Origin of the sequence: Caballeronia sp. AZ10_KS36 (genome assembly GCF_023631105.1) — a bacterium.
Taxonomy (GTDB): Bacteria; Pseudomonadota; Gammaproteobacteria; order Burkholderiales; family Burkholderiaceae; genus Caballeronia.
In genome coordinates this window covers 115344-228563 of record NZ_JALQDQ010000018.1, presented here as the reverse complement: position 1 = coordinate 228563, position 113220 = coordinate 115344, and the positions used below count along the sequence as shown (strand labels likewise).

The 113220-nt window shown below is 63.5% G+C and carries 111 protein-coding genes and 5 tRNA genes (2 of these 116 running past the window's edge); 88 read left to right on the top strand and 28 right to left on the bottom strand.

What is annotated here, in order from left to right; genetic code table 11:
* Positions 1-3168: the 5' portion of an Rne/Rng family ribonuclease gene (locus NCR35_RS11215; RefSeq protein ID WP_250534409.1), read on the bottom strand. It extends 219 nt beyond the left edge of the window; only the first 3168 of its 3387 coding nucleotides appear in the window; it begins with the start codon at positions 3166-3168; its stop codon lies beyond the left edge, outside the window.
* Positions 3169-4065: 897 nt separating this feature from the next.
* Here NCR35_RS11215 and NCR35_RS11210 point away from each other — a divergent pair.
* The 4 genes from NCR35_RS11210 to NCR35_RS11195 are packed head-to-tail and all read left to right on the top strand — an operon-like array spanning position 4066 to position 7117.
* Positions 4066-5061 carry an RluA family pseudouridine synthase gene (locus NCR35_RS11210; RefSeq protein WP_206466724.1) on the top strand — a complete coding sequence of 332 codons (996 nt, stop codon included), beginning with the start codon at positions 4066-4068 and terminating at the stop codon, positions 5059-5061.
* Positions 5062-5721 (top strand): HAD-IA family hydrolase, encoded by a 660-nt coding sequence (locus tag NCR35_RS11205; RefSeq protein ID WP_206466723.1) that lies wholly within the window; start codon positions 5062-5064, stop codon positions 5719-5721.
* Positions 5718-6104 carry a Rieske (2Fe-2S) protein gene (locus NCR35_RS11200; protein ID WP_244846926.1) on the top strand — a complete coding sequence of 129 codons (387 nt, stop codon included), beginning with the start codon at positions 5718-5720 and terminating at the stop codon, positions 6102-6104. The genes NCR35_RS11205 and NCR35_RS11200 overlap by 4 nt, the downstream gene beginning before the upstream one ends.
* A 44-nt stretch (positions 6105-6148) precedes the next feature.
* Positions 6149-7117: a S49 family peptidase gene (locus NCR35_RS11195; protein WP_250534408.1), complete on the top strand. Its 969-nt coding sequence runs from the start codon at positions 6149-6151 to the stop codon at positions 7115-7117.
* A 12-nt stretch (positions 7118-7129) separates the two neighbouring features.
* On the opposite strand, the gene NCR35_RS11190 is transcribed toward NCR35_RS11195, so the two are convergent.
* The gene (locus NCR35_RS11190) at positions 7130-7849 is read right to left on the bottom strand and encodes an SAM-dependent methyltransferase (protein WP_250534407.1); all 720 of its coding nucleotides are present in this window, start codon (positions 7847-7849) and stop codon (positions 7130-7132) included.
* Entirely contained in the window at positions 7846-8457 is a 612-nt protein-coding gene (locus tag NCR35_RS11185; protein ID WP_250534406.1) for a Maf-like protein, read from the bottom strand. The genes NCR35_RS11190 and NCR35_RS11185 overlap by 4 nt, the downstream gene beginning before the upstream one ends.
* Before the next feature lie 271 nt (positions 8458-8728).
* On the opposite strand from NCR35_RS11185, the gene NCR35_RS11180 reads away from it, so the two are divergent.
* From NCR35_RS11180 to nagZ, 22 genes are all read left to right on the top strand, one after another.
* Positions 8729-9346, top strand: coding sequence for a YceD family protein (locus tag NCR35_RS11180; RefSeq protein ID WP_250534405.1), 618 nt, complete (start codon positions 8729-8731; stop codon positions 9344-9346).
* A gap of 133 nt (positions 9347-9479) precedes the next feature.
* Positions 9480-9659: a 50S ribosomal protein L32 gene (rpmF, locus tag NCR35_RS11175; protein ID WP_159836666.1), complete on the top strand. Its 180-nt coding sequence runs from the start codon at positions 9480-9482 to the stop codon at positions 9657-9659.
* A 139-nt stretch (positions 9660-9798) separates the two neighbouring features.
* A complete protein-coding gene (gene plsX, locus NCR35_RS11170) occupies positions 9799-10929 on the top strand; it encodes a phosphate acyltransferase PlsX (RefSeq protein ID WP_250534404.1) in 1131 nt (376 codons plus the stop codon).
* A complete protein-coding gene (locus NCR35_RS11165) occupies positions 10929-11918 on the top strand; it encodes a beta-ketoacyl-ACP synthase III (RefSeq protein WP_248320247.1) in 990 nt (329 codons plus the stop codon). Before plsX ends, NCR35_RS11165 begins: the two co-directional genes overlap by 1 nt.
* Before the next feature lie 133 nt (positions 11919-12051).
* Complete coding sequence (gene fabD, locus NCR35_RS11160) at positions 12052-12984, top strand: ACP S-malonyltransferase (RefSeq protein WP_250534403.1); 933 nt, start codon at positions 12052-12054, stop codon at positions 12982-12984.
* A gap of 11 nt (positions 12985-12995) precedes the next feature.
* Complete coding sequence (fabG, locus tag NCR35_RS11155) at positions 12996-13736, top strand: 3-oxoacyl-ACP reductase FabG (protein WP_250534402.1); 741 nt, start codon at positions 12996-12998, stop codon at positions 13734-13736.
* A 239-nt stretch (positions 13737-13975) separates the two neighbouring features.
* Complete coding sequence (gene acpP, locus NCR35_RS11150; RefSeq protein ID WP_004197638.1) at positions 13976-14215, top strand: acyl carrier protein; 240 nt, start codon at positions 13976-13978, stop codon at positions 14213-14215.
* A gap of 146 nt (positions 14216-14361) precedes the next feature.
* Positions 14362-15600 (top strand): beta-ketoacyl-ACP synthase II, encoded by a 1239-nt coding sequence (fabF, locus tag NCR35_RS11145; RefSeq protein ID WP_244846918.1) that lies wholly within the window; start codon positions 14362-14364, stop codon positions 15598-15600.
* Positions 15601-15619: 19 nt separating this feature from the next.
* The gene (locus NCR35_RS11140) at positions 15620-16093 is read left to right on the top strand and encodes a protein YgfX (protein WP_250534401.1); all 474 of its coding nucleotides are present in this window, start codon (positions 15620-15622) and stop codon (positions 16091-16093) included.
* Between the two features lie 95 nt (positions 16094-16188).
* Entirely contained in the window at positions 16189-16788 is a 600-nt protein-coding gene (gene rpoE, locus NCR35_RS11135; RefSeq protein ID WP_159836660.1) for an RNA polymerase sigma factor RpoE, read from the top strand.
* Positions 16789-16871: 83 nt separating this feature from the next.
* Positions 16872-17522, top strand: coding sequence for a sigma-E factor negative regulatory protein (locus NCR35_RS11130; protein WP_250534400.1), 651 nt, complete (start codon positions 16872-16874; stop codon positions 17520-17522).
* Positions 17523-17579: 57 nt separating this feature from the next.
* Complete coding sequence (locus tag NCR35_RS11125) at positions 17580-18566, top strand: MucB/RseB C-terminal domain-containing protein (RefSeq protein ID WP_250534399.1); 987 nt, start codon at positions 17580-17582, stop codon at positions 18564-18566.
* Positions 18567-18589: 23 nt separating this feature from the next.
* On the top strand, positions 18590-20134 hold the full coding sequence (locus NCR35_RS11120; protein WP_250534398.1) for a DegQ family serine endoprotease: 1545 nt from the start codon (positions 18590-18592) through the stop codon (positions 20132-20134).
* Between the two features lie 10 nt (positions 20135-20144).
* Positions 20145-20405: a glutaredoxin family protein gene (locus NCR35_RS11115; RefSeq protein ID WP_250534397.1), complete on the top strand. Its 261-nt coding sequence runs from the start codon at positions 20145-20147 to the stop codon at positions 20403-20405.
* 146 nt (positions 20406-20551) lie between these two features.
* On the top strand, positions 20552-22342 hold the full coding sequence (lepA, locus tag NCR35_RS11110) for a translation elongation factor 4 (RefSeq protein WP_250534396.1): 1791 nt from the start codon (positions 20552-20554) through the stop codon (positions 22340-22342).
* Between the two features lie 57 nt (positions 22343-22399).
* The gene (lepB, locus tag NCR35_RS11105) at positions 22400-23293 is read left to right on the top strand and encodes a signal peptidase I (protein ID WP_244846912.1); all 894 of its coding nucleotides are present in this window, start codon (positions 22400-22402) and stop codon (positions 23291-23293) included.
* A gap of 139 nt (positions 23294-23432) precedes the next feature.
* Positions 23433-24527, top strand: coding sequence for a ribonuclease III (gene rnc, locus NCR35_RS11100; protein WP_250534395.1), 1095 nt, complete (start codon positions 23433-23435; stop codon positions 24525-24527).
* Between the two features lie 73 nt (positions 24528-24600).
* The gene (gene era / locus NCR35_RS11095) at positions 24601-25500 is read left to right on the top strand and encodes a GTPase Era (protein ID WP_250472722.1); all 900 of its coding nucleotides are present in this window, start codon (positions 24601-24603) and stop codon (positions 25498-25500) included.
* Positions 25501-25516: 16 nt separating this feature from the next.
* The gene (gene recO, locus NCR35_RS11090) at positions 25517-26389 is read left to right on the top strand and encodes a DNA repair protein RecO (RefSeq protein ID WP_250534394.1); all 873 of its coding nucleotides are present in this window, start codon (positions 25517-25519) and stop codon (positions 26387-26389) included.
* Entirely contained in the window at positions 26386-27159 is a 774-nt protein-coding gene (pdxJ, locus tag NCR35_RS11085; protein ID WP_250534393.1) for a pyridoxine 5'-phosphate synthase, read from the top strand. The genes recO and pdxJ overlap by 4 nt, the downstream gene beginning before the upstream one ends.
* 7 nt (positions 27160-27166) lie before the next feature.
* The gene (gene acpS / locus NCR35_RS11080; protein WP_244846908.1) at positions 27167-27580 is read left to right on the top strand and encodes a holo-ACP synthase; all 414 of its coding nucleotides are present in this window, start codon (positions 27167-27169) and stop codon (positions 27578-27580) included.
* 49 nt (positions 27581-27629) lie between these two features.
* Positions 27630-28658: a beta-N-acetylhexosaminidase gene (gene nagZ / locus NCR35_RS11075; RefSeq protein WP_250534709.1), complete on the top strand. Its 1029-nt coding sequence runs from the start codon at positions 27630-27632 to the stop codon at positions 28656-28658.
* Positions 28659-28730: 72 nt separating this feature from the next.
* On the opposite strand, the gene NCR35_RS11070 is transcribed toward nagZ, so the two are convergent.
* From NCR35_RS11070 to earP, 4 genes are all read right to left on the bottom strand, one after another.
* Entirely contained in the window at positions 28731-30122 is a 1392-nt protein-coding gene (locus NCR35_RS11070; protein ID WP_175944445.1) for a sigma-54-dependent transcriptional regulator, read from the bottom strand.
* Between the two features lie 185 nt (positions 30123-30307).
* Positions 30308-30640: a BON domain-containing protein gene (locus tag NCR35_RS11065; RefSeq protein ID WP_250534392.1), complete on the bottom strand. Its 333-nt coding sequence runs from the start codon at positions 30638-30640 to the stop codon at positions 30308-30310.
* 299 nt (positions 30641-30939) lie between these two features.
* Positions 30940-31497, bottom strand: coding sequence for an elongation factor P (gene efp / locus NCR35_RS11060; RefSeq protein ID WP_175944441.1), 558 nt, complete (start codon positions 31495-31497; stop codon positions 30940-30942).
* A 252-nt stretch (positions 31498-31749) separates the two neighbouring features.
* A complete protein-coding gene (earP, locus tag NCR35_RS11055) occupies positions 31750-32916 on the bottom strand; it encodes an elongation factor P maturation arginine rhamnosyltransferase EarP (RefSeq protein WP_250534391.1) in 1167 nt (388 codons plus the stop codon).
* A 121-nt stretch (positions 32917-33037) separates the two neighbouring features.
* On the opposite strand from earP, the gene uvrC reads away from it, so the two are divergent.
* From uvrC to NCR35_RS11030, 5 genes are all read left to right on the top strand, one after another.
* Entirely contained in the window at positions 33038-35182 is a 2145-nt protein-coding gene (gene uvrC / locus NCR35_RS11050; protein WP_250534390.1) for an excinuclease ABC subunit UvrC, read from the top strand.
* 118 nt (positions 35183-35300) lie between these two features.
* Entirely contained in the window at positions 35301-35897 is a 597-nt protein-coding gene (pgsA, locus tag NCR35_RS11045) for a CDP-diacylglycerol--glycerol-3-phosphate 3-phosphatidyltransferase (protein WP_250534389.1), read from the top strand.
* A 160-nt stretch (positions 35898-36057) separates the two neighbouring features.
* Positions 36058-36133, top strand: a tRNA-Gly gene (locus tag NCR35_RS11040).
* 80 nt (positions 36134-36213) lie between these two features.
* Positions 36214-36287, top strand: a tRNA-Cys gene (locus NCR35_RS11035).
* 115 nt (positions 36288-36402) lie between these two features.
* Complete coding sequence (locus NCR35_RS11030) at positions 36403-36897, top strand: GNAT family N-acetyltransferase (protein ID WP_250534388.1); 495 nt, start codon at positions 36403-36405, stop codon at positions 36895-36897.
* A 6-nt stretch (positions 36898-36903) separates the two neighbouring features.
* Here the strand turns inward: NCR35_RS11030 and NCR35_RS11025 are convergent, their stop codons facing one another.
* Both NCR35_RS11025 and NCR35_RS11020 read right to left on the bottom strand, forming a co-directional pair.
* Entirely contained in the window at positions 36904-37767 is an 864-nt protein-coding gene (locus tag NCR35_RS11025; RefSeq protein ID WP_250534387.1) for a cytochrome c oxidase assembly protein, read from the bottom strand.
* A 1-nt stretch (position 37768) separates the two neighbouring features.
* On the bottom strand, positions 37769-38401 hold the full coding sequence (locus NCR35_RS11020) for an SCO family protein (RefSeq protein WP_250534386.1): 633 nt from the start codon (positions 38399-38401) through the stop codon (positions 37769-37771).
* Between the two features lie 286 nt (positions 38402-38687).
* Here NCR35_RS11020 and otsB point away from each other — a divergent pair, with 286 nt between their 5' ends.
* On the top strand, positions 38688-39440 hold the full coding sequence (gene otsB, locus NCR35_RS11015; protein WP_250534385.1) for a trehalose-phosphatase: 753 nt from the start codon (positions 38688-38690) through the stop codon (positions 39438-39440).
* The gene (gene otsA / locus NCR35_RS11010; RefSeq protein WP_250534384.1) at positions 39437-40819 is read left to right on the top strand and encodes an alpha,alpha-trehalose-phosphate synthase (UDP-forming); all 1383 of its coding nucleotides are present in this window, start codon (positions 39437-39439) and stop codon (positions 40817-40819) included. The genes otsB and otsA overlap by 4 nt, the downstream gene beginning before the upstream one ends.
* A 56-nt stretch (positions 40820-40875) precedes the next feature.
* Here the strand turns inward: otsA and NCR35_RS11005 are convergent, their stop codons facing one another.
* Complete coding sequence (locus NCR35_RS11005; protein WP_244140226.1) at positions 40876-42756, bottom strand: ABC transporter ATP-binding protein; 1881 nt, start codon at positions 42754-42756, stop codon at positions 40876-40878.
* A gap of 806 nt (positions 42757-43562) precedes the next feature.
* Here NCR35_RS11005 and NCR35_RS11000 point away from each other — a divergent pair.
* From NCR35_RS11000 to NCR35_RS10955, 10 genes are all read left to right on the top strand, one after another.
* The gene (locus NCR35_RS11000) at positions 43563-44624 is read left to right on the top strand and encodes a glycosyltransferase family 4 protein (RefSeq protein WP_244846896.1); all 1062 of its coding nucleotides are present in this window, start codon (positions 43563-43565) and stop codon (positions 44622-44624) included.
* A 261-nt stretch (positions 44625-44885) separates the two neighbouring features.
* Positions 44886-45683 carry a hypothetical protein gene (locus NCR35_RS10995; RefSeq protein WP_250534383.1) on the top strand — a complete coding sequence of 266 codons (798 nt, stop codon included), beginning with the start codon at positions 44886-44888 and terminating at the stop codon, positions 45681-45683.
* Positions 45684-45736: 53 nt separating this feature from the next.
* The gene (locus NCR35_RS10990) at positions 45737-46210 is read left to right on the top strand and encodes a DUF2214 family protein (protein WP_250534382.1); all 474 of its coding nucleotides are present in this window, start codon (positions 45737-45739) and stop codon (positions 46208-46210) included.
* Positions 46211-46461: 251 nt separating this feature from the next.
* Complete coding sequence (locus NCR35_RS10985; RefSeq protein ID WP_250534381.1) at positions 46462-47613, top strand: tyrosine-type recombinase/integrase; 1152 nt, start codon at positions 46462-46464, stop codon at positions 47611-47613.
* A gap of 130 nt (positions 47614-47743) precedes the next feature.
* Entirely contained in the window at positions 47744-48160 is a 417-nt protein-coding gene (locus NCR35_RS10980) for a hypothetical protein (RefSeq protein ID WP_250534380.1), read from the top strand.
* A gap of 328 nt (positions 48161-48488) precedes the next feature.
* A complete protein-coding gene (locus tag NCR35_RS10975) occupies positions 48489-48692 on the top strand; it encodes a hypothetical protein (protein WP_250534379.1) in 204 nt (67 codons plus the stop codon).
* Positions 48693-48959: 267 nt separating this feature from the next.
* Positions 48960-50687, top strand: coding sequence for a VapE domain-containing protein (locus NCR35_RS10970; protein ID WP_250534378.1), 1728 nt, complete (start codon positions 48960-48962; stop codon positions 50685-50687).
* Between the two features lie 639 nt (positions 50688-51326).
* Positions 51327-51818 carry a hypothetical protein gene (locus NCR35_RS10965; RefSeq protein WP_250534377.1) on the top strand — a complete coding sequence of 164 codons (492 nt, stop codon included), beginning with the start codon at positions 51327-51329 and terminating at the stop codon, positions 51816-51818.
* A 251-nt stretch (positions 51819-52069) separates the two neighbouring features.
* A complete protein-coding gene (locus tag NCR35_RS10960) occupies positions 52070-52621 on the top strand; it encodes a recombinase family protein (RefSeq protein ID WP_250534376.1) in 552 nt (183 codons plus the stop codon).
* 273 nt (positions 52622-52894) lie between these two features.
* The gene (locus NCR35_RS10955; RefSeq protein ID WP_250534375.1) at positions 52895-53125 is read left to right on the top strand and encodes a hypothetical protein; all 231 of its coding nucleotides are present in this window, start codon (positions 52895-52897) and stop codon (positions 53123-53125) included.
* Positions 53126-53488: 363 nt separating this feature from the next.
* Here NCR35_RS10955 and NCR35_RS10950 read toward each other — a convergent pair whose 3' ends face one another.
* Genes NCR35_RS10950 through NCR35_RS10940 form a run of 3 tightly spaced genes read right to left on the bottom strand, consistent with a single transcriptional unit; the run spans position 53489 to position 54692 of the window.
* Positions 53489-53995, bottom strand: a complete 507-nt coding sequence (locus tag NCR35_RS10950; protein WP_250534374.1) for a hypothetical protein — start codon at positions 53993-53995, stop codon at positions 53489-53491.
* Complete coding sequence (locus NCR35_RS10945; protein ID WP_250534373.1) at positions 53992-54477, bottom strand: hypothetical protein; 486 nt, start codon at positions 54475-54477, stop codon at positions 53992-53994. The genes NCR35_RS10950 and NCR35_RS10945 overlap by 4 nt, the downstream gene beginning before the upstream one ends.
* Positions 54478-54485: 8 nt before the next feature.
* Positions 54486-54692: a hypothetical protein gene (locus NCR35_RS10940; protein ID WP_250534372.1), complete on the bottom strand. Its 207-nt coding sequence runs from the start codon at positions 54690-54692 to the stop codon at positions 54486-54488.
* 352 nt (positions 54693-55044) lie between these two features.
* On the opposite strand from NCR35_RS10940, the gene NCR35_RS10935 reads away from it, so the two are divergent.
* The 9 genes from NCR35_RS10935 (at position 55045) to NCR35_RS10895 (ending at position 61954) form a co-directional block, all read left to right on the top strand.
* Positions 55045-55287 carry a helix-turn-helix transcriptional regulator gene (locus NCR35_RS10935; protein WP_250534371.1) on the top strand — a complete coding sequence of 81 codons (243 nt, stop codon included), beginning with the start codon at positions 55045-55047 and terminating at the stop codon, positions 55285-55287.
* On the top strand, positions 55284-55844 hold the full coding sequence (locus NCR35_RS10930; RefSeq protein WP_250534370.1) for a hypothetical protein: 561 nt from the start codon (positions 55284-55286) through the stop codon (positions 55842-55844). Before NCR35_RS10935 ends, NCR35_RS10930 begins: the two co-directional genes overlap by 4 nt.
* A 27-nt stretch (positions 55845-55871) precedes the next feature.
* Positions 55872-56621 (top strand): hypothetical protein, encoded by a 750-nt coding sequence (locus NCR35_RS10925; RefSeq protein WP_250534369.1) that lies wholly within the window; start codon positions 55872-55874, stop codon positions 56619-56621.
* 46 nt (positions 56622-56667) lie between these two features.
* On the top strand, positions 56668-57147 hold the full coding sequence (locus NCR35_RS10920) for a hypothetical protein (protein ID WP_250534368.1): 480 nt from the start codon (positions 56668-56670) through the stop codon (positions 57145-57147).
* Between the two features lie 159 nt (positions 57148-57306).
* Positions 57307-57792, top strand: coding sequence for a phage tail fiber protein (locus tag NCR35_RS10915; protein WP_250534367.1), 486 nt, complete (start codon positions 57307-57309; stop codon positions 57790-57792).
* 27 nt (positions 57793-57819) lie between these two features.
* Complete coding sequence (locus NCR35_RS10910) at positions 57820-58308, top strand: hypothetical protein (protein WP_250534366.1); 489 nt, start codon at positions 57820-57822, stop codon at positions 58306-58308.
* Complete coding sequence (locus NCR35_RS10905; RefSeq protein WP_250534365.1) at positions 58305-60518, top strand: hypothetical protein; 2214 nt, start codon at positions 58305-58307, stop codon at positions 60516-60518. The genes NCR35_RS10910 and NCR35_RS10905 overlap by 4 nt, the downstream gene beginning before the upstream one ends.
* A gap of 13 nt (positions 60519-60531) precedes the next feature.
* Positions 60532-61416, top strand: coding sequence for a baseplate hub protein (locus NCR35_RS10900; protein ID WP_250534364.1), 885 nt, complete (start codon positions 60532-60534; stop codon positions 61414-61416).
* A gap of 10 nt (positions 61417-61426) precedes the next feature.
* Positions 61427-61954 carry a hypothetical protein gene (locus NCR35_RS10895; protein ID WP_250534363.1) on the top strand — a complete coding sequence of 176 codons (528 nt, stop codon included), beginning with the start codon at positions 61427-61429 and terminating at the stop codon, positions 61952-61954.
* A gap of 42 nt (positions 61955-61996) precedes the next feature.
* Here NCR35_RS10895 and NCR35_RS10890 read toward each other — a convergent pair whose 3' ends face one another.
* From NCR35_RS10890 to NCR35_RS10870, 5 genes are all read right to left on the bottom strand, one after another.
* Complete coding sequence (locus tag NCR35_RS10890) at positions 61997-62665, bottom strand: hypothetical protein (protein WP_250534362.1); 669 nt, start codon at positions 62663-62665, stop codon at positions 61997-61999.
* 236 nt (positions 62666-62901) lie between these two features.
* A tRNA-Val gene (locus NCR35_RS10885) sits at positions 62902-62976 on the bottom strand.
* A gap of 67 nt (positions 62977-63043) precedes the next feature.
* Positions 63044-63781 (bottom strand): DNA polymerase III subunit epsilon, encoded by a 738-nt coding sequence (gene dnaQ, locus NCR35_RS10880; protein WP_206466700.1) that lies wholly within the window; start codon positions 63779-63781, stop codon positions 63044-63046.
* A gap of 22 nt (positions 63782-63803) precedes the next feature.
* On the bottom strand, positions 63804-64265 hold the full coding sequence (rnhA, locus tag NCR35_RS10875) for a ribonuclease HI (RefSeq protein ID WP_244846892.1): 462 nt from the start codon (positions 64263-64265) through the stop codon (positions 63804-63806).
* Entirely contained in the window at positions 64265-65068 is an 804-nt protein-coding gene (locus NCR35_RS10870; protein WP_250534361.1) for a class I SAM-dependent methyltransferase, read from the bottom strand. The genes rnhA and NCR35_RS10870 overlap by 1 nt, the downstream gene beginning before the upstream one ends.
* 17 nt (positions 65069-65085) lie before the next feature.
* On the opposite strand from NCR35_RS10870, the gene gloB reads away from it, so the two are divergent.
* The 7 genes from gloB (at position 65086) to NCR35_RS10835 (ending at position 74961) form a co-directional block, all read left to right on the top strand.
* Positions 65086-65934: a hydroxyacylglutathione hydrolase gene (gene gloB / locus NCR35_RS10865; protein WP_250534360.1), complete on the top strand. Its 849-nt coding sequence runs from the start codon at positions 65086-65088 to the stop codon at positions 65932-65934.
* Positions 65935-66083: 149 nt separating this feature from the next.
* Positions 66084-67736, top strand: a complete 1653-nt coding sequence (locus NCR35_RS10860) for a transglycosylase SLT domain-containing protein (RefSeq protein ID WP_250534359.1) — start codon at positions 66084-66086, stop codon at positions 67734-67736.
* A gap of 110 nt (positions 67737-67846) precedes the next feature.
* Entirely contained in the window at positions 67847-69079 is a 1233-nt protein-coding gene (locus tag NCR35_RS10855; protein WP_250534358.1) for an MFS transporter, read from the top strand.
* Positions 69080-69430: 351 nt separating this feature from the next.
* On the top strand, positions 69431-70573 hold the full coding sequence (gene carA, locus NCR35_RS10850) for a glutamine-hydrolyzing carbamoyl-phosphate synthase small subunit (protein WP_244846887.1): 1143 nt from the start codon (positions 69431-69433) through the stop codon (positions 70571-70573).
* 21 nt (positions 70574-70594) lie between these two features.
* Complete coding sequence (gene carB, locus NCR35_RS10845; protein ID WP_250534357.1) at positions 70595-73849, top strand: carbamoyl-phosphate synthase large subunit; 3255 nt, start codon at positions 70595-70597, stop codon at positions 73847-73849.
* Between the two features lie 114 nt (positions 73850-73963).
* On the top strand, positions 73964-74440 hold the full coding sequence (gene greA / locus NCR35_RS10840) for a transcription elongation factor GreA (RefSeq protein ID WP_175944399.1): 477 nt from the start codon (positions 73964-73966) through the stop codon (positions 74438-74440).
* Positions 74440-74961, top strand: coding sequence for a DUF4149 domain-containing protein (locus NCR35_RS10835; protein ID WP_284502945.1), 522 nt, complete (start codon positions 74440-74442; stop codon positions 74959-74961). The genes greA and NCR35_RS10835 overlap by 1 nt, the downstream gene beginning before the upstream one ends.
* A 47-nt stretch (positions 74962-75008) precedes the next feature.
* Here NCR35_RS10835 and NCR35_RS10830 read toward each other — a convergent pair whose 3' ends face one another.
* On the bottom strand, positions 75009-75548 hold the full coding sequence (locus NCR35_RS10830; protein WP_250534356.1) for a YhbY family RNA-binding protein: 540 nt from the start codon (positions 75546-75548) through the stop codon (positions 75009-75011).
* A gap of 374 nt (positions 75549-75922) precedes the next feature.
* Between NCR35_RS10830 and NCR35_RS10825 the strand changes: the two genes are divergently transcribed.
* The 11 genes from NCR35_RS10825 to phoR all read left to right on the top strand — a co-directional run bounded on the left by NCR35_RS10825 (position 75923) and on the right by phoR (position 88130).
* A complete protein-coding gene (locus NCR35_RS10825; protein ID WP_250534355.1) occupies positions 75923-76597 on the top strand; it encodes an RlmE family RNA methyltransferase in 675 nt (224 codons plus the stop codon).
* Between the two features lie 173 nt (positions 76598-76770).
* Complete coding sequence (ftsH, locus tag NCR35_RS10820) at positions 76771-78657, top strand: ATP-dependent zinc metalloprotease FtsH (protein ID WP_175944393.1); 1887 nt, start codon at positions 76771-76773, stop codon at positions 78655-78657.
* A gap of 195 nt (positions 78658-78852) precedes the next feature.
* On the top strand, positions 78853-79653 hold the full coding sequence (gene folP, locus NCR35_RS10815) for a dihydropteroate synthase (protein ID WP_502801671.1): 801 nt from the start codon (positions 78853-78855) through the stop codon (positions 79651-79653).
* 107 nt (positions 79654-79760) lie between these two features.
* On the top strand, positions 79761-81119 hold the full coding sequence (gene glmM, locus NCR35_RS10810) for a phosphoglucosamine mutase (RefSeq protein ID WP_250534353.1): 1359 nt from the start codon (positions 79761-79763) through the stop codon (positions 81117-81119).
* A gap of 206 nt (positions 81120-81325) precedes the next feature.
* A complete protein-coding gene (gene pstS, locus NCR35_RS10805) occupies positions 81326-82357 on the top strand; it encodes a phosphate ABC transporter substrate-binding protein PstS (protein ID WP_250534352.1) in 1032 nt (343 codons plus the stop codon).
* Positions 82358-82529: 172 nt separating this feature from the next.
* Positions 82530-83513: a phosphate ABC transporter permease PstC gene (gene pstC, locus NCR35_RS10800; protein ID WP_250534351.1), complete on the top strand. Its 984-nt coding sequence runs from the start codon at positions 82530-82532 to the stop codon at positions 83511-83513.
* Complete coding sequence (gene pstA, locus NCR35_RS10795) at positions 83510-84397, top strand: phosphate ABC transporter permease PstA (RefSeq protein ID WP_250534350.1); 888 nt, start codon at positions 83510-83512, stop codon at positions 84395-84397. Before pstC ends, pstA begins: the two co-directional genes overlap by 4 nt.
* A gap of 15 nt (positions 84398-84412) precedes the next feature.
* Positions 84413-85288 carry a phosphate ABC transporter ATP-binding protein PstB gene (gene pstB, locus NCR35_RS10790; RefSeq protein ID WP_244846880.1) on the top strand — a complete coding sequence of 292 codons (876 nt, stop codon included), beginning with the start codon at positions 84413-84415 and terminating at the stop codon, positions 85286-85288.
* Positions 85289-85330: 42 nt separating this feature from the next.
* Positions 85331-86035 carry a phosphate signaling complex protein PhoU gene (gene phoU / locus NCR35_RS10785; protein ID WP_250534349.1) on the top strand — a complete coding sequence of 235 codons (705 nt, stop codon included), beginning with the start codon at positions 85331-85333 and terminating at the stop codon, positions 86033-86035.
* A 40-nt stretch (positions 86036-86075) separates the two neighbouring features.
* Positions 86076-86777: a phosphate regulon transcriptional regulator PhoB gene (phoB, locus tag NCR35_RS10780; protein ID WP_159836615.1), complete on the top strand. Its 702-nt coding sequence runs from the start codon at positions 86076-86078 to the stop codon at positions 86775-86777.
* Positions 86778-86816: 39 nt separating this feature from the next.
* On the top strand, positions 86817-88130 hold the full coding sequence (phoR, locus tag NCR35_RS10775) for a phosphate regulon sensor histidine kinase PhoR (protein ID WP_250534348.1): 1314 nt from the start codon (positions 86817-86819) through the stop codon (positions 88128-88130).
* 36 nt (positions 88131-88166) lie between these two features.
* On the opposite strand, the gene ppk1 is transcribed toward phoR, so the two are convergent.
* Complete coding sequence (gene ppk1 / locus NCR35_RS10770) at positions 88167-90230, bottom strand: polyphosphate kinase 1 (RefSeq protein ID WP_250534347.1); 2064 nt, start codon at positions 90228-90230, stop codon at positions 88167-88169.
* Between the two features lie 259 nt (positions 90231-90489).
* Between ppk1 and ppx the strand changes: the two genes are divergently transcribed.
* The gene (gene ppx, locus NCR35_RS10765; protein WP_206466690.1) at positions 90490-91998 is read left to right on the top strand and encodes an exopolyphosphatase; all 1509 of its coding nucleotides are present in this window, start codon (positions 90490-90492) and stop codon (positions 91996-91998) included.
* A gap of 15 nt (positions 91999-92013) precedes the next feature.
* On the opposite strand, the gene NCR35_RS10760 is transcribed toward ppx, so the two are convergent.
* Both NCR35_RS10760 and NCR35_RS10755 read right to left on the bottom strand, forming a co-directional pair.
* On the bottom strand, positions 92014-92835 hold the full coding sequence (locus NCR35_RS10760) for a GNAT family N-acetyltransferase (RefSeq protein ID WP_250534346.1): 822 nt from the start codon (positions 92833-92835) through the stop codon (positions 92014-92016).
* A 126-nt stretch (positions 92836-92961) separates the two neighbouring features.
* A complete protein-coding gene (locus NCR35_RS10755) occupies positions 92962-93420 on the bottom strand; it encodes a SixA phosphatase family protein (protein WP_250534345.1) in 459 nt (152 codons plus the stop codon).
* Positions 93421-93545: 125 nt separating this feature from the next.
* Here NCR35_RS10755 and NCR35_RS10750 point away from each other — a divergent pair.
* A tRNA-Pro gene (locus NCR35_RS10750) sits at positions 93546-93622 on the top strand.
* Between the two features lie 62 nt (positions 93623-93684).
* Positions 93685-93864 (top strand): hypothetical protein, encoded by a 180-nt coding sequence (locus NCR35_RS10745; RefSeq protein ID WP_250534344.1) that lies wholly within the window; start codon positions 93685-93687, stop codon positions 93862-93864.
* A 260-nt stretch (positions 93865-94124) separates the two neighbouring features.
* On the opposite strand, the gene NCR35_RS10740 is transcribed toward NCR35_RS10745, so the two are convergent.
* The 3 genes from NCR35_RS10740 to NCR35_RS10730 all read right to left on the bottom strand — a co-directional run bounded on the left by NCR35_RS10740 (position 94125) and on the right by NCR35_RS10730 (position 96206).
* Positions 94125-94445: a hypothetical protein gene (locus NCR35_RS10740; protein ID WP_371747339.1), complete on the bottom strand. Its 321-nt coding sequence runs from the start codon at positions 94443-94445 to the stop codon at positions 94125-94127.
* A 28-nt stretch (positions 94446-94473) separates the two neighbouring features.
* Entirely contained in the window at positions 94474-95184 is a 711-nt protein-coding gene (locus NCR35_RS10735) for a peptidoglycan DD-metalloendopeptidase family protein (RefSeq protein WP_250534343.1), read from the bottom strand.
* A 116-nt stretch (positions 95185-95300) separates the two neighbouring features.
* On the bottom strand, positions 95301-96206 hold the full coding sequence (locus tag NCR35_RS10730) for an aldose epimerase family protein (RefSeq protein WP_250534342.1): 906 nt from the start codon (positions 96204-96206) through the stop codon (positions 95301-95303).
* Positions 96207-96716: 510 nt separating this feature from the next.
* On the opposite strand from NCR35_RS10730, the gene NCR35_RS10725 reads away from it, so the two are divergent.
* The 5 genes from NCR35_RS10725 (at position 96717) to NCR35_RS10705 (ending at position 99464) form a co-directional block, all read left to right on the top strand.
* Positions 96717-97547 carry an undecaprenyl-diphosphate phosphatase gene (locus NCR35_RS10725; RefSeq protein WP_250534341.1) on the top strand — a complete coding sequence of 277 codons (831 nt, stop codon included), beginning with the start codon at positions 96717-96719 and terminating at the stop codon, positions 97545-97547.
* Positions 97548-97626: 79 nt separating this feature from the next.
* A tRNA-Arg gene (locus NCR35_RS10720) sits at positions 97627-97703 on the top strand.
* Between the two features lie 268 nt (positions 97704-97971).
* Entirely contained in the window at positions 97972-98427 is a 456-nt protein-coding gene (locus NCR35_RS10715; RefSeq protein WP_244846871.1) for a response regulator, read from the top strand.
* 154 nt (positions 98428-98581) lie between these two features.
* Positions 98582-98980, top strand: a complete 399-nt coding sequence (locus NCR35_RS10710; protein WP_250534340.1) for an RT0821/Lpp0805 family surface protein — start codon at positions 98582-98584, stop codon at positions 98978-98980.
* A 22-nt stretch (positions 98981-99002) separates the two neighbouring features.
* Positions 99003-99464: an NUDIX hydrolase gene (locus tag NCR35_RS10705; protein WP_175944357.1), complete on the top strand. Its 462-nt coding sequence runs from the start codon at positions 99003-99005 to the stop codon at positions 99462-99464.
* A 13-nt stretch (positions 99465-99477) separates the two neighbouring features.
* On the opposite strand, the gene NCR35_RS10700 is transcribed toward NCR35_RS10705, so the two are convergent.
* Both NCR35_RS10700 and NCR35_RS10695 read right to left on the bottom strand, forming a co-directional pair.
* Positions 99478-100419, bottom strand: coding sequence for a transporter substrate-binding domain-containing protein (locus NCR35_RS10700; RefSeq protein WP_250534339.1), 942 nt, complete (start codon positions 100417-100419; stop codon positions 99478-99480).
* 34 nt (positions 100420-100453) lie between these two features.
* Positions 100454-102163: a glutamine--tRNA ligase/YqeY domain fusion protein gene (locus NCR35_RS10695; protein WP_250534338.1), complete on the bottom strand. Its 1710-nt coding sequence runs from the start codon at positions 102161-102163 to the stop codon at positions 100454-100456.
* Between the two features lie 318 nt (positions 102164-102481).
* Between NCR35_RS10695 and NCR35_RS10690 the strand changes: the two genes are divergently transcribed.
* Complete coding sequence (locus NCR35_RS10690) at positions 102482-102694, top strand: ornithine carbamoyltransferase (RefSeq protein ID WP_248320184.1); 213 nt, start codon at positions 102482-102484, stop codon at positions 102692-102694.
* Positions 102695-102701: 7 nt separating this feature from the next.
* Here the strand turns inward: NCR35_RS10690 and NCR35_RS10685 are convergent, their stop codons facing one another.
* The gene (locus tag NCR35_RS10685; protein WP_250534337.1) at positions 102702-103922 is read right to left on the bottom strand and encodes a CaiB/BaiF CoA transferase family protein; all 1221 of its coding nucleotides are present in this window, start codon (positions 103920-103922) and stop codon (positions 102702-102704) included.
* 271 nt (positions 103923-104193) lie between these two features.
* On the opposite strand from NCR35_RS10685, the gene alaS reads away from it, so the two are divergent.
* The 9 genes from alaS to NCR35_RS10640 all read left to right on the top strand — a co-directional run.
* Positions 104194-106818: an alanine--tRNA ligase gene (alaS, locus tag NCR35_RS10680; RefSeq protein ID WP_250534336.1), complete on the top strand. Its 2625-nt coding sequence runs from the start codon at positions 104194-104196 to the stop codon at positions 106816-106818.
* Positions 106819-106957: 139 nt separating this feature from the next.
* Positions 106958-107194 (top strand): hypothetical protein, encoded by a 237-nt coding sequence (locus NCR35_RS10675; RefSeq protein ID WP_206466657.1) that lies wholly within the window; start codon positions 106958-106960, stop codon positions 107192-107194.
* 173 nt (positions 107195-107367) lie between these two features.
* Positions 107368-108423, top strand: coding sequence for a threonine aldolase family protein (locus tag NCR35_RS10670; RefSeq protein ID WP_250534335.1), 1056 nt, complete (start codon positions 107368-107370; stop codon positions 108421-108423).
* A 107-nt stretch (positions 108424-108530) separates the two neighbouring features.
* Entirely contained in the window at positions 108531-109679 is a 1149-nt protein-coding gene (gene gbd / locus NCR35_RS10665; RefSeq protein ID WP_250534334.1) for a 4-hydroxybutyrate dehydrogenase, read from the top strand.
* 3 nt (positions 109680-109682) lie between these two features.
* Entirely contained in the window at positions 109683-110120 is a 438-nt protein-coding gene (locus NCR35_RS10660) for an acyl-CoA thioesterase (RefSeq protein WP_250534333.1), read from the top strand.
* Between the two features lie 78 nt (positions 110121-110198).
* Complete coding sequence (locus NCR35_RS10655) at positions 110199-111080, top strand: branched-chain amino acid ABC transporter permease (protein ID WP_250534707.1); 882 nt, start codon at positions 110199-110201, stop codon at positions 111078-111080.
* Positions 111073-112185: a branched-chain amino acid ABC transporter permease gene (locus NCR35_RS10650; protein ID WP_250534332.1), complete on the top strand. Its 1113-nt coding sequence runs from the start codon at positions 111073-111075 to the stop codon at positions 112183-112185. Before NCR35_RS10655 ends, NCR35_RS10650 begins: the two co-directional genes overlap by 8 nt.
* Positions 112182-112919 (top strand): ABC transporter ATP-binding protein, encoded by a 738-nt coding sequence (locus NCR35_RS10645; protein ID WP_250534331.1) that lies wholly within the window; start codon positions 112182-112184, stop codon positions 112917-112919. Before NCR35_RS10650 ends, NCR35_RS10645 begins: the two co-directional genes overlap by 4 nt.
* Positions 112916-113220, top strand: partial view of an ABC transporter ATP-binding protein gene (locus NCR35_RS10640; RefSeq protein ID WP_250534330.1) — the beginning only. It continues 394 nt past the right edge of the window; 305 of the gene's 699 nt are visible here — the first part of the coding sequence; it begins with the start codon at positions 112916-112918; its stop codon lies beyond the right edge, outside the window. The genes NCR35_RS10645 and NCR35_RS10640 overlap by 4 nt, the downstream gene beginning before the upstream one ends.

Genomic DNA, 113220 nt, shown 5'->3' with positions numbered 1-113220 from the left:
CGGTTGCGTCGCGGCAGGCTTCACCGGCTCCGACACGACCGGAACCTGCGGCTCTGTCGTCACTTCGGGCTGCGCCATCGGCGCGGCTTCCGGCTGGATCGGCTCGACGGCGGTTGCAGCCGGCGTCGAAGCGATCGCGGCGGTTTTCACCGGCTCGGAGACCACGGGTGCCACGGGTGCCACGGGTGCTTCCGGCGCCGTTTCCGCGTGGCTCGCGGCTTCGACGGGCTTCGGCTCGTCCACGACTACCGGCGCGAACGGATCGACCGGCTTCGTTTCCGCGACCTTCGACGACGGCCCGAACGGGTTCTCGACGGCCGGTGCCGCCGCGGGCTTCGCGAAGATGTCCGGCGCAGGCTGCGAATCCGCGTTGGCTTCCGCCTTCACTTCTTCGCTCGCTTGCAACGGCTCGGCTTGCGCGGCCGGCGCTGCTACGGGCGCGGCTCCCTGCGGCTGCGCCTGGCGGCTGTCCGCAACCGGCTCCGACTCGGCTGCAACCGGACGCGTTTCACGGCGTGCGGCGGCTTCCTGCGCGGCTTCGGCGTCGAAGACACCGGCTTGCGCCGACACGCTTTCGGCTGCGCCTTCGGCTTCCGCGACATCGGCGGCGTGGTTCACCGTCATGCCTTCTTCATCGCGATCACGGCGACCGCCACGGCGGCCCCGGCGACGGCGGCGGCGCTCTTCGCCTTCGCGCGCGGCTGCGGCCTGATCGGCGGAGAGGGCATCGACGTCTTGCGGCAAAGCGTCGGCATCGAGCGGCGTGGTGTCCGCGATATCCGATGCGGTCGTCTCACCTTGCGTCAATGCTTCGACGGCGGCTTCGGGCTGCGGCTTGCGGCGCTCAGCGCGTTCGGGGCGCTCGGCACGCTCCGGACGCTCCGTCCGTTCGGCGCGCTCACCACGGTCCGCGCGGTCCGCGCGCTCGCCACGGTCGGGACGCTCGCGGCGTTCCTGACGCTCGGCGGCTTCCGGACGCGGTGCGCGCTCGGCGCCACGGTCCTGGCCGCGATCGCGCGTTTCACGCGGTTCACGCGGTTCACGAGCCTCACGCGGTTCACGGGCCTCACGCGGTTCGCGCGTCTCGCGGGGTTCACGCGCCTCGCGCGGTTCCCGGGCTTCGCGCGGCTCGCGGACTTCGCGCAGTTCACGACCTTCGCGTCCTTCGCGTGCTTCACGCGGCTCGCGGCCTTCACGCGTGCCACGTCCTTCGCGATCTTCGCGACGCGCAGGCTGACGGCTTGCACCGTTGCCGGTTGCCGCCGCGCCATTGGCGGCCGCGCCTTCACGGCCCGCGCCGCCGCGACGATTGCGATTGCGGTCGCCGCCGCCCGTGCGTTCGCCGCGCTCGCCGCGTTCCGTACGCTCGCGCTGCGGGCGCGCTGCCGGCTGCGCTTCGACGGGCGCCGGCGCAGGCTTCACTTCAGGCTGAATGCCAAAGAGGTTCTTGATCCACGCGATGAAACCGCCCGTCGCCGGAACCGGGGTCGGTGCGGGCGCGGGCGCGGCCTCGACAGGCGCGGGCTTGACCGGCGCGCTCGGCGCCGGCTTCTCGGGCGTGATGCCCTTGACCGCCGCTTCCTGCTTCGGCTTCACTTCCTCGGCGCGCTTGCTGTAGCCGGTCTCGGATTCCAGTTCGCTCGCCGCTTCGACGGCCATCTTCCACGAGGCGCGCGGATCGTCCAGACGCGCATCGTCATGACGCAGGCGCTCCAGCTTGTAATGCGGCGTCTCCAGATGCTTGTTCGGAATCAGAACGACGTTGACCTTGAAGCGCGATTCGATCTTGTTGATTTCCGAGCGCTTTTCGTTCAGCAGGAAGGCGGTCACCTCGACCGGCACCTGGCAATGAATCGCCGCGGTGTTTTCCTTCATCGCTTCTTCCTGAATGATCCGCAGCACTTGCAGCGCGGACGATTCGGTATCGCGGATATGGCCCGTGCCGTTGCAGCGCGGGCAGGTCACGTGGCTGCCTTCGGACAGCGCCGGACGCAGACGCTGACGCGACAGTTCCATCAAACCGAAGCGCGAGATCTTGCCCATTTGCACGCGCGCACGGTCGTGCTTGAGCGCGTCTTTCAGGCGCTGCTCGACTTCGCGCTGGCTCTTGGCCGACTCCATGTCGATGAAGTCGATCACGATCAGGCCGCCCAGGTCGCGCAGGCGCAACTGGCGCGCGACTTCGTCGGCGGCTTCGAGGTTGGTGCGCGTGGCGGTTTCCTCGATATCCGCGCCCTTGGTGGCGCGCGCCGAGTTCACGTCGATGGCGACGAGCGCCTCGGTGTGATCGATCACGATCGCGCCGCCCGAGGGCAGCGGCACCGTGCGCGAGTACGCCGTTTCGATCTGATGCTCGATCTGGAAGCGCGAGAAGAGCGGCACGTCGTCGTGATAGCGCTTCACCTTTTGCAGGTTGTCGGGCATCACGATATCCATGAAGGCGCGCGCCTGGTCATGGATTTCAGTCGTGTCAATGAGGATTTCGCCGATATCCGGCTGGAAGTAGTCGCGAATCGCGCGGATGACGAGGCTCGATTCGAGATAAATGAGCATCGGCTGGCCGGCGACGCCGCTTTGCGACGCGGCTTCGATCGCGCGCCACAATTGCATCAGGTAGTTCAGGTCCCACTGGAGCTCTTCCGCCGAACGGCCGATACCGGCCGTGCGCGCGATGATGCTCATGCCTTCGGGCAGTTCGAGCTGCGCCATGGTTTCGCGCAGTTCCTGCCGCTCGTCGCCTTCGATTCTGCGCGACACGCCGCCGCCGCGCGGGTTGTTCGGCATCAGAACCAGATAGCGGCCGGCCAGCGAAATGAACGTGGTCAGCGCCGCGCCCTTGTTGCCGCGCTCTTCCTTTTCGACCTGAACGATGAGTTCCTGGCCTTCGCGCAGCGCGTCCTGAATACGCGCGGAGCGCATCTCGACGCCGTCGCGGAAATACTGGCGGGCGACTTCCTTGAACGGCAGAAAGCCGTGGCGGTCTTCGCCGTAGTTGACGAAGCAGGCTTCGAGCGACGGCTCGATGCGGGTGACGACTCCCTTGTAGATGTTGCCTTTGCGCTGTTCGCGCCCGGCGGTTTCGATGTCGATGTCGATGAGCTTCTGCCCATCGACGATGGCGACGCGCAGTTCTTCTTGCTGCGTCGCATTGAACAGCATGCGTTTCATTGAACGGCTCCAGAGCGGCTTTGACCCTTCCTCGTCTGGCGAATCGGCGCGGATTCGAACATCGGCGCGCGAAGCGGGAGGGCGGGCGTGCCACGCTTTTTGTGTTGTCACAAAAGCACGCCGGAGCGGATTTTAGGCGGGAGAATTGCCGAAAGCTGGCATCGGGCCGACGAATGCGGCGGCCGGGCCAAGGGGCACATGCGACAACGGCAGCGCGCGGAGGCGATGCGGCCCGTGGCAAGGACGAACGGCGGCGCGGGGCTTTCCGCGTTTCGAAGTGGACGCACGGAAAGCCGCAGCGCTCTTTCAACAGAGCCTTTCCCTCCCGACGGCGTACGCGAAAGGAAGAGCGCTGTCGCGCGAACCGGCGCGATGCTTCGTTACCGATCTTCGTCTTCGCGGACGTGCCGCGCCGGCAGCCGCGGGCTACGTGCTCCCGCCTGCTTGCCGTGTCTCGCCTCGTTGCGGCGTTTTCTTCGCGTCTCGCGCTTCGCAGAAATCAGCGCAGCAGCGAGATGCGTCGCCGTTGTTCGCAAATCGGCGAGCCCCGATGTGCCGTCTTCGCCCCTTGCTCGATGGCAGGGCTGAATCGGGCGGGCAACCGGTTGAACGCCCGGATGCCGTCAGTTCTCGCCGATGAAATTCTTTTTGACCAAAAATCCGTTACCGATCGGCGATCGACCCGACCGAACGCGCCTGTGGGCTCCGTCCCTGCCGGTGATATCGCCGTGCGTGCAACTCGTTGCTCGATTTTCCGGGCGAGCAACCGGCCCTGGGCGCAAGTAAAATAATGGTTTATCGCTTGCACCTGTACAGTCTGATGAATTGCGCCGTAGCTCCTCATGGGTAACTGAGTCGAGTCCGGCCTTTTCAGGCTGCTCGCAAATTATATTCAGAATGAATGAGTTAGGCAAAACATCCCATAAACAAGTTGCAAGCGAGCGCACGTCGATGATCGAAGTCGATGAAACCGCTGCCGGACAGCGCATCGACAACTTCCTGTTGCGCGTCTGCAAGGGCGTGCCCAAGAGCCATATTTACCGGATTCTCCGCAGCGGCGAAGTGCGCGTGAACAAGGGCCGCATCGACGCCGCATACCGGCTGGAACTGGGCGATGTCGTGCGCGTGCCGCCCATTCGCATCGCGCAGCCCGACGAAGCGCCCGTGTCGTCGAACGCGCCCGCCGCCGAATTCCCGATTCTCTTCGAAGACGAGCACCTGATCGTCATCGACAAGCCGTCGGGCGTTGCGGTGCATGGCGGCAGCGGCGTCGCGTTCGGCGTCATCGAACAGTTGCGCAATGCGCGGCCGCACGCGAAGTTCCTGGAACTGGTGCATCGGCTGGACCGGGAAACGTCCGGCGTGCTCATGCTTGCCAAAAAACGTGCGGCGCTCGTCAATCTGCACGAGCAGATCCGCGAGAATCGCGTCGACAAGCGCTATTACGCGCTCGGACACGGCGACTGGCCGAGCGACTGGGGCCGGCGGCGCATCGTGAAGGCGCCGCTGCATAAATACGTGGCGGCGGACGGCGAGCGGCGCGTGCGCGTTCAGGAGAACGGGCTGGCATCGCATACGGTGTTCAATCTGATCGAACGCTGGACAGATTACGCGTGGGTCGAGGCGGAACTCAAGACCGGCCGCACGCACCAGATTCGCGTGCACATGCAGAGCATCGGCCTGCCGATTGCGGGCGACGCGAAATACGGCGACTTTGCGCTCAACAAGGAACTCGCGCGGCCGAGCGCGATGCCTTCGCTCAAACGCATGTTTCTGCACGCATATCGGCTGAAAATCACGCATCCCGCGACGGGCGCGCCGCTGCAGTTCGAAGCGCCGCTGCCGGCGGAATGCCGGCGCTTCATCGAACAACTCAAAAACCGAGAGACATAAATGGCGCGGCAGCAATTCGATCTGATCGTTTTCGACTGGGACGGCACGCTCATGGATTCGACCGTCCATATCACGCGGAGCATTCAGGCGGCCTGCCGCGATCTCGGCCTGCCCGTGCCCGCCGACGAATCCGCGAGCTACGTGATCGGCCTGGGTCTCAAGGACGCGCTGCAAATCTGCGCGCCGACGCTCGACACGAAGGACTATCCGCGCCTCGCGGAGCGGTATCGCTTCCATTTTCTGACGATGGGCCAGCAAACCGAGCTTTTCGCCGGCGTGCGCGAGCTGCTGCAGGAATTGCGCGACGAGGGCTATTTTCTGGCGGTGGCGACGGGCAAGAGCCGCGTGGGGCTGAACCGGGCGCTGGATCAGTCGCGCCTGACGAGCGTCTTCGACGGCACGCGCTGCGCCGACGAAACTTTCTCGAAGCCGCACCCCGCGATGCTTCAGGAACTCACGCGCGAACTCGGGCAGGACCTGTCCCGCACGCTGATGATCGGCGACACCACGCACGACCTGCAAATGGCCATCAACGCCGGCGCGGCGGGCGTGGGCGTCGCATACGGCGCGCATCCGGCGAATTCGCTCACCGCGTTGCAGCCGCGTTTCTGCGCGGATAGCGTCGCGTCGCTGGCCGGCTGGCTGCGGGAGCACGCATGAGCGAGCCGACACTCGAAGCGGTGCGCGTCTGCGCGTCGGACCAACTGGTCGATGGCGGCGCGGGCGTGCGGCTCGGCGCGCAGGACGCGAGCGGCGAGGCGGTGGTTTTCTTCGTCCGCTACGACGGCAAGCCGTATGGCTACCTGAACCGCTGCGCGCACGTGCCGATGGAACTCGACTGGGCCGAGGGCCAGTTCTTCGAAAGCTCGGGCCTATACTTGATGTGCGCGACGCACGGCGCGATCTACGAGCCCGACACCGGCAAGTGCGTCGGCGGCCCGTGCCGCGGCGCGCGGCTTCGGCCTGTCGCGGTCGAGGAGCGCGAGACGCCGGAAGGCCGCGCGGTGTTCTGGCTGCCCGACGACGCGCTTCGCCCCGCCTGATTCCCCTTTTTTCTTTGACCCGGCTGCACGCCGGAAGACCACGCATGTCCGATAACCTTTCGCCCAACCCGCGCGGCAACGACAACTGGGAGCGCGACGCGCTGGAACGCATCGCGCTTGCCGCGATTCGCGAGCAACGCGCGGCGCGCCGCTGGCGCATCTTTTTCCGCTTCGTCTTCCTCGCGGTCCTCGCGCTGATCGCGTGGGGCGTGTTCGATTTCACCGGCGATCACGCGGCGAAATCCGGCAAACACACGGCGCTGATCGATCTTCAGGGCGAAATCTCCGCGAACAGCGACGCGAGCGCCGACAACATCGACGGCGCGCTGCAAAGCGCGTTCGAGGACGACGGCACGGCGGGCGTGATCCTGCGCATCAACAGTCCGGGCGGCAGTCCGGTGCAGGCGGGCATCATCAATCGCGAGATTCGCCGGCTGCGCGCGAAGTATCCGAAGACGCCGCTCTACGTGGTCGTCGACGACATGTGCGCGTCGGGCGGCTATTACGTCGCGGCGGCGGCGGACCGCATTTACGTGGATCGCGCGAGCATCGTCGGGTCGATCGGCGTGCTGATGGACGGCTTCGGCTTCACGGGCCTGATGGACAAGCTCGGCATCCAGCGGCGCATGCACACGTCAGGCGCGAACAAGGGTGCGTTCGATCCGTTCTCGCCCGAAACGCCGCAGATGACCGCGCACGCGCAGGACATGCTCGACGAGATTCACACGCAGTTCATCGACGCGGTGAAACAGGGACGCGGCAAGCGCCTGAAGGACGATCCGGATCTCTTCTCCGGCATGTTCTGGACGGGCGAGAAGAGCGTGCAACTCGGCTTGGCGGACGGCTTCGGCGACGCGAACTACGTGGCGCGCGAGATCATCAAAGAGCCGGATATCGTCGATTACACGCAGAAGGAAAGCATCAGCGAGCGGGTGGTGCGGCGCTTCGGCGCTTCCGTGGGCGATGCCGCCGTGCGCGCGCTGACGCTCGGCGGCAAGGTGCAGTTGCGCTGATTCGGACCGCGCTTACGACGCGAGCAGCAGAAAAATGGCCGGGCGCTTGTGCAGGTCCGGCGCGGCGTGCTTTTTCCAGTCCGCCGCCGTGCGCGTGACGATGGTTTCGCCCGGCAGCGTCAGGTCCACGGCCACGCAAATCAGCGTCGAAGGCGCGCAGGCCGCGACGAGCGTGTCGAGCATCGCGCGGTTGCGGTACGGCGTTTCGATGAAAATCTGCGTCTGATTCGCCTTGCGCGACAACTGTTCGAGCTCGCGCAGGCGCTTGCCGCGTTCCGCGGCATCCACCGGCAGATAGCCGTTGAACGCGAAGCTCTGCCCGTTCATGCCCGAGGCCATCAGCGCGAGCAGAATCGAACTCGGACCGACGAACGGCACTACTTTCACGCCGCGCTCGTGCGCCCGCCGCACCAGCAGCGCGCCGGGATCGGCGACGGCGGGGCAGCCTGCTTCCGAAACGAGGCCGGCGTCGGTGCCCGCGAGGATCGGCGCAAGAAGCCGGTCGATTTCGGCGCGCGGCGTGTTCACGTTCAGCTCGCGTATCTCGATTTCCTGAATCGGCCGTTCGGTGCCGACTTTCTTCAGAAACGCCCGCGTGGTCTTTGCGTTTTCGCCGATGTAATAACCGAGCGCCGCAGCCTGCGCGCGCACCGGCTCGGGAAGCACGGACGCGAGCGCGGCGGCGTCGCCTTCGCCGAGCGTGTTCGGAATCAAATAGAGAACGCCGCTCATGCCGCCCCCAGAACCGGGAAGCGGGCGGCGCGCAGCATCTTCGTCAGCGCGATGAGCGGCAGGCCGATGAGTGCTGTCGGGTCGTCCGAGTCGATCGCATCCAGGAGCGCGATGCCCAGACCCTCGGATTTCGCGCTTCCCGCGCAGTCGTAGGGCGTCTCGGCGCGCAAGTACGCTTCGATTTCGGCGTCGGAATAATCGCGAAAGCGCACGCGCGTGACGATGTCGGCGGATTGCACGTCGCCCGTGCGCGTGTCGAAGAGGGCGAGCGCGGAGTGGAATTCGACGCTGCGGCCACGCATCGACCGAAGCTGTTCGACGGCGTTGTCGTGCGTGCCCGGCTTGCCGAGCTGACGGCCATCGAAGGTCGCGACCTGATCGGAGCCGATCACGAGCGCGCCCGCTGCGTCCGTCATGCGCTCGGCGGCGGCGCGCGCCTTCGCGATCGAAAGCCGCACCGCGGTGGCTTCGGGCGATTCGCCTTCGAGCGGCGTTTCGTCGATATCGGGCGAAACGACGTCGAACGGAAGGCGCAGGCGCTGCAGCAACTCGCGCCGATACGGCGAACTGGACGCCAGCACGAGGCGCGGCGCTTGAGGAATCGACATGTTCAAAACCGGTGAAATGGGTGGATAAGCCACAGACCGCGTACGCAGCCTTAACTATTTGACTCGAAAGAATAAAGCCTATATGATTTTGGGCTTTTCATCGGCTGTCAGGGCATTGGCGCGGGCGGGAATGCAAATGAGTACGTGCCTGGCGTGCTCTGAGCCGGCGGGCAGTGCATACTGAGTGCATGCAAACCGATGCAAGCCGCACGAAAAAACGCTGCGTCGGCCGATGAAAGAACGAACAACCCGGCATAAGGCAGGAGCGCGCATGACTCAGAATCCTGGCAAACCTGCGAGCCTCGCTGATCTGCGCGCGCTCGACCTTTACGATTTCGCCGAGAACAAGCGGCAGGCAGCGGGCGCGTTGCGTACGTCGCAAATGCCGCGCATGTTAGCCGAAGTACCGGCGGACGCGCCAGAGGACGACACGGTCTTCACCTGGCAGGGCGAGGGCTCGACCCAGCCGGAATTGCAGGACGACGGCACCGAAGCGCCGCAGCCGTATCTGCGCCTCGCGGTGCACGGTTCGGTGTGGCTCACGTGCCAGCGCTGTCTTTCGCCGTACTCGCAGCATCTCGACGTCGACGCGACGTATCGGATCGTCGCGACGGAGGAAGAAGCAGACGAGTATCCGCTCGACGAAGATGAAATCGAAGTGATCGTCGGCTCGCGCCAGTTCGATCTCATCGACTTGATCGAAGAAGAGCTGTTGCTTTCCTTGCCGCTCGTGCCCAAGCACAGCGTCTGTCCGGAAGTGCATGAAAGCCTGCTCGCAGGCAGCGCCGAGGACGAGCCCGACGAAGGCGGCGAGGAAGCCGAGAAACCGAATCCGTTTGCCGTTCTGGAAAAGCTCAAGACGAGCGGTCCGGACGACAAGAAGCATTGATGGCGCAGTGCGGCGAGTCTTCGCCGCACGCAATCTCCCGCTTCGAGCGGTGGGCCGGGACGGCCGGAGTTTTCCGCGAACGCGGAGACGGGCCGCCCTGTGTTAGAATTCGCAAAATTTTTCTGGAGTAATCATGGCAGTTCAGCAAAACAAGAAGTCGCCGTCCAAGCGCGGCATGCACCGTTCCCACGACTTCCTCCCGACGGCGCCGCTGGCTGTCGAGCCGAGCACGGGCGAAGCGCATCTGCGTCACCACGTGAGCCCGAACGGCTACTATCGTGGCAAGAAAGTCGTCAAGACGAAGAACGACTAAGCGTTCGTTCTCTGCTTTGCCGCGTGCGCATCGCCGTCTTGCGGTGGCTCGCGCCTGGCACGCTGTTGACACTTTCCCGGTACGACAAGAAGGCGGCATTTCACTGCCGCTTTTTTGTGCCTGAAATTCGTCGCTTTCCATGACCGTAAAGATAACCATTGACTGCATGGGAGGCGACCACGGTCCGGCCGTGACCGTTCCCGCCGCTGTCAATTTCGTGCGCTCACATCCCGACGCGCACCTGATGCTCGTCGGCATCGAACAGGCGATCCGCGCCCAGCTGAAAAAGTCGAAGGCGCTCGACGAGCCGCGTCTGACCGTCGTTCCGGCAACCGAAGTCGTCGCCATGGACGACCCGGTCGAAGTCGCGCTGCGCAAGAAAAAAGATTCGTCGATGCGCGTGGCGCTCAACCTCGTGAAGGAAGGCGAGGCGCAGACCTGCATTTCCGCGGGCAATACCGGCGCGCTCATGGCCGTGTCGCGCTACGTGCTCAAGACGCTCGCGGGCATCGAGCGGCCGGCCATCGCCTTCGCGATGCCGAGCCAGAAGGGCTATACGACCGTGCTGGATCTCGGCGCGAACGTCGATTGCGAGCCCGAGCATCTGTTGCAGTTCGCCGAAATGGGCCACGCGCTCGTGTCCGCGATCGAAGGCCGCGAGCGGCCGACCATCGGGCTGCTCAACATCGGCGAAGAAGTCATCAAGGGCAACGAAACGATCAAGCGCGCGGGCGAGCTGCTGCGCGCGAGCACGCTCAACTTCTACGGCAACGTGGAAGGCAACGACATCTACAAAGGCACGACCGATGTCGTCGTCTGCGACGGCTTCGTCGGCAATGTGGCGCTGAAAACGTCGGAAGGGCTCGCCAAGATGCTCTCCGACATGATCAAGGAAGAATTCACGCGCTCGCTTTCGAGCAAGCTGATGGCGCTCGTCGCCATGCCGGTGCTCAAGCGGTTCCGAAAGCGCGTCGATCCGGCGCAATACAACGGCGCGGCGCTCCTCGGCCTGCGCGGGCTCGTGATCAAAAGTCACGGCTCCGCGGAAGCGTACGGTTTTGAGTGGGCGATCAAACGCGGGTATGATGCCGTCAAAAATGGCGTGCTCGAACGCCTCGTGCGCGCGATGGAGGAAAATGCGCTGTCCGCGCAAGATGCGGGCGCGAGCGCCCCGGCTGCCGATGCGCCCGCCGACGCGCTCGCGCTTCAGCCGCATTCCTCGCCTAACCCGCCGGACGCGTCCGGCACCGCGCAACACACGAAGGCATAATGGCTCAATCCAATCTCTACGCTCGCGTGCTCGGCACTGGCAGCTATCTGCCCTCCGAGCGCATCACGAATCAGGCATTGGCGGACCGTCTCGCGCAGCAAGGCGTCGAGACGAGCGACGAATGGATCGTCGCGCGCACGGGCATTCACGCGCGGCACTTCGCGGCTCCCGATCAGACCACGAGCGATCTCGCGCTCATCGCTTCGCAAAAGGCCATCGCGGCGGCGGGCATCGATCCGCAGTCGATCGACCTCATCATCGTCGCCACGTCGACGCCCGACTTCGTGTTTCCGAGCACCGCGTGCCTGTTGCAGAACAAGCTGGGCATCAAGAACAACGGCGCGGCGTTCGACGTGCAGGCCGTGTGCTCGGGCTTCGCGTACGGCATGGCGACGGCGGACAGCTTCATTCGTAGCGGCATGCATCGCACGGCGCTCGTCGTCGGCGCGGAGACGTTCTCGCGCATTCTCGACTTCAAGGACCGAACGACCTGCGTGCTGTTCGGCGACGGCGCGGGCGCAGTGGTGCTTCAGGCGTCCGAAGAGCCGGGCGTGCTCGCGAGCGCGCTTCACGCTGACGGCAGCTACGCGGACATTCTCTGCACGCCGGGCAACGTAAACGGCGGCGTCGTGAGCGGCAGCGCCTTCCTGCACATGGACGGCCAGGCGGTGTTCAAGCTCGCCGTCAACGTGCTCGAAAAGGTCGCGATCGAAGCCCTGCAGAAGGCGCATCTCACGCCGCAGGAAATCGACTGGCTCATTCCGCATCAGGCGAACATCCGCATCATGCAGAGCACCTGCCGCAAGCTGCACTTGCCGCAGGAGCGCATGGTGGTGACGGTCGGCGACCACGGCAATACCTCGGCGGCGTCGATTCCGCTCGCGCTCGACGTCGCGGTGCGCGACGGCCGCATCAAGCGCGGACAGAACGTGCTGATCGAAGGCGTCGGCGGCGGCTTCACGTGGGGCGCGTCGGTCTTCCGCTACTGATTCTTTCATCCGTCTCCCTCCATTAATCTGCAACTGATTCGCTGCCGATGAAGCTGCGCGCCGCGTGCGCAACCGGCGCCGCCGCGCACGCCCTCGACGCACACGCGGGTCATTCCAATCCAACGAGGACGATATGAAATTTGCGTTCGTTTTCCCGGGCCAAGGCTCGCAATCGATCGGCATGCTCAACGCATTCGCCGACCACGCCGTGGTGCGCGAGACGGTGCAGCAGGCATCGGATGCGCTCGGGCAGGATCTCGCCAAGCTGATCGCCGAAGGGCCGGCCGAAGAGCTCAATCTCACGACGAACACGCAGCCGGTCATGCTCACGGCGGCGTACGCCATCTACCGCGTCTGGGAAAAGGAAACCGGCCTCACGCCTGCGCTCGTCGCGGGTCACAGCCTCGGCGAATACACGGCGCTGGTCGCGGCCGGCGCGCTCGCATTCGCGGACGCCGTGCCGCTCGTGCGCTTTCGCGCGCAGGCGATGCAGAGCGCGGTGCCGGTCGGCGAGGGCGGCATGGCGGCGATTCTCGGTCTCGACGACGACACGGTGCGCGCGGTGTGCGCCGAAAGCGCATCGGCGGGCGTCGTGGAAGCGGTGAACTTCAATGCGCCGTCGCAAGTGGTGATCGCGGGCGCGAAGGCGGCGGTCGAAAAGGCGTGCGAAGTAGCGAAGGCGAAGGGCGCCAAGCGCGCGTTGCCGCTGCCGGTTTCCGCGCCGTTCCACTCGTCGCTGCTGAAGCCCGCATCGGACCAATTGCGCGACTATCTCGCGAACGTCCGCATCGAGCCGCCGCGCATTCCGCTGATCAATAACATCGACGTCGCGAAGGTCTCGGACCCCGCCGCGATCAAGGACGCGCTCGTGCGTCAGGCCGCGGGTCCCGTGCGCTGGGTCGAGTGTGTGCAGGCGATGGCGCGTGAAGGCGTCACGCACGTGATCGAATGCGGTCCGGGCAAAGTGCTCGCGGGGCTCACGAAGCGCATCGACGGCAATCTGGTCGGCGGCGCGGTGTTCGACCCCGCCTCGCTCGAGGAAACGCGCAAACTGATCGCTGGATAAGAGGCAACGACATGAACTTGGACAATCAGGTAGCTATCGTCACCGGCGCGTCGCGCGGCATCGGGCGCGCCATCGCGCTGGAACTCGCGCGTCAGGGCGCGACCGTCATTGGCACGGCCACCAGCGAAAGCGGCGCGGCAGGCATCAGCGAAGCGCTGGCGCAGGCGGGCGGCAAGGGCCGCGGCGCGGTGCTGAACGTGAACGACGCCGCAGCGGCCGACGCGTTTATCGACGCCACCGTGAAGGAGTTCGGCGGCCTCAACGTGCTCGTGAACAACGCGGGCATCACGAAAGATCAGCTCGCCATGCGCATGAAGGACGACGAATTCGACGCCGTCATCGACACGAACCTGCGCGCGGTGTTCCGCCTGTCGCGCGCCGTGCTGCGCCCGATGATGAAAGCGCGCGGCGGCCGCATCATCAATATCACGTCGGTGGTGGGCTCGTCGGGCAATCCCGGTCAGGCGAACTACGCGGCGGCGAAAGCCGGCGTCGCGGGCATGACGCGGGCGCTGGCACGCGAGATCGGCAGCCGCGGCGTTACCGTGAACTGCATCGCGCCGGGCTTCATCGACACGGACATGACGAAGGTCTTGCCGGAAGAGCAGCGCACCGCGCTGACCGCGCAGATTCCGCTCGGCCGGCTCGGCAGTCCCGAAGACATCGCCCACGCGGTGGCGTTCCTGGCGTCGCCGTTTGCCGGCTACATCACGGGCACGACGCTGCACGTGAACGGCGGCATGTACATGTAATAGGCATTTCGCCAAATATCGCTTAATATCCGCGCGGCACACGGGCGCGCAAAATGCTCTTACCAGCATGCGCGCCCCGTACAGCGCGGCTGCAACGAACGATGCAGGCCGTCGGCTCGCGCCTTGATGACGCGCAGCAGGCGGCGAAGCATGGAACTGACGCGCCGTATTTTGCGGGTACAAACCTGATAAAATGCGCGCACTCGTATTTTTGAACTTTTATTCCCTCGGAGGGCTGCATGGACAACATTGAACAGCGCGTGAAGAAGATCGTCGCCGAACAACTGGGCGTGGCGGAAGCCGAAATCAAGAACGAAGCGTCGTTCGTGAACGATCTGGGCGCTGACTCGCTCGACACGGTGGAACTGGTGATGGCGCTGGAAGACGAGTTCGGCATGGAAATCCCCGATGAAGAAGCCGAGAAGATCACCACGGTTCAGCAAGCGATCGACTACGCTCGCGCCAACGTCAAGGCCTAAGGCCGCACGCGCCAGCGACCCGTCGCTCTTCGAGCTTGAAGCATCGTCGCTGCAAAGACCGATTTAACAGCCACAGGGCACACAGGGCGGTTTCCTGTGGCCGCTGTGGCTTTTGCTTTTCGTCATTCTATGGATAAGGGGTTACCGTGAGCCGTCGTCGAGTTGTTGTTACAGGCCTTGGGCTCGTTTCGCCTGTCGGCAATACCGTTGCCGACGGCTGGGCCAATCTGGTGGCGGGCAAGTCGGGCATCGCCAACATCACGAAGTTCGACGCCGCGAACTTCTCCACGCGTTTCGCGGGCGAGGTGAAGGGCTTCAACATCGAAGACTACATGCCCGCCAAGGAAGCGCGCCACATGGATACCTTCATCCATTACGGCTTCGCAGCAGGCGTTCAGGCGATGCAGGACAGCGGCCTCGCGATCACCGACGAAAACGCGGAGCGCGTGGGCGTCGTGGTCGGCTCGGGCATCGGCGGGCTGCCGATGATCGAAGTCACGCAGACCGAACTGCTCAATCGCGGCCCGCGCCGCATCTCGCCGTTCTTCGTCCCGGCGTCGATCATCAACATGATCTCCGGCCATCTGTCGATCCGCTTCGGCCTGAAGGGTCCGAATCTGTCGATGGTCACGGCGTGTACCACCGGCCTGCACTGCATCGGTGAAGCGTCGCGCCTGATCGAATACGGCGACGCCGACGTGATGGTCGCGGGCGGCGCGGAAGCGACGGTTTCCCCGCTCGGCATCGGCGGCTTCGCGGCGGCGCGCGCGCTGTCGCAGCGCAACGACGACCCCGCGACGGCCAGCCGCCCGTGGGACACGGACCGCGACGGCTTCGTGCTCGGCGAAGGCGCGGGCGTCATGGTGCTGGAAGAATACGAGCATGCCAAAGCGCGCGGCGCGAAGATCTACGCCGAAGTGCTCGGCTACGGCATGAGCGGCGACGCTTACCACATGACCGCGCCGCCCGAAGACGGCGACGGCGGCCGCCGCGCGATGGTCAACGCGCTGAAGAACGCGAAGGTCAATGCGGACCAAGTCAACTACGTGAACGCGCACGGCACGTCCACGCCGCTCGGCGACATCGCGGAAACCATCGGCATCAAGCGCGCGCTCGGCGATCACGCGAAGAACATCGTCGTGAACTCCACGAAGTCGATGACCGGGCACCTGCTCGGCGGCGCGGGCGGGCTGGAGTCGGTGTTCACGGTCCTCGCCGTGCATCATCAGATCTCGCCGCCGACCATCAACATCTTCAATCAGGACCCGCAGTGCGACCTGGACTACTGCGCGAACACGGCGCGGGAAATGAAGATCGATGTCGCGGTGAAGAACTCGTTCGGCTTCGGCGGCACGAACGGCTCGCTCGTCTTCAAGCGTTTCTGAGCACGGCGCACTCGTCGGGATGGGGGACACGATGACGGGCGCGCATCTGAATCGGCCGCATGGGGAAGCGGGCACACCGCCGCGCATCCCCATGCGGCCTTCGCGTTTTCTGCTCGCGGCGCTCATCGGTTTTGTCGTTTTGGCGGACGCGGCCGTCTTCCGGACGGTCTTCGCGCAATTTGGGCCGCTTCACGCAACCGTGGCCGCGCTCGCGTGTCTAGCGGTCCTCGCGCTGGCCGGCGTGCGCTGGACGCTGCGTCAACCGGCCGCCATCGGCCTGCACGCGGACGGCGTCACGGTCTGGGACCGCGCGGGCTACGCGCAGTACCGGCGCATCGTCGGCTGCGCGCAATGGGGCGCGGTCGTCGCGCTCACGTTGTCATCGGAAGAGGGCAGGCCGCGCGCGCTTCTCGTCGCGGCGGATTCCATCGATTCCGACACCTTCCGCCAGCTTGCCGTGCGCGCCCGCCGAGCGGCGAGCGCCTACCTGTAACGACTGTAACGGTAGATGAGCGTCCGGGATAACGCGAAGTCCGTGACGCTACAATACCCGTCCGCGCAACAGCCCCAAGTCAAACGGATTCCCAGGTGAGCGAAAAAGAAATCGACCAAGTGCTGGTCGAACGCGTGCAAAAGGGCGACAAAGCCGCGTTCGAACTGCTGGTCGCCAAATACCACCGCAAGATCATTCGACTGATCTCGCGCCTCGTGCGCGATCCCGCCGAAGTCGAGGACGTCGCCCAGGACGCCTTTATCAAAGCCTACCGCGCGCTGCCGCAGTTTCGCGGCGAATCCGCGTTCTACACCTGGCTGTACCGCATTGCCGTCAACACCGCGAAAAACTACCTCGCGACGCAGGGACGCCGCGCTCCCACTTCTACCGAAGCAGATGCGGAAGAAGCGGAAACTTTCTCCGACGCCGACCAACTAAGGGATATCAACACGCCCGAGTCGATGTTGATGAGCAAGCAGATCGCTCAAACGGTCAATGCTGCGATGGCGCTTCTGCCCGAAGAATTGCGCACCGCCATCACGCTCCGGGAAATCGAAGGATTGAGTTACGAGGAAATCGCGGAGATGATGGACTGCCCGATCGGCACCGTCAGATCAAGAATTTTCCGTGCTCGGGAAGCCATTGCGGCAAAATTGCGTCCGTTGTTGGACACACCCGAAGGCAAACGCTGGTAAGCCGGCTGGAACTTCGGGACAGGGACGCGATATCTGGGTTAGGTGGTGTCACTACGGCTGGTTTCGAAGGATTGGGGAGCATCATGGGGTCGGTCTCGATGCAGGCGCAGGGAAATTCGCAGGCAAGCTCGCGCGGGGAGCGCATGTCGGCGTTCGTCGACGGTGAATCGCTCGGCGAAATCGGAAACATCGGTCAGTTCCTGGCGGAGCTGAAGAGCGAGGACCGCGCGGCGTGGTCCGACTATCATCTGATCGGCGACGCGCTGCGTTCCGACGATCTCGCCGAAAGCCCGGCGCGCAGCCGCGCGTTCATGGCGTCGTTCGCGGCGCGCTTCGAGGCCGAAGCGCACGTGCTGGCGCCTGCGGCGCTGCCTGCGGCGTCGGCTTCGGCGCAAAAGGCGCGCAGCAGCGTGCTGCGCCGGCGCGTGGTTCCGGCGTTCGCGGTGGCGGCCGCTGCGGCCACGCTCACGTGGATCGTCGTGCCGCAAATGCAGGGCGTCGGCTCGCAGTCGGGCGCACAAGTGGCGAGCCTCGCGCAGCCGGATTCGGTGCAGCGCGTCGCGCTGGCGTCGGTGCCGGCCGTGACCACCGCCGCGCCGGTCGTCGAGGCGAACATCATCCGCGACGCGAATCTCGATCAATACCTCGAAGCGCATCAGCAGTTCTCGCAGCAGCCTGCGATGCCCGGCGCCATGCCACTGATTCGCGCCGCGGTGACAACGCAGAGCCAATAACTGAAGGCAGGTGTGCGGTTGAATAAAACTAGATATTGGGGGCGGCTGCCGGCATTCATGTTGTGTGCAGCCGCGTTGTTGTGCGCGGCATCCGCATCGTTCGCTGACAGCGGCAACGCGCCGGATCGCAAAACCGCCGCCAACCTGCTCAACCGCATTCAGGAAGCGGCCCAGCAGCAGAATTACGAGGGCACCTTCCTTTATCAGCGCGGCGCGACGGTGCAGTCGTCGCGCATCACGCACGTCGCCACCCGCGGCGACGGCGACTACGAATCGCTCGAAAGTCTCGACGGCGCGCCGCGCCGGATGCTGCGCCATGACGACGACATGATCACGTTCGTGCCGGAGCGGCATCTGCTCGTCATGGAGCATCGGCAGAGCAAGGATTCGTTTCCGTCGCTGCTCGCCACGAGCGGCGATCAGGTGCTCGCGGTGTACGAGCCGAAGCTGCTCGGCACCGACCGCGTCGCGGGCATCGAGAGTCAGGTGATCGAGCTCGATCCGAAAGATGCCTATCGTTTTGCCTACAAGCTGTGGGCGGACGCGAAGACGGGTCTTTTGCTGCGCGCGCAGACGCTCGACCCGGACGGCCAGGTGCTCGAACAGCTTTCGTTCTCGCAGGTGCGCATCGGCGGGGCAATCGATAAGGCCTCGATCGCGAACGGCATGCGCGCCACGGCGGGCTGGAACGTCGTGCGCCCGCCGGTGCAGCCGGTCGACATGCAGGCGCAGGGCTGGCAGATCAAGCCGACCATCCCCGGCTTCAGGCTGATCCGCCAACTGCGCCGGCCGATGGCGTCGAGCGAGCAGGGCCAGCCGCCGATTCCGGTCGATCAGGCAGTGTTCTCGGACGGCCTCGCTGCCATTTCCGTGTTCGTCGAGCCGGTCGAGAAGAATTCCCGCAAGGAAGGCGCGGGCAACAACGGCGCAACGCATGTGCTCGTGAAGCGTCGCGGCGATTTCTGGATTACTTTGCTGGGCGAAGTGCCGCAAGCCACGTTGCAGCAATTTGCTTCTACCATAGAATACAAGCCTTCCAAGTAATCGAATCCCTCGGCCTTCCATCCATGAGCAACTACTCGCTGCGCAAGTTCATCGCGGCCGCGGCGCTCGCCGTGTGCCTGCCGTTCATCTCGCACGCGGCGGCGGCAGCGCCCACGGTGAACCTGCCGGACTTCACTTCGCTCGTCGACAAGGTCGGGCCTTCGGTCGTGAACATCCGCACGACTTCGCGCGTCGGCTCGTCGGGCGAGTTGCGCGGCTTGCCGCCCGGCCTCGACGAAGGCGACATGTCGGAATTCTTCCGCCGCTTCTTCGGCATTCCGATGCCGGGACAGCCCGGCTCGCCGCGCGGCAACGGCGGCGGTGGTGGCGGCGGCGGTAGTGGTGGCGGAGGCGATCAGGGCAAGGGCGGCAGCCGCAGCCTTCCCGATGACAGTCAGGACAACTCGGAGCAGAGCAGCGGCGTCGGCTCGGGCTTCATCCTCTCGACCGACGGCTACGTGATGACGAACGCGCACGTCGTCGACGACGCAGACACCATCTACGTCACGCTCACCGACAAGCGCGAGTTCAAGGCCCGGCTCGTCGGCGTCGACGAGCGCACGGACGTCGCGGTCGTGAAGATCAGCGCGTCGAATCTGCCGGCCATCACCATCGGCGATTCGAACAAGGTGCGCGTCGGCGAATGGGTGCTCGCCATCGGCTCGCCGTTCGGGCTCGACAACACGGTGACGGCCGGCATCGTCAGCGCCAAGGGCCGCGACACCGGCGACTACCTGCCGTTCATTCAGACCGATGTCGCGGTGAATCCCGGCAATTCGGGCGGTCCGCTCATCAACATGGCCGGCGAGGTCATCGGCATCAATTCGCAGATTTATAGCCGCACCGGCGGCTTCATGGGCATCTCGTTCGCGATTCCGATCGACGAGGCGATGCGCGTGGCGGATCAGCTGAAGACGTCGGGCAAGGTCACGCGCGGGCGCATTGCGGTCGCGATCGGCGAAGTGACCAAGGACGTTGCCGATTCGCTTGGCTTGCCGAAGGCGCAGGGCGCGCTCGTCAGCAGCGTCGAGGCGGGCGGGCCGGCCGACAAGGCGGGCATCCAGCCGGGCGACATCATCCTCAAGTTCAACGGCGCGAACGTGGAAACGGCGACGGACCTGCCGCGCATGGTCGGCGACAGCAAGCCGGGCATGAAAGCGACCATCACCATCTGGCGCAAGGGCCAGTCGCGCGATCTGCCGATCACCATCGCGGAGATGCAGCCGGACAAGGTCGCGAAGACCGAGCAGCGCCGTGCGCCGCAGCCTAAGGAGCGCGCGAGCAATTCGCTCGGCCTCGCGGTGAGCGACATTCCGGCCGAGCAGAAGAAGGCGCTCAAGCTCAGCGGCGGCGTGCAGGTGGATGCCGTCGAAGGGCCGGCGGCGCGTGCGGGCTTCCAGAAGGGCGACATCATCATGCGAATTGGCGATACGGACGTCACGAGCGCGAAGCAGTTCGAATCCATCGCGCAGGGGCTGGATGCCAGCAAGATGGTGGCGATTCTCGTGCGCCGTGGCGACAACACGCAGTTCGTGCCACTGCGCCCGCGCGTGCCGGCGCAGAAGTGACGGCCGCGCCATGAGTGAAGACCACGCTGCGCTTTTCGTGCTGTACGGGCGCGCGTGGTGCCATCTGTGTGAAGACATGCGCGCGGAGCTCGAACCCATCGCGCAACGCTTCGGCGTGGCGATCGAGTGGATCGATATCGACGACGATCCGCTCTTGGAGGCGCGCTACAACGAGCGCGTGCCAGTGCTGATGCTGGACGGCGTCGAGGTGTGCGAGCACCGGCTCAACGCGAATGCCGTCCTGGCGGCGCTCGCCTCGCGCCGCTCATAGGGCAAAGGGGGAAGGGCGAAGGGCCGCCGCACGCCGAAAACGCCTGTCCACCCCCTTTTCGGCTAAAATGCAGAAGTTTTCCCCCAATTTTTCAAGGCGTGCTCCGCATGTGTGAGGGCGCGCCTTTTTCGCTTGATCGGCACTGAATGAATCATATTCGTAACTTTTCGATCATTGCGCACATCGATCACGGCAAGTCCACGCTCGCGGACCGCATCATCCAGTTGTGCGGCGGGCTGTCCGATCGTGAGATGGAAGCGCAGGTGCTCGATTCGATGGACCTGGAACGCGAGCGCGGCATCACCATCAAGGCGCAGACGGCGGCGCTCACCTACAAGGCGCGCGACGGCCAGGTCTACAACCTCAATCTGATCGACACCCCCGGACACGTCGACTTCTCGTACGAGGTCAGCCGTTCGCTTTCCGCTTGCGAAGGCGCGCTGCTCGTCGTCGACGCGAGTCAGGGCGTCGAGGCGCAGACCGTTGCGAACTGCTACACGGCAATCGAACTGGGCGTCGAAGTCGTGCCGGTGCTGAACAAGATCGACTTGCCGGCCGCGAATCCTGAAAACGCGATTGCCGAGATCGAAGACGTGATCGGCATCGACGCGACGGACGCCGTGCATTGCAGCGCGAAGACCGGCCTCGGCGTGGCAGACGTGCTCGAATCGCTGATCGCGAAAGTGCCGCCGCCGAAGGGCGATCCGGACGCGCCGCTGCAGGCGCTGATCATCGACTCGTGGTTCGACAATTACGTCGGCGTCGTGATGCTCGTGCGCATCTTCAACGGCACGTTGAAGCCGAAGGACAAGATCAAGATGATGGCGACCGGCGCTCAATATCCGGTCGAGCATCTCGGCGTGTTCGCGCCCAAGTCGACCAACCTGTCGCAATTGTCGGCGGGTCAGGTCGGCTTCGTGATCGCGGGCATCAAGGAACTGACGGCCGCGAAGGTCGGCGACACCGTGACGGTCGCGAATCGTCCGGCCGCCGAGCCGCTGCCGGGCTTCAAGGAAGTGAAGCCGCAGGTTTTCGCGGGGCTGTATCCGGTCGAAGCGAATCAATACGACGCGCTGCGCGAATCGCTCGAAAAGCTGAAGCTCAACGACGCCTCGCTGCAGTTCGAGCCGGAAGTGTCGCAGGCGCTCGGCTTCGGCTTCCGCTGCGGCTTCCTCGGCCTTCTGCACATGGAGATCGTGCAGGAACGGCTGGAGCGCGAATTCGACATGGACCTGATCACCACCGCGCCGACGGTGGTGTATGAAGTCGTCCAGCGCGACGGCAGCACCATTCAGGTCGAGAACCCGGCGAAGATGCCGGAGCCGTCGAAGATCGAGGAAGTGCGCGAGCCGATCGTCACGGTGAACCTGTATATGCCGCAGGAGTATGTCGGCTCCGTCATCACGCTGTGCACGAACAAGCGCGGCCAGCAGATCAACATGCAGTACCACGGCCGTCAGGTGCAGTTGACCTACGAAATCCCGATGGCCGAGATCGTGCTCGACTTCTTCGACCGCCTGAAGTCGACGTCGCGCGGCTATGCGTCGATGGACTACGAGTTCAAGGAATACCGCGCGGCGGATGTCGTGAAGGTCGACATGCTGATCAACGGCGACAAGGTCGATGCCTTGTCCGTCATCGTTCACCGCTCGCAAAGCCAGAGCCGCGGCCGCGAAGTCGCGTCGAAGATGCGCGAACTGATCCCGCGCCAGATGTACGACGTGGCGATTCAGGCGACCATCGGCTCGAACATCATCGCGCGCGAAAACATCAAGGCGCTGCGCAAGAATGTGCTCGCGAAGTGCTATGGCGGCGACATCACGCGCAAGAAGAAGCTGCTCGAAAAGCAGAAGGCGGGCAAGAAGCGCATGAAGCAGGTCGGCTCCGTCGAGATTCCGCAAGAGGCTTTCCTCGCCATCCTGCGCGTGGACGAATGACGTTCGCGCGCCGCCGGGCGCAGAACAACAACCGACGATAACAACCGGAAGCGATTGATGAATTTCGCATTGATTCTCTTGATCCTCGTCGTGGTGACGGGTATTGCATGGGTGCTGGACAAACTCGTGTTCGTCAAGCAGCGCCGTCGCGCGGCGGACGCTGCCGTGGCCGAGTTCGACCGCCAGCAGGAACGCGTCGGCGAGCGCTTTGCCGATGAAAACGCCGATCAAACGCGCGCGCGCCTGCGCAACGAGGCGCTGCGCCAGCCGTGGTGGCTCGAATACACGGCGAGCTTCTTCCCGGTGATTCTCGCGGTGTTCGTGGTGCGCTCGTTCATCGTCGAGCCGTTCAAGATTCCGTCCGGGTCGATGGTGCCGACGCTGCTCGTCGGCGACTTCATCCTCGTGAACAAATACGAGTACGGCCTGCGCCTGCCGATCAGCAACACCAAGCTGACGCAAGGCAAGCCGCTCACGCGCGGCGATGTCGTCGTGTTCCGCTATCCGAAAGACGAATCGGTCGACTACATCAAGCGCGTGATCGGCCTGCCGGGCGATACCGTCGCGTACGAAAACAAGCAGCTCACGATCAACGGCAAGCCGGTTCCCGAAACGCCGCAGCCGGACTACTTCGACGACGAGCGCATCGGCTACGCGAAGCAGTTCATCGAAGATCTCGACGGCCGCAAGAACGCCATCCTCAACAATCCGCAAGTGCCGCCGTTCGTCGTCGGCGCGGACGACTTCCCGTACCGCGACAACTGCGTCTACAACGCGCAAGGCGTGACCTGCAAGGTGCCGCCGGGCCATTACTTCATGATGGGCGACAACCGCGACAACAGCGCCGACAGCCGCTACTGGGGCTTCGTGCCGGATAACAATATCGTCGGCCGCGCGTTCTTCATCTGGATGAACTTCAGCAACCTGAAGCGCATCGGCTCCTTCGAGTGATCCATCGCGGTGCCGTCGCGCTCGCGTCGGCACTGCTTCGAAACGGCGTGAAGAAGCGCGGCTAAGACCGTCTCGCCACGCGTTTTCCCGGCTCGCCGGGCGGAATCGGCCGCCCGCGCGGGCGCGTTATACTCTGTCCATGCCATCTTCTCCGTTGGAAAGCCGGCTGCAGTATGAATTTCGCAATGCGGAATTGCTGCGCCAGGCGATGACCCACCGCAGTCACAGCGCCACGCACAACGAACGGCTCGAATTTCTCGGCGACTCCGTTCTGAATTGCGTGGTGGCGGCGCTTTTGTTCCAACGTTTCAGCAAGCTCGACGAAGGCGACCTCTCCCGCGTGCGGGCGAACCTCGTCAAACAGCAATCGCTTTACGAAATCGCGCAGGCGCTCAACGTGTCCGAAGGCTTGCGTCTGGGCGAGGGCGAACTGCGCAGCGGCGGCTTCCGGCGCCCGTCGATTCTGGCGGACACGCTCGAAGCGATCTTCGGCGCGATTTTTCTCGACGGCGGCTTCGACGCCGCGTTCGGCGTCATCAAGCGTCTCTACACGCCGGTGCTGGATCACATCGATCCGCGCACCATCGGCAAGGACGCGAAGACGCTGCTTCAGGAATATCTTCAGGGTCACAAGATCGCGCTGCCGACGTACACCGTGGTCGCCACTCACGGCGCCGCGCATAACCAGCAGTTCGAAGTCGAATGCTCGGTGCCCAAGCTCGACGTGAAAGTGTCCGGCTCCGGCGCGAGCCGCCGCGCGGCGGAACAGGCGGCGGCCAAGAAGGCGCTCGATGAAGTCATGGCCGCGGCGCCCACGCTCGGCATGAAGCCCAAGCGCAAGGGCGCGCGCGCGGCCAAGCTCGCGCAGGTGGAAGTGGTGCCGGGCGTGACCGGCGTGCAGGCCGCGCTCGACTTGCGCTCGCCGGAGCGCCGCGAGCGCGATCGTCAGCGCAACCATTCCGCCGATGCGAGCGCGTCCGCCGAGCAGACGCCCGCCGCGCCGCTTGCCGTGATTCGGGCAACGCACGTCGAGCCGTCCGCTGCGTCGTATGCAGCCGCCGAGAAGCCGGAGCGGCACGTCATCCATCGCCCGGAGAAGGCGGTGAAGGGTGACGCGGCGCAAGCGACGGATGCGAGCGCCGACAACGCGCCGCCCACCGACGACGCGCGCAGCCCCGCCAGCGACGACGCCCCGGCCAGCCGCGTCGTGCGCGCCGCCGACGCCGGCCACTGACGCGCCTTCAGCCGCACATGCGCCCTCGCGCCCTCGCAACATCGCGCTCAACGAACCTTCGCCGCACACCACTATGAACGCTCCCACATCTCCCGGTTTCCGCTGCGGCATGGTCGCTATCGTCGGCCGGCCCAACGTCGGCAAGTCGACGCTCATGAACGCGCTCGTCGGCCAGAAGGTGAGCATCACGTCGCGCAAGGCGCAGACGACGCGCCATCGTATTACCGGCATCAACACGGTCGACGACGCGCAGTACATCTTCGTCGATACGCCCGGCTTCCAGACGCGCCACAGCGGCGCGCTCAACCGCTCGCTGAATCGCGCGGTGACGTCCACGCTGACGTCGGTCGATGCGATCCTGTTCGTGATCGAAGCGGGCCGCTTCGGTCCCGACGACGAGAAAGTGCTCGACCTGATTCCGGCCGGCACGCCGACGCTTCTGATCGCGAACAAGCTCGACCGCGTCGGCGACAAGGATTCGCTTTTTCCGTTCATGCAGCAGATGTCCGCGCGGCGCGACTTCCGCGAAATCGTGCCGCTCTCGGCGAAGAATCCGGACGACATCAAGCGGCTCATGTCGGTGGTGAAGCCGTATCTGCCGGAAGGCGAGCCGATTTACGGCGAGGATGATCTGACCGACCGCAGCGAACGGTTCCTCGCAGCGGAAATCCTGCGCGAGAAAGTGTTCCGCTGGACCGGCGACGAGTTGCCGTACACGAGCACCGTGCTCATCGACAAGTTCGAGACCGAAGGACGCCTGCGTCGCGTCTTCGCGACGATCCTCGTGGAGCGCGACGGCCACAAGGCAATGATCATCGGCCAGAAGGGTGCGAAGCTGAAGCAGATCAGCACCGAGGCGCGGCTCGACATGGAAAAGCTCTTCGACGGTCCCGTGTATCTGGAAACCTTCGTCAAGGTGAAAAGCGGCTGGGCCGACAACGAAGCGGGCCTGCGCGCATACGGCTACGAGTGAGGCCCGGACTACGCTCATGGACGCCGGCTCGAACGACCCGTGGATGCCCCCGCCCGCCGACGATCGTCCCGAGGACGACTTCGGCGCGAGCGAGCGCCCGGCGCCGAAGCGGCGGCGGGCATCGTCGTCCACTCCCGCCGCGGGCACGAACGCCCAACGCCCGCGTCCGCGCTCCGACTTTCGCGTCAGCGAGCAGCCGGGCTTCGTGCTGCATAGCTATCCGTATCGCGAGACGAGTCTCATCATCGACGTGTTCTCGCGCGATCACGGGCGCATTGCGCTCGTCGCGAAGGGCGCGAAGCGGCCGCATTCCGCGCTGCGCGGCGTGCTGCAAACCTTCCAGCCGCTCGGCCTTTCGTGGACCGGCAAAGGCGAAGTCCGCACGCTGACCACCGCCGAATGGGTCGGCGGCATGCTGCCGCTGCGAGGCGACGCGCTCCTGTGCGGCTTCTACGTCAACGAACTGCTCGTCAAGTTCTGCGCGCGCGAGGACCCGCATCCCGCGCTCTTCAATCACTACGTGCTGACGCTGTCGCGGCTCGCGCACGACGAGCCCGCCATTCAGGTGCTGCGCTCGTTCGAACGCGTGCTGTTGCGCGAAACCGGCTACGCGATGGCGCTCACGCGCACGGTGGCGCGCCAGGCCGTGCTGCCCGAAGGCCGCTACACGTTCGATCCCGAGCGCGGCGTGCGCGAAGCGTCCGACGATCTCCCCGCGCAGTGGCCGGTCATTGCCGGCCAGACGCTCATCGACATGGAGCGCGACGACTACACGAGCCCGCAAACCGGCGCGCAGAGCAAGACGCTGATGCGCTTTCTGCTGAACTACCATCTGGGCGGCGCGCCGCTCGCCACCCGTCAGATTCTGATCGACCTGCAAAATCTATGAGCTTCTTTCTCTCATCGCCCGCGAGCGTGATCGATCTCGGCGTGAACATTGATCACGTCGCCACGCTGCGCAACGCACGCGGCACGTCGTATCCCGACCCGATTCGCGCCGCGCTCGCCGCCGAAGAAGCGGGCGCGGACGCCATCACGCTGCATCTGCGCGAGGATCGGCGTCATATCGTCGATGCCGACGTGCGCACGCTGCGTCCGCTTTTGAAAACGCGCATGAATCTGGAATGCGCCGTCACGCGCGAAATGCTCGATATCGCGTGCGAAATCAAGCCGCACGATGTCTGCCTCGTGCCGGAAAAGCGCCAGGAATTGACGACCGAAGGCGGGCTCGACGTCGCCGGCCAGTTCGAAGCGGTGAAGGCCGCGTGCGCGCAGCTCACGGGCGCGGGCAGCCGCGTGTCGCTTTTCATCGATCCTGACGAGACGCAGATTCGCGCGGCGAAGGAAGCCGGCGCGCCGGTCATCGAACTGCATACGGGGCGCTACGCCGAAGCGCACGACGAAGCCGGGCAGCAGCGCGAATTCGAGCGCGTCGCGAGAAGCGTCGAGTTCGGCAATTCGCTCGGCCTGAAAGTGAACGCGGGCCACGGGCTGCATTACACCAACGTGCAGCCGATCGCCGCGCTCGATGGCATCGTCGAATTGAACATCGGGCACGCGATCGTCGCGCACGCGATCTTCGCGGGCTGGGACAACGCGGTGCGCGAGATGAAGGCGATCATGGTCGCTTCGCGTCTCGCCACGCAAACGAAGCGTTGAGGCGGCCATGGCCATCTACGGAATCGGCACGGACCTCGTGCAAGTGAGCCGCGTCGCGGGCGTCATGGAGCGCACCAACGGGCGCTTCGCCGAGAAAGTGCTCGGCCCCGACGAACTGCGCATCTATCACGCGCGGCGCGCGCGCTCCGAAGTGCGCGGCCTCGCGTTTCTCGCCACGCGCTTTTCCGCGAAGGAAGCGTTCTCGAAGGCGATCGGCCTCGGCATGCGCTGGCCGATGACCTGGCGCGCGCTGCAAACGCTCAACGAGCCGAGCGGCAAGCCGGTGATCGTGGCATCGGGCGAGCTGGCCGAATGGCTCGCACAACGCGGCATCACGGCACAAGTGACGCTCAGCGACGAGCGCGACTACGCGGTGACGTTCGTTATCGCGGAAATCGCGGAAATTGCGGATAAGGCGTGACCTGCGCAACCATCACACATTCACCACAACAAGAAGCCAATTGAATCCGATGAAACGCATTCCCGGCCCCGTCATGTTCGACGTCGCCGGCACGACGCTCACCGACGCGGATATCGAGCGCCTTTCGCATCCGATGACGGGCGGCATCATTCTCTTCGCGCGGCATTTTCAGGACCGCGCGCAACTGGTGGCGCTCACCGACGCGATCCGCGCGGTGCGCGACGACATTCTGATCGCGGTCGATCACGAAGGCGGGCGCGTGCAGCGTTTCCGCACCGACGGCTTCACGGTGCTGCCCGCGCCGGGCAAGCTCGGCGCGCTCTGGGACCGCGATGTTCTGGCCGCGAGCAAGGCGGCCACCGCGTTCGGTTACGTGCTCGCGTCGGAGTTGCGCGCGTGCGGCATCGACATGAGCTTCACGCCGGTGCTCGATCTGAACTACGGGCAATCGCAGGTGATCGGCGACCGCGCGCTGCATAGCGATCCGCGCGTGGTGACGATGCTCGCGAAGAGCCTGAACCACGGTCTTGCGCTCGCGGGCATGGCGAACTGCGGCAAGCACTTTCCGGGGCATGGCTTCGCGGCGGCGGACTCGCACGTCGCGTTGCCGACGGACGATCGTCCGCTCGACGAGATCCTCGCCGCCGATGTGCGTCCGTACGACTGGCTCGGGTTGTCGCTCGCGTCGGTCATTCCGGCGCACGTCATCTACACGCAGGTCGACGACAAGCCCGCCGGTTTCTCGCGCATCTGGCTGCAAGACATTCTGCGTGGCAAGCTCGGCTTCAACGGCGCGATCTTCAGCGACGATCTTTCGATGGAAGCCGCCCGCGCGGGCGGCACGCTCACCGAAGCCGCGACGGCCGCGCTCACGGCGGGTTGCGACATGGTGCTGATCTGCAATCAGCCGGAAGAGGCGGGCAAGGTGCTGGAACAGTTGCGCTTCACGCCGACGAAGGCGTCGCAGCAGCGCATCAAGCAGATGCGGCCGCGCGGCAAGGCGCTGCGCTGGAACAAGCTGCAAAGCCAGCCGGAATATCAGGCCGCGCGCCAGCTCGTGAAAACCGCGCTGGGCTGAACGGCTCGCCCGAATGACAAAACGCCACGGCAACTGCTTGCCGTGGCGTTTTCATTTGGGGACTCGCGCCGCTTACGACGATTCCAGCTTCATGCGCTGGAGCTTGTTGTAGAGCGTCTTGGGACTGATGCCGAGCAGCGTCGCCGCGCGATGCCGCGTGCCGCCGACCGCTTCGAGCGTCGCGCGGATCAGCATGTCCTCGACATCGGCGAGCGCCGTGCCGACCGTCACCTGCACGCTGCTGCCGTTGAGGCCGCGCCCGCCGATCCCGCCGGGCTCGTCGACGCGCAACGTCTCGATGGTCTCGCCGGATGCGTGATACGCGCGGCGCACGCGCTCGCGCATTTCGCGCACGTTGCCGGGCCATTCGTTCGCGAGGCATTCGCGCAGGAAAGCCGGGCTGATGCGCTTGGGCGACCCGCTCGTGATGCCGGCAATGTGGTTCTCGCGGTTCAATTCGTCGACGAACTGCTCGGCCATGAGCGCGATGTCGTCGTCGCGTTCGCGCAGCGGCGGCAGGACGATCGACGACGCCGAGAGGCGCTGGAACAGGTCTTCGCGCAGGGCGCCGCTCGACACGGCATCGCGGGCCGGCGCGCGCAACGCGGCGATCAGGCGGAAGTCCGTCATGATGCGATTGCTGCCGCCGACGCGCATGAACGTCTGCGAGTCCAGCGCGCGCAACAACGCTTCTTGCTGCGCCGCAGGCAGCGAGTCGATCTGATCGAGGAACAGCGTGCCGCCGCCCGCTTGTTCGAGCAGGCCCGGCTCGCGGTTTTCTGCGCCGGCGAACGCGTTGCGCTCGTGGCCGAAGAGCACGCTGTCCATCGAGCGGTGCGCGCCTTCTTCGCGGATCGTCGAGCAATCGAAGCTGATGAACGGCCCCTTGCGACGGCGGCTCAGCTGATGGATCGTGTGCGCCGCGAGCTTCTTGCCGGTGCCCGGCTCGCCGCTGATCAGCACGGCGGCTTCCGTGGGCGCGGTGTGCTCGATCTGGTCGTAGACGTGCTGCATCGGCACGCTGCGCCCAAGCATGTCGCCGAAATGGCCGAGTTCGCGCAGCGTCGAGCGCAGCGCCTGCACTTCTTCCGTCAGCTCGTAAGGGCGCGGAATGCGCGCCAGAAGGCTGCGCAGACGCGGAATGTTGACGGGCTTCAGCAAGTAATCCCAAATACCGTGGCGCAGACCTTCGATCGCGCTTTCGACCGTCGCATTGCCCGTCATCACGATGACGGGAAGCGCGCCGTCGGGCGGTTGCGAGGGCAGGCTCGGCAGGAGGTCGAGGCCGCTGCCGTCGGGCAGGTTCAGGTCGATCAGCACGACGTCCGGAATGAAGCGCGTCAATGCGGAACGGGCTTCGGCGAGCGTCGTCGCGGTGTCGACCGAGAAGCCGTCGGCGGACAAGATCGCGGACAGGCCGGAAAGGCTATTGGGATCGTCTTCGACAATCAGAGCGTGTGGCATGGCAGACACAACGTATCAAAATGGACTGTAATTGCCGTTGCCGCATGCGTCGCCAGGCGAGGGCGGCGCTTGAAACTCGGGCGCTCGTGGGCGGGCTGCGGCGTCTCGTCCCGGTCGAACATCGGATCGGCGTGGCATCCCGCTGCGGTTTTCTTTTTGTCCTGCGATTGGATGGGGCTAGTGCGTCATTGCGGCTTCACGTGCAGATCGTTGTTGACGGATTGCACCCCCGACACGCTGCGAGTTACTGCGACGGCCTTCCGAATCTGTTCCTCCGAGTTCACGTTTCCGGACAGCACCACGACGCCGCGATACGTCGACACGCTGACCGCGAGCGACTTTAATCCCGGGTCGGCCAAGAGCGCCGTTTTCACGCGCGCAGTCACCGAGGCATCCGACGCGTAATCTCCGGCGGATTCGGCGGTCGGTGCCGACGCGCATCCCGCCAGGAAGAAGGCGGGAAGAGCAAGCGCGGCGACCACCACCAGTCGGCCGAAGAGGGACGGCGAATTGCGCATGTCGTGTTGTTTAGTCCGTATTAAGCGAACTGAGCAGGAACTGTGCCAATCGATTATTGACGAACTGCCGTCCACCTCCGCGCTTGATTTCGAAGGGAAAAGGGGGCGCGAAGAACACGCGTTCGGAACGCGCACCGGCACGTCAGTTGCAACGATGACCGGTAAAGTTTGCCTGAAACTGTCAAAAACTTCATGCAAAAGAAAAAGCGCCCGCGATGGGGCGCTTTTTTGTGACAGCGGCGGGAGGCGGTTTCGGAACCACCGGCCCGCGTCCGGCGTGAGAGCGTAATGGTTACGTCTTACGCGCGGCTGCGGTACTCGTTCGTGCGCGTGTCGATTTCGATCTTGTCGCCGATGTTGCAGAAGAGCGGCACTTGCAGTTCGAAGCCGGTGTGGAGCTTCGCGGTCTTCAGCACCTTGCCCGACGACGTATCGCCCTTGACGGCCGGTTCCGTGTAGACGATTTCGCGAACCAGCGTGGTCGGCAGTTCGACCGAGATGGCCTTCTCGTTGTAGAACACGACTTCGCACGCCATGCCGTCTTCGAGGTAGTTGAGCGCGTCGCCCATCATTTCGGCTTCGACTTCGTACTGGTTGTAGTCGGCGTCCATGAACACGTACATCGGGTCGGCGAAGTACGAGTACGTCACTTCCTTGCGGTCGAGCACGACGACGTCGAACTTGTCGTCCGCCTTGTAGACGGTTTCCATGCCCGCGTTGGTCAGCAGGTTCTTGAACTTCATTTTGACGACCGCTGCGTTACGGCCGGATTTGTTGTATTCGGCGCGCTGCACGACCATGGCATCGTTGCCGATCATGACGACGTTGCCGACGCGGAGTTCTTGTGCGGTCTTCATAAAACTGGATCCTTACGAATGAATATGGCCAGACTTGGCTGATTGGTGTTGATAGTGGCTGATCGGATTTGCGGCGCTGTCGGAACGTTTTCTCATGGGCCTTTTCGTCATGGGCCGCGACAGATACGCGCGACAGAAAGCGGCTTGCTCATCGGATAACCGCTTATTTTAACTGAGTTTTTGCTTATTTGGCGAGCCGGGCTGGCACCGTGCACGCTTTCATGCGATACGGAAGACGGCGCGTTCGCGTGGTTACGCCGCCATGCGGGCCGTCACATGCGAGACCAGATTGCCGGCCAGATCGCCGACGCTCGCCAGTTCATCCGCCCAGGCGGACGCGCGCGACTCGAATTCGCCCCGATGCCGCCAGAAGTCCGCCCAGTCCGGCGTGCCCGCGCCGTTCCATGCGTGCCAGAAGCGGCTGATCGACTGATCCGCCGCTGGCGACATCCCGCGAGTGAGGTGCGCGAGCGCGGCATCGAGCTTCGGCAGATGCGCGTCGTCGGCCTGCGGATAGATCTGCCAGACGAAAGGCTTTCGCGCCCACTGCGCGCGCACGAACGAGTCTTCGCCGCGCACGAAGTTGATATCGGATGCCCACAGCAGTTCGTCGAAACGCGGTTGCTCGACGAAACACAACGCGTGCGCCTGAAGCGCGCCCGCCCGCGCCGATGTGCCCGCCGCGAACCCGGGCAGGCCGAAGAAGCGCGCGACCGCGCCGGAGATGCGGCCTTCGGGCACAAGGAGAACGATGCGCGCCGCGCCGTCGCGCCATTGCGCGAGCAGCGCATCGACGGCGGGATTTTCGTACGCGAACAGGGAAACGACGGTCGAGCCGTCGTCCGGACGCGCGATGCCCACGCGTTGCCGCCACCATGCCGCTGCATCGAAGCGCGTGCGCGCGGTGTCCAGATCGCGCTCTTTCAGCACGCCGCCCGTGCTCGCGCCCAAGCCCGGAAAGAAAAAAGTCTTGTCGAGCGGATAGCGCGGATGCGGCGAGGGCCGCAGATGGAAGTCCGCGACCCAGTCCTCGCCGCTCAAATATTCGAGGTTGATCCACACGGGCTTGCGCTCGCGCCGCGCCATCGCCGCGATGTACGCGTGCGGCAGCTCGCACGCGAAGGCTTCGACGACGACATCCGCGATCTCGATTGTCTCGCCGGCGTGCGCGGGTTCGCGCCAGTGCTCGATGACGACGCCCGCCGCCTCCTGCCGCGCGAGCGACGCATCGACGGCGGGGCAGAGCACGTGAAAAACCGCGAGGTCATCGACGAAAAGCCGCACGCGCCAGCCATGTTCCGCGCGCAGTTGGCGCGCGAGCCGCCAGCACACGCCGATATCGCCGAAGTTGTCGACGACCGCGCAGAAGATGTCGCAGGCGAGTTCCTGCGAGGAAGAAGTCGTGGAGGCGGTGGACATGGCGAGAGGGCGGCCGGCGGGACCGCGCCGTAATGATCTAAACTGGCGATTCTAAGATACCGTCCGCCCCACGGCTCGCCGCCGCCCTTGTCCCTTCGCGCTTCGTCGCGATATTCGCTGCATGACTCAGACCGACGCCCCCGAATCCCATTTCGACCCGAAGAAGACGCTCGCGCAACTGCCGCATCTGCCGGGCGTGTACCGCTATTACGACGGCGACGGCAACGTGCTCTACGTCGGCAAGGCGCGCAACCTGAAGAAGCGCGTGTCGAGCTACTTCACGAAGACGCTGCATTCGCCGCGCATCGCGATGATGGTCACGCGCATCCGCAAGATCGAGACGACGGTCACGCGCTCGGAGGCCGAAGCGCTGCTGCTCGAAAACAATCTGATCAAGGCGCTCGCGCCGCGCTACAACATCCTGTTTCGCGACGACAAGTCGTATCCGTTCCTCAAGCTCACCGGTCATCAGTTTCCGCGCATGGCGTACTACCGCGGCGCGGTGGACAAGAAGAACCAGTATTTCGGGCCGTTTCCGAGCGCGTGGGCCGTGCGCGAGAGCATCCAGATTCTGCAGCGCGTGTTCCAGTTGCGCACGTGCGAGGACTCGGTGTTCAGCAACCGCACGCGTCCGTGTCTCTTGCATCAGATCGGGCGATGCACCGCGCCGTGCACCGGCCTCATCACCGAGGAGGATTACGCGCGCGACGTGGCCAATGCGTCGCGCTTTCTGCTCGGGCGGCAGGGTGAGGTGATGAAGGAACTGGAGCAGAAGATGCACGCGTTCGCCGCCGACCTCAAGTTCGAGCAGGCGGCGGCCGTGCGCAACCAGATGAGTTCGCTCTCGACGGTGCTGCATCAGCAGGCGATCGAAGTCGGCAGCGACAGCGACGTGGATATCCTCGCGGTGGTCGCGCTGGGCGGCAAGGTGTGCGTGAATCTGGCGATGGTGCGCGGCGGGCGGCATCTGGGCGACAAGGCGTATTTCCCGGCGCATGTGGAAAGCGCGGTGGCGCTCGGCGGTGACGAAGACGACATCGAGGATGGGGAGCCGGGGGAAGAGGCGGTCGAAGGCGACGTTGGCGCGGATGTGGAAGTGTCGGCGAGCGTGGAGGCGAATGCGAACTCTGCGTTGAACGCCGGCGCCGAAGCAGAAGCCAACGCCGAACCGCCATCCGATGCCAGCGCAGATACAAATGCCACTCCGGAACCCCGCGAAGCCACCCTCGAGGCCGAAGTGCTCGAAGCCTTCATGGCGCAGCACTACATCGGCAATCGCGTGCCGCCGGTGCTGATCGTGACGCATGCGCCGAGCCGCGAACTCGTCGATCTGCTCATCGAACAGGCCGGGCACAAGGTCGCGCTGCTGCGACAGCCGCAGGGCCAGAAGCGCGTGTGGCTTTCGATGGCCGAGCAAAACGCGAAGCTCGCGCTCGCACGCCTCTTGTCGGAACAGGGCTCGCAGCAGGCGCGCACCCGCTCGCTAGCGGAAACGCTCGGGCTCGACATGGACGATCTCGCGCTCATGCGCATCGAGTGCTTCGACATCAGCCATACGATGGGCGAGGCGACGCAGGCGTCGTGCGTCGTGTATCACCATCACAAGATGCAGACGGGCGAATACCGCCGCTACAACATCAACGGCATCACGCCCGGCGACGACTACGCCGCGATGCGCCAGGTGTTGACGCGCCGCTACGAGAAGATGGTCGCGCAGGCGGCCGCCAACGCGAACGAGGAAGCGGCGGCCCTGCAACCCGAGGACGCCGCCGATCCCAACGTCACGCCCGATGCGGCGCCCGCGGTCGCGGCGGGCGGCACGCTGCCGAACATCGTGCTGATCGACGGCGGCAAGGGGCAGGTCGAGATCGCGCGGCAGGTGTTCTCGGAGCTCGGGCTGGATCACGGCATGCTCGTTGGCGTGGCGAAGGGCGAAGGGCGCAAGGTCGGCCTGGAGACCTTGATCTTCGCGGACGGCCGGCCGGCGCTCGAACTCGGCAAGGAAAGCGCCGCGCTGATGCTCGTCGCGCAGATTCGCGACGAAGCGCACCGCTTCGCGATCACCGGCATGCGGGCGAAGCGCGCGAAGGCGCGGCAGACGTCGCGGCTGGAGGAACTGGAAGGCGTCGGCGCAAAACGGCGCCAGCGGCTGCTGTCGCGCTTCGGCGGATTGCGCGGCGTGCAGGCGGCGAGCGTCGAAGACCTGGCGAGCGTCGAAGGCATTTCGCTTGCGCTCGCGCAGCAGATTTACCGGCAGTTGCATTGACGAGCCCCGCCGCGCGGCCCGCTGCAAGCCGCGCCGCGCGGGGCGCGCGCCTTGTGAGCGGCAGAGCGACACGGCACAATGGCGGCTCCCTTACATGTCCTTCACTCGCTGATCGCCCATGCCGTTCAACTTACCGATCTTTCTGACGTGGTTGCGAATCGTGCTGATTCCGCTCGTCGTGGGCGTGTTCTATCTGCCGGACGTCATGTTGAGCCCGGAGCATCGCAATCTGCTCGCGATGATCATCTTCGTGCTCGCCGCGCTCACCGATTGGTTCGACGGCTTTCTCGCGCGCAAGCTCGATCAGACCTCCGCATTCGGCGCGTTCCTCGATCCGGTCGCCGACAAGCTGATGGTCACTGCCGCGCTCCTCGTGCTCGTGCAGCTGTCGCGTCTGAACGCGGTGATCGCGCTCGTGATCGTCGGCCGCGAGATCACCATTTCGGCGTTGCGCGAATGGATGGCGCAGATCGGCGCATCGAAGAGCGTGGCGGTGAATTCGCTCGGCAAGTTCAAGACCGTCTGTCAGATGGTCGCCATTCCGATGCTGCTGTTCTACGGCCCGCTGCGCATCGCGGGCACGCAGTGGGTCATGGACACGCGCGTGTGGGGCTTGTGGCTCATCGATGTCGCGGCTTTCCTCACCGTCTGGTCGATGCTCTATTACATGAAGCTGGCGTGGCCGCAGATCCGCGAACGCGGCGGCATGTTGTGAGCCGGTGTCGGCGTAGTGCAAAAAATTGCGTCTAACGCGAATAAACCGCACCAGAGACAGTTGACAGGCGCCTTTTCCTTCTACATAATCTCGTTTCTCTGATGCGCGACGCAAAGCAGCAAGCGAAGAAACAAGCGAAGCGGTCAAGCAAGAAGTGAATGCGGGAGTAGCTCAGTTGGTAGAGCGCAACCTTGCCAAGGTTGAGGTCGCGAGTTCGAGACTCGTCTCCCGCTCCAGTCAAAGGGGAAGCAACGCTTCCCTTTTTGTTTGGTGAGTCAGCCGGCGTCGTTCGACCGGCGCGCACCACACCGCTTTCGGCGCGATAGCAAAGCGGTTATGCAGCGGCCTGCAAAGCCGTTTAGACCGGTTCGACTCCGGTTCGCGCCTCCACTTGAAAAGCCCTGACCCGTCAGGGCTTTTTCTTTATCCGCGCTTCATTCGATACCGACGCAACCGGCCGCGCGGCATAATCGCAGAACGCCCGTGCGATCCGATACCTATTCCCATGACCGACCGACTCTCCGACATTCAATGGCGCTGGAAGCCCTTCGACGACCTGACGCCCGCTGAAGTCTACGACATGCTCGCCGCCCGCAGCGCGGTCTTCGTCGTCGAGCAGAATTGCGTGTACGGCGATATCGACGGGCTCGATACCAACGCGTGGCATCTTCTCGCGTACGGGGAAGGGGACAAGCGTCCGCGCTTGGCAGGCTATCTGCGCGTACTGCTGCCGGGCAATCCGGACGCGAGCGAGAAAGACGTACGCATCGGCCGCGTGCTGACGACCGTCGGCTTTCGCGGCATGAAGCTCGGCAACGCCATGCTCGAACGCGCGCTGAAGCACATCCTCGAACAATGGCCGGACGAGCCCATCAGCCTGCACGCGCAAGCGCACTTGCAGCGGTTCTACGGCGCATTCGGCTTCGTCGCGTCCTCGGGCGTGCACGACGAGGACGGCATCCCGCACGTCTGGATGCGCCGTCCCGGCTTCGGCTCGTGATTTGACTCATGACGCGGTCGCGCGCACCGGATTGACGCGCGTCGCGCGCTCCTGACGCAGCCGCGAGCGCGCCGACAGCCGCAGCCAGTGGCGCAGCGCGATCAACGCGCCGATCACGCTCATCATCGAGCCGGGAATCCACAGCAACAGACCGCCGATCTGCTGATCGCGCATCGGCGTGATCCACGTGAACGCGCGGCCGCAGATCGAATAGATCGGATACAGCTCGTGCGGCGTGAAAAAGATGAACGCGCCGAGAATGATCTGCGGCGGAATCGCGGCGATCACGACGAGAATGCGTCGTCCCGGCGCGAGCCGCGCGGGCGGCGCGGGCCGCGGGTCCAGCACGAGCCACCAGAAGAGCAGGCCGTCGATCACCATGCTCCAGTTCATCACGCGATAGAGCCGGGCATCGAGCATCGCCTTGAAATGGATCGGCGACAGCAGCCAGAAGTAGATCAGGCCGACGAACAGCAGCACCGCGACAGCCGGATTGAACACGATATCGAAGAACATGCGCGCAGCGCGCGTCTCGGTGAGCGGGCGCAGCCAGCGTTGCCGCCAGGCGAACGGCACGCCGGCGCGCAGCGCCGCGCCTGGATACGACAGCGCGATCAGAAACGGCCCGAGGTGATGCAGCACCAGATGTTGCAGCCGATGCATGAAGAACTCGTGCTCGAAGAAGTAATCGAGCCGCGTGTGCAGCGCCACGTAGAGCGCGCTCAAGCCCAGCCAGAACGCGATGTGCCGCGAGATCGAGACCCGCGCATGCCGCGCGCCGCGCGCGAACAGAACTGCGGCGATGAGCACCGCGATCACGACCGTCGGCGACGGCTCCCACGGGTCGAGCCAATAGATAAGCGTGCTCATGTCACGCGTCCTTCGAATGGATGACGCGGCGCAGATCGGCCGCGATCGCGTCGATGGAATCGCGGTCCGTCGCAAGCAGGCGCGCGTGGCCTTCGCGATCGAAGATATAGACGCCTGAACTGTGCGAGACCTCGTAGGCGCCGTTCGGATCGCGCTTTTCCATCTGATACGCAATGCGATACCGCTGCGCGACCGCTTCGATGGCGCGGTCGCTGCCGGTCAGGCCGACGGCGTGCTTTTCGTCGAACGCGCGGACGTACGCGCGCAAGAGCGGCGGCGTGTCGCGCGCGGGATCGACGGAAACGAACAGGATGCGCGTGTTGTCCGCGTCGGGGCCCACGCGCTGTAAGACTTGTATCAGGCGAGCCAACGTTTCGGGGCACACGTCGGGGCAATGCGTGTAGCCGAAGTAGACGAGCGTCGTGTGTCCCTTGAACGAGCGTCCGGTCACGGGCGCGCCGCTGTCGTCGGTGAGCGAGAAGTGGAGGTCGGGCAAGTGTCCCGAGACGTCCGTCAGATGCCAGGGCTCGCCCGGTCGCGAGCACGCGGCGAGCGCGAGAAAAGCGAGCGAAGCAAGGAAACGGCGCCAGCGCGCGGCCGGCGTTGCAGGCGAAGCGGGGAACGAAGTGTGCATCGGGAGGATCGGGCCGCGATAGGCGCCGGGCTTTGACGGCAGGAACATCTGTCGCAAAATACACGCCTTTGCCGAGCGAGGTGGCGCATCATCTACGTTGCGGACCATTTTTGAGACGATTTGCCGCACAATCCCGCCGTGCTGAAAGCTCGTCGAAGATGAACGGAAGGCTCGCCGAATGCGTTCGTCAGTCACGCGGCTTTCCGGACCGAAAGCTGGCGCACGTAAGATGCGCAACACTTCGCGCGCCGCGCGCCGTCAAAGGGAAACCACAGGCCAACGACCGATGCAAATTCTTCCCGATTCCCTGTCTCTCGCCGAGACCGCATTTTTCTTCGATTTCGACGGCACGCTCGTCGAACTCGCCTCCACGCCGGACGGCATTTTCGTGCCGCGATCGGTGCCCGATATTCTCGCTGCGCTCAGACGCGCGACCAACAACGCGGTCGCGGTCGTGTCGGGGCGGGGCATCGATAATATCGACTCGTTCTTGCAGATTCCGGATCTGCCCGTCGCGGGCATGCACGGCGCCGAGCGGCGCGACGCCAATGGCGATGTCCAGCGCATCGGCTTCAACGACGAGCGGCTCCTGCGCATGGAGCACGTGCTGGAGGGCGTGGTGAGCGCCAATCCCGGCATGCTGCTGGAGATCAAGGGCGCGGCGCTCGCGCTGCATTACCGTAACGCGCCCGACCGCGAGCCGGCTGCGCGCGCGGCGACCGAGCGGCTCGTCGCCGACTACGCCGATGCCTACGTGCTCCAGCCCGGCAAGATGGTGTACGAGATCAAGCCGAAAGACGTGGACAAGGGCCGCGCGTTGCGCGCCTTCATGGCCGAGCCGCCGTTCACGGGCCGTAAGCCTGTGTTCATCGGCGACGATCTGACCGACGAGAAAGGTTTCGCGGTCGTCAACGAGTTCGATGGTCTGTCCATCAAGGTCGGACCGGGCGAGACCGTGGCGCGCTCGCGGATCGAATCGGTGGAACTGCTGCTCGACTGGCTGCAAGTGATCGCGGGAACGGCGGGGAAGCACGCGTGAGCCGTCTGATTATCGTTTCGAACCGGGTCGCGCCGATTTCCGAGGGCGGGCCGGCAGCGGGCGGGCTGGCGGTCGGCGTCTACGACGCGCTCAAGGAAACCGGCGGCGTGTGGTTCGGCTGGAGCGGCGAAGTCCTCTCCACGCCGCCCGACGGCATCACGCTGGAGGAGCACGGACCGGTGACGTTCGCGACCATCGGGCTCGTGCGGCGCGACTACGACCAGTATTACCGCGGCTTTTCGAACGCGACGCTGTGGCCCGCGTTCCACTATCGTCCGGACTTGATCGAGTTCGATCGCCACGAATACGACGGCTACTGCCGCGTGAATCACTGGCTCGCCGCGCGGCTCGCGCCGCTGCTGCGGCCCGACGACGTCATCTGGGTGCACGACTATCATCTGATTCCGTTCGCGCAGGCTTTGCGCGCGCTGGGCGTCGAGAATCGCATCGGCTTCTTTCTGCACATTCCGTTTCCCGCGTCGCAGATTCTGTTGAGCGTGCCGCGTCACCGCGAACTGGTCGAGGCGCTTTGCGCGTTCGATCTGCTCGGCTTTCAGACGGAGCCGGACGTGCGCGCGTTTTGCGATTACATCGAAAGCGAGGCGGGCGGGGCGCTCACGCGGCACGCTGACAAGCCTGTCGAGATTCACGCGTTCGGGCAGACGCTGAAGGCGGCGGCGTATCCGATCGGCGTGTATCCGGACGAAGTGCGCGCGCTCGCGAAGGATGGCGAGGGCGGGCGCGACGTGCAGATCGTCAAGGAGACGCTGCATCAGCGCAAGTTGGTGATGAGCGTCGACCGATTGGATTACTCGAAGGGCCTAGTCGAGCGTTTTCGCGCGTTCGAGCGTCTGTTCGAACACGATCCGCAGCAGCGCAACAACGTGTCGTTGCTCCAGATCGCGCCGCCGACGCGCACGGACGTCGACGCGTATCGCGACATTCGCCAGCAGCTCGAAGCCGAATCGGGGCGCATCAACGGACGCTATGCGGAGCTGGACTGGACGCCGATTCGCTATATCCATCGCCAGTACGAGCGGCCGGTGCTCGCCGCGCTCTTTCGCGAGGCGCATGTCGGCCTCGTGACGCCGCTGCGCGACGGCATGAATCTGGTCGCGAAGGAATACGTGTCCGCGCAGAACCCCGAGGATCCCGGCGTGCTCGTGCTCTCGCAGTTCGCGGGCGCGGCGCGCGAACTGACGGCGGCGCTGATCGTGAATCCGCTCGACATCGACGGCATGGCGGATGCGCTCGCCACCGCGCTCGCGATGCCGCTCGACGAGCGCCTGGCCCGGCATCAGGAGATGTATGCGCTCTTGCGCGACAACAACGTATCGGTGTGGCGCGACAACTTCCTGCGGGATCTGAAAGCGCGATAGACGCAAAAAAGCCGCGTTTCCTTGTCAGAAAACGCGGCTTATTCGTCACTCGCTTGTCAGGCCGGCTGCTTGTGCGGCGTCGCGACGATGGAAGGCAGCTTGCCATGTTGCTTGGCCAGCAACTCGCGATACAGCCCCGGCCGCTCGCGCAGTTCTTGCGGCGAGCCGTCGTCGATCACGCGGCCCGCGCTCATCACGATGATCCGGTCGAAGTTCTGCAGCGTCGAGAGCCGGTGCGCGATGGCAATCACCGTACGGCCGATCATCAGCCGGTCGAGCGCCTGCTGAATCGCTTCTTCCGACGCGCTGTCGAGCGCGGACGTGGCTTCGTCGAGCAGCAGGATCGGCGCGTTCTTCAGAATGGCCCGCGCGATGGCGATGCGCTGGCGCTGGCCGCCCGACAGCTTCACGCCGCGATCGCCGACGATCGTATCGAAACCTTCCGGCATCGCCTCGATGAAGTCCGTGCAGCGCGCCTCGCGGGCGGCGGCGAGCACTTCCTCGCGGCTCGCATCCGGACGCCCGTACGCGATGTTCTCGAACACCGTGCGATGGAACAGCGAAATATCCTGCGGCACGAGCGCGATGGCGTGACGCAAGCTGTCCTGCGTGATCGTGGCGATATCCTGGCCGTCGATCTTGATGCTGCCTTTCTGCGTCTCGTAGAAGCGTTGCAGCAGGGCGAGCACCGTCGACTTGCCCGCGCCCGACTTGCCGATCAGGCCCACGCGCTGCCCCGGCTCGATATGCAGATGGAAGTTGTCGAGAATCGGCCGGCGGCGCGGATACGCGAACGTCACGCCTTCGAAATCGACGCGCCCGCCTTGCGGCACGAGTTCCGTCGCATCCGACCGGTCCGGCATGCCGTGCGGCTCCAGCAGCGTCTGCACGGCTTCGGCGAGACGCGCGACGTGCTGCGTCACATCGACGAGCGCGACGGCGAGATCGCGCGTGCCGTGCAGGATGGTGAAGCCGAGCGAACTGACGAGCACGATATCGCCCGAGGTCGCTCGACCTTGCGACCACAGCCACAACGCCCAGCCGAGCAGGCCAGCGGACAGAATCGCGGTGACGACGGCATGGAAGAGGCGCAGCTTTTCGAGGTACAGCAGGCTTTGCTGGCGCGCGACCATTTCGGCCTTCACCGTCGAGCCGAAGCGTTTCTGCTCGCGGAACGTCATGCCGAACGCGCGCACGAGCGCCATGTTGCCGATGACGTCGACGAGTTCGCCATCCACCGAAGCCGCCTTCGACGCGAAGCTGTGATGCCGCGCGGAGCCGCGCTTCGCGAGCCGGTAGAGCACGAGCGCGAGAATGATCGAGGCGGCCATGAGGCCCGCCGCCATCAACGGATTGACCGCGACGATCATCACGATTGCGCCCAGCACCGCGATGCACGGCGGCAGGACGTTCCACGCCATCACGTTCTCTGACGTGTAGATGGCGTTCGAGGTCGCGGTAATGCGGCTCGCGAGCATGCCGGGCTGCTTCTCGGAGAAGTACGTCGGCGAATGGCCGGACAGGTACGAGAACAGGTCCTTGCGCAGATCGCCCGTGACGATCACGAACACATGCGCGCCGACCCAGCCGCCGACCCGCCATAGCAGGTTGTCGGCGGCGATCAGACCGACGAGGATCATGAACGCGCCCCAGAGCGGGCCCGGGTGGCCGCGCCCCTGACCGAGCACGTCGATCAGATGCTTGATCGCATATTGCGACGCCAGCGCGCACCCGACGGCCGCGAAGACGCTCGCGAGCACGATGGCATGGGCGATCGGATGCCGGCGGATGTAGCGCATCAGAAACGCGAGCGGGCGGTGCGCATAGCTCGCGAGCTTGGCGTTGTGCGCGTTACGCTGGGAGACGGTGAGTTGGTCCAATGGTCTTTTTGGGTCGTAAAGCGGTTGAGCGTGTGTTGCGCCTTCGGGCGATGCCATGCGGATGCACTGCCTGTCCGATGCGTCGGCGCAGCCGGCGCGAGTGACATCGAAACCGAGGCGGCGCGGCGCCGTCTCCATCGCTGAATTGTAGCCAGTAACCGGGCGTGCGAACGTCGTTCAGGCAAATGATGCACGGCGGATGTTGCCGTCCGTACATCGACTGTGCGCTTCGCGTTGGAACCGCGAGCACGTCTCTTCGGCTTGGGCGCGCATTGTAAGCACATCGCGCGCATTTTTGCGATGAAGCGGCGGCTGGCGCGGCCCGCCGCGCGTGCTCCTGTCCGGGAGCTTCTCGCGCGGCAGCGTCGATATAAGCATGGGATGCGCCAGCGTCCCTTTTCCAGGTGTCTCGCGATGATAACGAGCGAGTCGCCGCCCGTGCATCGCCGCAGCACGTGCTCCAATGTAGAACAACCTTAATAAACAGGGGTTTGTTAAATGTTTCCCCGGTGTAACAAGGTAAATAAGTTGAAATGACTCCCTGTCGCCGGTGTAAAAGGCTCCATAATGCGCTCCGGGTTTTCACTTAGACTTTTTGACAGCTTTCTGAAGGAAGTCGTCAACCGCCCGAGCCCGAGCGCGTTTATTGCTGGGCGCGGCGGTTTTTGAGATATGGCTCCGAAGTTGCTTGTGGCAACGCCCGCGTGGAGCCGGTGATCAGCGACCCGCTTTTCCACTCGAGCACCAGCCGCTGACGAGGCCGCCGCGCCGCGAAAAGCTCTCGCCCGAGCCGAGCGATTCGCTCCCGATGTCAAACATGACAGCAGTACCTTGCCTGACCTTTTATTAGGAGTTTCACGATCATGCGAATCGCTCAAATCGCGCCCCTCCACGAGGCTGTTCCGCCGAAGCTCTACGGCGGTACGGAACGCGTGGTGTCTTATCTGACTGAGGCTCTTGTCGAGGCTGGACACGACGTCACGCTCTTCGCGAGCGGTGATTCGCAGACGTCCGCGAAGCTCGAAGCCTTCTGGCCGCAAGCGCTGCGCCTCGACCCGACCATCCGCGACACGATGGCGCCGCACATGCTGCTGCTCGAAGAAGTCCGCCGCCGCGCCGACGAGTTCGACGTGCTGCACTTCCATATCGACTATTACCCGTTCTCGCTGTTCGCGCGCCAGCCGGTGCCGTTCCTGACGACGATGCACGGCCGTCTCGATCTGCCGGAACTGCAGCCCATCTTCAACACGTTCAAGGACGTGCCGGTGGTGTCGATTTCCGACAACCAGCGCCAGCCGCTGCCGCAAGCCAACTGGCTCTCGACGGTGTACCACGGCCTGCCGGAAAACCTGCTGAAGCCGATTCCGAACGTCAAGCCCGGCTACCTCGCGTTCCTCGGCCGCATCTCGCCGGAAAAGCGCGTGGACCGCGCCATCCGCATCGCGCAGGCCGCGGGCATGAAGATCAAGATCGCCGCGAAGCTGGACAAGGCCGACCGCGCTTACTACGAAGAAGAGATCAAGCCGCTCTTCGCGCTGCCGCACGTCGAGTACATCGGCGAGATCAGCGAGGCCGAGAAGACCGAGTTCCTCGGCAACGCGCATGCGCTGCTGTTCCCGATCGACTGGCCGGAGCCCTTCGGCCTCGTGATGATCGAGGCGATGGCCTGCGGCACGCCGGTGATCGCGTTCAATCGCGGCTCGGTGCCGGAAGTGATCGACAACGGCGTGTCGGGCTTTGTCGTGGAAGACGAACTCTCGGCGATCGCCGCGGTCAAGCGCCTCGACTCGCTGTCGCGCGCGAAGGTCCGCGAGACGTTCGAGACGCGCTTCTCGTCGAAGGTCATGGCGGCGCGCTACGTGCAGAACTATGAGGAACTGCTGCGCCAGAAGCGCCGCACCGTTCTGCGCGAAGTGAACGCCTGATAGCAGTAAGCCGTCCGCTGTCCTGCGGCCGCAGCGATGCGGCTCGGAGAACGCCCCGCCCGCCGAAAGGTGCGCGGGGCGTTGTCGTAATGGCACAGTCGCGGCGTAAAACGAGCGCCACGCCGCATGCGCGAAGCGAAACCAATGACGGCCTCCGTAATCTCCCTATAATGTCCGAGCTTTGCGCTGCGCAAGGCGCAGTGGCCGCCCGCTCGCACAGACAGCGGCGGCAGGCAACGTTCGTGGACAGGAGCGCACCTTTTGGCGAGAACCAAGCAAACCAGCGCGAGCCCGGCACCGGGCGCAGGAACTCTGTTCGCGCTGCGGGCCATCGGCGTGATTCTCGCGGCGCGATGGGCGCTCTCCATGTCGCAGATGGGCTATCTCTCCTCGGTGCGCGCGATGACTTCATCGCCGTGGGCGTGCCTCAATCTCGTCCTCATCTTCCTTTTGATCGTGCTGCCGGGCGCGAAGCCGCGCATGGAGCGTCCGCTGCATCCGTTGCCGCAGTGGCTTCGGCAGGCGCTGAGGCTGCTCGCGCTGCTGACCTTCGGCTTCGCCATCTTCTCTGTCGGGGCGTTCGTCTGGACATCGGGCTGGCGGCGCTTCGTTCACGCGCTCGCTGAAACCAACGGCTGGCTGGCGGTCGCGCCGGCGCTCTACGCGGTGGTGATGTGGATTTGCCGGCCCCGCGCGCTATGGCGCACGAACATCGCGGCGCGGCGCTTCGCCATCGGCCGCTATGCCATTTCGCTCGATCCCGTCACGCGCACGGCGATGGTCTGGGCCGAGAGCCGCAAGCTCGGCCAGTACGACGCACGAGAATTGTCGGTGAAGTGGCCGGTGCTGGCGGCATCGGCGCAGCCGGCCGCAGCGCCCGCGGCATCGAACGGTATCGAGCGGCGAAGCTGGTTCTCGCGGCGTCCGAAAGTGGAATTGCTGTGGGATTCGCCCGCCGCGGCCGGACACAATCGCACGACGGTTTTTCGCGCGCCGCTTTCCACCGAGAGCGACCGCAGCGCCGCACGCGCGCTCGACGCCACGCTGAGCCAGGTCTAAGCTGCATCGGGCCGAGCCGTACCGGTCTTTCTTGTCGATCGTGGGAGGAAAGCATGCTGATACGTTGGTTGCTCGCCGCGATTCATCTGCTCGCCTTCGGCTTCGCGCTGGGTTCCGTGCTCGCGCGTGCGCGCGCATTGCGCCGGCTGGACGCGGCGGAATCGGTGCAAGCGAACGCATTGCGTCTGCGTGACGTGTTCCGGTCGGACGCGCTGTGGGGCATCGCGGCTGTCGTCCTCGTCGTCACCGGCCTGACGCGCGCGTTCGGCGGCTTCGAGAAGGGCGGCGCGTACTATCTGCACGAGCCGCTTTTTCACCTGAAGATGACCGCGCTCGTGGTCATTCTGCTGATCGAAGTCTCGCCGATGCTCGCGCTGATCCGCTGGCGTGCGGCGCTGGCGGAGGGCGGGGCGATCGACCTGACGCGCGCGCGGCGCTTCGCGTGGATGAGCGATCTCGAGGCGGCGCTCGTCATCGTGATGGTGATTGCGGCGAGCGGCATGGCGCGGGGCGTTTGGGCGACGTGAGTGCCTCGTTCGCGCGCGGAAATGAAAAAGGCCCAAGTCGCTAGACTTGGGCCTTTTGGTCTTCGGTGTCTTGGCGTTACCAGCACCAGAATTCTGGTGGGTAGTACTGGGATCGAACCAGTGACCCCTGCCGTGTGAAGGACGTGGGAAACCCGAAAGCCAAGCACTTTTAAGCAATTTCGTGCGTTTTAATAGCGTTTCCTCACAATTTTCCGTTAGGCTTTTCGTACTTTTTTCGTACGGAGAACCTAATGACGACCGCTTCAAACCTGATCAATAGCAAGACCTCCCGCGACCGCCTAGCGCCTCGCCGTGAGCCGTACTGGTCCCGAATCCGCGCTGGACTCTACGTAGGTTTTCGCCGTACGGAGACGGGAGGACACTGGTTAGGGCGACTGCGGACGGACGAAGGGCGGCAACGCTTCGTCGCTCTCGGGCCGGACCTTCCCGACTTCGATACAGCCGCAGGGCGCGTACTCGAATGGGCCGCGCGGCCAGTCGTGGAGGAAGCCGCGCCCGAAGCCATGACGGTTCGGAAGGCGTGCGCACTGTATGTCGAGCACCAGAAACTTCACAAGTCCGAGAAAGCCGCGAAGGATTCCGCCGCACGGTTCCGGTACATGATCGACAACCAGCCTATCGGCGCTCTGGCTCTCGCAGACCTAAAGACCGTACACATCTTAGATTGGGTCCGGAAGCAGGTGGACGGGAAGGAAGGCGAATCGCTCCGGGCGGCGAAGGACAGCGCGAATCGACAACTGTCCTCCTTCAAGGCCGCGCTCAACTTCGCGCACCGGCTGGGACTTATCGACACGGATGCGGCTTGGCGAGCCGTCGCGCCGTTCCGCGCAGTCGGAAGGCGGAGACAGGGCTTCGTACCTGCGGCGGACCGCGAACGGCTCCTAGCCGCTGCCGCGCCCGACTTCCGGGCACTCGTAACGGCGCTACTCCTTACAGCCGCCCGTCCGGGAGAGATAGCGGGAGTGCGCGCGTGCGACTTCGACCGCGAGCAGGGCACCGTCCAGCTTACGGGCAAGACCGGCTTCCGCGTCATTCCGCTGTCCTCTGCCGCGCTGGCGTTCTTCCGCAGCCGTGCCGAATTCCGGATAGGGCAGGCGCTTCTCTTCACGACTACGGGCGGCGCGAGATGGCGGAAGGAGAGTTGGGGCGATGCGTTCGACCGGGCGGTGAGCGCCGCAGGGCTGGACGATTCCTTAGTCCTGTACTCGATTCGTCACACGGCGATTAGCGAGTTCATCGCGGGCGGCATGGACGTCTTCACGGTCGCGCGGATGGCCGGGACGAGTACCGCGATGATCGACAAGCACTACGGCCACCTTCGAGTGGACCGGACGCGCGAGGCGCTCGACCGGGTCAATATCCTATCGGTCGCGGCGGGCTGATAGCAACAATCAGTCAAGAATTTGTAAGTTTCTGTAACGCATCCTTTGTCCGCTGGAGCAGAATTCTTTCCGTAGTGAGCAGGAATGAGAAAGCAAACCGATAACCATCCAGAATGCTTAGGAGTATGAAATGACCGCACGCAAAACCATCACCGCTAAGAAGTCCACGAAAGCCGCCGCGCCCGCAGTAGCCGCAGCCTTCCGCTTCCCGAAGCGGAGTGACTTCTTCTTCGACTTCCCGCGCCGCACAGACTTCGGACTTCCGGCGCTTAAGCTCCCGAAGCTCGGCAACTCGGCGGGCGTCGCGAAGTCGTGGGCTAACGAGAAGGTACGAGCCGCCCGGATACAGAAGCACGGCGTACGCGTCACGTTCGACGGACAGACGACCGAACACCGCTCAGTCGCAGAAGCCTTCCGCGCACTCCGCCTTCCGTTCGAAAAGCACATTAAGTTCCGCCTCGGATTAAAGGCAGCGGGACAGAGCGTTTTCGAGTCGGGCGGGAAGATGTACGCCTTCGCGCTCGTACAAGCCGCAGCAGCGGAGTGAGCACCTTCGACCTAGTAGCGACCGTGGGAGCGTTTCTCGGCTTTCTCGCGGTCGCGACCGTGCATATACACTCCGAACGGTCCTACCGCCGCAGGATGGCGGAGATTCGGAGGATGGCCGAAGCGATCCAAAAGTAACGCCCGCCCTAATCGGTGGGCGTTTTTCTTTCCGCGCTCACCGCGCGTATGTAACCGTCGTTGTTACAACACTCTCGGAATTTCGAAAATTGTGAGAGTCGAAAACTATCGTGAAAATATTTTCGATTTAGTGTACCTATTCATTGGCGGAGTTAGGTAAACTAGGCGCTAACTCTTAATCGGAGCCAATCATGGCCGCGAAGTACATCGAAATGCGAACAGTCATAGACCCGGCGCTTAAGACGCTGGCCTGTGAAGCATTGCGCGAGCGCGACATTTCCGTGAGTGACTTCTTTCGTTCGGCATTGCGCCACGTAGTAGAGGGGGGCGATGTGCCGTTCGACATTCATCGGGCACGTGGGGATGGCGTTAAATACACGCCGCGCAGCGAGTAAGTCGGAGAAGCATTAGGTTCAATCGGTAGGGCATTTCCGCGCCCGGTAGTTAAAGCGGACGAGAATTCTCAGAACGGGTGGTCCAGCGTCGCGATTCGATTCGCGGCTTACTGGCCGCCCGTTTTCTTTTGCAGGTTGGGAATTGCCGTTCGAAGCTCGTTTATCCGAACTAGGCAAAAAGAAAAGCCCGTATGCGACGGTTCACTGGGTGAGTGGGCGGTTGTCGCGATACGGGCCGGGTACAACGGAAACTAGGTCTATCTTACTATGCAAGCCGCTGAAAAGTCGAGTGAAAACAACGGTGTAGAAACGGGTAATCCGGAGTCCGTACGGGAGGCGCTGGACGGCATTGATACGGCCAATCTTGAAGCTGGCGAAGGCGTGAACGACGATGATTCAGGCGACTTCCCCATGAAAGACGCTGGCTTCAGCGATGAGTGGTATGAAGCGCAAGAGAGAACGAGGAAGTTCAAGATCGTCAACGCGATGAAGAAGGAGACAACCGAGGAAGCGCTTGCTGAAATCCGGAGAAAAGAGCCTGACCTAATCAAGCGTGCGCGTGCGATGAAGGTCATGGGCGGGACTCCCGCGTTCGCGTGGCCGGAAGTCGAAGAGAAAAGCTTGGGCGGCGGCTTAAGAGCAATAAAAGCTATTTCGTGCGACCTGAACCGCGCGCACTTCTTCGAAGTCGTTTTTGGCAAGGACGCGGCAAAGGGCAGGCCGCACATCGACTTGTTTCGCGGGCGGTTCGTGGATCACTTGGGTGAGGTGGTGGACGAACGGTATTCGATGGTTCCCATCATCGAAGCAATGCGCGTCGCGGGATTGACCGCGCAACCCATCGACGGTGTTCGGAAAGCGTTCAAAGAGTGGGCGATGAAGGTTAAGCAAAACGACCTCATCATCAGCTTCGAAAAGCGCGTGCCGGAATGGGACAAGAAGGAGCGTCTGGAGAAGCGGCTCATTGAGATTTTCAAGCCGAAAGACACGCCGCTGAATCGTTACTTCGGGCGGTACTTCTGGCTTTCTTTGTACAACCGTATCACGCGGCCAGGCTGTCTCGCGCCTATCGTGCTTTCGCTTATCGGAGCGCAGAACGCGGGCAAGTCGCGCTTCTCGAACGAGATTTGCCGCATCGGTATGGGCGACAAAGAAGCGACCGCTGTTCAACTCGACCTTTCCACGAACAACAAGAATGACTTCCTGCGGGAAGCGACCGGACGAACGATTGTCGCCAACATCGGAGAAATGACTGGCTTCTCGAAAGGCGATATGAACACGACCAAGCAGTTCATAACGCAAACGTCCGACAAGATGCACTACAAGTACGAGGGCCACTTCGATCAGTTGCGGCAGTGGGTTGTCATCATGGACGGCAACAAGTACGAGGGCCTGCAACGGGACGAAACCGGCAACCGGCGCTTCTTCCCCATGTTTGTTGGGCAGTTGGACGACAAGGACGGTAAGCCGCAGTGGCAAGAAGGGTTTCAGGCCGACTTCACCAACTTCGAGAGTGAGTTCTGGCAAGTGATGGCCGAGTGTCGCGCGTGGATGGAGGAAAACGGCAACGCGGCATACGACAAATTCGTGCGTGAAGCCGCCCAGAAGGTGTTCGACTTCAACGCCGAAGAAATGGCCGCAGGACGCGGTACGCCGCGCGACCCGATTATGGAGGTGTTCTTCGCCAAGGCACTTTCCGAGTATGAGTTCAAGTGGCGCATCGAAAGTAAGAAGAACAATCTGCCTGCCGGCGTGCCGATCTACATTGATGACATGGTCGAGAAGGTTTCCGAGTTGGCGAAGGGCGCGCGTGTGAGTTATGACTCTGTTCGCCGCGAACTCGAAGTGTTGTCCAAGAAGCACGACGCCATTCCTGCGAAGATGACCGGCAATCGTCCTGGCTTTTTGTTCGTTCCGGCGAGCGGCAAGACCGGCGATCCGGGGGTGGCTGAGATCAAGGCGCTGCTCTGCGGCGGTGATAGTGGGGAGTTCTGAGGCGTTCGGCGGTGCGCTTCTTGTGTCCGCTGACCGTGCTTTGTTGTTTGATGTTTGACGTAGCTTGCGCCGCCCTTGCCTGACTCTGTGAGTTCGGTAAGCGTGGCGCTTTTCGTTTCGTGTGTCGCCGCGTGTAGTCTGGCGTAAATCCTCTGTTTTTTGTGTTTCTGCTGAGTTACGGAGTTAGGCCTGTAACTCCCCTGTAACTCCCTCGGACCCAATAGGGGCTTGGTTTTGCAGGCCAGAGTTACAGAGTTACAGGCCCTCACACAAATGCAAAGTCCCGGCGGGATTTCCAATCTAAATCTTTCCTTACCTCTGTAACTCTTATAACTCTTATAACTTTAGAGATTAGAAGCCTTACCGGGATTGGGTTTAAAGGGAGTTACAGGCTTGTCGCTGCGGCAGACCTTCGTAACTCGGATAACTCGCGGCTACTCTGTCACGTCAGGTCTTGAAACATACCGCGTGCGCGGCAAGTTTCGCTCAAAGCCTGTGTTCAACCCTGCGGCGAATTGTTTGTCGATTCATCGACAAACGGCGAGCGCGTGTCCACGAAACAATTCTGCTACTCGCCATCCGATGTTCGCGCGGCTAAACTATCGGACAACGAAACGATTATCAGCAAGGTCGCCAATCATGGCCAAGATCACGCAGTTCCTCGAAACCCACTACTTCAGCGATGAAGGATTTCTGACGGACAACATCACGTTCATCGAACAATACGCAGCCTTGCGCGTTCGCGGCGTGTATAGCGCAGCGGCCTTCCGTCGCGTGTTCGGTTCAATCAACTGTGTCGATCCGATGGAGACGCGCCACCGAGTGGATAGCTTGGAAGCGAGCGACACATACAGCGAAGCATTCGAGCGGCTTCTGAAGTCCACGCCGGTCGATCAGATGCTCAGCGACAAGAAGGCGCTGCAAAGCTATCTCGACATCGCAAGCAATCCGATGCTCAAAGAGTCCGTCCGAGTGCAGGCGCTGAAAGAGGCGTGTGTACTGGCGGGCATCACCACGATTGATGACGCTGGGCGCACGAAGAAAGTGCCGACTCTGGACGACCTGTACGCGGAACACGGCACGGCGCTCGAAGCGAAGGCGAACGGAGAACCGGGAAAGCCGCTGCACTAGCCCTAGAACGTGTACGGCAGGCCTAGAACGTCTCGCCCCACACAACCCTACAGGCCGCCCAGCGCGGCCTTTTCTACGCTCTTCAACGTAAAGAGGGTAAGCCCTTTTACGCGCCTTTCGCTTTACGTCCGGAGCGCCTATTAGCTGAGTAAAGACAGTCCCGAATGAGACTTTACTTTCGCTAACTCGCGGCTTTAGAATCCCTTTACGTTCTCAGCGGACGCTTAATAACCAAACGCAAAAGGCAAAGCATGAACAGCAAAGGGCAAAACATCGGCTACATAAGAGTTAGCACAACTGACCAAAAAACCGCGCGGCAACTCGAAGGCATCGCGCTGGATAGAGTCTTTGAGGAGAAGGCGAGCGCCAAAGGTAATAGGCCAGTGCTGCAAGAAGCTCTGATGTACGCGAGAGAAGGCGATACCTTCTATGTCCACTCTATCGACCGACTCGCACGCGATACGCGCCAGTTGCTAGACATAGTGGAGCGCCTAGTAAGCAAGGGCGTAACGGTCACCTTTCCCAAGAACTCACTGACCTTTGCGGCAGACCGTAACGACCACACCGCGAAGCTAATGCTGACCATGCTAGGCGCGTTCGCGGACTTCGAGCACTCCATGATCCGCGAGCGTCAGCGCGAAGGCATAGCAGCAGCGAAGGAGCGCGGCGTGTACAAGCAGAAGTTGACGCCCGCGCAGCTAGAGGCCATCCGCGCCCGTCTGGAGAACGGCGAACTGAAGAAGGACGTGGCAGCGGCCTATGGCGTCAGCCGTCCGACCCTCGATTCATACCTTAGGAAGTGACTTCGTTTGCCTACGTTTTTTGCGTTGGCTCACTCGACACACGCGCACGAACGAATTATTTCCATCTCACTTTGAATTTTTCGCCGGACCTTCTAAAACACATCTCACTTTTGCACAGGACTACATACAAGCAACACCATAGCAGCAGCCGCAATCGCATTTTCACTCGCAGCAACGGCACACGCCCAATCCGCAATCGCGCCGACCTGCGACCGCACGAAGATTAAGACCATAAACAACCGCATCGAGCGCAATATGTGGGGCGCGGACCGCATGCCGTACGACACGCTTTCCGGGACCATCGTTAACACCTGTGGCCGCGCTGTAGTCCCTGAAATAGAGTTCTACGCGGTGTATCCGAACGGGGATACGGCCTTCTCACAGTCCGGCACACCTACGCGCGGCGTGGCGGTAGAAGCGGGCGGCACGTTCGATTACCGGATCAGCGTTCCGGCCATTCCGTGGAACGCGAAAATGAAGGTTCGTACGGTCGCCGTGTATTGAACAGTGTCCGCAGAGGCTATCTTTGCCGACCACATCGCGGCGATAATCGAAACCGAAAAGGCCGTGGAATCGCCTTCTCTATCATGTTTCACCAATCCCTCCCGTTGGCTGGATGTGGATGCAGAAAGGCCCTTGGCGTCGCGATTCCGTCAAGGGCCTTTTTGTTTCTAGGGGATTGAGTCCAGTATCCGCTTCCGCTCTGCGATTCGTTTCAGGCGCATCGCGTTTAGTTCATCCTCCGCAGCTGCGTCCATTCCTTTCCCGTCCATAATCCGCCTACTTTCCGCGATCCTACGCTCATCCTCCGCATTCATCGCGGCAAGTTGGTCTCGTGCATCTTGTATGTATCGGTTCATAACGTCCTCACAGATAAGATTGGAACGCGTCAAACAAATCGCCGCACAGATACGCCATACGTTCTTCGTCTCCGATCATCACGCGCCTAACGCCATTTCGCGCTAGAACTCGTAGTGCGATATGCGGCAACTCGTGGGCGAAGGTGCCAGCGCCGCCCTTAAATACGCCGGCCACAATAGGCCCTGTTCGGTTATTCGTGGTGAATCCTTCAGCGCCCAGTTCGATTGTGTCGGTAATTGCGTAATGGCTCATCACCGCAGCGGCAGTCTCCGAATCCTTGACTAGAATGACGCGCTCACCGTACGGACGCGCGGAATACACATAAAACGGCTTTCCGCCCGGTTCGAAGCGATAGGTTTCGACCAGACTTGCGGCGGGCACTTCGGCTAGTTGCTGAGCGAGTATGCGACCTAATGAGGCGTCCGCATCGGCCATTCTTCGCGCTTGTTCCTCGGCCAGTTGTCCATTACGATCTAAAGCGCGCATACGGACGTTGGTATCAGTGCTCTTCATACACCCTCCATTTCGAATAAGTCCGCGTGACGCGGAACGTCGCTTTCCACAAAGCCTTCATTCGGCACATATTTCGCCATTCGCTTGCAAAACAGCCATAACTTGATCTTGAACGTGTGCGGCCTAAAGTTCAGCGCAGCTTTGTGCTCGGTCGCTAAATGCTGCTCAAGGTCATGGATATAATCCAGGTGCAGCGGGCAGGCGAGTAATTCGACCTTCGCGCGCCCGAAATGGCTGAACGCCTTCGTGAACCACTTATTCCTATTCTTGCCTTCAGCGGCGCGGTTTAGCTGGTTCTGTGAATCGCTTTTCCAATTCCACGACCCGTACACTACGCAGTCCCCATTCGGAAAGCCGATCTTGTAGATGCCGTAAGAGGGAAGTGCAGACTTCGCGGCGTTCACTGGGTATGGCTTCGGGTCGGTGATCGGTCGGGCAACCTGCGGCGGGACGTACTCACACTTGTGCGGCTTGTTCTTCATCGTGGCGCTCAAAATGGAAGATCGGGGAAGCGGTACTCTTTCGCTGGAGGCTTACGGTAGCGGTCTGCCGGATCAGCCGGTTCTCGTTTCGGCTCGGGCGCTTCGTTCTTCGCCCACTTATCAGCCTGTTTCGTCGCGGCGTTCTCGCGTGCCCGAACCATCATCGCCGCCCAGACGCTCGCGCGGCCTTCCTCGCTGTCAAATATGGTCTTCATGACTGAATCTCACGGCTGATTAATTCGAGCGCATCGGCAGAGATAAAGCCAATCGTGCAGGTAAGCCAGATTCCTAGATGATCTAGCGGGACAAACAAGCCGAATATGACGAACAGCGAATAAACGACTAACGAGATTTTGCGCGGCAGGATTAACATGATTATAAGGATTCCGTTGTTATGTCGGTAATCCGAATATAACGCGATAGGTAACAGCCTATCTACAGGAGGACATTAAATAGAAAATATCGTATAGGCTTATTAGATTTATGTAGCCATCGAAACACGCTCGCGATACGATTAGGGCTATCTAATAGGTAAACAAATAACACCCGCCCTTACCAGAGGTAGTCATGTCGAATAACGCCGCAGGCAAGGCGCTCGCGGAATTGCTTAAGTTGAAAGACTTATCGCAACGCGCGGCGGCTGATTTACTTGGAATTAAGCAGCCTTCGCTTCACGCAATGATTCACGGTGATTTGCGAATTACCGCAGATATGGCAGTAAAGATCGAACGCAATATTGGTGGCCGCGCGGAAACCTTCGTCTATCCGCAGGCGGCTGAAGAACTCGCTAAGGCGCGGGAGGCAGCATGAACACGCTCACGAAAGAAAATCCTCATATCTACACGCTGGACGAATTGAACCTGATGGGCGGTGCGAACAATCTTTTCTGGGCGGCGGAGCAAATTGGCCGTAACGCGGAGAACTACTTCCTGCCGCGCGGCGAGTGGAAGACCGAAGAAGTGCGCGCCGCACTCGCGGCGGAAGGGTTGCCGGAAGACTTGATCACGTTTGGGGCGCTGATCTTTGCATACGCGACGCTTCGCGTACAGGGCGAAATGTCGCAAGCCGCGTTTATCCACGTTTTCTGCCGCGACTCTACCTTAGAGGACGAGATTGTCGAACGCTCGTATATCGGCGCGAAGCTGATCGAGTCGCACGCGCTCTATCGCGAAGCCTATACCCGCGCTTTCGAAGCGTACAGCCGCCTTCCGTTCTACGTAGTGGGTGAACGGCTCCTGTTCGACACGGACGAGGAACGGAAGCGGACGCGTGACCCGGAGTACGTCCGATCACTCTGGGAATTTCGCGGCAAGTTGACCGTGCTGATTGAAGAATCCCGCGCTAAGGCGCTCGCAGCGAAGAAGTAACACCAACTCACATTCTCGGAGAGAAACATGATTAATGGCGGAAACCCGAATATCAACAACGCACCGGTCAGCCACATGGCGCCCGTTTTCGATCACCTCAATACGGTGGACGCGATGAAGGCCGCGCTTGCGCATCCGGCATTCGAAGCGAAGTATGGCGATTTGCTCCGCGCGAAGCATCCTGTACTGGCCCGCGCCTCGGAAAACGCGAAGGCGTCCGACCGCCTGAACGGTCGCGTGAACGGTCGCGGCGCAGAAGCGATGGACGGCAACTTCATGCCGAAGGGCTGGGATCAGACGCCGTTCGATGACTCGACGCTCGCTGTAGCTCGCGGCGAAGAACAGCGCAATACGGACCCGCGCACGGTCGCGGGACTCGACACCTTGGGACGTGAGGAAGCCATGAACGAAAACGCAGGCGGCAAGGGCGTGAACTCCCGCGCCTTTCAGGAAGGACAGACCCAGAAGCCGCGCGACATTTCGCCATTGATTGTGGACCTGGCGAAAGCGACCGCCCGCCTCACAGCCGCAATCGCTCGTAAGGGCGGCATCCCGCGCCTTAAGCCGACCGTCACCGGGCGACAGGGCGTGAAGGGACTTCGCGGCGCGGACGCAGCTGAGAAGCGCCGCATCGAGGACGCAGCGACGCACGAGCGCAAGCGCCTCAAAGCCGCGATGGACGCAGCCGAAGCGCAAGCCGCAGAGACGGGCGCGGAAATGGCCCCGATCCCCACGCGTTGGGACGCGCGGCTCGGCCAGTACGTTCTCGCCAAGTGACCCGCTTCCTCTTCATTTGAACCAAACAATCAGGGGTACGAATAAGATGAACAAGTACGAAACGCAAGCGGCCAAGTTCCTAGCAGATATTGCTGACGATCAATATATCGCATCAGTCACCCTTATCGGCTCGACAGTGGTCGTCCAAGGCCGGAGCGATTTGGACGCGGAGACTTTCGCATCCGCAGTGCGCGGCATGATCGAGCGGAACAAGCCTGTCGAAAAAAGCGATCATCAACTCGACCAGCACCTTATTCCGGCGCTTAAGGTCTGCGCTCTGCGCGAGCACAACGGCGAGAAACTTCAAGGCGTGGCCGTCTCGGTTTCCGATCTTGCTGACGCCATCGCGAAGGTCAGTGACGACCGTTGCGAGGTGAATCATCAGCGCCTCAAAGATAAGCTGATCGCGTTGGGCGCTACGAAGCAGTTTGATCCTGTCTGCCGCACGTTTTACTTTTGGCCCAACACAACCATCGAAGGCTTCAGGAGGTTCCTGGACTTCGTCAGGGTAACGGCAACCGCCTAACGCCGCATGTTCGACTTTCTCCAAAGGCTTCGCCGCATCGTGCGTGTGCTGCTTATCGTGAAGATTATCTATGACGCGATATACGGACAATCACACGTGCGGCGGGACTTCGGCCCGGAAGTCGAAATTACAAGAACATACGAAACTCAGTAGACGACCATGACCCACGGACAGAACATCACGCCGCACCACCTGTCGGGAGACGGCCTGAAGATCAAGCTTCATTCGACAGAAACCTTCCCTTTGGGAATTGCACTCGACCAGTTCAGCAACGACGTTCCGGCAGAGCCGCCCACGGCTGCGGACGTCCAGCATTCGACCACTCTGAATGTGATCGGGCAGACCGTGGAAGTCGAAAGCTACCACGGCATCTATGTGGCGTTCCATGTGCCGCCCGACAGCCGCGAAGCGCACAACCTCGAAGTGCTCCGCGAGCTATCCGCGCGGCGCTACAGCGGACCGGAAGTAGTTCACGCCTTCGTGGAGTACGCGAACGGCGAGACGTACCTGTATTCGGGCGGCGTGATCCTGAGCGGACGCGCGACCGCCTACAACGCGACCTTCCTTTTTCACTTCCGGCGCGTGAAGGTGGTATCGAGCGACTTGCTCAAAGCGGTGCGCGGCGATTTGCTCGCTTTGGCTTAAACGAGAAACATAGGATAACTATCAATAATGCTCGACAAGATTTTTGGCAGCGGCCTGCCCGAAGTGCCGGAACCGGAGCCGCAGAAGCTATTCGACCGTGAACAGACGTCCACGCTCACTATCGAGACTTCGCGCGGCCCGGTGGAAGTAGCGATTAGCACCTTCAGCGCCATGACGGGGTGGCGCATCGAGCGGAGCGCGAAGGACTATTTCAGCGACTCCATCGAAAAGATGATGGCGTTCTCGGACGCCGTTCTGGCGCACGCGTCGAATGGCGGAACGCCGCTGAATAGCGAAGCCGCGCGGAACGAACTTCTGGAACGGTGGCAGAACGTTAGCGCGGTGTTCGAAGCCGTTCTGGAACACAACGGAATCGACCTGAGCCTTCATCACGTCATGCGTGACGACCTCGCAGCGTTCAGCGCAAAGATCGCGCAGGGAATCATCATGTATCAGGACGCCGTGATGAAGCCGCTAATCGAAGAAATGAACAAGAAGGGAGGCACGGCGCAATGAGCAATCTGGACGAATTCACGATCAACTACAAGATCAAGGTCAACGCGGCAATCTCGGAATTGGGGAAGCTGAACAACGCGACCGCAAAGACGAACAAAGGCCTGAACGATTCCGCGAAAGGCGCAGAGGCACTAGGCGACGCGATCACGAACAGTTTGGGCGGCGCTATGCCCGCGCTCACGCGCGTAGCGTCCGCACTCAAGGCGATCACGGCGGAATTCGGGCTGGCGGCTTCAGGCGCGGCGCTTATGGCGGGCGCTCTGACGAATGCGCTGCGCGTCCGCGCTCAGATTAACGAGCAGCGCGTACAAAGCCGCGACGCGGGCATGGCCGCAGTGCGACTGGAAGACCTTCAGCGCCGCGCGGCTTCGGGCAACGTTAGCCGCGATCAGGTCGCACGCGCCGTTACCGGCTCGCAGTCGTTCCTTCGCGGCGCGTACGCTGATCCTACGCGGATCGGACCGGCTAACCGGCTGCTGGGGATGCTCGGGATTAACCCGGCTTCGGGCGGCGCTCCGATCACGAATACGGAATTCCTCACGCGCTTAGGTGGCCGCTGGCACGGATTGTCCGACTCACAGGTCCAGTCCGAAGCGCAGATGATCGGTATGGACAAAGACGTAGCTCTGAGGTTTAAGGAACTCGGCGCGTCCATCGGTGAGATCGGAATGTCGCTCAAAGAGATGCAGCAGTATCTCGACGTAGCGAAGAACGTTAAGACGCTGAATGACGAACTCGCACGCTTCAACGAGCAGATCACAGAACTCGGACAGAAGTTCGCGGGACCGGTCCTGTCGAGCGTGACCACGCTCCTAAAGATGATCAATGACGCGCACCTTCCGACTACCACGAGCGGCGCGGCGGCTTCTCTGGATCATCAACTCGGTGCGGGAGAGGACGGGGCCAGCGGCATCGCCGCAGCACTCATCGAAGACAAGGCGCAACGCGAAGCCGCGACTAAGAAGGCGACTCAGGACGTGAACGAGAATCGCCGTTGGGAACGCGCGGCCCAGAAGGAAGCCGAACGGAAGGCGGCAGAAGAACAACGCCAGAAGCAAGAGTTGGCGAGAACGGAAGAACAGGGCAACGCGAACTTCCAAGCCGGTGTTAGCCAGATGGAACTCGCCATTAACGCCTTCGGCGCGGCGGTGGGTCAGTTCGGACATACGATCGACGCGAATCAGGCGCGGGCGGCTTGGGCGGGCGTTACGGGGCTGGCGAACGGCCTTTCGACCAGCGGGCATAAGTCGCTCGGCTACGGCGAAACGCCCGGTCACGTGGACTTCGATCCTACGGCCGCAAACGCCATGTATAACGGCTCGGTCAGCAGCGCGGCACGGAATAACCCCGGCAACATTCGGGACAGCGCCTTCGCCCGCAAAAACGGTGCTACCGGTGCGTCTAACGGCTTCGCTGTATTTCCGGATATGGCGACCGGCATCGCGGCGCAAACGAAGCTCCTTCAGGTCTATCGCTCGCAGGGTCGCGACACGATCAGCGCGATTGTGAAGAAGTGGGCGCCATCGAACGAGAACGACACGGCGGGCTATATCGACTTCGTGGCGAAGCGTACGGGCATCGACCCGAACCGCAAGCTAACGGACGCGGACTACGAAAGCGTGCGCGAAGCGATGGCCGTACGGGAAGGCGCGAGCGGATCGGGCGGCAGGTCGCTTACCGGGCCGCAGGCCGTCGCGATGGACCCGAACTACAAAGGTCCGTGGCGGTTCACGGGTCCGGTCGGACTCGCGGCGGGTAAGGGTGAATCCCTCGAAAGCATCCAGCTTCTCGACGTACAGAAGGCAGTCGCCGCGCGTGCGAACGTCTCGCTGTCGCAGCTACAGAATCGCGGCGCTAAGTGGGGTGACGTCAATTTCGGGCTTCAGAACTATATGTCCGAACTGAAGAACCAGCACGACTCGCTTAAGCAAGGCTTAGGCGTCTCGGCGCTCACCGATATGCAGCGGGCGAATCTTATGAGCAGCCTTAAGTCGGTGGACCTCGAAGTGCTCAACGCCTCCCGCTACGCGCCGCAAATCCTCGCTCAGACGCAACCGGGCGGACGCGAGAACACCATCGGCCAGCCGGTCGTGAACGTGCGGATTGACGGCAGCGGCATGAAGGAATTCTTCAAGGTCGAAATTCAGAAGGAACTCGAAACGCAGTTCGGCAAGGTGGCGAATAGCCGTTCGACCGCTCGCAAACAATAAGGAAAACTGAAAAATGTCTGGGATCAGGAATCGAAAACTAAGAGTAACCTTCCACATGCCGGGCGGCGATGTGGTTCTCGACGAAAGTTTCAACCTTCGCGTGCGTGTGCGGAAGGATTGCTTGAGTTCGCAGAACGAGGCGACCATCGAAGTCACGAACTTGCCGCAGCAGTTCCGACAAGACCTCTTGTCGCAGTTCACCGCGTTCAATCGCCGTAAGACCGCAGCGGGCCAAATCGCTCCCGTCTATCTGGACATGGAGATTGCGGCGGGATACGTGGGCAGTGACGGCAGCGATTCGACCTCCACCATCTATCACGGTCAGGTTGTCGAGTGCGGCCTTGTGCAAGGGCCGCCCAACGTGACGGTCCGGATCAAGTGCTACACGCACCAAGTCGATAAGACCGCCTACATCGACCAGCCGCCACCGTTCGAAACGACGTTCAAAGAAGTTGTGCTTTGGGCGGGCGGACAGATGGGCTTCGACTCCTCCCACGTTATCTGCAACACGAAATACGACAGCAACATTATCAGCAACGCCGCGCGGTCTACCGTTGTGGCGGGCGACTTGCCGCTGTACCTCGAACAGTTCTACAGCCCGGACGTGGCGGCGTTCATTGACGACAACTTCCTGATCGTTAAGAACCGGTACGAAGCCCTGAACCCTGAGGACGTGATAACGCTGAACGAATTCATCGGAACCCCGATGTGGAACGAGTGGGGCGTGGACGGAACGGTGTTCTTCGACCCGGCCATCAAGGTCGTGCAGGCGGCGAGATTCGAATCAGTCCTCAACCCGTCTCTGAACGGGACATACGTGGTTATGAGTCTCGACTACGAACTGACGAGCCGCGACACGCCGTTCTATTGTCACGTCTCGGCTTCGCCTTCGGCCTAAGGAGGCGACCATGCGAAAGACAGTCGAATTCAATATGTATGGCGTCAACTACCGGTCCCGGCAATTCGCCGCAGCGGAGGCGGTCGGGCTGTTCTCGCGGCTCGACGCGGCGCATCCGACCGAGTTGCTGGCCCTCACGGAAGCGCAGGCGGAAGACAAGGCGTGGCACTCCCTGAAGGACGGCGCAAATATCGACCGGTACGTGCGGGACGTTTGCGGCGGATTCCAGCCGCGCGAAGTGCTAGACATGGTCATGTTCGAGATTCGCAAGCTCAACTTCGGCTTCAGCGTTCCGAAGGTCAACGTTCCCGCTCGATTCCAGTCGCGCGTGGATCATCCGGACGATCCGGACGGCCAGCACCCGGTTCTCTCTTGGCTGTTCGTGGAAGGGAAGGCGACTTGGCGCGAGTTGCAGGAGGACTACTCGCTGGAGGACGCCTTTACCATGCACCGCGAACTTCTGAAGTCGAAGGTCAATGCCGCGCGGGAATCGGAAGAAGCCGCGAAGGAGGCGAAGAAGAAGGCGAGGGGCGGCTGATTAGAGTGTTTCTTCAGTTTTGACCAGCTATGAGGTGGGTGTTCACTGGTGTAGCTTCGAAAGCAACTTCACACCGTTGTCAGTGAGACACCAGTGAAGTTGCTTGCTCTGCTTATCAAAATAGATGACCCCGAAGTTCTCTAACCGAATCTTCATGGCTTGAAAGTCGTTGTCCACTACATGGACGGCTTCGTAGTCTAGTTCTACCGCCAGAGCTTTGTTGAACGCGCGGAGCACGTCGCGCTCAACCGGCTCCATTCGTAGCTTTGGGCCAATTAGCTTGAACGCCGCGAGAAAGGTGCCATCCCACTGTTTGTCGCCACTTGTCGGGGCATCACTGAAGGGCTGACGAGGCTTGAAATATCTGAATCTCAGTCGCAGCGGCGAGTCTAGGGCAACTTCGGAAAACGGAGACGTGGACTCGGGCTGTGCATTCGCGGCGCTTTCAGGGACAGGCACCTCGGCTTCAACAGGCCGCACTATTGCGTTCTTCACACCGAAAGTCGCGGCGAGGGCTATCCAGACTACGCAGAGAAGCGTGAATAGCGCCCACACGACGACCCGCCACAAAGGCATTTCGACCGTTGAAGTCCATTGCACTTTCGTGACGTATCCCCAAGCTGCCGCCAGAACGGCGAGAATCGCAGCAGCGGCCAACGTGGAAATGGTCTTACTGAGGGAGTCCAGCCAGAGTTTTTGGATGAAGCTCATGGGCGGGTGGCCGCGCTTTTCGCGTGTATGTTCTTATCGCCGCAGATTGTACCCATTTGCGCACCGGCTAGAACAGCGCGGCGCGACCTCTCGACCGGGAGCAGGGCGCTCCGCCGGGTGCAGTTTTCCGTACGGGCCGCGCGGTACGAAAACGAACGGAGGCCGGAAAAGGAAAAGGGCCTACGTCTGATCGACGTAAGCCCTTTATTCTTCGGGAAAAAATCTACCCAGAATTCTGGTGGGTAGTACTGGGATCGAACCAGTGACCCCTGCCGTGTGAAGGCAGTGCTCTACCGCTGAGCTAACCACCCGAAGAGATTGAGATTATGTCAGGACTATCTCGTCTCGTAAAGCGATTCTTTAAGCAATTTCGAAAAATTATGCGGCGACCGCATCCGGCTCGGTCTGCGGCGCTTCTGTCCGCCACACGCTCGTGCCCTTGAGCGCCTTGTCGAGATCGTTCAGCACCGCTTCGTGCGCGGCGAGTTCTTCGCCGCTCGCGACGATCACCGGCAGATCGAGGTCGTCCAGCGCGATGCGCGGCGCAGCCGTCGCGCCTTCCGTTTCCGCGTCGCCCAGCATATCGATGACGAGGCTCTCCTGGCCGCGCGTCATCGCCAGATAGACCTCGGCGAGCAATTCCGAGTCGAGCAGCGCGCCGTGCAGCGTGCGGTGGGCGTTGCTGATGCCGAAGCGGTCGCACAGCGCATCGAGCGAATTCCGCTTGCCGGGGAACATCTGCTTCGCGTGCGCGAGCGAGTCGATCACGCCGGCGCAGATCTCGGACACCTTCGGCAGCCCGAGCAGCGCGAATTCCATGTCGAGAAAGCCGATATCGAAGGGCGCGTTGTGAATGATCAACTCCGCGCCCGCGATGAAGTCGCGCAGTTGCGCGGCGATCTCCGCGAACTTCGGCTTATCGCTCAGGAACTCGGTGGTGAGGCCGTGCACCGCCAGCGCGCCGGGGTCGCTGTCGCGTTCCGGGTTGACGTAGATGTGCAGGTTGTTGCCCGTCAGCCGGCGATTGATCAGCTCGACGCAGCCGATTTCGATGATCCTGTCGCCCGTGCGAGCGTTCAGGCCGGTGGTTTCGGTGTCCAGTATCAGTTGGCGCATGAGTATCGTGTCAGTGCTGCGTTCAGCTTTCGGCAAGCGATGTCACGCCACGATTGGCGAGCGCATCGGCGCGTTCGTTCTCGGGATGCCCGGCGTGACCCTTGACCCAGCGCCATTCGATTTGATGCTGCGCGACGAGCGCGTCGAGGCGCTTCCACAAGTCGGCGTTCTTCACGGGCGTCTTGGCGGCCGTCATCCAGTTCTTTTTCTTCCAGCCGTGAATCCACTCGCTGATGCCTTTCTGCACGTATTGCGAGTCGGTGTGGATCACGGCGTGGCACGGCCGCTTCAACGCCTCGAGGGCGGCGATCACGGCCATCAACTCCATGCGGTTGTTCGTGGTCGCGGCTTCGCCGCCGAACAGTTCCTTCTCGAGCGAGCCGAAACGCAGCAGGGCGCCCCAGCCGCCCGGACCGGGATTGCCTTTGCAGGCGCCGTCAGTATAGATGTCGATTACTTTGGCCGATGCGGATTCGTCAGTCATCAATGCTCGTTGCGAGTGTGCGGGGCCGCGACCGGGGCGAGTCCGGGCGCGAGCGCGGGTTTCTTCAGCTTGCGTGGACCGATGAGCCGCATGCCGCGCACGCGCTTCACCGCCGTGATCATGTACGCGGCGCCGAAAATGGGCCACCAGCGGTCGCCGGCGGGCTCCATGAATTCATAGCGCTGCAGCCATTTGTCCGTCAGCAGCGGCGGACGATAGCAGCCGAAGCGGCCGCGTTCAAGGTCGAAGCCGAGCAATTTGATCCAGTCCTTGATGCGCGTGAACGCGATCATGTCGTGCGCTTCCGGCACGAACGGGCGTCCCGCCACCTTGCCGAGCGATTGCCGCGCGCCCCACAGACTGAGCGAATTGAAGCCCAGGATGATCAGTTGGCCTTCGGGCACGAGCACGCGCTCGGCTTCGCGCAAAAGCCGGTGCGGATCACTCGAAAATTCCAGCGTATGCGGGAGCACGAGCAAATCGACGCTCTGCGCTTCGAACGGCAGATCCAGGAATTCGCACCAGACCGTGCTGCGTCCTTCCGGCGCGCTCGCGCCTATTGAGGACGTGCGCGGCAGCGTGTACGGCGCGCTCGCGCCGCTTTCGGCGTCGAGAACGAGCGCGCGCCCGGTCATGCGATTCTCGCGCAAGGCATCCAGTTGCGGCATGCCGAGCTGAAGCGCGTGATAGCCGAAGATGTCGCAGACCACGCGGTCGAGCTGCGCCTGCTCCCACTCCAGCACGTAGCGTCCGGGCGCGGAGTTCGTCCAGGCGGGCCAGTCTATAATCGCTCGGTCAGACATGTTCGGATGCCGCGTAGATGATCGCCATGGATTCGTTTGCTGAAGATTCGTCCAAACGCGCGCCCAGGCGCGAACTCGAGTACGTGCCGGTCCCGGCCTTCGAAGACAACTACATCTGGCTCGTGTCGGATTCGCGCGATGCCGTCGTGATCGACCCGGGCGACGCCGCGCCCGTCGAGGCCTATCTCGCCGAACGCGGCTGGCGGCTGACCGCTATTTTACTCACGCACCATCATCGCGACCATGTCGGCGGCGTGAAAGCATTGCTCGATAGCCGATCGGACGAGGGCATTCCCGTGTACGGGCCGGCCGGCGAGCGCATCGAGCATCTGACCGATCGGCTGGCCGGCGGCGACACGGTACGCATCGCGCAGCCCGCGCTCGGCTTCACCGTCATGGATGTGCCTGGCCATACGGCCGGCCATATCGCGTATTTTCAGGAAGACGACGGCAGCGGCACGCCGCATGTCTTTTGCGGCGACACGCTGTTCGCGAGCGGATGCGGGCGCCTGTTTGAAGGCACGCCGCAGCAGATGCTCACGTCGCTCGACGCACTCGCCGCGCTCCCGGACGCGACGCTCGTGCACTGCGCGCACGAATACACGCTGTCCAATATCCGCTTTGCACGCGCCTGCGAGCCCGACAGCGCGGCGCTCTCGCGCTGGAGCGACGAAGCGCAGGCGCTGCGCGCCGCCGGCAAGCCGACGCTGCCCACGACCATCGGTCACGAAAAGGCGGTAAATCCCTTCTTACGCGTCGATCAGCCGGCAATTCAAGCGGCGCTTGTCGCGCAGTTCAAGGAGCCGGTCGCCGGCCGCATCGAAGCGTTTCGCATGCTGCGCGGATGGAAGGATAACTTCCGCTAATCGCAAGGAACTTCATCCAATACTTTACGAACGGCGATAGATGCAAGATTTTGCAGGGGTTTTACGTGCATTCTTATTGACGTCCTAGGTTCGGTTCCGTACTATCGGCTCCAAATTTCCAGGCATATCTTTTGGAAGCCGAGACGTTCATGCGACTAACATTGAGCGCGCTATCCGTCCTGACGCTGGCCGCGTGTGCCAGCCAGGGGCCGACAGCGCCCGCCTCCGATCCTACTTCCGCTACTCCGACCGCCGCCTCGCAGCAACAAGTCGCCGACACGATTCGCCGCACCGCAGCCGCCAAGGAAACCATCAACGTCGACAAGACGCCTGTCACTTCGCTCGCCGGTTCCGCGGACTTGTGGAGCCGCATTCGCAATGGCTTCCAGATTCCTGACCTGCAAAGCGATCTCGTCGATATGCAGGTGAACTGGTACGCGCAGCGCCCGGACTACGTCGAGCGCATGACCACGCGCTCGCAGAAGTACCTGTATCACATCGTCGAGGAACTGGAGCAGCGCCATATGCCGACGGAACTGGCGCTTCTGCCGTTCATCGAGTCGGCGTACAACCCGCAGGCGTTGTCGGTCGCGAAGGCAGCCGGCATGTGGCAGTTCGTGCCGGGCACCGGCCGCGACTACAACCTCAAGCAGAACATGTGGCAGGACGAGCGCCGCGACGTGCTCGCGTCGACGAGCGCCGCGCTCGACTATCTCTCGCGTCTGCATGACATGTTCGGCGACTGGCACCTGGCGCTCGCCGCGTACAACTGGGGCGAGGGCAACGTGCAGCGGGCCATTGCGCGCAACGAAGCGGCCGGCTTGCCGACCGACTACGAAAGCCTGCGCATGCCCAACGAGACGCGCAATTACGTGCCGAAGTTGCAGGCCGTCAAGAACATCGTGATGAGCCCGCAGCAGTACGGCCTCGCGCTGCCGGACATTCCGAATCACCCGTACTTCGTCACGGTCACGACCGCGCGCGATATCGACGTGACCATGGCCGCGAAGCTCGCCGGCATGAGCGTCGAGGAATTCCGCTCGCTGAATCCGTCGTTCTCGAAACCGGTCATTCTCGGCGCGACGAATCCGCAGATCCTGCTGCCGTTCGACAACGCCGCCACGTTCCAGCGCAATCTCGGTTCGTACACCGGCGCGTTGTCGTCGTGGACCACGTACACGGTGACGGAGCGGGCGCGGCCCGCGGCCATCGCGGAGAAGATCGGCGTCGACGCGGACACGCTCATGTCGGTCAACCGCATTCCGGCGGGCATGCGTCTGAAGCCGGGTTCGACCATCGTCGTGCCGCGCACGGACGACGACGACGAAGACATCAGCGCGGACGTCGCCGCCAACGCAATGCTCGCGGTCGAGCGTGATGTGCCCGACACGCGCAAGATGGCCATTCGCGTTCGCCGCAAGCAGTCCATCGCGACGCTGGCGGACCGTTACAACGTATCGGTGGCGCAGGTGCGGGCCTGGAACCATACGCATCGCGATATGTTCATGCCGGGGCAAGTCGTCGTGCTGCACGTGCCGTACGGTCGCGCCGTGCCGGCCGAGCCCGGTCCGGTGCGCATCGAGACGGTCGCGGCGTCGAGCCGTTCGTCGGGCGGCGTCAGCCGAATCGGCACGCATGTCACCGCGAAAACGCCGCACGGCAAGGCGCCGGGACATACGCTCACGCGCGTGTCGACTACGATCTCGCCGAAGACGGGCGCTTCCGCCAAGCCCGCTGCCTCGGCCAAGACGGAAAAGCACACCGCCGCGCATTCGGGCGGTTCCAAGGCAAAGAAGAAATAAGGGCAGCGCGGCGCGCGCTTTCTGCTTATTCCACGCCGTCACCAAGGTGACGGCGTTTTCGTTTGGCGGCGCAGTTAAACTGGCGTTTCAAAAGAACAACTGTCCAGCGCATGCCGTCCTCCGTTCGTCTCCGGGTGTTCTTCCTCTTCGCCGCCGGGTATTTCGTCTCGTACGTGTTTCGCGGCGTCAACCTCGGCTTCGCGCCCCTCATCACGCACGATCTCGGTCTCTCCGCCGCCGATCTCGGCTTGCTGACGTCGCTCTATTTCATCGGCTTCGCGATCGCGCAGATTCCGGTCGGCGTGCTGCTGGACCACTACGGGCCGCGCCGCGTCACCGCCGGGATGCTGGTGTTCGCGGCGGCCGGCATCTGGACGTTCGGTGCGTCGCACGGGCTCGGCGGATTGATGGTGGGGCGCTTGCTGATCGGCATCGGCGTCTCCGTGTGTCTGAGCGCGGCGTTCAAGGCGTCCGCGCAGCATTTTCCGGTCGCGCGCTTGCCGCTCGTCAACGGCTTAACCATGGCGGTCGGCGGGCTCGGCGGGGTGGTGGTCGGCTCGCCGCTCGCGTCGCTATTGCAAACGACGACGTGGCGCCAGGTATCGATCGGTCTCGGCGTGTTTACGCTCGTCGTCGCGGCAGCCATCGCGCTGTTCGCGCCCCGCAACGCGGACTCGCATCATCAAGCCGACGTGATCAGCCAGTTCAAGGGCACCTGGCATATCCTCAAAAGCGGCGCGTTCTGGAAGATCGCGTCGTTCTCCGTCGTCACGCAGGGCGTGTTCTACGCGATGCAATCGCTCTGGATCCGCCCCTATCTGCTCGACGTGATGAACCTGACGCCCGCGCACGCCGCCGCGCTCGTCTCGGTGCTCGGCTTCGCGATGATGCTCGGTTGCGTCGGCTTCGGCGCGGCGGCGCGCGGCATGGAGCGGCGCGGCGTGTCGGTCTACGCGTTTTGCGGCGTGGGCATGGCGCTCTACGTTCTCGTGCAGGTGCTGATGGTGCTGCGCGTGCCGCTGCCGCCCGCGACGCTGCTCGCCGCCTACGGCGTGTTCGGCGGCACCGGCATTTTGAGCTACGCGGTGATGGCGGAGTACTTTCCGTCGCACATGATCGGCCGGGCAACGACGACGCTCACGCTCGTGATTTTCCTGTTGATCTTCGGGTTCCAGGTCGGCGTGGGCGCGGTGCTTTCGCGTTGGACGCCGGAAGGCGGCCACTATCCGGCAGCCGCCCATGTGACGGTGTGGGGGATCCTGATCGCGTTGCAACTGGCGAGCGCAGTTTGGTACGTGCTGCCCAGCCGCGTGCTGCACAAGACCGAACGGGCTGCATCGTAGAGGTGTCGCGCGAAATCGGGGCGCGGCAAGCGGAGACTTCCGAAATTTGGCGAAACGTCTGATTTCACGCTATAATTCGAAGGTTTGAGCATATCAACCCGCACCCTAGCGCCTACCTCCCATACACCGTCGTTCGCTGCGCCTGGCAGCGCGCGCTGCACGTCGCAATCGTCCGCTTGGCAACCTCGTTCGCTTAATGCGAGCTAGCCGGTCCGAGCCGCGATTCCCGGGTTTCCCGCGTGTAAGCCGCCGCCCTCGCGCAAGGATGCCCGCGCTCGCTTCGTGCCGCGGCCCCACGCCTGAATTTCGGACAGACAGGTCGGTAACAGGGTGTTCCCCAAGGAGCTTCCCGTGTTGCCGTCATTCTCCCCAGCACTTCTCGCACTTGCCGACGGCACGGTCTTTCGTGGTCAATCGATCGGCGCCGCAGGTTCGACGATCGGCGAAGTGGTGTTCAACACCGCGATCACCGGCTATCAGGAAATCCTGACCGATCCGAGCTACGCCCGCCAGATCGTCACCCTGACGTATCCGCACATCGGCAACGTCGGCGTCAACGCCGAGGACGTCGAAGCCAGCCGAGTCCATGCCGCCGGCCTCATCATCCGTGATCTGCCGGTGCTCGCCTCGAACTTCCGTTCCGAGCAAACGCTTTCCGATTATCTGAAGGCGCAGGGCATCCCCGCCATTGCGGGCATCGACACGCGCAAGCTCACGCGCATTCTGCGCGACAAGGGCGCGCAGAACGGCTGCATCCTCGCCGGCAGTGACGACGAGGCGAAGGCTCTCGAACTCGCGCGCTCGTTCCCCGGACTCGCGGGCATGGACCTCGCGAAGGTCGTGTCGACCAAAGAGCGTTACGAATGGACGCAGCGCGAATGGCGCCTCGGCAGCGGCTACGGCACGCAGGACGCGCCCAAATTCCGCGTCGTCGCGTTCGACTACGGCGTGAAGTACAACATTCTGCGCATGCTGGCCGAGCGCGGCTGTCACGTGACCGTGCTTCCCGCCGAAGCGACCGCTGCCGACGCGCTGGCGCTCAATCCCGACGGCATCTTCCTGTCCAACGGCCCCGGCGACCCGGAACCGTGCGACTACGCGATCGCCGCCACGCGTGAATTCATCGAGCGCGGCATTCCCACGTTCGGCATCTGCCTCGGGCATCAGATCATGGGGCTCGCCGTCGGCGCCAAGACCACGAAGATGAAGACCGGCCACCACGGCGCGAATCATCCGGTGAAGGACATGGAAGACGGCCGCGTCGTGATCACCTCGCAGAACCACGGCTTCGCGGTGGATGCCGCGACGCTCCCCGCGAACGCCAAGGTCACGCACGTCTCGCTTTTCGACGGCACGCTGCAAGGCTTCGCGCTGACCGACAAGCCCGCGTTCTGCTTCCAGGGCCATCCGGAAGCGTCGCCCGGCCCGCACGACATCGCGTATCTGTTCGACCGCTTCATCAAGCTGATGGAGACGGCGAAGGTCGCCGCATAAAGAACACCACAGAGCACAGTTATGCCGAAGCGCACAGACATCAAGAGCATTCTCATCATCGGCGCGGGCCCGATCATCATCGGTCAGGCGTGCGAGTTCGACTATTCCGGCGCGCAGGCGTGCAAGGCGCTGCGCGAGGAAGGCTACAAGGTCATTCTCGTCAACAGCAATCCCGCGACGATCATGACCGACCCGAACACGGCGGACGTCACCTACATCGAGCCGATCTCGTGGGAAGTGGTCGAGCGCATCATCGCGAAGGAGCGCCCGGACGCGATCCTGCCGACCATGGGCGGGCAGACTGCGCTCAATTGCGCGCTCGACCTGTTCCATCACGGCGTGCTGGAGAAGTACAACGTCGAGCTGATCGGCGCATCGCCGGAAGCCATCGACAAGGCGGAAGACCGCCAGAAGTTCAAGGACGCGATGACGAAGATCGGCCTCGGTTCGGCCAAGTCGGGCATCGCGCATTCGATGGAAGAGGCACTCGCCGTGCAGGCGCAGATCGCCGAAGCGACCGGCAGCGGCGGTTATCCGACCGTCATCCGGCCGTCGTTCACGCTCGGCGGATCGGGCGGCGGCATCGCGTACAACAAGGAAGAGTTCGAGGAAATCTGCCGTCGCGGCCTCGATCTTTCGCCGACGCGCGAGCTCTTGATCGAAGAATCGCTGCTCGGCTGGAAAGAGTACGAGATGGAAGTGGTCCGCGATAAGAAGGACAACTGCATCATCGTGTGCTCGATCGAAAACCTCGATCCGATGGGCGTGCACACCGGCGACTCCATCACCGTCGCGCCCGCGCAGACGCTCACCGACAAGGAGTATCAGGTGCTGCGCAACGCGTCGCTCGCGGTGCTGCGCGAGATTGGCGTGGACACGGGCGGCTCGAACGTGCAGTTCGCGATCAATCCGAAGGACGGCCGCATGGTCGTCATCGAGATGAATCCGCGTGTGTCGCGCTCATCCGCCTTGGCATCAAAGGCGACGGGCTTCCCGATCGCCAAGGTCGCCGCGAAGCTCGCCTGCGGCTACACGCTCGACGAGCTCAAGAACGAAATCACCGGCGGGCAGACGCCGGCATCGTTCGAGCCGACCATCGACTATGTCGTGACGAAGGTGCCGCGCTTCGCGTTCGAGAAGTTCCGCGAAGCCGATTCGCGTCTCACGACGCAGATGAAGTCGGTCGGCGAGGTGATGGCCATCGGCCGCACATTCCAGGAGTCGTTCCAGAAGGCGCTGCGCGGTCTGGAAGTCGGCGTGGACGGTCTCGACGAGAAGACCACGAGCCGCGACGAAGTGATCCGCGAGATCGGCGAGCCGGGCCCGGACCGCATCTGGTATCTCGGCGACGCGTTCCGTCTCGGCCTCACGCCCGAGGAAATCTTCGAGGAAACGTCGATCGATCCGTGGTTCCTCGCGCAGATCGAACAGATCGTGCTGAAGGAAAAGGCGCTGCAAGGCCGCACGCTCGAAAGCCTCACAAGTGACGAACTGCTGTATCTGAAAAAGAGCGGCTTCTCGGATCGGCGTCTCGCGAAGCTCACGGGCTCGACGCAAGCCGACGTGCGCAAGAAGCGCCATGAGCTGAAGGTGCGTCCGGTGTACAAGCGCGTCGATACGTGCGCGGCCGAATTCGCGACGAAGACCGCCTACATGTACTCGACCTACGAGGAAGAGTGCGAAGCGAATCCGACGGACAAGAAGAAGATCATGGTGCTCGGCGGCGGGCCGAACCGGATCGGGCAGGGCATCGAGTTCGACTACTGCTGCGTTCACGCCGCGCTCGCCATGCGCGAAGACGGCTATGAAACCATCATGGTCAACTGCAATCCGGAGACCGTGTCCACGGACTACGACACCTCCGACCGCCTCTACTTCGAATCGCTCACGCTCGAAGACGTGCTCGAAGTCGTCGATCTCGAAAAGCCGGTCGGCGTGATCGTGCAGTACGGCGGCCAGACGCCGCTCAAGCTCGCGCTGGACCTGGAGGCGAACGGCGTGCCGATCATCGGTACGTCGCCGGACATGATCGACGCCGCCGAAGACCGCGAACGCTTCCAGAAGCTGCTGAAGGATCTCGACTTGCGTCAGCCGCCGAACCGCACCGCGCGCACCGAAGACGAAGCGCTGAAGCTCGCCGAAGAGATCGGCTATCCGCTCGTCGTGCGTCCTTCGTACGTGCTGGGCGGCCGCGCGATGGAAATCGTGCACGAGCCGCGCGACCTCGAACGTTACATGCGCGAGGCCGTGAAGGTGTCGAACGATTCGCCGGTGCTGCTCGACCGCTTCCTGAACGACGCGATCGAATGCGACGTCGACTGCATCTCGGACGGCGAAGCCGTGTTCATCGGCGGCGTGATGGAGCACATCGAGCAGGCGGGCGTGCATTCGGGCGATTCGGCCTGTTCGCTGCCGCCGTATTCGCTGTCGGATGCGACCGTCGACGAGCTGAAGCGTCAAACCGCAGCGATGGCCAAGGCGCTGAACGTCGTCGGCCTGATGAACGTGCAATTCGCCATCCAGCAGGTTCCGCAGGAAGACGGCTCGAAGAAGGACGTCATCTACGTGCTGGAAGTGAACCCGCGCGCATCGCGCACGGTGCCGTATGTGTCGAAGGCGACGAGCCTGCCGCTCGCGAAGCTCGCCGCGCGCGCCATGGTCGGTCAGACGCTCGCGCAGCAGGGCGTGACGAAGGAAGTCGTGCCGCCGTACTTCAGCGTGAAGGAAGCGGTGTTCCCGTTCGTCAAGTTCCCGACCGTCGATCCGGTTCTCGGACCGGAAATGCGTTCGACCGGCGAAGTGATGGGCGTGGGCCGCACGTTCGGCGAGGCGCTCTTCAAGTCGCAACTCGCGGCCGGTTCGCGCTTGCCGGAATCGGGCACGGTGCTTCTCACGGTGATGGACGCGGACAAGCCGAAGGCGGTCGAAGTGGCGAGCATGCTGCACGAGCTCGGCTATCCGATCGTCGCGACCAAGGGCACGGCAGCGGCCATCGCGGCGGCGGGCGTGCCGGTCAAGGTCGTCAACAAGGTGAAGGACGGCCGGCCGCATATCGTCGACATGATCAAGAACGGCGAGATCGCGCTCGTCTTCACGACGGTCGATGAAACCCGCGCGGCGATCGCTGATTCGCGTTCGATTCGCATGAGCGCGCAGGCCAACAAGGTCACGTACTACACGACGATGTCGGGCGCGCGTGCCGCCGTGGAAGGCCTGCGTTATCTGCGCGATTTGGAAGTCTATGATTTACAAGGCCTGCATGCTCGCCTAAACTAAGGCTTCGACGACTGGTCTAAGTAACACGAGCCGCGGTTGAGCGGTATCTCCTCATACGGGAGATGCGCTAACCGCGGTAATTTTTTTACGGCTGTTTTTTGCTTTGGGTTGTCTATGAGCACGATTCCCTTGACCAAGCGCGGCGCGGAGTTGCTGCGCGACGAATTGCAACGCCTGAAGGCTGTCGAGCGTCCGGCGGTCATCAACGCGATCGCGGAAGCGCGCGCGCAGGGCGATCTGTCTGAGAACGCAGAATACGATGCCGCGAAGGAGAAGCAGGGCTTCATCGAGGGCCGGATCGCCGAACTCGAATCGAAGCTGGCCGCGGCGCAAGTGATCGACCCGACGACCGTGGATGCCGACGGCCGCGTGGTGTTCGGCGCGACCGTCGAACTGGAAGACCTGGAATCCGGCGACACCGTGACGTATCAGATCGTCGGCGACGACGAAGCGGATATCGATCACGGCCTGATTTCGGTGAGCTCGCCGATTGCGCGCGCGCTGATTTCGAAGTCCGAAGGCGACGTCGCGTCGGTGCAGGCGCCGGGCGGCGCGCGCGAATACGAAATCATCGCTGTCCGTTACGTCTGATGGTCATCGCGCACCGCGTTTTTCGCATCGTCAGCATGCTCTGGGTCGGCAGCCTGCTGACGCTCGGCCTCGTTGCCACGCCCGTTCTCTTTTCCATGCTGGATTCTGCCGTGGCCGGATCGGTGGCCGCGCAGTACTTCAGAATCGAGGCGTTCGTCGGCGTCGTCAGCGCGCTGGTTCTGATTTTGATCGGCAATCGCTTCGTGAAAAGCGGTATCGCCGACTATAAGCGCGTGCGGTGGATTGTCGCGGTCATGCTGGTGTGCGTGCTCGCCGGTTACTTCGCGTTGCAGCCGTTCATGAACTCGCTGCGCATGGCGGCGCAGGCCGCCGGCACCGATCTCGCCAGTTCGCCGTATGCGCGGCAGTTCGGCATTTTGCATGGCATATCGAGCGCCATCTATCTGATCGAATGTCTTCTCGGCATCGCGCTCGTGTGGCGCTTGCCGGGCAGTGCGCCGAGCGCCATCGTGCCGAAGAACAAATCGGCGAAGATGGCGGCCAAGCGGGCGCGAAGCTGATTCGCGCCGTGGCCGCATGCGGCGCGAACGTTCTCGCGCCGCGCTGCTTACTTCGCGGCCTGATGCTGGCGCTTCGAGCTCGTCTGACGCTTCTTCGCGCGCTTCACGTTGCCGCCCGCGGTCACGCGCTCGTTGCCGAGCACCTTGAGCGTCTGCTTCTTCGGCTTCTTGAACGCCGGCGCATCGCGCGAAATCTTGACGGCCTTGACGATGCGCGGCGCGCGGCCCTTCGAAGGACGCTCGACGGCTTCGGCCGCGCTCGGCGGCATGGTGCTGCGCGTGCGCGTTCCGCGGCTCTTGGCCGGCGCGGCGCCTTCGGGCCTCCAGATGACCAGCAGCTTGCCGATATGCTGGATAGGCGCTGCGTTCAGGCGGTCGCAGATTTCGTCGTAGATGGCGATGCGCGCTTCGCGGTCGTCGCCGAACACGCGAATCTTGATGAGCTGGTGCGCTTCGAGGTGCACGCCGATTTCGCTCAGCACGGCATCCGTCAAACCCTCCGCGCCGACGAGCACGACGGGCTTGAGCGCATGGGCCTGGGAGCGCAGGTCGGAGCGTTGGGCAGGAGAGAGTTCGAGAGCTGGCATGAGAAATTGGGGAGTCGACTAAAATAGGGCGGCGCGGGCCTGACGGCGTGCCAGACGCGTAATGCGAAGTGCGAAGAAGCCGGCAAGACGGCCGGGTTCGGCCGGCCGAGGTGGACCGCCGCCAAAAACAAAATAGGCCGGAGACGCGATTGCCGGGCGCATTCGGGCGCCCGCGGAAACGTTCCGGCCGACAAGACGCGTATTATCCGCTAAAAGCGCCGCATGTTGCTGCAAGTTTTCGCGCACGCAACGGCAAGCAACGACACGCAGGGGCACGCAGGGGCACGCAAGCCCGAGACCACGCATCGGCGCGCGTTGCTCGCGCCACCGAAACACCTTCCACGCCGCACGAACGCGGCATGAGTTCAGCTTGAATGGCAAAGAATCGCTTCAATCATTCGTGGTTGCATGACCACATCAACGATCCGTACGTGAAGATGGCGCAGCGCGAGGGCTATCGGGCCCGCGCGGCGTACAAGCTCAAGGAGATCGACGAGCAGGACAAGCTCATCAAGCCGGGGCAGGTCATCGTCGATCTGGGTTCGACGCCCGGAAGCTGGAGCCAGTACGCGCGCAACAAGCTCGCGCAGGGTTCGAAGCGCGACGCCCAGCGCGAGGGCGGCATCGACGGCACGATCATCGCGCTCGATATTCTGCCGATGGAGCCGATCGCGGACGTGACGTTCATCCAGGGCGACTTCCGCGAAGACACGGTGCTCGCGCAACTGGACGAAATCGTCGGTGAGCGCCAAGTGGACCTTGTAATCTCCGACATGGCCCCCAACCTCTCCGGAGTAGCGAGTGCGGATGCGGCGCGGATCGAGCATCTTTGCGACCTGGCGCTGGAATTCGCTCAAAACCACCTGAAACCCGAAGGGGCGCTGCTGGTCAAATGTTTTCATGGCAGCGGCTATAGCCAGATCGTCGAGAAATTCAAGCACCAGTTCAAAGTGGTCGCGCCGCGCAAGCCCAAGGCGTCCCGGGACAAATCGTCCGAGACTTTTATCCTCGGGCGGCGGCTCAAAAATCCGGCTGCAGGACCCGCTTAAACGATGTCGGCGAATTTCAGCGATATTTTCGCGGATTATGCCGAAAAAAGACCATCTAACGCTATTTAGGCGGTAGTGAAACCTTATGGCAGGGGTTAGCGGTCTGGATTAGAATGCTTTGGTGGCGCCGCAAGGTTTATGTAGGCGCCCGTCTATGAGTGAGGAGTGGTGCTTTGAACAACAATATGTTCTCTAAAGCGGCAGTGTGGCTCGTGATCGCACTGGTGCTGTTTACGGTGTTCAAGCAGTTCGATAAGCCCCGCGTCCAGGAAGGCGTGTCGTATTCGCAGTTCATGGACGACGCGAAGAACGGCAAGGTCAAGAACGTCACGGTTCAGGGGCGCAATCTCACGGTCACTCCGACAGACGGCCAGAAGTACCAGATCGTGTCGCCCGGCGACATCTGGATGGTCGGCGATCTGATGAAATACGGCGTTCAGGTCAGCGGCAAGGCTGACGATGAACCGAATGCGCTCGTCTCCGCGCTGTACTACCTTGGGCCGACGATCCTGATCATCGGTTTCTGGTTCTACATGATGCGGCAGATGCAGGGAGGCGGCAAAGGCGGGGCGTTCTCGTTCGGCAAGTCGCGAGCGCGGCTGATCGACGAAAACAACAACGCGATCAACTTCACGGACGTGGCCGGCTGCGACGAAGCCAAGGAAGAGGTGTCGGAACTGGTGGACTTCCTGCGCGATCCGCAGAAGTTCCAGAAGCTCGGCGGGCGCATTCCGCGCGGCGTGCTGCTGGTCGGCCCTCCGGGTACCGGTAAGACGCTTCTGGCGCGCGCCATCGCGGGCGAAGCCAAGGTGCCGTTCTTCAGCATTTCGGGTTCTGACTTCGTGGAAATGTTCGTCGGCGTGGGCGCGGCCCGCGTGCGCGACATGTTCGAGCAGGCCAAGAAGCATGCGCCGTGTATCGTGTTCATCGACGAAATCGACGCGGTCGGTCGTCATCGCGGCGCCGGCATGGGCGGCGGCAACGACGAGCGCGAGCAGACGCTGAACCAGATGCTCGTCGAAATGGACGGCTTTGAGGCGAATTCCGGCGTGATCGTGATCGCCGCGACGAACCGTTCGGACGTGCTCGACAAGGCGCTCTTGCGTCCGGGCCGTTTTGACCGGCAGGTGTACGTCGGTCTGCCGGACATCCGCGGCCGCGAGCACATCATGAAGGTGCATCTGCGCAAGGTGCCGATTGCGAACGACGTGGACGCATCGGTCATCGCGCGCGGCACGCCGGGCTTCTCGGGTGCGGATCTCGCGAACCTCGTGAACGAAGCCGCGCTCTTTGCGGCGCGTCGCGGCAAGCGGATCGTCGAAATGCAGGACTTCGAGGACGCGAAGGACAAGATCTTCATGGGTCCGGAGCGCAAGTCGGCGGTCATGCGCGAAGAGGAACGCCGCAACACGGCGTACCACGAGTCGGGCCACGCGGTCGTCGCCAAGCTGTTGCCGCACGCGGACCCGGTTCACAAGGTCACGATCATGCCGCGCGGCTGGGCGCTGGGCGTCACGTGGCAGTTGCCGGAGCATGATCGCGTGAACCTGTATCGCGACAAGATGCTGGAAGAAATCGCGATTCTGTTCGGCGGCCGTGCAGCGGAAGAAGTGTTCCTGAACTCGATGTCGACCGGTGCTTCGAACGACTTCGAGCGCGCAACGAAGATGGCGCGCGACATGGTCACGCGTTACGGCATGTCCGACGTGCTCGGCACCATGGTGTACGTCGACACGGAACCGGACGGCATGTTCGGCAAGCTCGCGTCGAAGACGGTTTCGGAAGCGACGCTGCAAAAGGTCGATGCTGAAATCCGCCGCATTCTCGACGAGCAGTACGCGCTTGCGCGCAAGCTGCTGGAAGACAACCGCGAGAAGGTCGAAGCCATGACCAAGGCGCTGCTCGAATGGGAAACCATCGACGCAGACCAGATCAGCGACATCATGGCCGGCCGTCCGCCGCGTCCGCCGAAGAACATGCCGCCGCCGTCGGGCGATTCGCCTTCGAGCGGCAATAGCGGCACCGAAGTGAAGCCGGGCAGCGCAACCGCGCCGGCCTAAGCTTCCCGAGTCGTATCATGGGCCGGCGTGCAATGCACGCCGGCCCATTTTTATTTTCAGGCCCGCGTTCTGCCGGGTCGAACGCCCAGTCACTCGCTCTCGCCCATTCGCTTGACCACACTCACATCCTCCCCCGTCCTCGCCGAGCCGCTGCAATGCGGACGATTCACGCTGACGTTCGAACGTCCGCTCGTCATGGGCATCCTGAACGTCACGCCCGACTCGTTTTCTGACGGCGGCCGCTTCCTTTCCCGCGACGCGGCGCTGGCGCGCGCCGAGCAGATGCTTGCCGACGGCGCGGACATGATCGACATCGGTGGCGAATCGACTCGACCGGGCGCGCCGCCCGTCCCGCTCGACGAAGAGCTCGAACGCGTCGTCCCGATTGTCGAAGCATTGCGCGGCGTGCAGGTTCCGCTTTCGGTCGATACCTACAAGCCCGCCGTGATGCGCGCCGCGCTCGAAGCGGGCGCGGACATGATCAATGACATCTGGGGGCTGCGTCAGGACGGCGCACTGGACGCTGTGAAGGACAGCAACTGCGGACTGTGCGTAATGCACATGCTCGGCGAGCCCCGCACGATGCAACTGCACGAACCGGTCTACGACGACGTCGTCGCGTCGGTGCGAGACTTCTTCGCCGAGCGGCTCGCCGCGTTCACGGCGGCGGGCATTGCGGCGAATCGCATCACATTCGATCCCGGCTACGGCTTCGGCAAAACCGTCGGGCATAATTACACGCTACTTGCCGAACTCGCGGCAACGCTGCCAACCGGCACGCATCGCGCGCTGCTGGCCGGCATGTCGCGCAAATCGATGCTCGGTGCCGTCACCGGTCGCAGCGCGGGCGAGCGCGTGTTCGCGAGCATCGCGGCGGCGGTGTGCGCTGCCGAACGTGGCGCGGCCATCATCCGTGTGCACGATGTGGCCGAGACCGTAGACGCATTGAAAGTTTGGCAAGCCACCGGGCAGGCGGCGCGTCGCGCGCACGATTGACGCGCTCGCGTCGCAGCACTGCGGCGAAGGCGCTCGCGCTCGCAGCTTTCCAACGAACAACGCGGATCAGAACAGGCGCCGTAATCCGCGAGGAGGGTCAGGCAACAATGGCAAGACGATATTTCGGAACGGACGGCATTCGCGGACGCGTCGGCGCGGCCCCGATCACGCCGGACTTCGTGCTCAGGCTAGGCTACGCGGCCGGCAAGGTGCTCGCGGGCGGCGACCGGTCGCTACAGAAGGGCAACCGGCCGACGGTGCTCATCGGCAAGGACACGCGCGTGTCCGGCTACATGCTCGAAGCGGCGCTCGAGTCCGGCTTCTCGGCAGCCGGCGTCGACGTGATGCTCGCCGGTCCCATGCCCACGCCCGGCGTCGCCTATCTGACGCGCGCACTGCGGCTGTCGGCGGGCGTCGTCATCAGCGCGTCGCACAATCCCTACGAGGACAACGGCATCAAGTTCTTCTCCGCCGATGGCAACAAGCTGCCCGACGAAGTCGAACACGAGATCGAGGCGCAACTCGAACAGCCGATGGACTGCGCGCCGTCCGAACGGCTCGGCAAGGCGCGCCGCCTCGACGACGCGGGCGGCCGTTACATCGAATTCTGCAAGAGCACGTTCCCCGCGAGCTTCGACTTGCGCGGCCTGAAGCTGGTGGTCGACTGCGCGCACGGCGCGGCGTACGACGTCGCGCCGCACGTGTTCCACGAACTCGGCGCGGAAGTGGTGCCGATCGGCGTGTCGCCGAACGGCTTCAATATCAACGATGGCGTCGGCGCGACGGCCCCGGATGCGCTCGTGCGCGCGGTGAAGGAGCATGGCGCGGATATCGGCATTGCGCTGGATGGCGACGCGGACCGTTTGCAGATCGTCGATTCGGCCGGGCGCCTCTATAACGGCGACGAGCTGCTTTACGTGCTGGTGAAGGACCGCATTGCGACGCACGGCAACGTGGAAGGCGCGGTCGGCACGCTGATGACGAACATGGCGGTCGAAGTCGCGCTGAAGGAGGCCGGCGTGCAGTTTGTCCGTGCGGCGGTCGGCGACCGCTACGTGCTCGAAAAGCTGCGCGAGCACGGCTGGCAGCTCGGCGCGGAAGGTTCGGGCCACATTTTGTCGCTGGACCGGCACTCGACGGGCGACGGCATCGTCTCGGCGCTTCTCGTGCTCGCGGCGCTCAAGCGCAGCGGCAAGACGCTCGCCGAACTGCTCGACGGCGTGAGCCTGTTCCCGCAGAAGCTGATCAACGTGCGCATGAAAGCGGGCGCGGACTGGAAGAACAGTGACGCGATCCGCCGCGCCGTCGAGCAAGCCGAGCATTCCCTCGAATCGCGCGGCCGGGTCTTGATCCGCGCGTCGGGAACGGAACCGGTGTTGCGCGTGATGGTGGAAGCCGCCGCGCAGGCAGACGCCGTCCGGCACGCGGAAACGATTGCGCAGGTCGTGAAGGACGTGACTTCGTAAGCGTTCGCAGAAAAACGCGTATGTCGCTAAAGCGGGCTTCGGCCCGCTTTTTTCTTGCCCGTTGGCAGCCTGACGAATGAACGCTCGGTCGACTTTCCGTTTGAAAGTCGGCTGTCACATCCCCTTAACCGAGAGTCACATTACTGTCACAGAGACTGCCTATATTTCGCGTGTCGTCCCACACGCTATTCAACCCTGGAGGTCTCATGAAATTGATGCACACCGCGCTCGCTGGCGTAATTGGCGCAATGCTGGCCATCTCTGCGCAAGCGGCCGATATCACCGGCGCGGGCAGTACCTTCGCAGCTCCGATCTACACCAAGTGGGCAGATGCCTATCAGAAGAGCGGCGGCGGCAAGGTCAACTATCAGGGCATCGGCTCGTCGGGCGGCATCAAGCAAATCATCGCGAAGACGGTGGATTTCGCGGGCTCGGACGCTCCGCTGAAAGATGACGAGCTCGCGAAAGACGGCCTCTTCCAGTTCCCGACGGTCGTCGGCGGCGTGGTGCCGGTCATCAACGTGCCGGGCGTGAAAGCGGGCGAACTGACGCTGTCGGGCCAGGTGCTCGGCGACATCTACCTCGGCAAGATCAAGAAGTGGAACGACCCGGCTATCGCCGCGCTGAACCCGAAGGTCAAGCTGCCGGACACCGACATCGCCGTGGTGCGCCGCGCCGACGGCTCGGGCACGAGCTTCATCTGGACGAATTATCTGTCGAAGGTCAACGCCGACTGGAAGTCGAAGGTGGGCGAGGGTTCGACGGTCAACTGGCCGACGGGAACGGGCGGCAAGGGTAACGACGGCGTAGCGGCGTTCGTGCAGCGTCTGCCGGGCGCAATCGGCTATGTCGAGTGGGCGTACGCGAAGCAGAACCACATGACCTACGTCGGCCTCAAGAATTCGGCGGGCACGGTCGTGGAGCCGAAGACGGAGACGTTCAAGGCGGCGGCTGCGGGCGCGGACTGGTCGAAGTCGTTCTATCAGATCCTGACGAACGAGCCGGGCAAGGACGCATGGCCGATCGTCGGCGCGACCTTCGTGCTGCTGCATTCGACGCAGGACAAGGCGGCGCAGGGCGCGGAAACGCTCAAGTTCTTCGACTGGGCGTTCAAGAACGGCGGCCAGGCTGCGAACGACCTCGACTACATCTCGCTGCCGGAATCGGTCGTGTCGGAAATCCGCACGCAATGGAAGGCGAAGGTCAAGGACAGCGCGGGCAAGCCGGTCGCAGAGTAATAGCCAAGAAGTATCGCAGTCACACAAGCTGAAACTGTCCTAAGCTGAAGCGGCGGACAGTCAAAGCAGAGGAAGCAAAGAAGCAGTAAAGAAGCAGTAACGAAGCAGCAACAAGCCGCGCGGCGATCGAAAGGTTGCCGCGCGTCTGACACGTAGCGTAACCAAGGCTCCCATGTCGGACATCAATTTAGCGTCGGCACCGCCGGCGGCGCAATCGCAGCGCGCGCCGAGCCGTATCGGCGACATCATTTTCGGCGGCATCACGCGGCTCGCAGCCGTCGTGACGCTGCTCCTGCTTGGCGGCATCATCGTCTCGCTGATCATTGCGTCGATGCCGACCATCGAGAAATTCGGCCTCAGCTTTCTCTGGCGCGCGGAGTGGGATCCGCCCAGCGAGAGCTTCGGCGCGCTCGTGCCCATCTACGGCACCATCGCCACCTCGATCATCGCGCTCATCATTGCGGTGCCGGTGAGCTTCGGCATCGCGCTCTTTCTGACGGAACTGTCGCCGACGTGGCTGCGCCGGCCGCTCGGCGTCGCCATCGAACTGCTCGCGGCGATTCCGTCGATCGTCTACGGCATGTGGGGTCTGCTCGTATTCGCGCCGATCTTCGCGACGTACTTCGAAAAGCCGCTCGGCGCGGTGCTCGGCGGCGTGCCGCTTATCGGCGCGTTGTTTCAGGGACCGCCCATCGGCATCGGCATTCTGTGCGCGGGCGTCATTCTCGCCATCATGATCATTCCGTACATCGCGTCCGTGATGCGCGACGTGTTCGAAGTCACGCCCGTGCTGCTGAAGGAATCGGCGTACGGCATCGGCTGCACGACGTGGGAAGTGATGTGGAAGATCGTGTTGCCGTACACGCGCGCCGGCGTGATCGGCGGCGTCATGCTCGGTCTCGGCCGCGCGCTCGGCGAGACCATGGCGGTGACCTTCGTGATCGGCAACACCAATCTGCTCGACAACGTGTCGCTCTTTTCGCCGGGCAACAGCATCACCTCCGCGCTCGCGAACGAATTCGCGGAAGCGAGCCCCGGCCTGCATACGTCCGCGCTCATGGAGCTGGGCCTGATTCTGTTCGTCATCACGTTCATCGTGCTCGCGCTTTCGAAGCTGCTCTTGATGCGCATGCAGCGCGCGGAGGGTGCAAAGTGAGCCGTCCCGCAACCTTCAATCAGGATCAAGAGCGCACGGTCGCCACGCGCACGAAGCTGCAACGCCGCCGCCGCGGCACCAACGCGATCGCGCTGACGCTTTCGCTCGCGGCCATGGCGTTCGGCCTTATCTGGCTCGTGTGGATTCTCTTCACGACGCTGAAGCTCGGCGTCTCGGGCCTCTCCGTCGAGCTTTTCACGCAGTCGACGCCTCCGCCGAACACCGATGGCGGCGGTCTCGCCAACGCGATCGTCGGCAGTCTCATGCTCGTCGTGCTCGCAACGTGCATCGGCACGCCGCTCGGCATTCTCGCGGGCGTCTATCTCGCGGAATACGGGCAGAAGCGCTGGCTCGCGAACGTGACGCGCTTCATCAACGACATTCTGTTGTCCGCGCCGTCCATCGTCGTCGGTCTCTTCGTGTATGCGCTCGTCGTCGCGAAGATGGGGCGTTTCTCGGGCTGGGCCGGCGTGATCGCGCTGGGACTCTTGCAGATTCCCATCGTCATCCGCACGACGGAAAACATGCTGAACCTCGTGCCCAACGCGCTGCGCGAGGCGGCCTTCGCGCTCGGCACGCCGAAGTGGAAGATGGTGATGTCGATCACGCTGAAGGCGTCGGTTGGCGGCATCGTGACGGGCGTGCTGCTGGCGGTTGCGCGCATCGCAGGCGAGACCGCGCCGCTGCTGTTCACTGCGCTGTCGAACCAGTTCTTCACGCTCGACATGAATCAGCCGGTGGCGAACTTGCCGGTGACGATCTACAAGTTCGCGATGAGCCCGTTCCCGCAATGGCAAACGCTCGCGTGGGCCGGCGTGTTCCTGATTACGCTCGGCGTGCTGGGTCTGAATATCCTGGCGCGCGCGATTTTCTCGAAGAAATAAGGGTGGAGTGATTCCATGAACATGGTCGAAAGTGGTGTCAGCCACCTGAATTCGAAGACTGAAGACAAGCCGGTGGAGCGCGGTCCCGCGCCGGGCAGCGTACGTCCGACGCATGGTTCGCAGCCTGCGGATTCCATCAAGCCGAAGATCGAGGTGAACAACCTCAACTTCTTCTACAACAAGTATCACGCGCTGAAGAACATCAACTTGCGCATTCCAGAGAAGAAAGTGACCGCGTTCATCGGTCCTTCGGGATGCGGCAAGTCCACGCTCTTGCGCACGTTCAACAAGATGTACGCGCTCTATCCGGAGCAGCGCGCGGAAGGCGAGATCCTGATGGACGGCGCCAATCTGCTCGACACGACGAAGGACATCTCGCTCTTGCGCGCGCGCGTCGGCATGGTGTTCCAGAAGCCGACGCCATTCCCGATGTCGATCTACGACAACATCGCGTTCGGCGTGAAGATGTTCGAGCAACTGTCGCGCTCGGAAATGGACGACCGCGTGGAATGGGCGCTCACGAAGGCCGCGCTCTGGACCGAAGTGAAGGACAAGCTCACGCAAAGCGGCTACGGTCTTTCGGGCGGCCAGCAGCAGCGGCTGTGCATCGCGCGCGGCATCGCCATCCGGCCGGAAGTGCTGCTGCTCGACGAACCGTGCTCGGCGCTCGATCCGATCTCGACCGGCCGTATCGAAGAACTGATCGCGGAGCTGAAGAGCGACTACACGGTCGTGATCGTCACGCACAACATGCAGCAGGCCGCGCGCTGCTCGGACTACACTGCCTATATGTACCTCGGTGAATTGATCGAATTCGGCGACACGGAAAAGATCTTCATCAAGCCGGCCCGCAAGGAAACGGAAGACTACATCACGGGCCGCTTTGGCTGATCGGCCGGTCAGCCAACGAACAAAGGACTACAGGAGCAGAACATGTCCGATAAACATCTGTCGAGCCAGTTCGACGCCGATCTGAACGCGGTGTCCTCGAAAGTGCTGGAAATGGGCGGTCTCGTCGAGTCGCAGATCACCGCGGCGATGCAGGCGCTGAACGAATTCGACGTGCAGATCGCCGATCGCGTGATCGCGGCGGAAGCGCGCCTGAACACGATGGAAGTGGAAATCGACGAGGAGTGCAGCAACATCATTGCGCGCCGTCAGCCGGCCGCGCGCGACCTGCGTCTGCTCATGGCGATCTCGAAGACCATCACGAATCTCGAACGCGCCGGCGACGAAGCCGAGAAGATCGCGAAGCGCGTGAAGCGCATCAACGAAGACGGCGCGGGCCGCACGGTGAACATCGCGGAAATCAAGCTCTCGGGCGAGATGGCCGTGTCGATTCTGCGCCGCGCGCTCGATGCGTTCGCGCGTCTCGATACGGTCGCCGCCGCGCAGATCGTGCGCGACGACAAGGCCATCGACGAAGAATTCCGCGCCTTCGTGCGCAAGCTCGTGACCTACATGATGGAAGACCCGCGCACCATTTCGGCGGGACTCGATTATCTCTTCATCGCGAAAGCGGTCGAGCGTATCGGCGATCACGCGAAGAACATCGCCGAGTTCATCATCTACATCGTGAAGGGCACGGACGTGCGCCACATCTCGCGCGACCAGCTCGAACGCGAGGCGCTCAGTTAATCCAACGATTCACTTCAAGCAAAAAGGTCAAGAGGTGCCGATGCCCAGCAGTATCCTCGTCGTCGAAGACGAACCCGCGATCTCCGAGCTGATCTCGGTGAATCTGCAACATGCGGGACATTGCCCGATTCGCGCCTATAACGCGGAGCAGGCGCAAAACCTGATCAGCGACGTGCTGCCCGACCTCGTGCTGCTCGACTGGATGCTGCCCGCGAAGTCCGGCATCGCGTTCGCGCGCGAGCTGCGCAACAACGAGCGCACGAAGCACATTCCGATCATCATGCTCACCGCGCGCGGCGACGAGCAGGACAAGGTGCTCGGGCTCGAAATCGGCGCGGATGATTACGTGACCAAGCCGTTCTCGCCGAAGGAACTGATGGCGCGCATCAAGGCGGTGCTGCGCCGGCGCGCGCCGCAGTTGACGGAAGACGTCGTCGCGATCAACGGCCTGCGTCTCGATCCGGCGACGCATCGCGTGGCGGCGAATCATTCGGGCAACGACATCAAGCTCGATCTCGGGCCGACGGAGTTCCGCCTGCTGCATTTCTTCATGACGCATCCGGAGCGCGTGCACAGCCGCACGCAGCTGCTCGATCAGGTCTGGGGGGATCACGTGTTCGTCGAGGAGCGCACGGTCGATGTGCATATCAAGCGTCTGCGCGCCGCGCTCAAGCCCGCAGGCTGCGATGCTATGATCGAAACGGTACGCGGCAGCGGCTATCGGCTCGCGAAGGGCGCCTGAGCCCGCGCGCATCTTCGCCTTCTTCGATCTCCCGACAACATGAACATCATCTGGACGCGTTCCATCGTGTCCCTCGCGCTCCTCGCGGTGCTGTGCGCCGCGATCGGCGCAATCGCGGGCGTGCGAGTAGCGCTCGCGGTCGCCGTCGTCATGCTCGTCGTGCAGAGCTTCGTGAGCACGTATCACACGCAGCGGCTGTGGCGTCTCCTGGACGCGCCGGTGTACGGCCAGGTGCCGAGCGCGCTCGGCATCTGGGGCGAGATCTATTACCGCCTGCACAAGCTCGCCAAACGCTGGCACGCGCAGGTGCGTCAGGTCGAGCAGCAGCATTCGCGCTTCATTCAGGCGATTCAGGCATCGCCGAACGGCGTGGCGATGCTGGACGATCACGACCAGATCGAATGGTGCAACGCCATCGCGGAGAAGCACTTCGGGCTGGACGCGAAGCGCGATCTGCGGCAGCACATCACGCATCTCGTGCGTCATCCGGATTTCATCCGCTATCTGAATTCGCACCGCTACGAAGAGATGCTCATCATGCGGGGCATGGGCGCGAACCGGCAGCGCAGTGTCTCGGTGCAGGTGTTTCCGTACGGCGAGAATCGCAAGCTTATCCTCACGCAAGACATTACCGAACTCGAGCGCACCGATTCCATGCGCCGCGATTTCGTCGCGAACGTCTCGCACGAACTGAAGACGCCGCTCACCGTGCTCTCCGGCTTTCTCGAAACGATGCGCGAATTGCCGCTCGACGAAGCCGACCGCGCGCGTTATCTCGACATGATGAATCAGCAGGCGATGCGCATGCAGAACATCGTGCGCGATCTGCTCGTGCTGGCCAATCTCGAAGGCGATGTCCATCCGCCCGGCGACGAATTGCTCGACATGCGCGCGGTGCTGCGTCATCTGGAAGACGACGCGAACAGTCTTTCGGGCGGGCGTCATCGCATCCACTTCCATAACGACGACGCGCTGACCGTGGCGGGCGCGGAAACCGAACTGGTGAGCGCGCTCGGCAATCTCGTGACCAACGCGGTGCGCTACACGCCCGATGGCGGCAGCATCGACGTGTCATGGGAGCGCGTGGACGATCGCGCGGTCTTCACCGTGCGCGACAGCGGCCTCGGCATTCCGGCGGAGCATATTCCGCGCTTGACGGAGCGTTTCTATCGCGTGGACCGGAGCCGTTCGCGAGATACGGGCGGCACTGGGCTCGGGCTTGCCATCGTCAAGCATGTGCTGCAACGGCATCATGCCGATCTCGACGTGAAAAGCGAAGTAGGGCGGGGCAGCACGTTCATCGTGCGCTTTCCCGCGTCGCGCACGGCATTGCGCAAGTCCGTGGCGGCTTGAATTCGCACGGCGCGTTGCGCGCCGTGTCTTCAGGAATCACGAACAGAACTTCGCGAGCAGTCCCAACTGTGCATTGCGCAGCGCCTTGCCTGAACGGCGCTTGCGATAATGCCCGTCGCTTTGCATGACCCACGCCGACTGGTTGTCGCCGAGACACACGGACAGACCTTCGGCGATCACGCGACGCTTGAGACGCCTGTCACGGATCGGGAACGCCACTTCGACGCGGCGAAAGAAGTTGCGATCCATCCAGTCGGCGCTCGACAGATACACGTCTTCCTTGCCGTTCGCATAGAAATAGAAGATGCGGTGATGTTCGAGGAAACGCCCGACGATCGAGCGCACCGTGATGTTCTCCGACAGATCTTCGACGCCCGGCTTCAGCGAACACACGCCGCGCACGATCAGGTCGATCTTCACGCCCGCATGCGATGCCTCGTAGAGCGCCGCGATCACGGTCGGTTCGAGCAGCGCGTTCATCTTCGCGACGATGCGCGCCCGCCGTCCCGCGCGCGCATGTTCGGCTTCGGCGCGAATCGCTTCGATCAGCTTCGTATGCAGCGTGAACGGCGACTGCCATAGCTGATGCAGCGCAAGCTCGCCGCCGATGCCCGTCAACTGCTGAAAGACGTGATGCACGTCTTCGCACATTTGCTGATCGGCGGTCATGAGGCCGAAGTCGGTATAAAGACGCGCCGTGCGCGGATGATAGTTGCCGGTGCCAAGATGCGCGTAACGCTTGAGCACGGTCTTGCCGCCTTGCGATACGCGGCGCACGATCAGCATCATCTTGGCGTGACACTTGTGGCCGACCACGCCGTACACGACATGCGCGCCCACCGCTTCGAGCTGCGACGCCCAGTTGATGTTCGTTTCTTCGTCGAAGCGCGCGAGCAGTTCCACCACCACGGTCACTTCCTTGCCGTTGCGCGCGGCCTGCATGAGCGCGTCCATCAGCGGGGAATCGGTGCCGGTGCGGTAGATGGTCTGCTTGATCGCCACCACTTGCGGATCCTTGGCCGCTTGCAGCAGCAGTTCCAGCACGGGCTGAAAGCTCTCGTACGGATGATGCAGCAGGATATCGCCCTGATCGATGGCATCGAAGAGATTGGTCGTATTTGCAATCGACTTCGGCACCGACGGAATGTGCGGCACGAACTTGAGGTCCGGCCGGTCCACCATTTCGGGCAACTGCATGAGCCGCACGAGATTGACCGGTCCGTTCACGCGATAGCAGTCGCGCGGATTGAGCTGGCTTTCGTCGAGCAGACGGCGAATGAGATGCGGCGGCGTTTCCGCGGATACTTCGAGCCGCACCGCGTTGCCCAGATGGCGCGCGGGCAGTTCGCCCTGCAACGCGACGCGCAGATTCGTGATTTCGTCTTCGTCGACGAAAAGCTCGCTATTGCGCGTGATGCGAAACTGATTGCAGTTGCGCACCGTCAGATGCGGAAAGAGTTCGCTCACGAAGTGCTGCATGAAAGAACTCAGCAGCACGAAACCATGCGGATAACCCGAGAGCGCCTCCGGCATGCGCACGAGGCGCGGCAACGCGCGCGGCGCCTGCACGATGCCCATCATCGCCTGACGGCCGAACGCGTCGGTGCCTTCGAGTTCGACGACGAAGTTCAGGCTCTTGTTCAGCACGCGCGGAAAAGGGTGCGCGGGATCGAGCCCGATCGGCGTCAGCACCGGCAGCAGTTCGTTCTGGAAGTATTCGCGCGCCCACGCGGTCTGCTGTTCGGTCCACGTCTCCGCGCCATGAAAATAAATTCCTTCCATTTCGAGCGCGGGCAATACTGTCTCGTGCAGCATCGCGTATTGTTGATGCACGAGGCGTTGCGCGCGTTCGGAGACGAGATCGTAGACGTGTTGCAGCGACATGCCGTCCGGCGAGAGCGTGCCGGGGTTGTCGCGCATCTGCTCCTGAAGACCGGCCATGCGGACTTCGAAAAATTCGTCGAGATTGCTGCTCGTAATGCAGATAAAGCGCAGACGTTCGAGCAGCGGCACCGATGTGTCGGCGGCTTGCGCCAGTACCCGCTCGTTGAAACCCAGGATGCCTAGTTCACGGTTGAAGAGCGGATAACGTATGGACATCGGCTGGGCGTAAGGTGTCTCGATCGGAAGGGCAGAAAAGCGTTCGGATGATCTCACACTAGGATGTCTTTATTGTGACAGAACGATTTTCACAAATTCTACTCACATTGCGGATAGCGTCGCTAGCGGGCGCGCGCGTTCGCGCTTCTGTTCCGTTTTCCGATGTTCGCGCCGGCATGAAATAGAATTCGTGTCTCTGTCGGCAGCGTGTCGATGACACCGGTTGCGCTTTCTCACCTCACCGTTTCCCGGATATCCGATGGTCACTCATCCTCATCTTCTCGCCGCCGTCGACCTCGGATCGAACAGTTTCCGGCTGATCGTCGGCCGGGTCGAGGAAACGCCCGCGGGCAGCCAGATCTATCAGGTCGATGCGTTGCGCGAGCCGGTGCGTCTCGCCGCCGGTCTCTCGAAAGACAAGATGCTCGACCGCGCGTCGCAGTTGCGCGGCTGGGATGCGCTCAAGCGTTTCGGGGAGCGTCTGCGCGACTTCCACCCGGATCAGGTGCGCGCGGTCGCCACCAACACGCTGCGCGTCGCAAAAAACGCGCACGACTTTCTGATCGAAGCCGAAATAGCGTTGGGGTTTCCGATCGAAGTGATCGCGGGCCGCGAGGAAGCGCGCCTCATCTATGCGGGCGCGGCGCATTCCGTGCCGGCGAGTGCGGGCAAGCGGCTCGTCGTGGATATCGGCGGCGGATCGACGGAGTTCATCATCGGCGCGCATTACACGCCGATCCACATGGAGAGCCTTTACATCGGCTGCGTGAGCCACAGCCGCCAGTTCTTCCCGGCCGGCAACGTCGACGAATACACGATGCGTCAGGCCGAACTCGCCGCCAAGCGCGAGATTCAGATCATCTCGCGCGAATACAAGCAGACCGGCTGGGATCAGGCGATCGGCTCGTCGGGCACGGCGCGGGCGCTCGCCGAACTGGTCGAAGCGAACGGCTTCAACGATCCCGAGTACACGCACGGCATCTCGCGCGGCGGGCTGGAACGGCTGAAGCGCGCGCTCATCAAGGCGGAGAACGTGAACCGGCTGAAGCTCGTCGCGCTGAAGCCGGACCGCATTCCGGTGCTCGCGGGCGGGCTTTCCATCATGCTCGGCGTGTTCGAGGAACTGGGGATCGAATACGTCGATACGACCGACGCCGCGCTGCGTCTCGGCGTGCTGTACGACCTGCTCGGCCGCTCGCAGCATCAGGACATGCGCACGGTGACGGTCGAGGGCTTCAAGCGCCGTTACGGCGTCGATGCCGCGCAGGCCGAGCGCATCGGCAATCTGGCGATCAGCTTCTACGATCAGCTCGGCGAGCCGGACGGCGAGCGCAGCGCGGAGAACCGCATGTTTCTCGCGTGGGCGGCGTCGCTGCACGAGATCGGCTTGTCGATCGCGCACAGCGCGTATCACAAGCATTCGGCGTATATCGCGAGCAATGCCGACATGCCCGGCTTCTCGCGCACGGATCAGGCGCGGCTCGCGGCGCTCGTGCTCGGTCACGCGGGCAAGCTCGGCAAGCTCGCGCAGGCGCGCGGCGTCGACTGGACGCTGCTGTTCTGCCTGCGGCTCGCCGCGCTTCTGTCGCGCCGCCGCACGGATGTCGGGCTGCCCGGCATCGAGGTAAAAGCCGCGGGCGGCGGCTTCGAAGTGCGTTTGCCGAGCGAGTGGGTCACGAACAATCCGCTGACCGACTACAGCCTCGCGCAGGAAGCGATGGAATGGGAAAAGATCGGGCGGCCGTATCGCGTGATTTACACGGATTGAGCATCCTCCCGACGCTTAACGTCCCGCATCGCCCATGAAGTGCCGCGCGTAACGCGCGTTGATGTCGGAGAGGCGGAAGAGCGTCAGAAAATCCGCCGTGTTGAAGTCCGGGTCCCACGCCGGCGCGCCGCAAATCTTCGCGCCGAGGCGCAGATAGCCTTTGACAAGCGGCGGCGGGCTCACCGCGACGCCCGTGCGCAGTTCCTCGACCGGCAGCGGCGTATGCGCGAACGCGCGGTACTCATGCGCGGTGAGCGCGTCGGCGGGTAGCGAAGCGTACAGATTCGCCGCATAGTGACCGCCATCGTTCATGCCGACGCTCGCGCAGCCGAGCATCGTCTCATAGCCGTTCTGCATCATGTACGTGGCGAGCCCGCCCCACAGCGACATGATGACCGCGCCGTTGCGATAGTCCGGATGCACGCAAGAGCGGCCCACTTCGACGAGCTTCGGACGCAGATGCGTGAGACGCGACACGTCGAATTCGCTTTCCGCGTAGAGCCGGCCCATGCGCGCCGCCTGATGCGGCGGCAACACGCGATACGTGCCGACCACTTTCAGCGTATCGAGATCGCGCACGAGCAGGTGATCGCAATAGGCGTCGAACGCGTCGACGTCCAGCCCGGCGGGGCCCGACAGACGCGCGCCCATTTCCTCGGCGAACACGCGGTAGCGCAGACGCTGGGCTTCACGCAGCGCGTCGTCGGAGCGCGCCCACGCCACCTGCAAGCGGTGCTGACCGGCGACGGTCTCGGCCGTGCGCGGAAGGTGGCGGCGCGAATCGAGCGAGAGCGATGACGCTCCGAAGGGCAGGAAAGGCGTCGGCAGATCGTGCATTGGCATTCCTCGGCGGAAAGGTGACTAACTTTCCGCCAATGTAAGGATGCCGGGTGACGCTCGCATGGCTTGGCAGTGACGTTTCGATGAAACGACACACGCCCCGGCGACATGCGTTTTCGACGCCTAAAGCAAGTCCGGACACATCACCGCGCGCACCACGACTTGCCCGTCGCCGCCGCGCGAGCGGCCCTGAAACCACCACACGCCGCTTTTCTTGATGGACCAATCCGCTTCGTGTCCGGTCAGAAGCCGTGCGGCCACGCGCCCGAGCGTCGGTTGATGCCCGATCACGACGACCGTTTCGCTCGCGCCATCGGGCCAGCCGGCGGCGTCGAGCACGTGCTGCGCGGTCTTGCCGGGCGCGAGATCGTCCACCACGCGATAGCGGTCGCCGAACGCCTCGGCGGTCTGGATCGTGCGCGTCGCGGGACTCGCGAGGAACAGGGCGTCGTCGTCGATGCGCGCTCTCAGCCACTTCGCGATGCCTTGCGCCTGCTTGCGTCCCCGCGAGGTGAGCTGACGCGCCAGGTCGCTCGACGCCTGGTCTTCGGCTTCGGCGTGACGCCAGAGGATGAGGTTCATCGATCGTCTCCAGAAGGAATGGCCGGGTTTTTGACGTTGCCTAGAACGTTGCGTGCCCGCTCTTTGCGTCGCCGCGCCGGCGCATTTGCGGATATGGGGCATCGACGCTACAATACGCGGCTCGTCGGAGCGTAGCGCAGCCTGGTAGCGCATCTGATTTGGGATCAGAGGGTCGAAGGTTCGAATCCTTTCGCTCCGACCACGATACAACGAAGGGGTTACAAGTCTCGGCTTGTAACCCCTTCGTCTTTTCCAGGAAACCTCATGCCGCGTATCGCTTTGTCGTTCGCATGCTCCGCCGTCTTCGCGATCGCGCTGTCCGCTTGCGCCGATTCCTCCAGCCAGAAACATCCTCCGCAAGATCCGCCCGACTATCACGGCGTGCCGACCGACACGCGTCCGCCGTCGATGTTGATCGCGCCGACGCAGCCGCAGCCGAAGTAAGCAGGACCGCGAATCGGTCATAACGACTGAGCCACACGCTCTGACGCGGATCGAAGCGAAATTTTTGCAGCACGGTTATGATGGGGCAACTCGTCGCAACTGGGTTTCGCCATGGATCTGTTGTGGGTTTTCGCTGCCGTCGCGCCTGTCGCGCTCGCTGCGCTTTTCGGGTTCGCCGCCCACATCGACCCGGCGTCGGGCCGCTGGCGCACGCGAAGGACGCGAAAAGACACGCCTTCGGACGCCTGAGCGCACAAGCCTTACTGCTTGCAGCGGATCACCATCGAACGATTCTTGATGTTCGCGCCGAAGATGCCCGCCACCGAACCGCCGGAAGTCGCACCGTTGTCGGCGTCCTTCGAGATCACGTCGTAGCCGTACGCGCCGCACACTTCGCCCGCTTGCTTGTAGCACGCCGCCCAGCTCGTGCTCGCGTCGCTGCCGCTGCAGTTGATGGCAAAGCCCGTGTCGCCCGAGGGCAGGTACGTCATCGTGGCGGTGTGCGCGCAGCCGGCCAGCGCGCCGCTCAAGGCCGCCGCCGCGAACAGCGCGGCCGCGGTCATCGTGTTTGCGAATCTCATTCTCTTCCTCGTAACGGCCGCGCGCCTCTTAGCGCGGCGGCAAATAGCGCGACGGGTCCGTCGAGCGGCCCATGTAGCGCACCTCGAAGTGCAGCATCGTGCGATCGCTGTCCGTGTCGCCCATCTCCGCGATCCGCTGTCCCTGCTGCACCGTCTGGCCTTCCTTCACCAGCAGCGTGCGATTGTGGGCGTAGGCGGTCAGATAGTCGTCGTTATGCTTGACGATCAGCATGTTTCCATAGCCGCGCAGGCCGTTGCCGGCATAGACGACGCTGCCGGTCGCCGCCGCCACGACCGGCGTGCCGGCCGAGTTCGCGATGTCAATGCCTTTCGAATTCTTGCCGTCGAAGCCGCGAATCACGGTGCCTTGCGCGGGCCACACCAGTGAGACGCCCGGTCCGGGCTTCGCCGGTGCATCGGCCTTTGCTTCGCTCTTTGCGTCGCTCTTTGCGGTCGTGGCGGCGCCCGCCGACGGCGCGCCGGACGCGCCCGCGCTGCCCGCAGGCGGCTCGACGCGCAGCACCTGGCCGACTTCGATGGCGTCCGGATTCGTGAGCGCGTTCCAGCGCGCGATGTTCCTGGTCGACGTGCGGTTCTCCCGCGCGATCTTCGAGAGCGTGTCGCCGCGCTGCACCCGATAGTATCCCGGCGCGACCGGGGCCGATCCGCACGCGGCGAGCACGGCGACCAAGGATGCCACGACCGATGCGCGGACGACCTGTCCAATTCTTTTCTGCAAAACCTGACCTCGTAGAGCGCCGCCGCGCGTCGGGCGGCGGCGGATAGGAAGGCAGGATTTTACCGTCCCGGATTTGCGCGCACAGAAAGGCGCGTGCGACTCGGCGGGCGCGTGCTTTAGGGCGCTGACGTGACCACGAGCCGAAGCGACGCCGTCTCGGTCTTGCCCGGCGCGAGCCAGCGCAGGCCGCGGCCGTTGTGGATGGCGTCGGGCAGGCCGATCCACGGCTCGACGCAATAGAAGTCCGACGTATCCGATTCGGTCCACGTCGTGACGGCGTACCACGGCACCGAATCCGGCTGTTGCAGCTCGAAGCTCACGGTGCGGTTCGGCAAGACGAGCCGCACGGGTTCGTCGGAAGGTCCGGTCAGGCAGTGAAAGCAATCGACGATACTCGCATCCGCCAGCGAATAGCGCGGCGCGCCGGTTTCGGCGTCCGTGATGGAACCGTCCGGCAACTGGCGCCGCCGCTCCGTGCGCGGCAGCTCGACGCTGCTTTGCGCGCGCTGATCGTGCGGCAGATGAAAGTAGAAGTGATGCCCCGCGTAGTAAGGCAGCGCGACTTCGCCCGGATTCGATGTCGTGAGTTCGACCTCCAGCGTGACGGCATCGATGAGACGGTAGGCCGCCTCGAAGCGGAATGCGAACGGGTAGCCCTCGCGCGTGGCGTCGCTGTCGACGAGCGTCATGCGCACGCCGTGGCCGTCGGCATCGCGCGTCGAAGAGAAGGGCAGATTGCGCGCGAAGCCGTGCGTCGGCAGCGCATGCACGGCGCCGTCCGGATCGCGCCACTTGCCGATCTCGCCATCGACGAAATGCCGCCCGAGAAACGGGAACAGCAGCGGATTGCCGCCGCGGATCTTCGCGGCATTCGACCAGGCGGCTTCATCGAGCGAATCCGGCCAGTGGATGACCGGCTCGCCGCCGACGCGCCAGGTCATGAGCCGGCCGCCCGCATGCGGCGCGAGCCGGATGACCGCGCCGTCGCGCTCGATTTCGATGACGTCTTTCTCGGATGACATGGTGGCAACGCACTCCGTTCAATGGCCGACTGGTTTAAGGATTCGTCGATTCTGCCTTGGATTGTTCTACGCATAAACCCTCTGCGGGAAACCGCGACTGCCCGGCGTCATCGCGATGTGTTGTTATATGTACCTAATGTGAGGAACCAGACGGACAGGAGTCGACATGGATCTGGCGATGGCAATGGGCGTCGCGATGTTTAGCCTCTTCGGCGGGAGCACGGCGCTCTTTCTTTATAAACTCAAAGGCTGAAACCCTAATAAACGGTCACGCGTTTCTTTCGGTTTTATTCGTCTCTGCTTACCGTTTTATTCTGACTCGCCGACGTTCTGCTGTCGGTGTCCATTTGTGTGCGCAAGCCGCTTGGCGCTGGGTTTTCCCCTAGGCATAATCGGTCCCGGCTTGCGCGCCGCACCATTTTTTTCCCCATTCATCTTCGCTTCGCGCCATACGGCGCGGCGAGCGATTTTGCGGCGCGTCCTTCACTCCTCCATGACAAGGACCGACGCGTGACTCTCTGGTTTCTCGTATTTCTCAGCGTGCTTCAGGGCGTAACCGAACTCTTTCCGGTGAGCAGCCTCGGCCATACATTGCTGGTGCCTGGTCTTATCGGCATGCATATCGACAAGCACGCGCCGCAGTTGCTGCCGTTTCTCGTGGCGCTGCATCTCGGCACGGCGCTCGCGCTGCTCTGGTATTTCCGCAAGCGCTGGATCGCGCTGATCGGCGGCTGGTTCGCCTCCTTCGGCGGACGCCGCAACGATGACGCGCATATGATGTGGGCGCTCATCATCGGCACGATTCCGACGGGCATCGTCGGTCTGTTGCTGGAAAAGCGGCTGGAGGCGATTTTTCATGATCTGCGGATCGTCGCGGCGGCGCTGATCGTCAACGGCGTGCTGCTGTGGCTCGGCGATCGCCTGCAGAGAAGCCGCGCCGCGCGCGCGCCGGAGAAACTCACGTTCAAGCAGGCGTTTCTCGTCGGCCTGGCGCAGATCGGCGCGCTGATTCCCGGCTTCTCGCGCAGCGGCCTGACGATGATCGCGGGCGTCGGCGCGGGTCTCACGGCCGAAGCGGCGGCGGAATTCTCGTTCCTGCTCGGTACGCCGATCATCTTCGCGGCGGGCGTGCTCGAATTGCCGAAGCTCTTTCACGCGCCGGGCCAACTGTTCGACGCCGTGCTCGGCGGCGTGCTGACGGGCATCGCCGCTTACCTGAGCGTGCGCTTCCTGATGCGCTATTTCGAAGGCCACGGCAAGCTCGCGTCGTTCGGCGTCTATTGCGTGATCGCAGGCATCTTCTTCTTGGGCTGGTTCATGATGCACCCCCAGCCGGTTTGATGCGCGTGACCGCGCGGCATGTCGGATGAGGTAAAATCCCGGGTCTCCCGGCTGCGCGACTTCTTCGTGCAGCCGTCACCCGCCCTTAGCTCAGTTGGATAGAGCAACGGCCTTCTAAGCCGTAGGTCACACGTTCGAATCGTGTAGGGCGGGCCAAAGGAATATCGAAGGGCCACGCTTAGCGTGGCCCTTTGTCGTTTAGGCTCGCCGGTTTCATGTTGGCTTCGTTTAATTAGTTATCCTATTGAACGGACAAAGCTCATATCATTCGCTCATCAAACTGGCCCGCTTCCTGCCCATAGTCCCCACGCGCGCGGCGCCTCACGATAAACGCCTTCGAACGTCCTGAGCGCCGCTCGCTTGCGGTGCGCGCCTGCATCATTGCGGCGCGCGATGCACCGAATGAATCTGCGAAAGAGGGCGCATGAACAAACGAGCCTACGAATCGAGTACGGCGCAATGCGCGCTATGGAACCGCAGGCAACTGCGCGTCGAACGCGATGCGCGGCGCGTGCTCGTCGCATCGACGGAGCGCGCGCTCGGCGAGTCGCTCGTCAAGCTGTTCGACCTCAAGGGCTTTCCCGCGCGATTCGTCGCCGACGTGTCTTCGCTCAGACAAGGCGTCAGCGAATGGCATCCGCACGTGCTGTTCATCGATACGCGCATCGGCGGATGCGCTCACTACGCGCTCGTCCGCGAACTGCGGACCCATCCGGACGATGCGACGCGTCTCGTTGTCGCCATGAGCGGCTTTCTGCCTGAAGAGCCGCTCGCCGCGCTGAAAGAAGCGGGCTACGACGGTCATTGTCGCCGCCCGTGTCCGGTGTGGCAGATGACCGATATCCTCGACGAGTACTTCGCCTGTCACCTCGTGCGCTAACGGACATCTCGTGTCACGAAACGCGAGCTCGAAAGCGAGCCGAAATCGGTCAGAAAACCGACCGCCGCCTCATGCTATTCTCGCTGCACGCCGGCTGGCGAGCGAGAAGGTCGACGCGCCGGCGCCGCACGACTTCGCAACGAGGAGAATCTTCATGCCGATCCATCATCGAGCGCCCGCTCGCGCCTGCATCCGCACGACCGTGGCCGTCGCGTTCGCCGTCGCCAGCGCGGGCGCTTTCGCGGCGAACCTGGGCTTTCTGAACAACACGCCGATCACGTACATGAAGCAGCGCGATCTACAGGCGCTCAACAAGGCCGCGCAAACCGCGCTCGATACCAAGAAGGACGGCGAATCGCTCGACTGGAACAACGAAGGCACCGGCAACACCGTGCCGATCGACGGCAGCGTGACCCCGCAGAACACGTTCGATTCTGACGGGCTCAAATGCCGCAAGATCACGCTGGTCGCCAACGCGAAAGGGCAGACGCAGACGTGGGCCCCGACCGCCTGCAAACAAGCTGACGGCAAATGGAAGCTGAAAAAACAATGAGCATGAGCGGAGCGAACGCGCGATGACCGGCCGCACCGTATCGTGCGGCGTCGTCATTTTGAACGCACAGGGCGACGTCCTGCTGTGCCATGCGACCGAAACCGCGCACTGGGACGTGCCCAAGGGTCAGGCCGATCCGGACGAGAGCCCGCGCGATGCGGCGTTGCGCGAACTCGTCGAAGAGACGGGCATCGTGCTGTCGGCCGAGCGCCTGGCGCATCTGAAGGACCTGGGCCGCTTCGTCTATCGGCGCGACAAGGACCTGCACCTTTTCGCGGTGCGCGTCGCGGACGACGAAGTGGACCTGGCCAAGTGCGTGTGCGAGTCGTACTTCCCGCGCTATAGCGACGGCACCATGATTCCGGAGATGGACGCGTACCGCTGGGTCAGTCCCGCGGAAGTCGACCGCTTCGCGAGCCGCAGTCTCGCGCGGCTTTTTCAGACGACGCTTTCCCTCGCTGAATTGCACGAAACGCTCGACTGAACCTACGCGCGCCTTAGTCGACCCGGTGATCGTTCGGATGCGCGAAGAGCGCCTTCATCTCCGGCGACATCGGGAATCGCAGATTGATGCCGTCGGGCGGAATCGGCTGCATGAACCACGCTTCGTAGAGCTTCGCGGCTTCGCCGCTGCGCTGCATGTTCGCAATCACATCGTCGACCATGCGCTTGAACACCGGATCGCCCCTGCGCATCATGCAGCCGTACGTCTCGGTCGCGAGCGATTCGCCCGTCACCATGTAGTCGCTGCGCGCCGTGCCTTGCTCGGCGATCTGTCCGTAGAGCAACGGATCGTCCATCACGAACGCAACCGCGCGATCGTTTTTCAGTGCTCCGAACGCTTCCGCGTGATCGCGCGCGCTGATGATGCGCATGTTCAGCTTGCGCTCCAGCGTCATCTGCCGAAGGATGCGCTCATCCGACGTGCCTGCCGTCGTCGCGACGGTCTTGCCCGCGAGGTCCGCGTAGTCGCGAATGCCCGACTTGCGCTTCACCGCCATGCGGATGCCGTACTGAAAGATGCTGTTGGAAAACGCGACGAGCGGATCGCGCTCGGCGATATGCGCCGTCGAGCCGCATTCCAGATCGATCTGGTTGTTGACCACGTAGGAGATGCGGTTCGCGGACGTGACCACCACGTTCTTGATCGCGAGGTTCGGCATGTTGAGCCGCCGCTTGACTTCGTCGACCACCTTCAGCGCGATGGCATACGAATAGCCCGTCGGCTGCTGCCGCACCATGTACGAGAACGGCACCGACGACTCGCGCGCGCCCAGCACGATGGCGCCGTTCTCCGCGATCTTGCGCAGCGTCGCCGACGGCGGCATCTGGTCGATCGCCGCCTGCGCGGAAGCCGCATGTGCGGCCGGGCACGCGAGGGCAAGCGCCGCCGCCATCGCGCAGACCATGCGAACTGCCGGCCGTTGTGGCTCGTTCATGCCGTCCTCGTCCGGAGCGTGAGCCTTCGGGCGATCACGCCGGCTTGCCCCAGCTGTCGCGCAGGCTGACGATCCGGTTGAACACCGGCTTGCCCGGCTGCGAATCGACGCGGTCCGCGACGAAGTAGCCGTGCCGCTCAAACTGAAAGCGGTCTTCGGGCATGGCTTCGCGGGCGCTCGGCTCCAGATATGCGTTGACGACGCGCTTCGAGTCCGGATTCAGCGCGTCGAGAAACTCCGCGCCGCCCGCGCCCGGTTGCGGCTCCTTGAACAGCCGGTCGTAGATGCGCACTTCGGCGGGGTAGGCGGTGGCCGCGCTGACCCAATGGATCGTGCCCTTGACCTTGTACGCGTTCGCGCCTTCCGTGCCTGACTTGCTGTCCGGGAAGTAGTTGCAGTGGACGGCGGTCACGTTGCCGTTCTCGTCCTTGTCCGCGCCCGTGCATTCCACGACGAAGCCATACTTCAGCCGCACCTTGTTGCCCGGGAACAGCCGGAAGTAGCCCTTCGGCGGCGTTTCCTGAAAGTCCTCGCGCTCGATCCACAGTTCGCGCGAAAACGGAAACGTGCGCGTGCCACGGTCCGGGTGATGCGGATGCACCGGCGCACTGCACTCGTCGGTCTGGCCTTCCGGATAGTTGTCGATGACGAGCTTCAGCGGATCGAGCACGGCGATCGCGCGCGGCGCTTTCTCGTCGAGATCGTCGCGCAGCGCGCCTTCGAGCACGCTCATGTCGATCCACGAATCCACCTTCGTCACGCCGACGCGCTCCACCATCAGGCGGATGCTTTCCGGCGTGAAGCCGCGACGCCGCACGCCGACGATGGTCGGCATGCGCGGATCGTCCCAGCCATCGACGTGATGCTCCTGCACGAGTTGCAAGAGCTTGCGCTTGCTCGTGATCGCATACGTGAGGTTCAGGCGCGAGAACTCGATTTGCTGCGGCAGCGGACGCTTGAAGACGCCGTCGTTCGCGAGCTGCGCGAGAAACCAGTCGTACAACGGACGATGATCCTCGAATTCGAGCGTACACAGCGAATGCGTGATGTTCTCGAGCGCATCCGACACGCAATGCGCATAGTCGTACATCGGGTAGATGCACCACGTGTCGCCGGTACGGTAGTGATGCGCGAAACGAATGCGGTAGATGACCGGATCGCGCATGTTGAAGTTGGGCGAGGCCATGTCGATCTTCGCGCGCAGCACGTGCTCGCCTTCCTTGAACTCGCCCGCCTTCATGCGGCGGAAGAGGTCGAGGTTCTCTTCGGGCGTGCGGTCGCGATACGGCGAGTTGATGCCAGCTTCGGTGGCCGAGCCGCGCGTCGCGCGCATTTCCTCGGCGCTCTGACTGTCGACGTACGCCTGACCCTTCGCGATCAGCATTTCGGCGAACTCGTACAGCTTGTCGTAGTAGTCGCTCGCGAAGTACTTGTGCTCGCGGCCGTCCTTGTTCCAGTCGTAGCCGAGCCACTTCACGGCGTCGATGATGGAGTCCACGTACTCGACGCTTTCCTTCTCTGGATTGGTGTCGTCGAAACGCAGATGGCACACGCCGCCGTAATCCGCGGCCAGCCCGAAGTTCACGCAGATGCTCTTCGCATGGCCGATGTGCAGGTAGCCGTTCGGCTCGGGCGGAAAACGCGTCTCGACCCGCTGCGCCCATTTGCCGGAGCGGTTGTCGTCTTCGATGATGTTGCGGATGAAATTGGATGGCGCCGGGGCGTCGTTGCGATCGGTGTTCATGCGAAAAAGAGTGCCAACGGATGCGCTCGCGTGTGATCGGTTCGGCAACCGTTCCGCGCGGCTCGGAACGGGTTCGAATCATGACTGGATATCGGGTCGATTCTACCTTACGCAACCGGCGCGGGCAGGCGGGTTGCGCCTCGCCGTCGGCGGGTGGCGCGCGCGCCGTTTCGTAACGACCGTAACGGGACGTAAATCGCCTTGTGAGCCGCATCGGGCGGATTTTATGATCGGCTCGCCACGTCGGGTTTCGCCCCGGCAAAGCAGTACACAACAAGACATCACAACGACAACACAAGCAGAAGAAGGAACCCAGCCATGAAGAAGATCGCTACCACGACCATCAAGCTCGCCGCGGCCGCCGCCCTCGTTTCGAGCCTCGCCGCGTGCTCGGGTATGTCGCGCCAGCAGGCGCACGCCGGCGTCGGCGCTGCTGCCGGCGGCGCGCTCGGCTACCTGGTGACGGGCGGGCCGCTCGGCACCGTCGCGGGCGCGGCGGCGGGCGGGCTGATCGGCGCGGGCGTGCGCTGATCTCGGCTCAAATCGCCTTCGACGCCCGCAACCGCGCGATTTTCTCGTCGTCGTAACCCAGCACGTCGGCGAGCACGCTCGCCGTATGTTCGCCGAGCATCGGCGGATGCGTGCGCGCTTCGGGCGGCGTCGCGCTCATCTTGATCGGACTCGCGACGAGCTTCACCGCGCCGCCTTCCGGATGCGGCAAGTCGATCTGCATCCGCCGCGCGATCACCTGCGGGTCGTCGAACACTTCCGCGAGATCGTTGATCGGCCCGCACGGCACGCCCGCCGCTTCGAGCACCGCGAGCCATCCATGCTTGCCGCGCGCGCGCACCATGTCGGCGAGAATCGGCACGAGCAGATCGCGATTGCGCACGCGCGAGGGGTTCGTCGCGAAACGCGGATCGTCGGCCAGCTCGGCGCGTCCGCCCGCTTCGACGAACTTGCGGAACTGGCCGTCGTTGCCGACCGCGACGATGATCCAGCCATCGCTCGTCTGGAAGGTCTGATACGGCACGATGTTCGGATGCGCGTTGCCCCAGCGCACCGGCGGCTTGCCGCTCGCGAGGAAGTTTGTGTTCATGTTGGCGAGCATCGCGACCTGCACGTCGAGCAGCGCCATGTCGATGTACTGGCCTTCGCCCGTTCTGTCGCGATGACTCAGCGCCGCTAGGACGCCGACCGTCGCATACATGCCGGTCATCAGGTCCGCGATGGCAACGCCGGCCTTCTGCGGCCCGCCGCCCGGCTGGCCGTCGCGCTCGCCGGTGATGCTCATGAACCCGCCGATGCCCTGAATGATGAAGTCGTAGCCCGCGCGCTGTGCATACGGACCCGTCTGCCCGAAGCCCGTCACCGAGCAATAGACGATGTCCGGCTTCACCTGCGCAAGCGATTCATAGTCGAGCCCGTACTTCTTCAACTGGCCGACCTTGTAGTTTTCCAGCACCACATCGCTTTGCGCGGCGAGTTCGCGCACGATGCGCTGGCCGTCTTCGGTCGCGATATCCACCGTCACCGAGCGCTTGTTGCGGTTCGCCGCGAGATAGTAGGCGGCTTCGCGCGTGTCCTCGCCGTCCGGCGTCTTCAGATACGGCGGGCCCCAGTGGCGCGTGTCGTCGCCGGTTCCGGGCCGCTCGATCTTGATGACGTCCGCGCCGAGATCGGCCAGGGTCTGCGCGCACCACGGTCCCGCCAGCACGCGGGTGAGATCCAGTACGCGGATATGGCTCAGTGCTCCCATTCGATATATCGCTCGCTTGAATGTGGTTCGGTGGATCGGCTGCTTTTCCCGCGACTGTCGCACGAAACCGCGCAGACGCGAAAGCAGGGCGGACGCGAACTGCGCGTGACGACATTCGGGGACTCGCTCCAAGGCCGTTATCGGGCGGGGCCGCGCGGCGAATCCCGTATAATCGAAGATTACCTCTGCCTGGCCGGAAGTCCTTGTCGCAAGGCCGTGCCGGGCAATACCAAAAACCGCATCAGAGAACGCAGACCGCGCCCCGTACGCCATGAAAGCCGCCGAAATACGCGAGAAATTCCTGAAGTTCTTCGAATCGAAGGGCCACACGATCATCCGCTCGTCGAGCCTCGTGCCCGGCAACGACCCGACGCTGCTTTTCACGAACTCGGGCATGGTCCAGTTCAAGGACGTGTTCCTGGGCGCCGAATCGCGCCCGTACACGCGTGCGACCACCGCGCAGCGCAGCGTGCGCGCGGGCGGCAAGCATAACGATCTGGAGAACGTCGGCTATACCGCGCGGCATCACACGTTCTTCGAGATGCTCGGCAACTTCTCGTTCGGCGATTATTTCAAGCGCGACGCCATCCACTATTGCTGGGAGCTGTTGACGAAGGTCTACATGCTGCCGGCGGAAAAGCTCACCGTCACCGTCTATCAGGAAGACGACGAAGCCTACGATATCTGGGCGAAGGAAATCGGCGTGCCGACCGAGCGCATCATCCGCATCGGCGACAACAAGGGCGCGCGCTACGCATCGGACAACTTCTGGCAGATGGCCGATACCGGCCCGTGCGGTCCGTGCTCCGAAGTGTTCTACGACCACGGCCCGGAAATCTGGGGCGGCCCGCCGGGGTCGCCGGAGGAAGACGGCGACCGCTTCATCGAGATATGGAACCTCGTGTTCATGCAGTTCAACCGCGACGCGCAGGGCAACATGACGCCGCTGCCCAAGCAGTGCGTTGATACGGGCATGGGTCTCGAACGTCTTGCCGCCGTGCTCCAGCACGTGCATAGCAACTACGAAATCGACCTGTTCCAGACGCTCATCAAGGCCGCCGGCCGCGAAACGAACACGGCCGATCTCGAGAACAACTCGCTGAAGGTGATCGCGGACCACATCCGCGCGTGCTCGTTTTTGATCGTCGACGGCGTGATTCCCGGCAACGAAGGCCGCGGCTACGTGCTGCGCCGTATCGTGCGCCGCGCGATCCGTCATGGCTACAAGCTCGGCAAGAAGAGCGCGTTCTTCCATAAGCTCGTGGCCGATCTCGTCGCGGAAATGGGCGCGGCGTATCCCGAACTGAAAGACGCGCAGCAGCGCGTGACCGACGTGCTGCGTCAGGAAGAGGAGCGCTTCTTCGAGACCATCGAGCACGGCATGTCGATTCTCGAAGGCGAACTCGCCGAGCTGGAAAAGAAGGGCGTCAAGCAACTGGACGGCGAACTCGCGTTCAAGCTGCACGACACCTATGGTTTCCCGCTGGATCTGACCGCTGACGTGTGCCGCGAGCGCGGCGTGACGGTCGACGAACCCGCTTTCGACGACGCCATGGCCCGCCAGCGCGATCAGGCGCGCGCGGCCGGCAAGTTCAAGCTCGCGCAGGGCCTCGAATACTCGGGCGCGAAGACCACGTTCCACGGCTACGAGAAAGAGATTTTCGACGACGCGAAGATCGTCGCGCTGTACGTGGAAGGCGCGTCGGTTCAGGAGGCCCAAGCGGGACAACAAGCGGTCGTCGTGCTGGACCACACGCCGTTCTACGCGGAATCGGGCGGTCAGGTCGGCGATCAGGGCGTGCTCGTCAACGCGTCGACGCGCTTCGAAGTGGCCGACACGCTGAAGGTGCAGGCCGATGTCGTCGGTCATCACGGCACGGTCGCGCAGGGCACGCTCAAGGTCGGCGACGTGGTGAAGGCGCAGATCGACGCCGTGCGCCGCGCCCGCACCGCGCGCAATCACTCGGCCACGCACCTGATGCACAAGGCGCTGCGCGAAGTGCTCGGCGGGCATGTGCAGCAGAAAGGCTCGCTCGTCGATGCCGACAAGACGCGCTTCGACTTCGCGCATAACGCGCCGATGACGGACGAGCAGATCCGCCGCGTCGAAGAGATCGTGAACGCTGAGATTCTGGCGAACGCGCCGGGCGTCGTGCGCGTCATGCCTTACGACGAAGCGGTGAAGGGCGGCGCAATGGCGCTCTTCGGCGAGAAATACGGCGACACGGTGCGCGTGCTCGATCTCGGCTTCTCGCGCGAACTCTGCGGCGGCACGCACGTGCAGCGCACGGGCGACATCGGCTTCTTCAAGATCGTGATGGAAGGCGGCGTGGCGGCGGGCATTCGCCGCGTCGAGGCGATCACCGGCGACAACGCGGTGCGCTACGTGCAGGACCTGGAGGCGCGCATCAACGCGGCGGCGAGCGTGCTGAAGGCGCAGCCCTCGGAACTGACGCAGCGCATCGGGCAGGTTCAGGAGCACGTGAAGTCGCTCGAAAAGGAACTGGCCGCGCTCAAGTCGAAGCTCGCATCGAGCCAGGGCGATGAACTCGTCTCGCAAGCGGTTGACGTCTCCGGCGTTCACGTGCTCGCCGCCGAACTCGAAGGCGCGGACGTGAAGACGCTGCGCGAAACCGTCGACAAGCTGAAGGACAAGCTCAAGAGCGCGGCCATCGTGCTCGCATCGGTCGATGGCGGCAAGGTGAGCCTGATCGCGGGCGTGACGCCGGATGCATCGAAGAAGGTGAAGGCGGGCGAGCTCGTCAACTTCGTCGCGCAGCAAGTGGGCGGCAAGGGCGGCGGGCGTCCCGACATGGCGCAGGCGGGCGGCACGGAGCCGGCCAAGCTGCCGGCCGCGCTCGCGGGCGTGACGGGCTGGGTGCAGCAACAGCTCTAAGCGCAGCGCATCTGGCGTTAAGCAGTTCGAAGCGGCCCGATTCGGCGAAAGCCGATCGGGCCGTTTGCATTAACGATTACAAGCTGTCAGGCATACGGCGTGCAACTCAGGTTTATCCAACCACAAAGGGAGATGAACCATGAATCGCACATTCGCATCCGTTTTGCTCGCCACCGCGATGATCGCTTCGACGGGAGCGGCGCAGGCGAAGGGCTGCATGGAAGGCGCGGCTGTCGGCGGCGTCGCGGGGCACGTGGCGGGCAAGCATGGCACGGCGGGCGCGGTCGGCGGCTGCGCGATCGGCCATCATGAAGCCAACAAGAAAGACAAGAAGGCTCAACAGGCAGCGGCAGCGAGCGCGCCGAGCGGCAAGTAAGCCGTAGGACGCGGGCGGCTGGCGGCATACTTGCCGCTCGCGTTCGTTGAGCGCGCGAGAGCGGCATCGCTTGACCGCGCCCGCGCGACCGAACCGCTAAAATGGCCGGCATTGCGCACGGACGCATCACGCATACCGTTCGCGCGCAGCCCCGAGCCATCTCAGCGATTCCCATGACAGCGCCCACGCCACTCACCCAGCATTTCGCCTCCGACAACTACGCCGGCATCTGCCCCGAGGCGCTCGCCGCCCTCGTCGAGGCCAACACCAGCGGCCACGAGCCCGCGTATGGCGACGATTCGTGGACCGCGCGCGTCTGCGACCGCATCCGCGAACTCTTCCAGACCGATTGCGAAGTCTTCTTCGTCTTCAACGGCACGGCGGCCAATTCGCTCGCATTGGCTTCGCTGTGCCAGTCGTATCACTCGGTCATTTGCCACGAACTCGCGCATATCGAAACCGACGAATGCGGCGGTCCCGAGTTCTTCTCCGGCGGCTCGAAGCTGCTCACGGCGAAGGGCGAGAACGGCAAGCTCACGCCCGATGCCATCGAGGAACTCGTCACGAAGCGCGCCGACATCCACTATCCGAAGCCGAAGGTAGTCGCGCTCACGCAGGCGACGGAAGTAGGCACGGTCTATACCGTCGAGGAAGTCCGCGCGATCGCTGCTATCGCGAAGCGCCGGCATCTGAAGCTGCATATGGACGGCGCGCGTTTCGCGAACGCGGTCGCGACGCTGAACGTGCATCCGTCGGAGATCACGTGGCGCGCGGGCGTCGACGTGCTGTGCTTCGGCGGCACGAAGAACGGCCTGCCGGTCGGCGAGGCGGTCGTGTTCTTCGACAAGGCGCTCGCCACGGATTTCGCGTATCGCCTGAAGCAGGCGGGGCAGCTCGCATCGAAGATGCGCTTCATCTCGGCGCCGTGGCTCGGCCTGCTCGACGACGACGTGTGGCTGCGCAACGCGCGTCACTCGAACGAAATGGCGCAACTCATGGCCGCACGCCTCGCGGACATTCCCGGCGTGAACGTCCTCTTCAAGCCCGAGGCGAACGCGGTGTTCGCGGAACTGCCCGCGCATGTGTCGGCGGCGCTGCGGGCGAAGGGCTGGCGCTTCTATCAGTTCATCGGCTCGGGCGGTTGCCGGCTGATGTGTGCGTGGGACACGAAGCCCGAAACCGTCGAGCGTTTCGCGGACGAAGTGCGCGCGCTGTGCGCCGCGCCCTGAATTCTGATTTGCGTTCGCGCGCGGCTGACCCTGATTGACACGTTCGCCGCGCGGCTCCTAACATGGCCGCACCCATCCACGCGACCTCAACGACCCCACCGAGCGCCATGGCTTTCATCTTCTATCTGACGCATATCCATCTCGGCTACGACTCGCTCGACATGCTGCAAAGCGAATGCGCGCGCATCGGCATGAAGCGGCCGCTCGTCATCACGGACAAGGGCGTCGCGGCGGCGGGGCTGTCCGCGCGCGTGATCGAAAGCGCGAAGCTCGGCGCGCTGCCCGTATTCGACGACACGCCCTCCAACCCGACCGAAGCGATGGTGATGGAAGCCGCCGCGCAGTACAAGCGCGAAGGCTGCGACGGGTTGATCGCGGTCGGCGGCGGTTCGGCCATCGATCTAGCGAAGGGCGTCGCGATTGCCGCCACGCATGATGAGCCGCTCACGCACTACGCGACCATCGAAGGCGGCAGCGGCAAGATCACCGAGCGCGCCGCGCCGCTCATCGCGGTGCCGACCACGTCCGGCACCGGCAGCGAAGTGGCGCGCGGCGCGATCATCATCCTGAACGACGGGCGCAAGCTCGGCTTTCATTCGTGGCATCTGCTGCCGAAATCCGCCATCTGCGATCCTTCGCTCACGCTCGGCCTGCCGCCCGGCCTCACCGCCGCGACCGGCATGGACGCGATCGCGCATTGCATCGAAACGTTCTTGGCTCCAGCGTTCAATCCGCCCGCGGACGGCATCGCGCTCGACGGGCTCGAACGCGCGTGGGCAAACATCGAGCGGGCCACGCGCGACGGTCAGGACCGCGACGCGCGCCTCAACATGATGTCGGCGTCGATGCAAGGCGCGATGGCGTTTCAAAAGGGACTCGGCTGCGTACATTCGCTGTCGCATCCGCTGGGCGGCCTCGCGGTGAACGGGCGCACGTCGCTGCATCACGGCACGTTGAACGCGGTCGTTCTGCCCGCCGTGCTGCGCTTCAACGAAAGCGCGCCGACCGTCGTCGCCGAACGCCGGTTCGCGCGCATGCGCCGCGTGATGAACCTCGCGGACAACGCGGATGTCGCGCAGGCGCTTCACGACATGACCGAACGCCTCGGCTTGCCCACGCGTCTGTCGCAAATGGGCGTGGACGAAAGCATGTTCGACAAGGTGGTGAAGGGCGCGCTCGCGGACCATTGCCACAAGACGAACCCGCGCGAGGCGAGCGCCGACGACTATCGCCGCATGCTGATGGAATCGCTCTGAACCATGACCAAGCCGGTTCCAACCACGCGAGCGGATTACCCGCACTTTCTCGCGATCAGCACGCGCTGGTCCGATAACGACGTGTATGGGCACGTCAATAACGTCGTCTATTACAGCTACTTCGATACGGTGGTGAACGAGTATCTATTGCGCCACGGTGTGCTCGATTTCACCGAAGGCGAGACTATCGGGCTCGTGGTCGAGACGCACTGCAACTACTTCGCGTCGGTGGCGTTTCCCGAGCGCATCGACGCGGGCTTGCGCGTGGAGCGGCTCGGCACGTCGAGCGTGCGTTATGAAGTCGGCATCTTCGCGGAAGGCTCCGACGAGGCGGCCGCGCAGGGCCACTTCGTGCATGTGTACGTGGATCGCGTGACGCGCAGGCCGGTGCCGTTGCCCGCACCGCTCGTCGATGCGTTGAAGCCGCTGGTCAACGCCTGAACGCCTGAGGGTTTCGTGTCGCTTCAGTGGTTCACCGTCAGCCTGCTCAACGGCGTGAGTGTCGGGCTGCTGCTTTTCATGCTGTCGGCCGGTCTCACGCTGATTTTCTCGATGCTCGGCGTCCTCAACTTCGCGCACGCGAGCTTCTACATGCTGGGCGCGTATGTCGGTCAAGCGCTCGCCGTTCACGCAGGATTCTGGGTCGCGCTCGTTCTCGCGCCGCTCGCGGTCGGCGCGCTCGGCGCGCTGTTCGAGCGATATCTTCTGCGACGCGTGCATTCGCGCGGCGCGCTCGCCGAACTCCTGCTGACATTCGGCGCGGCCATGGTGATCGGCGAGGGCGTCAAGCTCGTCTGGGGCCTCGGCCCCTTGCCCGCAAACATTCCGGGCGCGCTCGACGGCCCGCTCTTCACGCTGTACGGCGCGGCCTTCCCGCGCTATCGCGTTTTCATGATGACGCTTGCCATCGCGATGCTCGGCGCGCTCGCCATCGTGCTTCGCACGTCCCGCACGGGCCTCGTCGTGCGCGCGGCGCTGACGCATCCGGCAACCGTCGAGACGCTCGGCCACGATGTGCCGCGCGTCTTCACGACGGTCTTCGCGGTCGGCACTGCGCTGGCCGGGCTTGCGGGCGTGATCGGCGCGCCGCTCGCCGTCATCGAACCCGCAATGGCCGATGCGCTCGGGCCTATCGTCTTCGTCGTCGTGGTGATCGGCGGCATCGGCTCGCTGTCGGGCGCGCTCATCGCGTCGTTGTTGATCGGCTGCGCGCAGACCTTCGCGGTCGGCTCGACGGCGTCGGCGGGCAGCATCGCGGCATCGTTCGGCATTGCATTGCCCGATGCGTGGAGTGCGCTCACCCTCGCGCAGCTTGCACCGGTCCTGCCGTATCTGCTGCTCGTGGCGATGCTCGCGGCGCGCCCACACGGATTCATGGGCGAGCGCACGCGCGATGCATAGGTCCGTCGCGTTCGTTCTGCTGATGGCCGCGCTCGCGCTGCCGCCGGTTGTCTTTCATCAATCGTGGCTACTCGCGTATCTCGCGCAGACGGCGACGTTGATCGTCTTCGCGCTCTCGTACAACCTGCTGCTCGGCGAAACCGGCTTGCTGTCGTTCGGGCACGCGGTCTATGCGGGCCTCGGCGCGTTTGCCGCCGCGCATGTCTTCAACGGCTTGCGCGTGCCGCTGCCGCTGCTGCCGCTCATCGGTGGATGCGCCGCCGCGCTGGCCGCCGTGCCCATCGGCGCAATCTCGACGCAGCGCGCGGGCACCGCGTTCGCGATGATCACGCTCGGCATCGGCGAGCTCGTCGCGGCGAGCGTGTGGCTCGTTCCCGGCTGGTTCGGCGGCGAGGGCGGCGTGAGTATCGACCGCGCGAGCGGACCGCCGTTCTTCGCGTGGACGTTCGGTCCGCTGTGGCAGGCGTATGCGCTGATCGCGTGCTGGTGCATCGTCTCGACTCTCGCGATGTTCGCGTTCACGCGCACGCCGATGTGCCGGCTCGCCAACGCCGTGCGCGACAACCCGGCGCGCGCCGCGGCCATCGGCTTCGCGCCGCGCCGCGTGCGCTTCACGATGCTCTTGGTGTCGGCGTTCTTCGCGGGCGTCGCGGGCGTGCTGTCGCTCGTCAGTGTGGAGCTGGTGTCGGCTGAGAGCGTCGGGCTCGCGCGCTCGACGGGCGTTCTGGTCGCGACTGTGATCGGCGGCGCGGCGTCGTTCTTCGGTCCCGTGATCGGCGCGGTGCTGCTGACGTTCTTCAGCGTAGGCGTCGCGAGCGTGTCCGCCGCCTGGCCGATGTACCTCGGGCTTTTCTTCATGTGGGCGGTCGTCGCGTTGCCGGAAGGCGTCGCTGGCATCTCGGCGCGTGACAGGCGCGCGCTCGCCCTGCGCGTGCTTGGCGCGATTGCCTGGGGCGTTGCAGTGGTCGTCGCCGTCGAGACGCTCTATGCGCGGCACGCCGATGCCGCCACACTGCCGCGCGGCGCGTCATGGATCGCGGTGCCGTGTGCGTTGCTCGGGCTTTGGCTCGCTCGCTTGGGCGCGAGCAAGGAGCGCGCGCGATGACGTCGGCACTGCACGTCGAAGGCATCGTCAAGCGATTCGGCGCGACCGAAGTTCTGCGCGGCGTCGATCTGCGCATCGAAAATGGCGAGCGCCACGCGATCATCGGACCTAACGGCGCGGGCAAGTCCACGCTCTTCGATCTGATCTCGGGCCGCGCGAGGCCGGACGCGGGCCGCATCGTCGCGCGGGGCGTCGATATCACCGGCAAGCCGCCGCAGCGCGTGAGCCGCGTGCTCGCGCGCAGCTTCCAGACGACGAGCGTGTTCGCGCATCTCTCCGTGTTCGACAACCTTCGATGCGCGGTGCTGGGCGCGGCGTCGTCGCGATGGGTGGACCGCTGGTTCCGCTCGCACGCGATCGACGAGCGTGCCCGCGCGATGCTCGAAGCCATCGGTCTCTCTTCACGCGCCGACGAGCCGGCCGCGCGCCTCACGTACGCCGAGCAGCGCGCGCTGGACCTGGGCATCGCGCTCGCAACCGACGCGCCGCTGATCCTGCTCGACGAGCCCACTGCGGGCATGAATCGCGCGGAAGCGGCGCGCGCGCTCGCGTTGATTCGCGCGACGACGGAAGGCCGCACGCTGCTCGTCATCGAGCACGACATGGATGCGGTGTTCTCGCTTGCGGATCGAGTGTCGGTGCTGGTTCGAGGGCGCGTGATCGCATCCGATACGCCCGATGCGATCCGCCGCCATCGCGATGTGCAGGAGGCTTATCTGGGAGCCGCGCCATGAGCGCGCTTTTGCGCATCGAGGACTTGCGCGCGTGGTACGGCGCGGCGCAAGTGCTGCACGGCGTGAACTTGTCGGTCGGAGAAGGCGAGGCGGTCGCGCTCGTCGGCCGCAATGGCTCGGGCCGTTCGACGCTCGCGAAAGCCATCATGGGCCTCGTGCGATGCGCGGGCGATATGCGTTATCGCGACGTGCAACTCGTCGGACAGCGTGCGTTTCGCATCGCGCGGCTGGGCATCGGCTATGTACCAGAGACGCGCGATGTATTTCCCGCCTTGAGCGTGCGCGAGAACCTCGCGCTCGG

Coding starts and splice junctions, on each gene's coding strand:
- NCR35_RS11210 (WP_206466724.1), top strand. CDS start 4,066: ATGAATGAGTTAGGCAAAACATCCCATAAACAAGTTGCAAGCGAGCGC.
- NCR35_RS11205 (WP_206466723.1), top strand. CDS start 5,062: ATGGCGCGGCAGCAATTCGATCTGATCGTTTTCGACTGGGACGGCACG.
- NCR35_RS11200 (WP_244846926.1), top strand. CDS start 5,718: ATGAGCGAGCCGACACTCGAAGCGGTGCGCGTCTGCGCGTCGGACCAA.
- NCR35_RS11195 (WP_250534408.1), top strand. CDS start 6,149: ATGTCCGATAACCTTTCGCCCAACCCGCGCGGCAACGACAACTGGGAG.
- NCR35_RS11190 (WP_250534407.1), bottom strand. CDS start 7,849: ATGAGCGGCGTTCTCTATTTGATTCCGAACACGCTCGGCGAAGGCGAC.
- NCR35_RS11185 (WP_250534406.1), bottom strand. CDS start 8,457: ATGTCGATTCCTCAAGCGCCGCGCCTCGTGCTGGCGTCCAGTTCGCCG.
- NCR35_RS11180 (WP_250534405.1), top strand. CDS start 8,729: ATGACTCAGAATCCTGGCAAACCTGCGAGCCTCGCTGATCTGCGCGCG.
- rpmF (WP_159836666.1), top strand. CDS start 9,480: ATGGCAGTTCAGCAAAACAAGAAGTCGCCGTCCAAGCGCGGCATGCAC.
- plsX (WP_250534404.1), top strand. CDS start 9,799: ATGACCGTAAAGATAACCATTGACTGCATGGGAGGCGACCACGGTCCG.
- NCR35_RS11165 (WP_248320247.1), top strand. CDS start 10,929: ATGGCTCAATCCAATCTCTACGCTCGCGTGCTCGGCACTGGCAGCTAT.
- fabD (WP_250534403.1), top strand. CDS start 12,052: ATGAAATTTGCGTTCGTTTTCCCGGGCCAAGGCTCGCAATCGATCGGC.
- fabG (WP_250534402.1), top strand. CDS start 12,996: ATGAACTTGGACAATCAGGTAGCTATCGTCACCGGCGCGTCGCGCGGC.
- acpP (WP_004197638.1), top strand. CDS start 13,976: ATGGACAACATTGAACAGCGCGTGAAGAAGATCGTCGCCGAACAACTG.
- NCR35_RS11140 (WP_250534401.1), top strand. CDS start 15,620: ATGGGGGACACGATGACGGGCGCGCATCTGAATCGGCCGCATGGGGAA.
- NCR35_RS11130 (WP_250534400.1), top strand. CDS start 16,872: ATGGGGTCGGTCTCGATGCAGGCGCAGGGAAATTCGCAGGCAAGCTCG.
- NCR35_RS11125 (WP_250534399.1), top strand. CDS start 17,580: ATGTTGTGTGCAGCCGCGTTGTTGTGCGCGGCATCCGCATCGTTCGCT.
- NCR35_RS11120 (WP_250534398.1), top strand. CDS start 18,590: ATGAGCAACTACTCGCTGCGCAAGTTCATCGCGGCCGCGGCGCTCGCC.
- NCR35_RS11115 (WP_250534397.1), top strand. CDS start 20,145: ATGAGTGAAGACCACGCTGCGCTTTTCGTGCTGTACGGGCGCGCGTGG.
- lepA (WP_250534396.1), top strand. CDS start 20,552: ATGAATCATATTCGTAACTTTTCGATCATTGCGCACATCGATCACGGC.
- lepB (WP_244846912.1), top strand. CDS start 22,400: ATGAATTTCGCATTGATTCTCTTGATCCTCGTCGTGGTGACGGGTATT.
- rnc (WP_250534395.1), top strand. CDS start 23,433: ATGCCATCTTCTCCGTTGGAAAGCCGGCTGCAGTATGAATTTCGCAAT.
- era (WP_250472722.1), top strand. CDS start 24,601: ATGAACGCTCCCACATCTCCCGGTTTCCGCTGCGGCATGGTCGCTATC.
- recO (WP_250534394.1), top strand. CDS start 25,517: ATGGACGCCGGCTCGAACGACCCGTGGATGCCCCCGCCCGCCGACGAT.
- pdxJ (WP_250534393.1), top strand. CDS start 26,386: ATGAGCTTCTTTCTCTCATCGCCCGCGAGCGTGATCGATCTCGGCGTG.
- acpS (WP_244846908.1), top strand. CDS start 27,167: ATGGCCATCTACGGAATCGGCACGGACCTCGTGCAAGTGAGCCGCGTC.
- nagZ (WP_250534709.1), top strand. CDS start 27,630: ATGAAACGCATTCCCGGCCCCGTCATGTTCGACGTCGCCGGCACGACG.
- NCR35_RS11070 (WP_175944445.1), bottom strand. CDS start 30,122: ATGCCACACGCTCTGATTGTCGAAGACGATCCCAATAGCCTTTCCGGC.
- NCR35_RS11065 (WP_250534392.1), bottom strand. CDS start 30,640: ATGCGCAATTCGCCGTCCCTCTTCGGCCGACTGGTGGTGGTCGCCGCG.
- efp (WP_175944441.1), bottom strand. CDS start 31,497: ATGAAGACCGCACAAGAACTCCGCGTCGGCAACGTCGTCATGATCGGC.
- earP (WP_250534391.1), bottom strand. CDS start 32,916: ATGTCCACCGCCTCCACGACTTCTTCCTCGCAGGAACTCGCCTGCGAC.
- uvrC (WP_250534390.1), top strand. CDS start 33,038: ATGACTCAGACCGACGCCCCCGAATCCCATTTCGACCCGAAGAAGACG.
- pgsA (WP_250534389.1), top strand. CDS start 35,301: ATGCCGTTCAACTTACCGATCTTTCTGACGTGGTTGCGAATCGTGCTG.
- NCR35_RS11030 (WP_250534388.1), top strand. CDS start 36,403: ATGACCGACCGACTCTCCGACATTCAATGGCGCTGGAAGCCCTTCGAC.
- NCR35_RS11025 (WP_250534387.1), bottom strand. CDS start 37,767: ATGAGCACGCTTATCTATTGGCTCGACCCGTGGGAGCCGTCGCCGACG.
- NCR35_RS11020 (WP_250534386.1), bottom strand. CDS start 38,401: ATGCACACTTCGTTCCCCGCTTCGCCTGCAACGCCGGCCGCGCGCTGG.
- otsB (WP_250534385.1), top strand. CDS start 38,688: ATGCAAATTCTTCCCGATTCCCTGTCTCTCGCCGAGACCGCATTTTTC.
- NCR35_RS11005 (WP_244140226.1), bottom strand. CDS start 42,756: ATGGCATCGCCCGAAGGCGCAACACACGCTCAACCGCTTTACGACCCA.
- NCR35_RS11000 (WP_244846896.1), top strand. CDS start 43,563: ATGCGAATCGCTCAAATCGCGCCCCTCCACGAGGCTGTTCCGCCGAAG.
- NCR35_RS10990 (WP_250534382.1), top strand. CDS start 45,737: ATGCTGATACGTTGGTTGCTCGCCGCGATTCATCTGCTCGCCTTCGGC.
- NCR35_RS10985 (WP_250534381.1), top strand. CDS start 46,462: ATGACGACCGCTTCAAACCTGATCAATAGCAAGACCTCCCGCGACCGC.
- NCR35_RS10980 (WP_250534380.1), top strand. CDS start 47,744: ATGACCGCACGCAAAACCATCACCGCTAAGAAGTCCACGAAAGCCGCC.
- NCR35_RS10975 (WP_250534379.1), top strand. CDS start 48,489: ATGGCCGCGAAGTACATCGAAATGCGAACAGTCATAGACCCGGCGCTT.
- NCR35_RS10970 (WP_250534378.1), top strand. CDS start 48,960: ATGCAAGCCGCTGAAAAGTCGAGTGAAAACAACGGTGTAGAAACGGGT.
- NCR35_RS10965 (WP_250534377.1), top strand. CDS start 51,327: ATGGCCAAGATCACGCAGTTCCTCGAAACCCACTACTTCAGCGATGAA.
- NCR35_RS10960 (WP_250534376.1), top strand. CDS start 52,070: ATGAACAGCAAAGGGCAAAACATCGGCTACATAAGAGTTAGCACAACT.
- NCR35_RS10955 (WP_250534375.1), top strand. CDS start 52,895: ATGCCGTACGACACGCTTTCCGGGACCATCGTTAACACCTGTGGCCGC.
- NCR35_RS10950 (WP_250534374.1), bottom strand. CDS start 53,995: ATGAAGAGCACTGATACCAACGTCCGTATGCGCGCTTTAGATCGTAAT.
- NCR35_RS10945 (WP_250534373.1), bottom strand. CDS start 54,477: ATGAAGAACAAGCCGCACAAGTGTGAGTACGTCCCGCCGCAGGTTGCC.
- NCR35_RS10940 (WP_250534372.1), bottom strand. CDS start 54,692: ATGAAGACCATATTTGACAGCGAGGAAGGCCGCGCGAGCGTCTGGGCG.
- NCR35_RS10935 (WP_250534371.1), top strand. CDS start 55,045: ATGTCGAATAACGCCGCAGGCAAGGCGCTCGCGGAATTGCTTAAGTTG.
- NCR35_RS10930 (WP_250534370.1), top strand. CDS start 55,284: ATGAACACGCTCACGAAAGAAAATCCTCATATCTACACGCTGGACGAA.
- NCR35_RS10925 (WP_250534369.1), top strand. CDS start 55,872: ATGATTAATGGCGGAAACCCGAATATCAACAACGCACCGGTCAGCCAC.
- NCR35_RS10920 (WP_250534368.1), top strand. CDS start 56,668: ATGAACAAGTACGAAACGCAAGCGGCCAAGTTCCTAGCAGATATTGCT.
- NCR35_RS10915 (WP_250534367.1), top strand. CDS start 57,307: ATGACCCACGGACAGAACATCACGCCGCACCACCTGTCGGGAGACGGC.
- NCR35_RS10910 (WP_250534366.1), top strand. CDS start 57,820: ATGCTCGACAAGATTTTTGGCAGCGGCCTGCCCGAAGTGCCGGAACCG.
- NCR35_RS10905 (WP_250534365.1), top strand. CDS start 58,305: ATGAGCAATCTGGACGAATTCACGATCAACTACAAGATCAAGGTCAAC.
- NCR35_RS10900 (WP_250534364.1), top strand. CDS start 60,532: ATGTCTGGGATCAGGAATCGAAAACTAAGAGTAACCTTCCACATGCCG.
- NCR35_RS10895 (WP_250534363.1), top strand. CDS start 61,427: ATGCGAAAGACAGTCGAATTCAATATGTATGGCGTCAACTACCGGTCC.
- NCR35_RS10890 (WP_250534362.1), bottom strand. CDS start 62,665: ATGAGCTTCATCCAAAAACTCTGGCTGGACTCCCTCAGTAAGACCATT.
- dnaQ (WP_206466700.1), bottom strand. CDS start 63,781: ATGCGCCAACTGATACTGGACACCGAAACCACCGGCCTGAACGCTCGC.
- rnhA (WP_244846892.1), bottom strand. CDS start 64,265: ATGACTGACGAATCCGCATCGGCCAAAGTAATCGACATCTATACTGAC.
- NCR35_RS10870 (WP_250534361.1), bottom strand. CDS start 65,068: ATGTCTGACCGAGCGATTATAGACTGGCCCGCCTGGACGAACTCCGCG.
- gloB (WP_250534360.1), top strand. CDS start 65,086: ATGATCGCCATGGATTCGTTTGCTGAAGATTCGTCCAAACGCGCGCCC.
- NCR35_RS10860 (WP_250534359.1), top strand. CDS start 66,084: ATGCGACTAACATTGAGCGCGCTATCCGTCCTGACGCTGGCCGCGTGT.
- NCR35_RS10855 (WP_250534358.1), top strand. CDS start 67,847: ATGCCGTCCTCCGTTCGTCTCCGGGTGTTCTTCCTCTTCGCCGCCGGG.
- carB (WP_250534357.1), top strand. CDS start 70,595: ATGCCGAAGCGCACAGACATCAAGAGCATTCTCATCATCGGCGCGGGC.
- greA (WP_175944399.1), top strand. CDS start 73,964: ATGAGCACGATTCCCTTGACCAAGCGCGGCGCGGAGTTGCTGCGCGAC.
- NCR35_RS10835 (WP_284502945.1), top strand. CDS start 74,440: ATGGTCATCGCGCACCGCGTTTTTCGCATCGTCAGCATGCTCTGGGTC.
- NCR35_RS10830 (WP_250534356.1), bottom strand. CDS start 75,548: ATGCCAGCTCTCGAACTCTCTCCTGCCCAACGCTCCGACCTGCGCTCC.
- NCR35_RS10825 (WP_250534355.1), top strand. CDS start 75,923: ATGGCAAAGAATCGCTTCAATCATTCGTGGTTGCATGACCACATCAAC.
- folP (WP_502801671.1), top strand. CDS start 78,853: ATGGGCATCCTGAACGTCACGCCCGACTCGTTTTCTGACGGCGGCCGC.
- glmM (WP_250534353.1), top strand. CDS start 79,761: ATGGCAAGACGATATTTCGGAACGGACGGCATTCGCGGACGCGTCGGC.
- pstS (WP_250534352.1), top strand. CDS start 81,326: ATGAAATTGATGCACACCGCGCTCGCTGGCGTAATTGGCGCAATGCTG.
- pstC (WP_250534351.1), top strand. CDS start 82,530: ATGTCGGACATCAATTTAGCGTCGGCACCGCCGGCGGCGCAATCGCAG.
- pstB (WP_244846880.1), top strand. CDS start 84,413: ATGAACATGGTCGAAAGTGGTGTCAGCCACCTGAATTCGAAGACTGAA.
- phoU (WP_250534349.1), top strand. CDS start 85,331: ATGTCCGATAAACATCTGTCGAGCCAGTTCGACGCCGATCTGAACGCG.
- phoB (WP_159836615.1), top strand. CDS start 86,076: ATGCCCAGCAGTATCCTCGTCGTCGAAGACGAACCCGCGATCTCCGAG.
- phoR (WP_250534348.1), top strand. CDS start 86,817: ATGAACATCATCTGGACGCGTTCCATCGTGTCCCTCGCGCTCCTCGCG.
- ppk1 (WP_250534347.1), bottom strand. CDS start 90,230: ATGTCCATACGTTATCCGCTCTTCAACCGTGAACTAGGCATCCTGGGT.
- ppx (WP_206466690.1), top strand. CDS start 90,490: ATGGTCACTCATCCTCATCTTCTCGCCGCCGTCGACCTCGGATCGAAC.
- NCR35_RS10760 (WP_250534346.1), bottom strand. CDS start 92,835: ATGCACGATCTGCCGACGCCTTTCCTGCCCTTCGGAGCGTCATCGCTC.
- NCR35_RS10755 (WP_250534345.1), bottom strand. CDS start 93,420: ATGAACCTCATCCTCTGGCGTCACGCCGAAGCCGAAGACCAGGCGTCG.
- NCR35_RS10745 (WP_250534344.1), top strand. CDS start 93,685: ATGCCGCGTATCGCTTTGTCGTTCGCATGCTCCGCCGTCTTCGCGATC.
- NCR35_RS10740 (WP_371747339.1), bottom strand. CDS start 94,445: ATGAGATTCGCAAACACGATGACCGCGGCCGCGCTGTTCGCGGCGGCG.
- NCR35_RS10730 (WP_250534342.1), bottom strand. CDS start 96,206: ATGTCATCCGAGAAAGACGTCATCGAAATCGAGCGCGACGGCGCGGTC.
- NCR35_RS10715 (WP_244846871.1), top strand. CDS start 97,972: ATGAACAAACGAGCCTACGAATCGAGTACGGCGCAATGCGCGCTATGG.
- NCR35_RS10710 (WP_250534340.1), top strand. CDS start 98,582: ATGCCGATCCATCATCGAGCGCCCGCTCGCGCCTGCATCCGCACGACC.
- NCR35_RS10705 (WP_175944357.1), top strand. CDS start 99,003: ATGACCGGCCGCACCGTATCGTGCGGCGTCGTCATTTTGAACGCACAG.
- NCR35_RS10700 (WP_250534339.1), bottom strand. CDS start 100,419: ATGAACGAGCCACAACGGCCGGCAGTTCGCATGGTCTGCGCGATGGCG.
- NCR35_RS10695 (WP_250534338.1), bottom strand. CDS start 102,163: ATGAACACCGATCGCAACGACGCCCCGGCGCCATCCAATTTCATCCGC.
- NCR35_RS10690 (WP_248320184.1), top strand. CDS start 102,482: ATGAAGAAGATCGCTACCACGACCATCAAGCTCGCCGCGGCCGCCGCC.
- NCR35_RS10685 (WP_250534337.1), bottom strand. CDS start 103,922: ATGGGAGCACTGAGCCATATCCGCGTACTGGATCTCACCCGCGTGCTG.
- alaS (WP_250534336.1), top strand. CDS start 104,194: ATGAAAGCCGCCGAAATACGCGAGAAATTCCTGAAGTTCTTCGAATCG.
- NCR35_RS10675 (WP_206466657.1), top strand. CDS start 106,958: ATGAATCGCACATTCGCATCCGTTTTGCTCGCCACCGCGATGATCGCT.
- NCR35_RS10670 (WP_250534335.1), top strand. CDS start 107,368: ATGACAGCGCCCACGCCACTCACCCAGCATTTCGCCTCCGACAACTAC.
- gbd (WP_250534334.1), top strand. CDS start 108,531: ATGGCTTTCATCTTCTATCTGACGCATATCCATCTCGGCTACGACTCG.
- NCR35_RS10660 (WP_250534333.1), top strand. CDS start 109,683: ATGACCAAGCCGGTTCCAACCACGCGAGCGGATTACCCGCACTTTCTC.
- NCR35_RS10655 (WP_250534707.1), top strand. CDS start 110,199: ATGCTGTCGGCCGGTCTCACGCTGATTTTCTCGATGCTCGGCGTCCTC.
- NCR35_RS10650 (WP_250534332.1), top strand. CDS start 111,073: ATGCATAGGTCCGTCGCGTTCGTTCTGCTGATGGCCGCGCTCGCGCTG.
- NCR35_RS10645 (WP_250534331.1), top strand. CDS start 112,182: ATGACGTCGGCACTGCACGTCGAAGGCATCGTCAAGCGATTCGGCGCG.